The organism is Pseudomonas sp. FA-1, from assembly GCF_056856075.1.
Genome location: NZ_JBWXTH010000001.1, coordinates 449,226 through 561,103, shown reverse-complemented (window position 1 = coordinate 561,103; position 111,878 = coordinate 449,226). Strand labels below are relative to the sequence as shown.

Sequence of the window (111,878 nt, the reverse complement as noted above, 5' to 3'; positions counted from 1 at the left end):
CCACGGCGCACCAGGTAGTCGGCCAGGTCCGTGGCGGTGGAGAAGCCGCGCAGGGCCGCTTCACGCATGATGGCGTGCTTGGGCTTGATCGCCGGGATCATGTCGGCGAAGGCCCGCAGCGAATCGCGCAGGGTGTCGGCGGCGTCGAACAGCGGTTCCTTGTCTTCTTGGTTGTCCTTGTTGTAGGCCAGCGGTTGGCCTTTCATCAGGGTCAGCAGGCCGGTCAGGGCGCCGAACACGCGGCCGCTCTTGCCGCGCACCAGCTCCGGGACGTCCGGGTTCTTCTTCTGCGGCATGATCGAGCTGCCGGTGCAGAAGCGATCGGGCAGGTCGATGAACTGGAACTGGGCGCTGGTCCACAGCACCAGCTCTTCGGAGAAGCGCGACAGGTGCATCATCGCCAGGCTCGCCGCGGCGCAGAATTCGATGGCGAAGTCGCGGTCGGAAACACCGTCCAGCGAGTTGCCGGCCACGGCCTCGAAGCCCAGCAGCTTGCAGGTTAGCTCGCGATCGATCGGGTAGGTGGTGCCTGCCAGCGCGGCGCTGCCCAGGGGCATGCGGTTGGTGCGCTTGCGGCAGTCAACCAGGCGCTCGTAGTCACGGCTGAGCATTTCGAACCAGGCCAGCAGGTGGTGGCCGAAGGTGACCGGCTGGGCCGTCTGCAGGTGGGTGAAGCCGGGCATGATGGTCTCGGCTTCGCGCTCGGCCTGCTCCAGCAGGCCCTGCTGCAGGCGGGTGATCTCGGCCAGGATCAGGTCGATCTCGTCGCGCAGCCACAAGCGGATGTCGGTGGCCACCTGGTCGTTGCGGCTGCGGCCGGTGTGCAGCTTCTTGCCGGTGATGCCGATGCGGTCGGTCAGGCGTGCTTCGATGTTCATGTGCACGTCTTCGAGGTCCACACGCCAGTCGAAGCTGCCAGCCTCGATCTCGCCCTGGATGGTCTTCAGGCCATCGATGATGGCATCGCGCTCGGCATCGGTGAGCACGCCGACCTGCGCCAGCATGGTGGCGTGGGCGATCGAACCCATGATGTCGTGACGGTACAGGCGCTTGTCGAAATCGACCGAGGCGGTGAAACGGGCGACGAAGGCGTCGACGGGCTCACTGAAGCGGCCGCCCCAGGACTGATTGGTCTTGTCGGTGCTCATGGATTCACTCGTTGAAGGCGTGAACGAAAAAAGTGGCGCCGATCATAGCAGGGTTGGGGCACGCGCCGCAGGGCGCTGGTCGAGAGAATCCGCCGAAAATGCGTGCCAGCATCGGATGTGGGGATATTCAACGATTGAACGGCAGTGTTCCACGAAGCGTCTACAGTTGGACAAAGGACTGGCAGCGAATCTGTCAGGTCAGTGAATCTTTGGCCATCGCATCGGTCTAGAGCGTGACCGCGCTGTCGGTCACCCTACATCTGTCTACGCTATACCCATGCGAGACTCACTCAGGAATCCAGCGTAATCATGAATGTCCTGATCGTTGATGACGAACCCCTGGCCCGCGAACGCCTTGGCAGGCTGCTTGGCGAGCTGGAGGGCTACACCGTGCTGGAGCCCAGCGCCACCAACGGCGAGGAGGCCCTGGCCTTGATCGAAAGCCTCAAGCCCGATGTGGTCCTGTTGGACATCGGCATGCCCGGCGTTGATGGCCTGCAGGTCGCCGCCCGCCTGTGCGAACGCGAGGCACCGCCGGCGGTGGTGTTCTGCACCGGTGATGATGAATACGGAAGCCAGGCCTTCAAGGACAGTACCCTCAGCCACGTCACCAAGCCCATCCAACCCCAGGCCCTGCGCGATGCCTTGCGCAAGGCCGACAAACCCAACCGTGCCCAGCTCGCCGCCCTTACCCGGCCTGCCAATGAAGGCGGTGGGCCGCGCAGCCATATCAGTGCAAGGACGCGTAAAGGCATCGAGTTGATCCCGTTGCCCCAGGTCATCTATTTCATCGCCGACCACAAGTACGTGACCTTGCGCCACGAAGCCGGCGAGGTCCTGCTGGACGAGCCGCTCAAGGCCCTGGAAGACGAATTCGGTGAGCGCTTCGTGCGCATCCATCGCAACGCGCTGGTCGCCCGTGAACGTATCGAGCGCCTGCAGCGTACGCCGCTGGGGCATTTCCAGCTGTACCTCAAGGGCCTGGACGGCGACGCCCTGACCGTCAGCCGCCGCCATGTGGCCGGCGTGCGCAAGATGATGCAGACCCTCTGAGCCTGCTGCGGCCCTATTGGCGGCAAGACGGCTCCCACTGGAATACCGCCAGGTTCGCGCATTGCACCATTTCCGTGGGAGCCGGCTTGCCGGCGATTGGGGTGGTCCAGGCAACAAAGGATCCTGACCCATATCTGCAAGCGACCCCGACGATGCTGTTATCATCGACAGCATTTCTTTGGTTCGGGGCGTTCCATGTCCACTCGCGAAATCCGCATTGCCACCCGTAAAAGTGCCTTGGCCCTGTGGCAGGCCGAATACGTCAAGGCCCGCCTGGAACAGGCCCATCCAGGCCTGGTCGTGACCTTGGTGCCCATGGTCAGCCGCGGCGACAAGCTGCTCGACGCTCCGCTGGCGAAGATCGGCGGCAAGGGGCTGTTCGTCAAGGAGCTGGAAACGGCCCTGCTGGACAACGAAGCCGACATCGCCGTGCACTCGATGAAGGATGTGCCCATGGACTTCCCCGAGGGCCTGGGCCTGTATTGCATCTGCGAGCGTGAAGACCCCCGCGATGCCTTCGTTTCCAACCGTTTCGCCAGCCTCGAGGAACTGCCAGCCGGCAGCATCGTCGGCACCTCCAGCCTGCGCCGCCAGGCACAGCTGCTGGCTCGCCGCCCAGACCTGCAGATCCGCTTCCTGCGTGGCAACGTCAACACCCGTCTGGCCAAGCTCGATGCCGGTGAATACGACGCCATCATCCTTGCCGCGGCCGGCCTGATCCGCCTGGGCTTCGAAGACCGTATCCGCGCCAGCCTCAGTGTCGAAGATAGCCTGCCGGCGGGCGGGCAGGGCGCGGTGGGTATCGAGTGCCGCAGCGCCGACCAGGCGATCCATGCCTTGTTGGCGCCTTTGCACCACGCGGACACCGCCGACCGGGTGATGGCGGAGCGGGCTCTGAACAAACGTCTGAACGGCGGCTGCCAGGTGCCGATCGCCTGCTACGCAGTGCTCGAAGGCGAGCAGCTGTGGCTGCGTGGCCTGGTCGGCCAACCCAGCGGTGGCACCTTGCTGGTGGCCGATGCCCGGGCGCCGCGCGGCGAGGCCGAGGCGCTGGGTGTGCAGGTTGCCGAGGCCCTGCTGGCACAGGGCGCCGAGGCGATCCTCAAGGACGTATACGGCGAGGCCGGCCACCCGTGAGCCCTTGGCGCCTGCTGCTGACCCGCCCCGAAGAGGAGTGCCAGGCACTGGCGCAAAGCCTCGCGCAGGTAGGTATCGCCAGCAGCAGCCTGCCGTTGCTGGCCATTGCGCCTGTAGTGCTCGAGACGCCGCAGGCCGGGGTGCTTGCGCAACTGCAGGCGTACCAGGCGATCGTCGTGGTCAGCAAGCCGGCTGCTCGCCTGTTGCTCGAACACCTGGCCCAGGCTGGCCTGAAGCCGCCATGCCGGGGCTGGTTCACGGTGGGCGCGGCCACGGCCCAGGTGCTCGAGCGCCATGGCCTGCACGCCAGCTTCCCAGCCCAGGGCGATGACAGCGAGGCCTTGCTCGCGCTGCCCCAGCTGCGCGAGGCTATCGCCGAGGTCGCCAGGCCGCGGGTTTTGATCGTCCGTGGTGTGGGAGGTCGCGAACTGTTGGCCGGGCGTCTTGGAGAGCAAGGTGCTAGTGTCGATTATCTGGAACTGTATCGCCGCAACTTGCCGGAGTATCCGGCCGGTACCCTGCTGCGCCGCGTCGAGGCGGAACGCCTCAACGGTCTGGTGGTCAGCAGTGGGCAGGGCCTGGTGCACCTGCTGCAGCTGGCGGGCACCGATTGGCCGTGCCTTTCGCACCTGCCATTGTTCGTGCCGAGCCCCAGGGTCGCCGAACAGGCCAGGGCGGCAGGCGCCCAACAGATTGTGGATTGCCGTGGCGCCAGTGCCACGGCCTTGATTGCTGCGGTGCAGCGAAGTGCTGCACCTGCCGACTAAGGCGCTAAGCTGTATGCGACGCGCCCCCATGCAAAGGATGGATACGTGAGCGAAACTGTCTTGTCCAACAACGAACAACCTACGGCGTCCGAGACGCCGGAATCCACCTCCGCCACGCCTGCCAAGCGCTCTGGCAATGGCTTGGCGCTGTTGGCTCTGCTGCTGGGTGCGGCTGGGGTCGCAGTCGGTGGTTGGGGCGTCTGGCAGGTTCGCCAGCTGCAAGGCACCGAGCAAGGCCAGGGCCAGCACCTGCAAACCCTCAACGAGCGCACGGCCGCCTTGCAGCAGCGCGAACAGCAGATCAGCGCCCAGCTGGCCAGCCTGCCGGCGGCCAGTGAGCTGGAAGATCGCCGGCGCCTGGTGGCCCAACTGCAGGGCGACCAGCAACGCCTGAGCCAGCGCCTGGAGACGGTGCTCGGCGAAAGCCGCAAGGAATGGCGCCTGGCCGAGGCCGAGCACCTGCTGCGCCTGGCGACCCTGCGCCTGTCGGCCCTGCAGGACATCACCAGCGCCAAGGCGCTGGTCGAAGGCGCCGACGAGATCCTGCGCGAGCAGAGCGACCCGGGCGCCTTCGCCGCCCGCGAGCAACTGGCCCGCAGCCTTGCGACCCTCAGCAGCACCGAACAGCCGGACCGCACCGGCCTGTTCCTCAAGCTCGCCGCCCAGCGCGAGCTGGTCCAGCAACTCAGCGCCCAGTCGCCGGAGTTCGAAACCAAGGCTGATGCCCTGGGGGCACTGACCGCTGACGGCGACGGTGCCAGCCGCCTGTCCCAGTGGTGGGCCGAGATCTCCAAGTACTTCCAGATCGAGTTCAATGCCGATGAGAACGTGCGGCCGCTGCTGTCCGGGCAGTCGCTGAACCAGTTGCGCCTGGCCCTGAGCCTGACCATCGAACAGGCACAATGGGCCGCGCTCAATGGCGACGCCAAGGTCTATACCCAGGCCCTGGACGATGCACGCAGCGTACTGCTGGCCAATTTCAACGCCGACAACCCGCAAAGCAAGGCCATGCTTGCCAGCCTCAACGAACTGGCCGAGCAGCCGGTCTCGGTGGTCACCCCTGACCTGAGCGAGAGCCTGGCAGCGGTGCAGGCCTATATCCAGCGCAGCCACCTGCCGGCCGAAGCCGAAGGGGGCAAGCCATGAAGCGTGTCTACCTGCTGGCGGTGCTGGCGATCGTGGTGGCCGCGGCATTGGGCATCGCGGTGGCCAAGCACAGCGGCTATGTGCTGATCGCCTATGGTGGGTTCCGTTACCAGTCCGGGCTTTGGGCGGCCTTGGCGGCGCTGGTTGCCGTCGTCGTGGTGCTCTGGTTGCTGCGTTACCTGGTGGGCCTGGTGCTGACCTCCACTGGCGTGGTCAACCCTTGGTCGCGCCGCAACCGCAGCCGGCGCACCCGCATCGCCATCGAGCAAGGTCAGTTGGACCTGGCCGAAGGCCGCTGGGCCAGTGCCCAGCGCCATTTGCACCGGGCGGCCGAGGCCGAGCGCCAGCCGCTGCTCTACTACCTTGGCGCGGCGCGTGCCGCCAACGAACTGGGCCGAGCAGAAGAGAGCGACAACCTGCTCGAGCGTGCCCTCGAGCGCCAGCCACAGGCCGAACTGGCCATCGCCTTGACTCACGCGCAGCTGCAGATGGACCGTGGCGATATCGGCGGCGCCCATGAAACCCTGCTGGCCATGCAGGAGCGCCACCCGCACAACCCGCAGGTGCTGCGCCTGCTGCATCGCCTGCACCTGGAGACCGGTGACTGGTCGGCCCTCATCCGGCTGCTGCCCGAGTTGCGCAAGGGCAAGGTGCTGCCAGCCAAGGAACTGGCCGAACTGGAGCAACGTGCCTGGGGCCAGAACCTGGGCTTGGCCGCGACCCGCGGCGAAGACCCGCAGGCGGCCCGGCAGGCACTGGAACGGGCCTGGCAACAGCTGACTGCCGCCCAGCGCCAGGAGCCGCAGTTGGTTTCGGCGTATGCCGAGCAATTGCGCCAGGTCGGGGCCCAGAGCGAGGCCGAGCAGGTGCTGCGCGCTGCCCTCAAGCGGCAGTATGAAAGCCACCTGGCCCGGCTGTATGGCCTGGTGCGCGGTGACGATACCGCCCGCCAGTTGCAAACTGCCGAGGGCTGGCTCAAGGAGCATCCACAAGACCCGAGCCTGTTGCTGACCCTGGGGCGGCTGAGCCTGCAGAACCGCCTGTGGGGCAAGGCCCGTGACTACCTGGAGAGCAGCTTGCGCATGGAGCGCAACCCGGAAGCCTGTGCCGAATTGGCCCGCCTGCTTGCCGGGCTTGGGGAAACCGAGCGCAGCAACCAGTTGTTCCAGGAGGGCCTGGGCCTGCTGGACGAGCGCCTGCTGGCCCTGCCTCTACCCGAAGGCGTGCGTGCCTGACCCGACACAAGTGCCCATGCCACCCCGTGGGCACTTGTGTCAGTAACTTCTCCGGTAGCATCGCCAGTGTTTACGCTGGCCTGCTTCGGAAACTTCCTACGTAAAATTGAACACTTTCCTTTTTCAATCAGGGACTTGTCTTCCTGGTAGTGCCTTGAAACAAAGCGTGTCTTTCCTCTACCGTTCCGGACTACTTCATCCAACCCGGGACTTTCCTTGCCCATGCTGCCGGCCCGTTTGCGCGTCTTCTTCCTACCAGGCTGGCTCGCCTCGATGGCGGTCCTGATCGCCTCTTTCCACCTCGAGCATGTGTTGAACCTGGTGCCATGTCCGCTGTGTTTCAGCCAGCGACTGCTGTTGGGGATGTATTCGCTGATCTGCCTATGCGCCATTGTCCACAGGCCGCAGTTGCGTGGCAGTCGCAACTATGCCGGGCTGGCGCTGGCCAGTTCGGTGGGGGGCGCGTTGCTGGCGGCGCGACATGTCTGGCTGCAGGGAGCGGGGGCGGTGGTCGAGACTTGCCAGATGCCGTTCGGGCGGGTCGTGGAGCAATCCTGGCGCGAGGCCTTGAGGCAACTTCTGTTCGGTGGCCCCGACTGCACCTCGTTGACTTGGAGCTTCATCGACCTGACCCTGCCCGAATGGAGCCTGCTGGCCTTCCTGCTGTTATCGACGCTACCCCTGGGGTGGTTGGTTGCGTATCGCTTGCACATGATCGACAAAGGTTGACCCATGGCAAGCGCGATGGGATTGTTCGACCAGCGGTGCCCCGGAAGGGGATTAAACGCTTGTATGAACTTTGTCCGCTGCGTACCTTGAAGGCCAGCACGCGCGGGAATAATCTCCCAGCACGCATACCGAAAACACAACTGCTCGATGCCGTCCTGCTGATGTCACCTTTGTGCTGCGGTGTTTATGCGCGAGGTGCAGCGGCATCAACCCAGAAGGGATGAGATAGCCATGCTCGATAGTTGTCAGAACGCTCAGGAACGCTGGGGTGGGGTTCACAAGCTGATCGATCGTTGGCTCAAGGAGCGGGAGGAGCTGGTCAAGGCTTTTCGCACCTTGCGCGATGCCAAGCCAGCCTTTGCCGACAAGGACAAGAACCGCGACTTCTGTGCGGTGCTGGTCGATTATGTGTCGGCGTGGCATTTCGAAGTCTGCGAACAATTGGTCACGGAGGCCAAGGCGTTCGGTGACAACGAGGCCCTGAAGCTGGCCGAGGATATCAATCCGCGAATCAATGACATTACCCAGATCGCCCTGGCCTTCAATGACCATTGCGAGAAAGGGGAATGCAAGGACACAGAGCGCTTCGCTGAAAAACTGGGCAAGCTCGGCAGCTTGCTGCATGAGCGCTTCGAGCTGGAAGACTGCCTGATCGAAGTGCTGCACAACGCGCACAAGGAAGAGAGCGCGGTGCAGGCCTGACGGCCTGTGTCAGTTGGCGACCGCCAGCAGTTCGATTTCAAACACCAGGGGCGTGTAAGGGGCGATCAGGTCGCCCGCGCCTTCGGCGCCATAGGCCTGCGCCGAGGGGATCACCAGGCGCCACTTCGCCCCTGCCTTCATGCGCGGCAAGGCTGCCTGCCACCCTTCGATTACCGAATCCAGGCTGAACCACTGCGGTTGCAGGCTCTGGTCGAAGACCGAGCCGTCCGGCAGTTTCCCCACGTAGCGTACCTGCACCTTGCCGCCGGCCCTGGGGGCGTTGCCATTGCCACGCGCCAGTTCAGTGTAGAGGATGCCCCCGTCCAGCTCATGCATGCCGGCGCGCGCCCGCTCGCTGGCCATGAAGCGTTTTTCGTCCGCCTGTAGCCGCTCGATCTCGGCCTGCTCTGCCGCTGCGTTGGCCTGTTCCTCGTGCTGCTGGAGGATGGCCTGCATGCGCGGCTTTTCCAGTTTCAGTGGCTGGCCTTGATAGGCCTGGCGCAACCCTTCGAGCAGTGCATCGAGCTGCAGGCCGGGAACTTCGGCGCGCAGGCGTTCACCGAGGCTCGCGCCCAGGCTGTAGGCCAGGTCATGGTCATTGGCAGGGGTATCAGGATCGGCCAGGGCAAAGGGGGCTGCCAGGCACAGGCCCAGGACAAGATAACGAGGCACGTTCAACTCCGGTTGGGAGGAACGGAAAGTATGCCAGCCTTGTTGATGAAAGATATGTAAATATCAGCAACACTTTATTGACCAACTACACTTGCACCGAGCTGCAAGATGACAACTTTGCCCAGGCATGCAACGCGGCATCAATATTACGGTCAACATGCCCTAGCGGCGTAAGCAGCAGAAGCATAGTATGAGCCGCACTCTCGTCAGCCAGGAGGTAAGCCATGTCGGCCAAGAAGAAGCCAGTCAGTACGCCGTTGCACCTGCTCCAGCAACTTTCGGGCAGCCTGCTCGAACATTTGGAAGATGCCTGCTCGCAAGCGCTGGCGGATGCCGAGAAACTGCTGACCAAGTTGGAAAAGCAACGTGGCAAGGCGCAGGAAAAACTCCACAATGCGCGCCTGAAGTTGCAGGACGCCGCCAAGGCCGGTAAAGCCAAGGCCCAGGGCAAGGCCCAGAAAGCAGCCGGCGAACTTGAAGAGTTGCTCGATTCGCTCAAAGAGCGTCAGGCACAGACTCGCTCTTATATTCAACAACTCAAGCGCGATGCCCAGGAAAGCCTGAAGCTGGCGCAGGGTGTCGGCAAGGTACGCGAAGCCGCCGGCAAGGCGCTTGACCAACGTGCCGCCGCTGCCAAGGCTCCGGCGCGGGTAGTGGCCAAGCCTGCGGCCAAGGCGCCGGTGAAAGCCGCGGCCAAACCGGCTGCCAAGCCGGCCGCCAAAGCGGCCCCAGCCAAGGCTTCCGCTAAACCGGCTACCGCTCGCACTGCCGCTGCCAAACCTGCTGCAAAACCGGCCGCCGCCAAAGCCGCTGCTGCCAAGCCGGCTACCCGCAGCGCCGCCAAGCCCGCAGCCGCGAAGACTGCTGCTGCCAAACCAGCCGCGCGTACCGCTGCTGCCAAACCAGCTGCGACCAAAGCTGCCGCTGCCAAGCCTGCTGCCAAAGCCACCGCTGCCAAGCCAGCTGCCGCCAAGGCCGCTGCCGCGAAGCCCGCAGCCAAACCAGCCGCCACCAAGGCTGCTGCCAAGCCCGCAGCCAAACCTACCGCGGCCAAGAGCGCTGCCGCTAAGCCGGCTGCCAAACCCGCTGCTGCCAAGGCCACCGCGAGCAAGCCCGCAGCCAGACCCGCTGCGGCAAAAGCCCCGGCCAAGCCAGCTGCAGCCAAGCCTGCCGCCAGTAAGCCTGCCGAAACCAAGCCATCCACGCCGGCGGTAAGCAGCAGCTCGGCGCCAGCGACCCACTCGGCGGCACCGGCTGCCGCTTCGCCAGCACCGGCCAGCAGCCCGGCTCAGTCGCCTTCGTCGGCGTCCTGAAGCCCTTCGGCCACGACGCGCAGTTGACGCAGCGCGTCGTGGTCGCGGGCCTGCTCTGGCGCCAGCCAGGGCAGCCAGTCTTCCACAGGGTGGCCCTTCGTAGTGGGCCATGCCTGTGCCCGCTGCTCCAGGCGTGCCAGCAAGGTGCGCTCGGCCTCCAATTCCAACCCTTTCACTCGCTCGCGCAACGCCGCCAGCTGCGGGTCGTCCTGCACGCCGGCACGCCACTGTTGGCGTAGCGTTCGCAACGGCGTCACGACCTGGCGTTGCCAGGGCGCGGCAAGCTCCTGCAGTGCACGCACCCGCTCGGCATCCGGCGCCACGCCACGCGCTCGCAGCCAGGTGCCGCACAGCAGCAGGCAGACATCACCGCCCAGTGCCTGCAAGGTCAGGCAGGCGCTTTCAACCCCTGGCCGGGTGTACAGGGCCAGGGCGTAGTTCCACAAATCGTCGTGCATGTTCGGGCTCGCCAGTGGTCAAGGTGGCCTGTGTGCTCCAGTGGGAAGCTGATAGACTCCGCGACCATCATGATCAGACTATCCAACCTCACTTTACAGCGTGGTCCGCAGCGCTTGCTAGAAGGCGCCGAGATGACCCTGCACGCCGGTCACAAAGCCGGCCTGATCGGCGCCAACGGCGCCGGAAAATCCAGCTTGTTCGCCTTGCTGCGTGGCGAGCTGTCACCCGATGGCGGTGACTGCCAGCTGCCGGCCGACTGGCGCATCGCCCACATGCGCCAGGAAGTCGATACCCTCGACCGCCTGGCTGTGGACTATGTGCTCGACGGTGACGTGCGCCTGCGCAAGGTCCAGGCCGAATTGGCCGTCGCCGAGGCTGCCCATGACGGTACCGCCCTGGCACGCCTGCACAGTGAGCTGGACAGCGCCGACGGCTATACCGCCGATGCCCGCGCACGCAAGTTGCTGGCCGGGCTCGGGTTCACTGCCGAGCAGATGGATCGCCGCGTCGGCGATTTCTCCGGTGGTTGGCGGATGCGCCTGAACCTGGCCCAGGCGCTGATGTGCCCGTCCGACCTGCTGCTGCTCGACGAACCCACCAACCACCTGGACCTGGATGCCATCCTCTGGCTGGAAGACTGGCTCAAGGGTTACCCCGGCACGCTGCTGCTGATTTCCCACGACCGCGACTTCCTCGATGCGGTGGTCGACCATGTGGTGCACGTCGAACAGCGCAAGCTCAACCTCTACAAGGGCGGCTATACCGCCTTCGAGCGCACCCGGGCCGAGCGCCTGGCGCAGCAGCAGCAGGCCTACGAGAAGCAGCAGGCCCGCCGTGCGCACATGGAGAAGTACATCGCCCGCTTCCGCGCCCAGGCCACCAAGGCTCGCCAGGCGCAGAGCCGGATCAAGGCATTGGAGCGGATGGAAGAGCTGTCGGCGGCCCATGTGGATTCGCCGTTCGACTTCGTCTTCCGTGAGTCGGAGAAGATCTCCAACCCCTTGCTCGACCTTTCCGAAGGTCGGCTCGGTTATGGCGACAAGGCCGTCCTGGAGAAGGTCAAGCTGCAGCTGGCGCCCGGGGCCCGTATCGGCCTGCTCGGCCCCAACGGCGCCGGTAAGTCGACTCTGATCAAGAACCTGGCCGGTGAACTGCAGCCGCTCGCCGGGCGCCTGGTCCGTGGCGAGAACCTGGCCGTGGGCTATTTCGCCCAGCACCAGCTCGACTCGCTGGACGACAAGGCAAGCCCGTTGCTGCACTTGCAACGCATCGCACCTGCCGAGCGCGAGCAGACCCTGCGTGACTTCCTCGGTGGCTTCGACTTCCACGGCGACCGCGTCGACGAGCCAGTGGTGAACTTCTCCGGTGGCGAGAAGGCGCGCCTGGCACTGGCGTTGATCGCCTGGGAGCGGCCTAACCTGCTGCTGCTCGACGAACCGACCAACCACCTGGACCTGGAGATGCGTCTGGCCCTGACCATGGCCCTGCAGGAATTCAGCGGCGCGGTGGTGGTGGTTTCCCACGACCGCCACCTGCTCAAGAGCACCACCGACGATTTCCTGCTGGTGGCCGATGGCAAGGTCGAGGCCTTCGACGGCGACCTGGACGACTATAGTCGCTGGCTGATCGACTACCGCCAGCGCAGCGCCCCTACCAGCAATGCTCCGGCCAACCCGGACAAGACCGACAAGAAGGCCCAGCGCCAGGCTGCCGCCGCCTTGCGCCAGCAACTGGCGCCCCACAAGCGCGCAGCCGAGAAGCTGGAAGCCGAGCTGAACCAGGTGCACGGGCAATTGGCCGAGATCGAAGCCGCCCTGGGCGATGCCAGCCTCTACGAAGCGGCTCGCAAGGACGAACTGCGTGACCTGCTGGCCCGCCAGACCAAGCTCAAGCAGCGTGAAGGTGAGCTTGAGGAAGCCTGGATGGAAGCCCTGGAGACTCTCGAGAGCATGCAGGCCGAACTCGAGGCGCTGTCCTGATGGAGGCGTTGCGTTCGCTGTTGCCGGGGCAATGGATGGATGCGTTCTGGCTGGGGTTGCAGATCCTGCTGATCCTGATCGCCGCGTTCATCCTGCAGCGTGTGGTCGCGCGGGGCCTGAAGAGCCTGGGTGAGCGCTACCCGCTGCCGCCGGAGCTGCTGGTGCCGGTGCGTGGTGGCCTGCGCTGGCTGATCATGGGCAGCGCACTGTTGTTCGTGCTGGAGCGCATGGGCGTTTCGGCCACGGTGCTGTGGACGGCTCTGTCGGGCTTCGTGGCCGTGGCAGCGGTGGCGTTCTTCGCCATCTGGAGCGTGTTGTCCAACCTGCTGTGCGCGGTGCTGATCTTCACGGTCGGGCCGTTTCGCATCGGCGATGTGGTCGAGCTGGTCGACACCCTGGACAAGCCCGGGGTCAAGGGCCGGGTGATCGCCATCAACCTGTTGTACACCACGTTGATGGAAACGCCCGAGGCGGGCGGGGCGCTGGTGCAAGTGCCGAACAGCCAGTTCTTCCAGAAGGCTGTGCGCCGCTGGCGAGGGACCGAGGTGCCGGTCGTGACCAAGGGTGAGGCGGTCGAGGCTGATTGATAGCTGGAACCGTATCGGGCTCGGCGGTATGCCTGTGAGAGCGGGTTTACCCGCGAAGAAGCCTGCACCGGCACCCTAAAAATCGCTGGTTATTTTTTCGCCAAGGCCTTAGCTTAACCTTTTGCAATATTTGTTCGAGCGAGGTGTGCGATGTCGATGGAAACCTGGTTGGCCTTTCTGGCCGCATGCTGGGTGATCAGCCTGTCGCCGGGTGCCGGGGCCATTGCCTCGATGTCCAGCGGGCTGCAGTACGGTTTTTGGCGTGGCTACTGGAACGCCTTGGGCCTGCAACTGGGCCTGATCGTGCAGATCGCCGTCATCGCCGCCGGTGTAGGTGCCATCCTCGCGGCTTCGGCCACCGCCTTCCAGCTCATCAAGTGGTTCGGTGTCGGCTACCTGGTGTACCTGGCCTACAAGCAATGGCGCGCCTTGCCCATGGACATGAGCGACTCCTCTGCCGTGCGGCCGATCGGCAAGCCGTTGAGCCTGGTGTTCCGTGGTTTCCTGGTCAACGTCAGCAACCCCAAGGCCCTGGTGTTCATGCTCGCGGTGCTGCCGCAGTTCATCAACCCCCATGAGCCATTGCTGCCGCAGTACCTGGCCATTACCGCGACCATGATCACCGTCGACATGCTGGTGATGGCTGGCTACACAGGGCTCGCAGCCCGCGTGCTGCGGTTGCTGCGCACACCCAAGCAGCAGAAGCGCCTGAACCGCACCTTCGCCGGGCTGTTCATCGGTGCGGCGACCTTCCTGGCCACCTTGCGCCGCGCGCCGGTCTGACCTGCCGTAGACGGCCCAGCAGAGACAGGGCCTTCACGGCTGTTTATCGACCAACCCCTTGAGCAGGTCCATCGGCAGCGGAAAGACGATGGTCGAACTCTTGTCCCCGGCAATCGTTCCCAGGGTCTGCATGTAGCGCAACTGCATCGCTCCCGGCTCCTTGCCAAGCATCTGCGCGGCCTGCATCAATTTCTCCGAGGCCTGCAATTCCCCTTCGGCGTGGATCACCTTGGCCCGCCGTTCGCGTTCGGCCTCGGCCTGGCGGGCGATGGCGCGCACCATCGACTCGTTGAGGTCGACGTGCTTGATCTCGACATTGGCCACCTTGATGCCCCAGGCGTCGGTCTGGGCGTCCAGCACCAGGCGAATGTCCGAGTTCAGTTGCTCGCGCTCGGCCAGCAATTCGTCGAGCTCATGCTTGCCCAGTACCGCGCGCAGGGTGGTCTGGGCCAGCTGGCTGGTGGCACTGAAGAAGTCCTCTACCTGGATGATCGCCTTCTGAGGGTCGAGCACGCGAAAGTACACCACGGCATTGACCTTGACCGAGACGTTGTCGCGGGTGATCACATCCTGGGTCGGCACATCGAGTACCACCGTGCGCAGGTCGACCCGCACCATCTGCTGGATGCCCGGGATCAGGAGGATCAGGCCAGGCCCCTTGACCTGCCAGAAGCGCCCCAGCTGGAACACCACGCCACGCTCATACTCGCGCAGGATACGCAGGGCCGAAAGCAGCAGCAGGCCGAGGACCGCCAGCACCGCGCCGAAACCGAATTGAACGAACATCGTCACTCTCCTTGCGCACCGGGCGCGGTGGCGCTGACCTCCAGCATCACGCCACGGCGGGCTGTCACGCGCACATGTTGCCCAGTTTGCAACGGGGTCGTGCACTGGGCTTGCCATTGTTCGCCCTGGGCCTGCACCGAGCCGCAGAACGGGTTGTCCGCCATCACCTGGGTCACTGTGGCCAGGCTGCCGACCAGGCCGGCGTCGCCGCTGACCAGGGCGCGTTGCCGCGCCTTGATGGCCATGCCCAACACGCCGCCGAGCAGCAGGGCCGAGACCACCGCCAGGGCGACGATCAGCGCCAGCGGGATGCCGAAGCCAGGGGCGTCGGTATCGATCAGGATCACTGCGCCCACCACGAAGGCGACGATACCGCCGAAACCGACCACGCCGAAGCTCGGCAGGAACGCCTCGGCGATCATGAACGCTACGCCGAGCAATACCAGGGCCACCCCGGCGTAGCTCACCGGCAACAGCTGCAGGGCGTACAGCGCCAGCAGCAGGCAGATACCGCCCACCACGCCGCCGACACCGGAGCCTGGGTTGATGAACTCGAACAGCAGGCCGTAGATGCCGATCATGATCAGGATCAGCGCCACGCTGGGGTTGGTGATCACCGCCAGCAGGCGAGTGCGCCAGTCGGGCAGGTGTTCGACCACGGCCGCTCCTGCCGTGTGCAACTGGCGGGGCTGGTCGGCGGCGACCAGGGTCTTGCCGTCCAGCTGTGCGAGCAGCTCGGGCAGGTCGTGGGCCACCTGGTCGATGACCTTGATGCGCAGCGCCTCGCTGGCCGACAGGCTCACCGCCTCGCGTACCGCCTGTTCCGCCCAGTCGGCGTTGCGCCCGCGCAGTTGGGCCAGGCCGCGGATATAGGCTGCGGCATCGTTGACCTGCTTGCGGGCCAGCGCATCGTTCTCGCTGGGCCCGTCTGGCGCCGGTTTGCCAGGCGACGGCGCACCAACCTGCACCGGCGTGGCCGCGCCCAGGTTGGTGCCCGGGGCCATGGCCGCCACGTGGCTGGCGTACAGGATGTACGTCCCGGCGCTGGCTGCGCGGGCGCCGCCGGGGGCGACGAAGCTGGCCACCGGCACGGGGCTGGCGAGGATGGCCTTGATGATCTGACGCATGGAGGTATCCAGCCCGCCGGGCGTATCCAGGCGGATCACCACCAACTGCGCGCCTTGTTCCTGGGCCTGTTCCAGGCCACGCACCAGGTAGTCGGCACTGGCCGGGCCGATGGCGTCGTCCACGCTCAACACCCAGACGCTGGCGCCGGGCACCGCCTGGCCGCCCGGTACGGTGCCGAGCAACAGCACAAGCAGCAGCCAACGCCAGCAGCGAGCGATCACCTATCGTCACCTCGTCAGGTCCTGTCAACGAAGTTTAGCCGTGCCTGCCGGGGCACGGCCTAAACTTGCAGATGGGGGTAAACCGGAGGTGCATCATGCGTATGGCCAAGACCCTGCAGCAGCGCCTGGACAAGGCGAACTGCGATTACGACATCATTCCCCATCCTCACTCGGCCACGAGCCTGGAGTCGGCGCGCACGGCCGGCGTTCCCGCAGAGCGGGTCGCCAAGTCGGTGATGCTCGACGACCGCCATGGCAACTACATCATGGCCGTGCTACCGGCCAACCGGCATCTGGACATGAGCAAGATCCGCATGTCCGGCGCCTGGCAGCTGACCCGCGAAAGCGGCTTGCCGACCCTGTTCGGCGACTGCGAGCGTGGCGCCGTGCCAGCGCTTGGCGATGCCTATGACATAAAAATGCTGCTCGACCCGAGCCTTACCCGCCAGGGCGATGTCTACCTGGAGGCGGGTGACCACGATCACTTGATCCACATGAGCATGGAGCAGTACCTGAAGCTGGTTCCGCATGCCGAAGTGCGCGAACTGTGCTGATGTCCCTCAACCCATTGCCGGGCTGGCGTCGTGGACGACCCGCCCGGCCGCAGGAGGAATCATGGAAGCACCGATCCATCCGTTCGCCGAACTGTTCAAGCAACTGGGGCTGGCGGACGATGCCGAGAGCATCGACAAGTTCATCACCACCCACTCGCCGCTCAAGAATGAGATCAAGCTGGTGGATGCGCCGTTCTGGACCGAGGCCCAGCGCGCCTTTCTCAAGGAGAGCGTGATAGACGACGCCGATTGGGCCGTGCCGTTCGATCAACTCAACGAGGCGTTGCGCCGACCCAGGCAATAAAGCGCCGAGTGGCACCTGATGGGTGATGGGGCCGTTGCTATGCTCAGGTAAAACAACAGGGGATAGCGTGATGAAAGATCCCTACGCATCAGGTTTCTGGTGCTCCGTGACGATCCTGGGCATCCTGACGGCCGGTTACTTCTACGGTATCCGCCATGTCCACTCCATGGGCCACGCGCTGCAGTTCATGTATGCCGCGGCCGCGATCACGGCGGCAGCGGTGCTCTGCGTGCTGGCATGGATCGCCTGGCAGCAGTTGCGCTTGAACAAGCGCGAGGTGAGCCAGGGTCATACGCTGTTGGCCATCTGGAACACCAAGGTCGCGCTGCGGCGCGTCGAGACCGTGTTCGACCGTTATTTCTGGGGCAGCTACTGGCATTCCGGGCGGACTTTCGAGGAGGTCATGGGCGAGCTCAAGGGCACGCCGCTGGAACAGAGCCTGGATGCGCTCAAGCGCCAATGTCGGGAGCTGGACCGGGAGGTCCATGATCACCAGCATCGCTGGCTGGCCAATGCCCGCGACCTTTCCAGCGTGGCCACGGCCATGGCCCGCGAACGTTACCAGCTGGACTTGTGCGACTCGCAAGGACGCGAGGGCGGCAACACAGCCGTGCTCAACCGCGACTTGGAAGTGCTGGTGTACACCTGGTCAGCGCGGCTGCGCAGCTTCGACCATCAGTTGGACGAGCTGGAGCGTGCTTACCATTGAAGGGTAGGGGCTGCTTTGCAGCCCCCAATCCGCTTATTCACCGCGAATGTACTGCTCCAACTGCAGGATCAGGTTGGCTTGCTCGGCAATGGTTTCCTTGACCAGGTCACCGATCGACAGCAGGCCGAGCAGCTCGCCATTGCTCACTACCGGCAGGTGGCGCAGGTGGCGGTTGGTCATCAGGTTCATGCAGTACTCGAGGTTCTGCTTGGGCTCGACCGTGACCACCGGCGCGCTCATGATCTCGCGCACGGGGGTGGCGGCCGAAGAGCGACCCTTGAGCACCAGTTTGCGGGCGTAGTCGCGTTCGCTGACGATCCCCACCACCTGGTTGTCTTCTACCACCGGCAATGCGCCGATGTTTTTTTCTGCCAGCAGTTTGAGGGCGTCGAGCACCGAGTCGTCAGGGCCGATGGTGTAGACGGTCTGATGCTGTGACTTGGTCTTGAGCAATTGTTCGACGTTCTTCATACGGGCCTCTGCAGGTGGAAAAATCGATGGGTCGATTTAACTAAAGCATCCGGCATGCCGACCTGCACGGCAATGCAGGAAACGGCATCGACGCGATTGAAAAACGTCATGGCAGTCACCCCGGCATCGTCTGTTGGGGCTGCACTGGTTCTGTAGGAGTGGGCTTGTCCCGCGATCAAGGGCGAAGCCCTTGCCATGTAATCGCGTGGTCGGGCCGGCCCAATCGCGGGACAAGCCCGCTCCTACAGGAGGGAACACTTCAGAGCTTGGGCATCTGCCCGATCCGCGCGACCATCTCGCTGACGATCTGCAAATCGAGCATGAACTGCTCCACGGTCTTGAACTCGTTGTCGTTGTGCCCGGTGTACTTCACATTGGGCATGGCCAGGCCGAATTGCACCCCGTTGGGCAGGTCATGCACCGACGTCGCGCCGGCGGAGGTGCCGAACTCGTGGGGCAAGCCGAGGTTTTCGGTGGCCACGTCGAGCAGCGCCTTGACCCACTCGCCTTCCGGGTTGCGGTACATCGGCTCGTCGAGGCTGTAGTCGAAGGCCACCGAGGTATGGCTGCCACGTGCCCAGGTGCCCAGCTTGTCAGCCAGGTCGTCCTTGATCGCGGCGATCGGCTTGCCTTTCGGGATGCGCAGGTTGACTGCGAGTTTCAAGGCCTTTTGGTCGAGGCCGACGTAGGTCAGCGAGGCGGTCAACGGGCCCATGAATGTATCCTCGAAGCCCACGCCCAGCTTCTTGCCCAGATAGTCCAGGCCCCAGTTGTCGGCCGCGTAGCGGGCGGCGTCGGTGATGTGGTTGTGCTTGAGCGGCACCTGGTCACCCAGGCCATTGAGGAAGTCGAGCATGCGCGCTACCGGGTTGACCCCCGACTCCGGCTCCGAGGAGTGGGCCGAGACGCCGGTGACGGTCAGGATCACCTCCTTGCCGGCTACCTTGGCATCGATGGTGAAGTCTCCACCGTTACGCTTGACGTACTCATCGCCCGCTTTCTTCAGGCCCTCGGCCAGTGCGGCTGGGTTGTCGCCGAGCAAGGTCGCCACCGAGGTGGAGGGGATCTGGTTGGTGGCCAGCCCGCCTGTCAGCTGGGTGACTTCCGCGCCCTTGCCGGTGGCCGGACGTCGACGGAAGCTGGCCATCACGGTGCCGTAGCCTTTTTCCGCGATCACCACGGGGTAGCCGCCATCCAGGGCCAGGTTGTAGTTGGGCTTGGGGTTGCGGGCGAAATAGTAGGGGATGGCCTCGCCGGTGGTTTCCTCGGTGGTGTCCACCAGCAGCTTGAACTGGCGGGCCAGCGGCAGCTTTTCGTCCTTGGCCACTTTCAAGGCGTACAGCGCCACGACGATACCGTTCTTGTCGTCCTCGGTGCCGCGACCATACATGCGGTCGCCGACCAAGGTGACCTTGAACGGGTCCAGGCGCGTGCCATCCTCGAGCTTCCAGTTGGCCGGGTTCACCGGCACCACGTCAGCATGGGCGTGGATACCGACGACTTCCTTGTCGTTGTCACCCAGGGAGATCTCATAGACCCGGTTGTCGATGTTGCGGAAGGCCAGGCCGAAGCCCTCGGCCAGCGTCTTGATCTTGTCGGCGATCTTGAGGAACTCGGGGTTCTCATGCTGCGGCACGCCCTCGACCTGGAAGGTCGGGATGGCCACCAGTTCACGCAGGGTCTCGGTGGCGGCCTTGCCGTACTTGATGCGGGTATAGAGACCGAGCAGGCGGTTGATTTCATTCTGCTGGTCGGCGGACAGCGGCTTGCTGGCCAGGTAGGCCTTTACCGTGTCGGCGAGGTTGTCCGCCTGGGCCAGGTCGCTGTCTGCCAGCTTGCCGAGAAATTGACGGAAGCCAGCCGGGTCGCTGCCGTCGTAGGCCTTGAGGATAGCGGCCGACTGTTGTGGCGTGAGGTTGGCCTGGGCCTGGCCGGCGAACAGCCCAAGGCTGGCGAGCAGTAGCGTGGCGGTGGTGAGTTTTTTCAGGGTCATGGGTCAGCGCAGTCCTTCGCAGATCATGGGAAGTGGAGCCCGCTCCGTAGGAACGGGAAGGCATCCACGCTAACACCAATGACCTGCCTCAGGGGAGAGGCACAGTGGCACTGACGCACAAACGAAAGAGCCGGAAACTCTTCGAAGGGTTGCTCTAAATCCTTATCTGCCAGAACGGATCTTCTTGCCAATCACGCGGAAAGCCCATGGCATGCAATGGGACTTCCGGAAACTCGGCCAGTAAATCATGAAGACGACGATCCCAGCTGGTATGAGGGCTCACTTGGCGCATCAACAAGTTGAGGATGCACAAAACGGTGAATACACGAGCATGTTGACCAGGATGTTGGAGGTGCTTGGGCCAGAGGAAAGTGACGGATCTAGGCAACTCAGGACGAATCCCCAACTCTCGATTCCACAAGCGTGCATGATGGGCACAAATATTCCGAATGGTGGTGAGGGTGTGCAGCCAGGATTGCAGGAGAGGGCCGGGCAACGCCAACCGACGAGCAATAGCTTTACGATCAGCATCCCTGGCTAAGCCTTTGAACAAGTGGGAAAGGTCACCTAGAGTGATTTCTTCCATCGCAGCCCAAGCGGGCATCAGCGCCGGCGTGTCATAGCTCAGGGTGTAGTGGCGTGCATAGCTTTCCTTGCTTCTCAAGCTTTTAAGCTGCTGTTTGCGAAGCATGGGCATGCTGGATGTATCGATGCGTTGGCATTCTCGTAGATAGTCGCGGCGAGCCTTTTCTTGTTTGTCTCGTATCGCGTCGAGAAGCTCTTGGTGACGATAGCCGCGTTGGAACAGCTCGCGCTCCAAATACCAATGCGCCCCATGCGCAGGTCCCATATGGTTGCTGATTGCGGTGCGTGTCGCTACTTCAATTCGCTCGACCGCGTCGATGACCAGCAATCGTAAGCGACGATCAAAATCGTATAAGCGGGTAAGTGAGCGCAGCCTGGTTCCTGGTTTGAAACCGTGGTCCGGATCATCGGAAACCTGAAAGGGGCGCATATAGGGCGTAAGGCGAAAGAAGCTGACTGCCTCCAGAAAACAAAGCGCTTTGGTTTCGTTTTGAATAACAAGCCCGCGCCCTCTTAGCAATGCCAATTGCTCGGGAACACTAATCGCGGGCTTGAGAAAGCGCTTCATAAGGGATTGGCCAGGCAAAAAAAACCCGCTCAATTTGTGCATGGTTGCCGAGGCAACCAGAGGCATGGCGGGTGTGTTGTGGCCAAGGTTATGGAGCTGCGCCCAGTTTTGCAAGACGCTTGACGCTGCGCTGAGCGGTGGAGATGTAAACGCATCTTGCAAGGCTTCAGCACAAACGAAAAAGCCCCGGGAGATCTCCCAGGGCTTCAGGTATGGCGCACTCGGCGGGATTCGAACCCACGACCCCTGCCTTCGGAGGGCAGTACTCTATCCAGCTGAGCTACGAGTGCAACGGGGCGCATGATACCCATCTCCGGGGGTTGCGTCCATCGCCTTGATCTGTAGCTGTTTTTGCCACAAGACGGTGATGACCCCCAGCGTGGGGCGAGCCCGCTCCCACAAGGGGGGCTCAGCGAGCCCGCGATGAGCGTTGCCATAATGTTATGCGATATCGGTATTTCCCATGCCGTTCTTATGCTTGCTATTCTCTCGTCACAACTTGTTATAACAAGTCAGCCTATAGCGAAGAGAACCATGGCCGAACTGCTCCCCTTGTCCCCGGTACCGCTCTATACCCAGCTCAAGGAAGTGCTGCGCGAGCGCATCCTCGATGGCACCTACCCACCCCACAGCCGCATGCCGTCGGAAAGCGAGCTGGGCAAGGTGTTCGATGTCAGCCGTATCACCGTACGCCAGGCCCTGGGCGACCTGCAGAAGGAGGGGCTGATCTTCAAGATCCACGGCAAGGGCACCTTCGTGGCCAAGCCCAAGGCATTCCAGAACGTGACCCACCTGCAAGGGCTGGCCGAGTCCATGACGCAGATGGGCTACGAGGTGCTCAACCGGCTGCGCAGTTTCCGCCATGTGCCGGCCAGTGCACTGGTGGCGGCGCGGCTGCAGGTGGAGGAGGGCAGCCTGGTCACCGAGATCCGCCGGGTGCGCTTGATCAACCGCGAACCGGTGTCGCTGGAGCTGACCTGGTTGCCCAAGGCCGTAGGCGAGAAGCTGGAGAAAGCCGACCTGGCCACCTGCGACATCTTCCTGCTGCTGGAGAACGATTGCGGCATCCCGCTGGGCCATGCGGACCTGGCCATCGACGCGGTGCTCGCCGACCGTGACCTGACCCAGGCGCTGGAGGTCGAGGAGGGCTCGCCGATCATGCGTATCGAGCGCCTGACCCACGCCGCCGACGGCACGCCGCTGGACTTCGAACACCTCTACTACCGCGGCGATGCCTTCCAGTACCGCCTGCGCATCGACCGCCAGAAAGGAGCCAAGGCATGACCCTCGACACACGCGACTACGACATCATCGTCATCGGCGGCGGGACTGCAGGGCCCATGGCGGCGATCAAGGCCAAGGAGCAGGACAAGACCCTGCGCGTGCTGCTGCTGGAAAAAGCCAACGTCAAGCGCAGCGGTGCCATCAGCATGGGCATGGATGGCCTGAACAACGCGATCGTCCCCGGCCATGCCACGCCGGAGCAGTACACCAAGGAGATCACCGTGGCCAACGACGGCATCGTCAACCAGGCCGCCGTGCATGCCTATGCCACCCACAGCTTCGAGACCCTCGAGCAATTGGACCGCTGGGGTGTGAAGTTCGAGAAGGACGAAACCGGCGACTACGCGGTGAAGAAGGTCCACCACATGGGCGCCTACGTGCTGCCCATGCCTGAGGGCCACGACATCAAGAAAGTGCTCTATCGCCAGCTCAAGCGCGCGCGGGTCGAGATCAGCAACCGCGTGGTCTGCACCCGCGTGCTGCTGGACGCTGAAGGCGCTGCGGCCGGGGTGATGGGCTTCGACTGCCGCAGCGGCGAATTCCAGGTGATCCGCGCCAAGGCGGTGATTCTCGCCTGTGGCGCGGCCGGGCGCCTGGGCTTGCCATCGTCGGGCTACCTGATGGGCACCTACGAGAACCCGACCAATGCTGGCGACGGTTATGCCATGGCCTACCACGCCGGGGCGGAGCTGGCGAACTTGGAGTGCTTCCAGATCAACCCACTGATCAAGGACTACAACGGCCCGGCCTGCGCCTATGTCACCGGCCCTTTGGGCGGCTACACGGCCAATGGCAAGGGTGAGCGCTTCATCGAGTGCGACTACTGGAGCGGGCAGATGATGTGGGAGTTCCACCAGGAGCTGGAGGGCGGCAACGGCCCGGTGTTCCTCAAGCTCGACCACCTGGCCGAGGAAACCATCCAGGACATCGAGCAGATCCTGCACAGCAATGAACGCCCCAGCCGTGGCCAGTTCCATGCCGGGCGCGGCACCGACTATCGCCAGCACATGGTGGAGATGCACATCTCCGAGATCGGTTTCTGTTCTGGGCACTCGGCCTCGGGCGTGTGGGTCAACGAGAAGGCCGAGACCAGTGTGCAAGGCCTGTACGCTGCCGGAGACATGGCGGCGGTACCGCACAACTACATGCTGGGCGCGTTCACCTATGGCTGGTTCGCCGGGGTCAACGCTGCCCGCTACGTGGCCGGGCGCGCGCTGGCCGAGGTGGACCCGGCCCAGGTCGAGCGCGAGCGCGAGCGGGTGTTCGCCCCGCTGCGGCGTGAGCACGGCCTGCCGCCGGCCCAGGTGGAGTACAAGCTGCGGCGTATGGTCAACGACTACCTGCAGCCGCCGAAAGTGACCAAGAAGATGGAAATCGGCCTGGCGCGCTTCGCCGAGATCGAACGGGACCTATCGCAGATGAAGGCCAATAACCCCCATGAGCTGATGCGCGCCATGGAGGTGAGCGTGATCCGCGACTGCGCCGAAATGGCCGCGCGTGCCTCACTGTTCCGCGAGGAGAGCCGGTGGGGGTTGTATCACCACCGGGTCGACTTCCCCGAGCGCAACGATGGCGAGTGGTTCTGCCATTGCCATCTGAAGAAGGACGAGGCCGGGCGGATGACCAGTTTCAAGAAACCGGTGGAGCCGTACCTGATTCCCCTGGACGCCCAGGAACAGAGCGCATACGACCGGCTGCGAGTGAAGGCCGACGCCGCGTGAATGGGGCCGCTGTGCGGTCCAATCGCGGGTCAGGCCGGTTCCAGAGGCTGGCTCACCCAGGAGACACCTGTAGGAGCGGGCTTGCCCCGCGATTGGGCCGGTAGCCTTTCGACAACCAACCATGCGAACCACAGGCTTCAAGGAGCCCTGAAATGGCCTACCAACCCCAAGAAATCTTCTTTCGCAGCAACGCCCCGGTCACCATCGACGAAGACACGTGCATCGCCGAAAAAGGCTGCACCGTCTGCGTCGAGGTCTGCCCCATGGACCTGCTGGCGATCAACCCAGCCACCCAGAAGGCCTACATGGCCTTCGACGAATGCTGGTACTGCATGCCGTGCGAAAAAGACTGCCCGACAGGCGCAGTGAAGGTGGATATCCCGTACCTGCTGCGTTGACACCACGCTCACTGCCATTGGACCCCTCATAGCTGCGGATCGCGCCATGACCGAACGAACCACCGACAACCCCGACATCCACCAACTGTTGCCCCGCCTGGCTGACACCGACGCGGGGGTGCGGCGCATCGCCCTGATCGAACTGGCCGACCTGGAAGACCCGGACGGCCTGCCCTGGCTGACCGACGCCCTGCTGGTGGACAGCGACCCTGAGGTGCGCGCCGAGGCCGCGCGTTTGCTTGAAGCCTGGGAAGCACCCGAGGTGGTACAGGCGCTGTGCGCAGCTCTGGCCGACACTGCCGAGCCGGTGCGCCAGGCGGCGGCCCAGAGTCTGAGCGAGCTCAAGTCCCTGGAGACCGGCCAGCTCATCCTGCCCTGGGCCGAGCATGCCGATGGGTTCGTGCGCGCCAGCGCGCTGCGGGCGCTGCGCGAGCTGCGCCTGGAAGAGGCTGCGGCCCCTGCCTTGAGGGCGCTCGATGACGCGGAGGCTGCCGTACGCCGTGAGGCGGTGGGTATCCTCGGCTGGCTGAAACATGCGCCTGCCTTGCCGGCCCTGGCCCGGTTGGCGACCGAGGAAATGGACACCGAGGTGCGCCGCGCCGCGATCGGTGCGCTGGGGCTGGCACGTGATGCGGGTGTGCTGCCGGCGCTGGTCATGGCATTGCGCGACGAGGCCTGGCAGGTGCGCGAGGAGGCGGCCACCACGCTGGGCAAGGTCGGCCTTGGCGAGGCGGGCCCGGCCTTGGTCGAGGCGCTCGATGACGTTTACTGGCAAGTGCGCCTGCGCGCAGCCCGGGCCTTGGGTCGGCTGCGCCACGACGCGGCGCTGGAGCCCCTGGCCAGCTTGTTGGGCCACGGCATCGCGAACCTGCGCAAGGAGGCTGCCCTGGCCTTGGGCGAGCTGGGCCAGGCCCGGGCATTGCCTGCGTTGCAGGCCGCCGAAGCCGATGCCGACCCGGAGGTGCGCAAGGCCGTGCGCATTGCCTTGGCCCAGTTGCAAGGAGCGGTGTGATGGACGCGCCAAGCGCCGTGCGCAACTTGCGTGGGCAAGGCGAACTGGCGGTGCAATGGGGCGAGACCTTGCAGGTGGTCAGCCATGCGCGGCTGCGCGGTGCCTGCCCCTGTTCGCAGTGCCGGGCGGCGGCATTGCGGGGTGGGATCGCCCTGGTACGCGAAGGTGTGCGGGTGGAGCGTATCGCGTTGCAAGGGTATGGGGTACAACTGGTCTTCAGCGACGGGCATGACCGGGGCATCTACCCATGGAGCTATCTGCGCAGCCTCGGCTAGGGCTGCGCCGGCCGTCGGTCCCTACGCCATTCTTCCTTCATGACACTGGGCTAACCTGTACTGGCCTCATCGCCGGCAAGCCGGCTCCCACCTGTCCTGCACTGTTTTCAGAGACACCGCCGTACCTGTGGGAGCCGGCGTGCCGGCGGTAGGAGTGGCCACCGGTGTTCAACCGTTCGTTCTTTTTTTCGAACAGCCTATTGTCCAACACCCCAGCAGCCGCTTAGCATTCCGTTTGAGATTTCAAACGCTCGATGCCCAGGCGTTGAACACCCCTGGTGCAAGAATTCCTGATGGCGCCCCCAAGGTGCCTTTCAACAATCAATAATCAGCCCCGTCCGTGCACGGTGCTTTCAAGGGAATCCGACATGCAGCTCAAAGACGCTCAGTTGTTCCGCCAGCAAGCCTTCATCAACGGTGAGTGGCTGGACGCGGACAACGGTCAGACCATCAAGGTGACCAACCCGGCCACCGGTGAAGTCATCGGTTCCGTGCCGAAGATGGGCGCCGCCGAAACCCGCCGCGCCATCGAGGCTGCCGACAAGGCCCTGCCGGCCTGGCGCGCACTGACCGCCAAAGAGCGTGCTGGCAAGCTGCGTCGCTGGTTCGAGCTGATGATCGAGCACCAGGACGACCTGGCCCGCCTGATGACCACCGAGCAGGGCAAGCCACTGGCCGAAGCCAAGGGCGAGATCGCCTACGCCGCCTCGTTCATCGAATGGTTCGCCGAAGAAGGCAAGCGCGTCTACGGTGACGTGATTCCTGGCCACCAGCCGGACAAGCGCCTGATCGTCATCAAGCAGCCGATCGGCGTCACCGCCGCCATCACCCCGTGGAACTTCCCGGCCGCGATGATCACCCGTAAAGCCGGCCCGGCGCTGGCCGCTGGCTGCACCATGGTCCTCAAGCCTGCTTCCCAAACCCCATACTCCGCCCTGGCCCTGGTCGAGCTGGCCAACCGTGCCGGCATCCCGGCTGGCGTGCTGAGCGTGGTGACCGGCAGCGCTGGCGAAGTCGGCGGCGAGCTGACCAGCAACGCCCTGGTGCGCAAGCTGTCCTTCACCGGCTCCACCGAAATCGGTCGCCAACTGATGGAAGAATGCGCCAAGGACATCAAGAAGGTCTCCCTGGAGCTGGGCGGCAACGCGCCGTTCATCGTGTTCGACGACGCCGACCTGGACAAGGCGGTCGAGGGCGCGATCATCTCCAAGTACCGCAACAACGGCCAGACCTGCGTCTGCGCCAACCGTATCTACGTTCAGGATGGCGTCTACGACGCGTTCGCCGAGAAGCTCAAGGCCGCTGTCGCCAAGCTGAAGATCGGTAACGGCCTGGAAGAAGGCACCACTACAGGTCCGCTGATCGACGGCAAGGCTGTCGCCAAGGTCCAGGAGCACATCGAAGACGCAGTCTCCAAGGGCGCCAAGGTGCTGTCCGGCGGCAAGCTGATCGAAGGCAACTTCTTCGAGCCGACCATCCTGGTCGACGTACCGAAGAGCGCTGCCGTGGCCAAGGAAGAAACCTTCGGCCCGCTGGCTCCGCTGTTCCGCTTCAAAGACGAAGCCGAAGTCATCGCCATGTCCAACGACACCGAGTTCGGCCTGGCTTCGTACTTCTACGCCCGTGACATGAGCCGTGTGTTCCGTGTCGCCGAGGCTCTGGAGTATGGCATGGTGGGTATCAACACCGGCCTGATCTCCAACGAAGTGGCACCGTTCGGTGGCATCAAGGCCTCGGGCCTGGGCCGCGAAGGTTCCAAGTACGGCATCGAGGACTACCTCGAGATCAAGTACCTGTGCATCAGCATCTGATCACGTACTGAATTTCCCTCTGCCAGCGGGGCGCGAGAGCGACGTCTCGCTGGCCTTTTTGACACCGTAGTACCTGGTGGCCAGGGCGTTCACGACAGTCGATCAACGAATACTGTGCGTGGTCGCATCCAGCCACCCCCGAATAACAGCGCCATCTTGAGTCGGCGCGAATGAGGGCATTATGAGCAAGACCAACGAATCCTTGATGCAACGCCGTGTCAACGCCGTCCCACGTGGCGTTGGCCAGATCCACCCGATCTTCGTCGACACCGCGAAGAACTCGACCGTGATCGACGTTGAAGGCCGCGAACTGATCGACTTCGCCGGCGGCATCGCAGTACTGAACACCGGCCACCTGCACCCGAAAGTGGTTGCCGCCGTTCAAGAGCAGCTGACCAAAGTCAGCCACACCTGCTTCCAGGTTCTGGCGTACGAGCCCTACGTAGAGCTGTGTGAGAAGATCAACTCGATGGTCCCGGGCGACTTCGCCAAGAAGACCCTGCTGGTCTCCACCGGTTCCGAAGCCGTCGAGAACGCCGTGAAGATCGCCCGTGCCGCCACTGGCCGTGCCGGCGTGATCGCCTTCACCGGCGGCTACCACGGCCGCACCATGATGACCCTGGGCCTGACCGGCAAGGTCGTGCCTTACTCCGCTGGCATGGGCCTGATGCCAGGCGGCATCTTCCGCGCCCTGTTCCCGAGCGAACTGCACGGCATCAGCGTTGACGACGCTATCGCCTCGGTCGAGCGCATCTTCAAGAACGACGCCGAGCCACGCGACATCGCTGCCATCATTCTCGAGCCGGTACAAGGCGAAGGCGGCTTCCTGCCAGCGCCGAAAGAGTTGATGAAGCGCCTGCGCGCCCTGTGCGACCAGCACGGCATCCTGCTGATCGCCGACGAAGTCCAGACCGGTGCTGGCCGTACCGGCACCTTCTTCGCCATGGAGCAGATGGGCGTCGCGCCTGACCTGACCACCTTCGCCAAGTCCATCGCCGGCGGCTTCCCGCTGGCCGGTGTGTGCGGCAAGGCCGAGTACATGGACGCCATCGCCCCGGGCGGCCTGGGCGGCACCTACGCCGGTTCGCCGATCGCGTGCGCCGCGGCCCTGGCCGTCATCAAGGTGTTCGAAGAAGAGAAACTGCTGGACCGCAGCAAGGCTGTGGGCGAGCGCCTGACCACCGGCCTGCGCAAGATCCAGGAAAAGCACCCGATCATCGGTGATGTCCGCGGCCTGGGCTCGATGATTGCTGTGGAAGTCTTCGAGAAAGGCACCCACACCCCGAACGCTGCCGCAGTCGCCCAGGTTGTGGCCAAGGCGCGTGACAAGGGCCTGATCCTGCTGTCTTGCGGCACCTACGGCAACGTCCTGCGTATCCTGGTTCCGCTGACCGCGGAAGATGCGCTGCTGGACAAGGGCCTGGCGATCATCGAAGAGTGCTTCGCCGAGCTCGCCTGAATGTGACAGGCGTCAGAAAAAAACCCGCTTCGGCGGGTTTTTTTTATGCCCAATACCGGAGCGGAACGCTATCGTTGTGCCATGGATTCGCTTGGATGCTGCGACGGATCGCATGTAAAGGATTGCCAGGAGTCGCCGATGAGCGCTGCAACCCCCACCCCGCCTTGTGTCCTGATCGCCGAAGGCGATCCCTGGGTGCGCGACATGCTCCGCGAGATGCTGCTCAGCGTGCGTTGCGATGCACGCCTGCAGGTCTGCGCCGATGGCCCGGAGGCCCTGGCCGCGCTGGCGAGCAAGCCCGACCTGATCATCGCCGCCCGTGAGCTGGCCGGTGTCGATGGCCTCGACCTGCTGCGCAACGTGCGGGCCAAGGGGCACAAGCCCGCGCTGCCGTTCATCCTGATGAGCGAACGCAACGACAGCGCCAGCGTGCATGAAGTGCTGCCGTTGCACCCCACGGCCTACCTGAGCAAACCCTTGGACCTGGACTCGCTGCGTCAGCGCCTGGAGAAACTGCTGCTGGACGTCGGCGAACAGATCGCCTGCCCGGTGGCCCCATTGCCGCCGGGGATCACATTGGCGGCCTACCTGGAGCAACGCCGCGTCAGTGCCGATGGCGGCCCGCTGTTCGCCGATGTGCAGGTGGCGATCAAACGTGCACTCGATCCCCATGGGCTGGACCTCAAGCTGCTCGAGCAGGAGCTGCGCAACGACCCGCAGATCACCGCGGTATTGATCGCTGCTGCCAACAGCGCCGCCCTGCACAGTGAAATACCGGTGCAGACCCTGTTGCAGGCCTTGGGCAAGCTGGGCAGTACCCAGAGCATGAACCTGATCCTGGGCCTGACCCTCAAGCGCAGCGCGCGGCTGAGCGACCCGATGCTGGCCGACCCTGCGGCCCGTTACTGGGACCTCTCGCTGCACACCGCCGAATATGCGCGCAGCCTGGCGCGCCTGCTGGAACTGGAAGAAGAGCGGTGCTATTGCGCAGGGTTGCTGCATTGCTTGGGTGATCTGGCGGTGCTGCGTTGCCTGCAGGAGTGGCGCCTGGCCGGCGGCGACCTAGACGAGGGCCAGGTGCAACGAGCGCTCGGCGAATACGGCGCCGCCTTCGGCTCGGCGCTGCGCACGCGCTGGCGTTTGCCGTTGGGGCTGCGCGAACTGATCGCGGCGATCTACCAGCTGGGCGGCGGGGTGTATTCGCGGGAGATCCTGGCCATGAACCTGGCCGGTCAGTTGTCGCGGCTGCCGGCCGGGCAGGGGCTGGAGAAGGTGGCCAGCAACAAGACGGCGCGATTGCTCAAGCTGGGGTTGGCGGAGTTGAGCCGGCTGCGCAAGGTCGAGGGCTGAATGTCAGGAATCTATGCCCGAACGATCTGGTTCTTGCCCTGGCGCTTGGCCTGGTACATGGCCGCATCGGCGCGGGCGAACAGGGCGTCGATGCTGTCGTCTTCATCGGTCAGCCCGGTCACGCCCTGGCTGACCGTGACGCCATAGGTTTCCGGCCCATGGTTGAAACGCTGGCGTTGGATCTCCCGTTGCAGGCGGTCGGCGATCTGTTCGGCGATTTCGGCGGTGCAACCGGGAAACACGGCGGCGAATTCCTCGCCACCGATGCGCCCGAACAAATCACCCCGGCGTAGTACGGCGCGGCCGCTGTCGGCGATGCGCTGCAGCACCTGGTCGCCTTCCTGGTGGCCGTAGCTGTCATTGATGCGCTTGAAGTCGTCGATATCCAACAACAGGAAGGCCAGGGGCGTGCCTTCCTCGCGGGCGGTTTCCAATGCCTGCCGGGCGCACTCGAAGAAGTGCCGGCGGTTGCTGCTCTGGGTCAGCACATCGGTGGTGGCCAGGCGCTGCAGCTCGCCTTCGAGCTGTTTCTTCTCGGTGATGTCCTCGGCGATGCCGACGATGATCACCCGCTGGTCCGCCTCGCGCTGCTGGTTGACGTAGCATTTGTCGCTCAGCCAGCGTATCTCGCCGGCCGCATTGATGATCCGGTACTCACGGTTTTCCACCGCGCCATGGAGCAGCACCTGGGCCAGGCTGTGCTCGGCGTATTCGAGATCATCGGGGTAGATGCTGTCGCGCCACTCGTTGTAGTCGGCCAGCACCAAGCTGGCGGGGCGGCCGAAAATGCGTTCGTAGGCGGGGCTTACATAGAGCACCTGGTGGGTTTCCCAGTCGAAGGCCCAGAGCACGGCATTGACGCTGTCGAGCAGGGAACTGTAGAGCTGCTCGCGTTCGCTCAGGCGGGCGACCTCGCCCTGGGCATGGAGCAGGGCGAGCAGGGTTTGGGCGGTTTCCGGCGGTGCAGTGCCGGGTAAGGTTGGAGTGAGGTCTTTGGCCATGAGCACGGAGTGGTTCTCGGCATTGAAGCGTGCGGCCACGATCCGGCCCGCCACGCGGGCGATATGCCGGGTTTGAGTCGGGAACAGGCGGCGAAGTTCCGGGCGGCACGCCCCGGTGCAGGGCGTGCCGATCAACGGCGATCAGGCCCCGGTAGGGCGCAGGGAATAGGTCTTGAGTTGGCCGGCGAAGTCGCGCAGGGCGTGGATGCCGCTGGCCTCGGCCTCGTGTACCCAATCCTTCATGGCGGCCAGCATGTCGTGGCCGTTGGCGCTGGTGCGGGCCCAGATCTGCTGCAGGGCCAGGCGCTTCTCATAGATGGTCTTGAGTGCCTGGCTATGGGCGAGCATGGACTCGATGCGTACGTGATGACGGTCTTGCAGCAGGCTGGTTTCACGCGACAGCAGGCGTTTGGCGTGGCGCAGGCGATGGCGCACCGATGCGTCGACCCGCGCCAGTTCCTGCTTGACCAAAGGCGCGATGACCAGCTTGCGGTACTGGGCCATGATCTGGAAACGGTTGTTGAGGATCGCCATGGCGGTGTCCATGTCCAGGTGCGCCTTGCCTGCGACCCGGTGGGCGATGGGGGCCACACGCTGCACCTTGGCCAGGCGCAGCAGGCACAGCAGGCGGATCCACATCCAGCCCATGTCGAATTCCCAGCGCTTGACCGAGAGCTTGGCCGAGTTGGGGTAGGTGTGGTGGTTGTTGTGCAGCTCCTCGCCACCGATCACGATGCCCCAGGGCACCAGGTTGGTGGCGGCGTCGCGGCATTCGAAGTTGCGGTAGCCCAGCGCGTGGCCCAGGCCGTTGACCACGCCGGCAGCCCAGAACGGAATCCACATCATCTGGATCGCCCAGATGGTGATGCCGATGGTGCCGAACAGCAGCAGGTCGATGGCTGCCATCAGCGCGATGCCACCGAACTTGTAGCGCGAGTAGAGGTTGCGCTCGACCCAGTCGTCCGGGCAGTTCTTGCCGTAGATGCGCAGGGTCTCGGGGTTGCGCGCCTCCTCGCGGTACAGCTCGGCGCCCTTGCGTAGCACCGTACCCAGGCCTTTGTGCACGGGGCTGTGCGGGTCGTCGGGGGTTTCGCACTTGGCGTGGTGCTTGCGGTGCACGGCCGTCCATTCACGGGTGTTCTGCGCAGTGGTCAGCCACAGCCAGAAGCGGAAGAAGTGCTTGAGACCGGCGTTGAGCTCCAGCGCGCGGTGGGCGGAATAGCGATGCAGGTAAAGGGTGACGCTGATGATCGTCACGTGGGTCATCAGCAGAGTGACGCCGACCAGTTGCCAGGCCGACAAGTCGAGCAGACCGTAGTACCACATAGGTGTAGAAACCCTCGAAAAAACAGGGGAACAGCGCTGGCATTATCCCTGGGTGGCGAAATAAAACCAGTCGACCTTTCCGCGAGCAAGTCACGGCATGTTTCAGCCTTTATAATGCCCCATTATTTTTCATGGGCTTACCCACCCGACATGTCTGTTTCCGTTCGCGACGCCTTGCGCATGGCTGCGTTGTACCTGGTGTTCTCGATGCTCTGGCTGGTGGCGTCCGAGCACGTGTTGCAGGGTTTGTTCCTGGACCCGCAGTTGCTGGCGGCAGGGCGCACGGCCAACGTATTCGTGTGGGTGCTGGTCAGCGCCGCGCTGATCTTCGTCTCGCGGGCCCGCTTGCTCAAATTCATTGGCATCGGCGCCCGCCTGCGCAGCGAGGACCGCGAACGCCTGCGCATGGCCGCTGCGGTATTCGACAGTACCCTCGAAGGCGTGCTGGTGACCGACAGCAGTGGCCTGATCGTGCACGTCAACCGTGCTTTCATGCGCATCACCGGCTACAGCCGGGACGAAGTGATCGGCCAGCGCCCGAGCAAGTTCAAGTCCGGCCGCCATGGCGCGGGGTTCTATCAGCAGATCTATGCCGCGCTGGCGGAAAAGGGCGAGTGGAGCGGGGAGATCTGGAACCGGCGCAAGAGCGGTGAAATCTACCCGCAATGGCAGACCATCTGTGCCATCCGCGACGACAGCGGTGCCCTCAGCCACTATGTGGCGGTGTTCAGCGACATCAGTGCGATCAAGCACTCCGAACAGGAGCTGGCCTACCTGGCGCACCACGACCCGCTGACGGGCCTGCCCAACCGCCTGCTGTTCAGCGACCGTGCCGAGCAAGCCCTTGCCAATGCCCAGGCCAGCAAGCGCGGCTGCGCGTTGCTGCTGCTGGACCTCGACCATTTCCAGAGCATCAACGATGGCCTCGGTCATACCGTGGGCGACCAGTTGCTCAAGCTGGTGGGCGAGCGCCTGCGCGAAACCGTGGGCAGTGGCGTGACTCTGGCGCGCCTGGGGGGTGACGAATTCGGTGTGCTGGCCGAGGGCTGCGAGCAGGTGGGGCAGGCAGCGACCTTGGCCCAGGCCCTGTTGGAGCGTATGCGCGAGCCGTTCGTCTTCGACGACCATCGCTTGTTCGTTGGTGTCAGTATCGGCATCAGCCTGTTCCCCAGCGATGCGCAGAGCGCCGCGCAACTGCTGCGCAACGCTGACGCGGCACTGGGCAAGGCCAAGCACAACGGCCGCGGCTGCTATGCGTTGTACACCGAAGAGCTGACCGCCCATGCCCAGCACCGGGTCGAGACCGCCGGTGAGCTGCGCAGGGCCCTGGAGCAACAGGAACTGCGAGTGTTCTACCAGCCGGTGCACGACCTGTTCAGCGGGCAGATGGTCGGCGTCGAGGCGCTGGTACGCTGGGAGCACCCCACCCGCGGGCTGGTGTCGCCGGGGGAGTTCATTCCCATCGCCGAGCGTACCGGCCTGATCGCCGAGATCGATGCCTGGGTGCTGCGCCAGTCGTGCCGGCAGATGGTGCAGTGGCAGCGTGAAGGGCGCCAGTTGCGCTTCGTTGCGGTGAACATCTCCGCCCGGCTGTTCGGCCAGCGTGAGCTGTACCGGCAGGTGGCCGAGGTGCTGCATGACACCGGGCTGGATCCGGCGCTGCTGGAGTTGGAAGTCACCGAGAGCGCGGTGATGGAGGACCCGGAAGTGGCGCTCGAACAGCTGCACCGGCTGCGTGAGCTGGGGCTGAACCTGGCCATCGACGACTTTGGAACCGGCTACTCGTCGTTGCTGCGGCTCAAGCGCCTGCCGGTGCAGAAGCTCAAGATCGACCAGGGCTTCGTCGCCGGGCTGCCTGAGGACGAGGACGACATCGCCATCGTGCGGGTGATCATCGCCCTGGCCCGAAGCATGGGTATGCAGGTGCATGCCGAAGGGATCGAACAGGCCGAGCAGGCACGGTTCCTGTTGGAGCAGCAATGCGATGTGGGGCAGGGGTATTGGTTCGGGCGACCGGTGCCGGCGGGGGACTTGCGCTGGGGTTGAACGCGATCGACTGCGCTCCCACATAGTGGTTCCAAGTGACCTAACGCTTGTTCAACCCCTTGGCCAGCCGGTCGCCACCCAGCTGGATTACCGCTACCAGCGCCACCAGCATGGCGATCACGGTCAGCATGATCTGGCTGTCGAATCGCTGGTACCCATACCGGTAGGCGATATCGCCCAGCCCACCGGCACCAATGGCACCGGCCATGGCCGAGGAGTTGATCAGCGTCACCAGGGTGATGGTGAAGCCACCGACGATACCCGGCAGCGCCTCGGGCAGCAGCACATGCCAGACGATGTGCCAGCGCCGGCAGCCCATGGCCTGGGCGGCCTCCACCAAGCCATGGTCGACCTCGCGCAGGCTCACCTCGGCGATACGGGCGAAGAACGGCGTGGCGGCGATGGTCAGAGGTACCACCGCGGCCCACACACCGTAGGTGGTGCCGACCACCAGGCGGGTGAAGGGGATCAGCGCGACCATCAGGATCAGGAACGGGATCGAGCGGAACAGGTTGACGATGGCGCCCAGCGTGCGGTTCAACGTCGGGGCCTCGAAGATTCCGCCCTTGTCGCTGGTCACCAGGAACACCGCCATCGGTACGCCGACCAGCAGGACCACCAGCGATGACACACCCACCATCAGCAAGGTATCGAGCAAGCCTTCGAGCAGGCGATCAAACCACATAGCCCAGTACCTCCGCGTCCTCGGCCCAGCTGCGGGCACGTTCGAGCAAGTGCGACACCTCATGGGGCGAGTCCTGAACCGACAGGATCAACTGCCCCAGGGCATGGACACCGATGGTCTCGATGCCGCCTTGGAGCAGGCGCACCCGGCCGCCGAGGTCGGCGAACAGGTCCGACAGCGCCGGCTCGCCCAGCAGGCTCAGGCGCAGCACCACGGCAGCGCCTTTCCCAGGTTCCGGGCGTAGGCTGGCCTGCAGCGCGGCAGGCAGCCTGGCTTGCAAGGGCGCCAGCAGGGTTCGGGTCACCTCGTGTCGGGGGGTACCGAAAACCCGCCAGACTTCGCCCTGCTCGACCACCTCGCCGCGTTCGAGTACCACGACCCGGTGGCAGATATCGCGGATCACCGCCATTTCATGGGTGATCAGCACCACGGTCAGGCCTAGGCGCTGGTTGATGTCGCGCAACAGCTCGAGGATCGAGGCAGTGGTTTCCGGGTCCAGGGCCGAGGTGGCTTCGTCGCACAACAGGATCTCGGGGTCGTGCACCAGCGCGCGGGCGATGCCGACACGCTGTTTCTGCCCGCCGGACAGTTGCGCCGGGTATACGTCGTGCTTGTGCGCCAGGCCCACCAGCTCCAGCAGTTCACGCACCTTGCGGTGGCGCTCGGCCTGAGGCACGCCGGCCACCTTCAGGGGCAGCTCGATGTTCTGCCAGACCGTCTTGGCCGACATCAGGTTGAAGTGCTGGAAGATCATGCCGATGCGCCGGCGCAGGGCGACCAGCCGCTGTTCGTCGAACGCGGCGATGTCCACCTGGTCGATCAACACCCGGCCCTGGCTGGGCTGTTCCAGGCGGTTGATGGTGCGCAGCAAGGACGACTTGCCGGCACCACTGCGGCCGATGATGCCGAAGATCTCGCCGCGGCGGATGTTCAGGTCGATGCCGTGCAGGGCGGGCTGGTCCTGCCCTGGGTAGGTCTTGCCCAGGCCGATGAAGCGCACATGGGCTTCGTTGACCTCCGGGCGTAGAGCCTGCTGGCGGGCCAGGGGCGGCGAAAGGTTCGAAAGGGGCGCCCCGAGGGCGTTGGCGCTGCTCATCTCAACCCTCCCAGCCGGCCTGGTAGAGGCTGCCATGGGCCTTGTCCAGGGCTGCGCGCACCGCCGGCGAGTGCTGGTAGATATCGACGAACTTCGCCAGGCGCGGGTCGTCCTTGCTCTGCGGGCGAATGACGAACTGGATCACGTACTCCTTGTTCTCCAGGCCGTCGAACAGCAGTGCCGAGGTGGCGTCGAAACTATTGGCCAGGCGGATATAGGCCGGATAGCCCTGGACCAGGTCGGCGTCGTCATAGGCCCGCACCAGCTGTACCGCTTCCACCTGGAGGATCTTCAGTTTCTTCGGGTTGGCGATGATGTCTTCCTCGGTCGCCTTGTAACCCACGCCCGGCTTGAGCGTGATCAACCCGGCCTTGGCCAGCAGTTGCAGCCCGCGGCCGCTGTTGATCGGATCGTTTGCGATGGCCACGCTGGCGCCCTCGGGCAGTTCGCTGAACTGCTTGTACTGCTTCGAGTACAGCCCGACGTTGTTGATGATGCCTGGGGCGTAGGGCACCAGGTCGAAACCGGCGGCGGCCTTGGCGTTCTCGAGGAAGGGAATGTGCTGGAAGTAGTTCACGTCGATGTCACCGCTCTGCAGGCTGACATTGGGCGCGATCCAGTCGCTGAATTCGATCAGCTTCACCTCCAGGCCCTGCTTGTGCGCCTCCTCCACGGCTGCTTCCAGTGGAATGGCGAAGGCGGCGGTGGTGCCGATCTTCAGGGGGGCGGCGCCCAGTGCGCCGGTGACGATACCCAGGGACAGGACAGCGGCCGCGACGGGCCGGAACAGTTTCTCAAGCATGGTGCAGGGCTCCAGTCGGGGCGGTGGTCGGGGTGCGGTAGGTGGCGCCGGGGTGGTCGGCGGGCAGGTGGGGGTGGCTTGCCTGGAACAGCTTCTGACGCAAGGTGCCCTGTGCGTAGGCGGTCTTGTAGCGGCCGCGACGTTGCAGCTCGGGTATCACCAGGTCGATGAAGTCCTCGTAGCTCTCCGGAGTGACGGTACGGGTCAGGTTGAAACCGTCCAGGCCGGTCTGGTCGATCCAGTCGATCAACTGCTCGGCGACCTGCCCAGGTGCGCCGACCAAGGTCACGTAGCGCCCACCCAGGGCGTGTTGCTGCAGCAGGCGGCGGCGGGTCCAGGCGCTGTCCTGCAACTGGCGGGTGGCGGATTGGATGGCGTTGCCCTTGGCGAAGCCGATCGGTTCGTCGAGCCCGTAGGCGGCGAAATCGATGCCGGTGGAGCTGGCGAAATGCGCCACGCCTGCTTCTGCGCTGGCATGGCGAAGGTACTCGGCATGCTTGGCCTGGGCCTGGGCCTCGGTAGGTGCGACGATCACCGTGATGCCCAGGAAGACCTTGATCGCCTGTGGATCACGGCCGGCGGCCCTGGCTGCGGCGCGCACGTTGTCGACCTGGGCGCGGGTGGCTTCCTGGCTCTGGCCGCCGATGAACACGCATTCGGCGTGGTGCCCGGCAAAGGCCAGGCCACGGGGCGAGCTGCCGGCCTGGAACAGCACCGGGGTGCGCTGGGGCGAGGGTTCGCACAGATGGTAGCCCTCCACCTTGTAGAACTCGCCATGGTGGCGGACCTTGTGCACCTTGTCCGGCCGGGCATAGACCCGGCGTTCGCGGTCAACGACGACTGCATCGTCCTCCCAGCTGCCTTCGAGCAGCTTGTACAGCACCTGCAGGTATTCGTCGGCCTGGTCGTAGCGCCGATCGTGCTCGGGTTGTCGCGCCAGGCCCATGGCGCGTGCGGCACTGTCCAGGTAACCGGTGACGATGTTCCAACCGACCCGGCCGCTGCTCAGGTGATCGAGCGTGGAGAGGCGCCGGGCGAACAGGTAGGGCGCCTCGTAGGTGAGGTTGGCGGTGAGGCCGAAGCCCAAGTGCTCGGTGGCGGCCGCCATGGCCGAGACCAGCAGCAACGGGTCGTTGACCGGCAGCTGGACGGACTCTTTCAAGGGCACGTCAATGGACTGCCCGTAGACATCGTAGGTGCCGACGATGTCGGCAATGAACAGGCCGTCGAACAGCCCGCGCTCGAGCAGGCGTGCCAGGTCGGACCAGTAGGCCAGGGTCTTGTACTGGGTCGAGGTGTCCCGAGGGTGGGTCCACAGACCGTGGTTGATATGCCCGACGCAGTTCATGTTGAAGGCATTGAGCAGGATGTGCCTGGCCATCAGATGGTCCCTCGACGTGGCGGGTTTTCCCCGTTGAGGTAGTAGTTGCCGATGGCGTGGTACTTCCAGCGCACCGGGTCGTGCAAGGTATGTACCCGGGCGTTGCGCCAGTGGCGGTCGAGGTTGTGTTCGGCCAGGGTGGCCTGGCTGCCGGCCAGCTCGAACAGGGTGCTGCCGGCGGCGAGGGAAATCTCCGTGCTGATCGCCCGGGCCTCGGCCACGGCGATGGAGGCGGCCGCGACATTGTCGGCACTGCTGTCCTCGCGGGCCCGGTCGAGGTATTCGCCGGCCCGCTCCAGCAGCGCTTCGGCCGCGTGCAGGCGGATGGCGAGGTGGCCGAAGCTCTTCAACGTCAACGGGTCATCGCTGGCCTTGTCCAGGCCGGCGTCGATCCACGGTCGGCTGCGTGTACGCACGAAGTGCAGGGCGTCGTCGAGTGCGGCGCGGGCGATGCCGGTGTCGATGGCGGCATGAAGGATCTGCGCCAGGGGGCCGACCGGGGTGGGGCGCTCGAAGGCGCTCTGGAAGGGCACGACATCTTCGCTGCGCACGGGCACATTGTCGAACACCACCGAACCACTGCCGGTGGTGCGCTGGCCGAAACCGCTCCAGTCGTCGATCACCTTCAGGCCGGGGCTGTCGGCGGGCACGAACACCAGGTGTTGCACGCCATCTTCATCCACCACCGAGGTGGGGATGCGCTGGGCGTACAGCGCGCCGGTCGCATAGAACTTGCGGCCCTCGATGCGCAGGCCGTCGCCCTCGCGTATCAGGCGGGTGGTGCGATCGTGGGCGGTGCGGGTACCCAGTTCTGCCAAGGCATTGCCGAAGCGCTGGCCAGCCAGTACCTCGGCATAGAGGCGCTGCTGCTGATGCAGGGTGCCGTTCACGCGGAGCACTTCCAGGGCATAGAAATGATTCTGCGGGATCTGCCCCAGGGCGGCGTCGGCCTGGGCGATACGGGCCACGACCTTGGCCAGGGTGACGTTGGACACGCCTGCACCGCCGAAGTCCTTGGGTACGCTGATGGCCCACAGGCCGGAACGGGTGAACAGGTCGAGTTCGGCGTGAGGCAGGCGGCGCTCGCGGTCGCGCAGGGCGCTGTCGCGGTGCAGGTATCGGGCGATGTCCTCGGCGACGGCCAGGGCCTGGGCGTCGGAGGTGATCAGCGCCGGTTTGGGCGTGGTCAATGCGTTCATGTGTTTCTCCAGTGGGAGCGCCGGGGCCGCTTCGCGCCCCTTTCGCGGGGCAGCCCGCTCCTACAGGAGAACGCATACCCCTGTAGGAGCGGCCTTGCGCCGCGAAAGGGCTGCGTAGCAGCCCCAGGGCTCGCCAATCAGATCCAGGAATGCCGCGCAGGGCGTGTGCCGTTCAGATGCCAGGCTCCGACGGCGTGGTATTTCCAGCGCACCGGGTCATGCAGCGTGTGCACGCGGGCGTTGCGCCAGTGCCGGTCGAGGTTGAACTCGGCGAGGGTGGCGCGGCTGCCGGCCAGTTCGAACAGCTTCTCGCTCGCCTGCAACGCGACCTCGGTGGTCAACACCTTGGCCTCGGCCACGGCGATCGAGGCCCGTGCCGCGCCGTCCTCGTCCACCGGGCCGGCATTGATTTCGTCGAGCACGCGCGCAGCCTTGCGCAGCAGGGCCTGGGCGGCATGCAGTTCGAGCTTCAGGCGGCCGATGTCGGCGATCACGTAGGGGTCGTCGCTGGCGCGCTCTACCTTGGCCTCGATCCACGGGCGGGATTTTTCCCGCACGAAGCTGATGGCATCCTCAATGGCCGCTTCGGCGATGCCGGCATCGATGGCCGCCTGGATCAATTGCGAGGCGGCGCCCTGGGTGCTGGGCACCTCGCGCAGGCGCCAGCTGTCGATCACCAGGTCGGCTTCGACCGGCACCTGGTCGAGCAGGACGGTGCCGCTGGCCGTGGTGCGCTGGCCGAAGCCAGACCAGTCGTCGACGATCCGCAGCCCCGGGCTGCCCCGGCGTACGAGCGCCAGGCGCTGGCGGCCTGCGTCGTCCAGGGCCTTGACTGCCACCCAATGGGCGAACAGGGCGCCTGTGGAGTAGAACTTCTCACCGCTGATGCGATAACGATCGCCATCGCGGGTGATCCGTGTCTTGAGGGTCAGGGTGTCCTTGGTGCCACGCTCAGGCCCGGCGTTGCCGATGCGCCAGCCATCGAGCACGGAGCGGAAGAGCACCGCCTGCTGGGCCTCGGTGGCGGTCAGGCGTAGCAGTTGGATGATGCCGAAGTGGTTTTGCGGAATCTGCCCCAGGGCCGGGTCGGCGGCACTGATCAGGCGGAAGACTTCGGCGATGGTCTCGAAGGAGACCTCGGGGCCGCCATGGGCCTTGGGGATGCTGATGCTGCCCAGGCCGCTGCGGGTGAACTGTTCGATTTCCGTCCATGGCAGCTTGCGCTGCTGGTCGCGGCGCGCGGCCTGCTGGCGGGCGGTATGTGCCAGTTCGCGGGCCGCTTGCAGGGCCTGGGCGTCGTTTTGCAGTACCGTGGCCGGCAGCAACAGGGGCGAGCTGTCGAGATCGCTGGTGGACCTGACCATTCCTTACCTCACAAAGTTGAAAACGTCGCCGATGGCGACAGACATTTGCTGGTCCGGTGGTCCGGTCTATATACCGTATGCGCTTATAAAAACTTTATGAACTAACTTTTTGGACTATATATAGAAGTTTGCATCTTGTTGGCCGAGCATTGCGCAATCGCCGGCAGGCCGGCTCCCACAGGGTTCGGCACAGCCCGTGTGGGAGCCGGCTTGCCGGCGATTGCGTCAGTCAGTAGAACGTTGACGATTCAGCCTGCCGCTGTACCCAGAAACTTGCGCAGGAACTGCCGCGTGCGTTCTTCCCTGGGGTTGGCGAACAGTGCCTTGGCTTCGCCCTGCTCAACGATCACACCCTTGTCGAAGAAGATCACCCGGTTGGCCACGTCCCGGGCGAAGCTCATCTCGTGGGTGACGATGATCATGGTGCGCTTCTCCTCGGCAAGGCCGCGGATGGTCTCCAGCACCTCGCCGACCAGCTCGGGGTCGAGTGCCGAGGTCGGTTCGTCGAAGAGGATCACCTCCGGCTCCATGGCCAGGGCCCGGGCGATGGCCACCCGTTGTTGCTGCCCGCCGGACAGGCGCCGTGGGTAGGCGTCTTCCTTGCCGGCCAGGCCGACCTTGGCCAGCAGGCGCCGGCCCAGTTCGATGGCTTGGTCGCGGGGCGTCTTCTTGACGATCACCGGCCCTTCGATGACGTTCTCCAGCGCCGAGCGGTGGGGGAACAGGTTGAAGTTCTGGAACACGAACCCGGCCTGCTGGCGCAGGCGGCGGATCGCACCTTGCTGGCTGCCCAGCGGGCGGTTGGCGTCGATGCTGATGTCACCGATCTGGATGCGCCCGGCGTCAGGCGTCTCCAGCAGGTTGAGGCAGCGCAGGAAGGTGGTCTTGCCCGAACCGCTGGGGCCGATGATGGCCACCACCTCGCCGGGCTGGACCGTCAGGTCGATACCGTCGAGCACGGTGTGGCCCTTGAACTGCTTGGTCAGGCCTTGTACTGCGATCATCTTCAGTGCTCCTGGTCATGCTGGTTGACCCGCGCTTCCATGCGGTTCTGGAAGTGCGCGAGGATGCTGCACAGGACCCAGTAGATCACGGCAACGGCCAGGTACATGGTGAAGACCTCGAAGGTCCGTGCGGTGATCAGCTGGGCCTGGCGGAACAGCTCCGGCACCTGGATGGTCGCTGCCAGGGCGGTGTCCTTGACCAGCGAGATGAAGCTGTTGCCCAGCGGCGGCAAGGCCGTGCGCATGGCCTGGGGTAGGATCGCCCGGCGCATGGCCTGGGTGCGGGTCATGCCGATGCTGGCGGCGGCTTCCCATTGGCCACGGTCGATCGAGGAGATCGCCGCGCGCAGGATTTCACAGATGTACGCCGCCATGTTCAGCGACAGGCCGATCAGTGACGCCGGTATCGGGTCGAGCTCGATACCGATCTGCGGCATGCCGAAGTAGATGACGAACAGTTGCACCAGCAGCGGCGTGCCGCGGAAGAACGACACGTAGATCCTGGCCAGCCAGTTCAGCGGCAGGATCTTCGACAGGCGCATCAAGGCCAGGGCAAAGCCCAGGACCAGCCCGAAGAACATGCCGCCGACACTGAGCAGCACTGTGTAGCCAGCGCCCTTCAATAGGAAGGGCGTGGAGTCGATGACGAGTTGCAGGCTTTCGGCGATCATTTGGTGACGTCGGCACCGAAGTATTTCTCGGACAGCTTGGCCAGGGAGCCATCAGCCTTGAGCTTGTCCAGCGCCTTGTTGATCGCCTCGAGCAGCTCAGGCTCGCCCTTGCGCAGGGCCACGCCCGACTCCAGGCGCGAGAAGGCCTCGCCGGCGAGCTGGGTGTCCTTGGCTTTCTGCGCGTACTCCAGGGCGGCCAGGCGGTCGATCAGGATCGCATCGATGCGGCCATTGCGCAGGTCGGCGAACTTGCTCGGGTCGTCTTCGTAGGTGCGCACGTCAGCTTGCGGGACGTCTTTCTTCACCCACTGCTCGTAGTTGGTGCCCAGGCCCACGCCGACTTTCTTGCCGGTCAGGTCCTGCGCGGTCTTGATGTTCAGCTGCTCGGCCTTCTTCTTCAGGATCAGGGCCTGGATGCCGGAGATGGTGTAGGGCTCGGAGAAGTCGTACTTCTTCTTGCGCTCATCGGAAATGGTGACTTGGTTGACCACCACGTCCAGGCGCTTGGACTCGAGTGCGGCGAGGATGCCATCCCACTTGGTCGGCTGGATCTTGGCCTTGACGCCCAGCTCCTTGGCCAGGAGCTCGGAAAGCTCCACCTCGAAGCCGGCGAGCTTGCCGTCTTCATCGACGAAGCTGAACGGCGGGTAGGTGCCTTCCAGGCCGATGCTGATGCTGCCTTTTTCCTGGATGTTCTTCAGCTGCTCGCCGGCGAAGGCCTGGCTGAACAGGCCGGTGCCCAACAGGAGGGCAAGGCTGGCGTTGAGAAGTGGCTTGGTGAATCTGGTCATGGCTGGGCCCCGCGCTTGTTGTGGAAGTAGTGGGTGGCGACTATAGGGGTGGGCTTATTAGGCCTGGAAATAATAAAAACTTATTTTGTTATTTCTTTTCTGTGTTTTGTCTAGGGTTCGGCAGCCTTGAGGGTAGGCCACGAACGTCAGTTCGTCGTCTGCTTATACCCGACTTAGCGCAGGATGGAATAAAGCGTTGTTTTTTCCAAGAGACGGATTTGCCGTAGAGTGGATCGCACCGGCGGCGTCATTCCCCAAAGAGGCTTTCCAACAAGCCGCCGAGCCAGGAGAACACCGTGAGCGAACATCCATCCACAGGTCGTTGGCAGCTGCAGGGTATCGTCAGTGACTTGCGCAGTGCCCGCGAACAATGGCGAACCCGCAACGGCCGCAGCAGCGGCGAGCAGGGCGGGCGCGAGCTACCGTCGCGCGAGGCCATGCGGCATATCCTCGAGCAATTGTGCGGGGCGTTGTTTCCCATGCGCCTGGGGCCGGTGGACCTGCGTGAAGAGAGCGAGGACTTCTATGTCGGCCATACGCTGGACGCCGCGCTGACGGCATTGCTGGCCCAGGCGCGCCTGGAGCTGCGCTACGCTGCGCGCCAGAGCAAGGCCGAGGTGACGGATGTCGACGCCCATGCCCTGCACCTGATCCAGGGCTTCGCCGCCGCCTTGCCGGGGTTGCGCGTGCTGCTCGATACCGACGTATTGGCCGCCTACCAGGGCGACCCGGCGGCGCGCAGCGTCGACGAGGTGCTGCTGTGCTATCCCGGTATCCTGGCCATCATCCACCACCGCCTGGCCCACCACCTGTACCAGGCTGGCCTGCCGCTGCTGGCGCGGATCAGTTCAGAGCTGGCCCATTCGGCCACCGGCATCGATATCCACCCTGGCGCGCAGATCGGCCCGAGTTTCTTCATCGACCATGGCACCGGTGTGGTGATCGGCGAGACGGCGATCATCGGCGAGCGGGTGCGCATCTACCAGGCCGTGACCCTGGGCGCGAAGCGCTTCCCGGCGGACGAAACCGGCATGCTGCACAAGGGCGAGCCGCGCCACCCGATCGTCGAGGACGATGTGGTGATCTATGCGGGGGCGACCATCCTGGGGCGCATCACCATCGGCAAGGGCTCGACCATCGGCGGCAATGTCTGGTTGACCCGCAGCGTGCCGGCCGAGAGCAATATCACCCAGGCGAACCTGCAGTTGGAGTGTGAGGGGCAGAAGTAAGCCTGGCGTCTGACGATTGCCTGTAACAGCCCAATCGCGGGCTTGTCTCGCGATTGGGCGCCGAGGCTCAACGGTCGGACAAGGTCGCATTGAACGCCGATCCATGTTTAACTTGAACGCTTGTTCAAAGTAAAACGCTGGTCCATTGCCGGTGTTCAACAGGAGGCCCCCCTTTGCTGAACCCGTTCAATCCGAACCTTTCACCGCTCCACGAGGTGCACACCTCATGAGTGCACCGACACCCTCACTTGCCAATGGCAAGATCCGCATGAACCCCCCGGTGTTCTATTTCGCGGCAAGTTTCATCCTCATCTTCGGCCTGGTGGTCATCGCCAACCCCACCGCAGCAGGCGAGTGGCTGCTCGCGGCGCAGAACTGGGCGGCCAATACCGTGGGCTGGTACTACATGCTGGCCATGACCCTGTACCTGGTCTTCGTGGTGGTCACCGCCTTGTCCGGCTACGGCAAGATCAAGCTCGGTGCCGACCACGACGAGCCCGAGTTCAGCTACCTGTCCTGGGCCGGCATGCTGTTCGCCGCCGGCATCAGCATCACCCTGTTCTTCTTCTGTGTCTCCGAACCGCTGACCCACATGATGCAGCCGCCCCAGGGCGAAGGCGGCACGGTGGAGGCCGGGCGCCAGGCGATGGAGCTGCTGTTCCTGCATTGGGGCCTGCACGGCTGGGGCGTGTTCGCCTTCGTCGGCATGGCCCTGGCCTACTTCGCCTACCGGCATAACTTGCCGCTGGCGCTGCGTTCGGCCCTGTACCCACTGATCGGCAAGCGCATCAATGGCCCGATCGGCTACGCGGTGGACGGCTTCGGCATCATCGCCACGGTGTTCGGTCTGGGCGCCGACATGGGCTTTGGCGTACTGCACCTGAACGCGGGCCTGGACTACCTGTTCGGTATCAGCCACAGCCAATGGGTGCAGGTGATCCTCATTACCCTGATGATGGGCGCCGCGGTGGCCGTGGCGGTCGCCGGGGTGGAGAAGGGCGTGCGGGTGATGAGCGACATCAACCTGTTCCTGGCTTGTGCGCTGCTCTTGTTCGTGTTGTTCGCAGGCCCTACCCAGCACCTGTTCAATACCCTGATCCAGAACCTGGGCGATTACCTCGGTGCCTTGCCGCGCAAGACCTTCGATGTGTATGCCTACGGCGAGAACCGCGACTGGCTGGGTGGCTGGACCGTGTTCTACTGGGCCTGGTGGATCGCCTGGGCGCCGTTCGTTGGCCTGTTCATCGCGCGTATCTCCCGCGGGCGCACCATCCGTGAATTCGTCTTCGGCGTGCTGCTCATCCCGCTGGGCTTCACCTTGGCGTGGATGTCGATCTTCGGCAACAGCGCCATGACCCAAGTGCTCGACCATGGCCTGACCGCTCTCGGCCAGTCGGCTTTGGAAAACCCATCGATGAGCCTTTACCTGCTGCTGGAAACCTATCCGTGGAGCAAGGCGGTGATCGCGGTGACGGTGTTCATCAGCTTCGTGTTCTTCGTCACCTCCGCCGACTCTGGCACCGTGGTGCTCTCGACCCTGTCGGCCAAGGGTGGCGAGGCCGATGAGGACGGCCCGAACTGGCTGCGCATCTTCTGGGGCGCGATGACCGCGCTGGTGACCATTGGCCTGCTGTTCGCCGGTAGCATCGATTCGCTGAAGTCGGCGGTGGTGCTGACCTCGCTGCCGTTCTCGCTGATCCTGCTGTGCATGATGTGGGGGCTGCACAAGGCGTTCTACCTGGAGTCCCAGCGGCAGATCGCGCAGATGCATTCGCTGGCGCCGTTCGCCGTGTCGCGCCGTGGCCGTGGTGGCTGGCGGCAGCGCCTGAGCCAGGCGGTGCACTTCCCGTCGCGCGATGAGGTGTACCGCTTCATGGACGACGTGGTGCGCCCGGCCATCGGCGAGGTGAGCGAGGTGTTCATGCAAAAAGGGGTAAACCTGATCACCCAGGACGACCCCAGCCACGACAACGTCAGCCTGAAGATCGGCCTGGGCGAGGAACAGCCGTTCATCTACCAGGTACAGATGCGCGGGTATTTCACCCCCTCGTTCGCCCTGGGCGGGCTGGGCACCCAGGAGTTGAAGAACCGCCGTTACTACCGTGCCGAGGTGCATCTGGCCGAAGGTAGCCAGAACTACGACCTGGTGGGCTACAGCAAGGAGCAGATCATCAACGACATCCTCGACCAGTACGAGCGGCACATGCAGTTCCTGCATCTGGTCCGCTAGATCGCTGGGGCTGCGCTGCAGCCCAATCGCGGGACAAGTCCGCTCCTACAAAAGGCCGCGCCCTCCTGTAGGAGCGGCCTTGTGCCGCGAAAGGAGGCCATAGGCCTCCCGCTTCGGTCAGAACGGCGCATCCCCCAGGATGGTCGCCCGATGCATCACCCGCCGGTTCGGCCGGTAGTCGTCCACCGCGAAATGCTGGGTCACGCGGTTGTCCCAGAACGCCACGTCATGCTCCTGCCATCTCCAGCGAATGCTGAACTCCGGCCGCGTGGCATGGGCGAACAGCAGCTTGAGCAGCGCCTCGCTTTCCTGCTCGTTCAATTCATTGATCCGCGTGGTGAACCCTTCGTTGACGAACAACGCCTTGCGCCCGCTGACCGGGTGGGTGCGCACCACCGGGTGCGACAGTGGCGGGTTGTTGCGTCGGGTGGCCTCCCAGCGCGCCAGGTCTTCGGCGGTGGTGCCGAAGCGCTCCAGTGGGAATGACTTGGTGAAATCATGGGTCGCGGTGAGGCCGTCGAGCATCTCCCGCAGCGGCGCCGACAGCGCCTCGAAGGCCGCGATACCGCTGGCCCAGAGGGTGTCGCCACCGAAGGCCGGCAATTGTTTGGCACTGAGCACCGCGCCCAGGGCAGGTGTCGGTAAAAAGGTCACGTCGGTGTGCCACACGGCGTTGTCGCGGACGTCGGTGACCGCCGTATCCAAGATCAATACCTGGGGCGTTTCCGGCACGTTGGGGTAGATCGGGTGGATGTGCAGGTCGCCGAACTGGGCCGCGAACCTGGCCTGCTGCGCAGGTGTGATCGGTTGGTCGCGGAAGAACAGCACTTGGTGCCTGAGCAGCGCCTGCTCGATGGCGTCGCGTTGCTCGAGGGTGATGTCGCGGCTCAGGTCCACGCCGCTGATCTGGGCACCGAGCGCGGGGCTCAGAGAGGTGATGGTCAGGCTCATGTCGGTCTCGCTTGAATGATGTGTGCCGGTCGGTCAGACAGGGCGGTGACTTCTTCGCGGGTCAGTGGCTCTGCCCCTGCCAGGGCACCAGCTTGCGTTGCAGGGCGCGCAGGCCCATTTCCAGGGCGAAGGCGATCAGGGCGATCAGCAGAATGCCCAGCACCACCACGTCGGTGACCAGGAACTGCGCCGCCGACTGCACCATGAAGCCCAGGCCGCTGGTGGCGGCGATCAGCTCGGCGGCCACCAGGGTCGACCAGCCGACGCCCAGGCCGATGCGGATGCCGGTAAGGATGTCGGGCAGTGCGCTGGGCAGGATCACGTGGCGAACCAGCTGGGCTCGGGTCGCGCCCAGGGACTGTGCGGCACGCAGCTTGGCCGGGTCGACCGTGCGCACGCCGGTGGCGGTGGCGATGGCGATCGGGGCGAAGATGGCCAGGTAGATCAGCAACACCTTCGACAGCTCGCCGATGCCGCACCAGATCACGATCAGCGGCAGGTAGGCCAGCGGCGGGATCGGCCGGTAGAACTCGATCAGCGGGTCGAGGATGCCCCGGGCCACGCGGTTGTGGCCGATGGCGATGCCGATCGGAATGGCGCTCAGGATGGCGGCAGCCAGGGCCAGGCCGATGCGCCCGAGGCTGGCGCCCAGATGTTGCCAGAGGCTCGCGTCCATGTAGCCCTGGGTGAGCAGGGCCCAGGCCTTGGCCAGGATGTCGGCAGGCGAGGGTAGGAACAGCGGCTCGATCCAGCCGGCCGCCGTCACCAGCCACCAGGCCAGCATCAGGGTGGCGAGGGTCAGGGCGCTGATCCAGCGGGTGGGCAACGGGCGGTGTGTGGGGGGCGTGACGGTTGGCCGGGCGACAGGCTTGTCGTTGACCGGCAGGTCCAGGCTGCTCATGCGGGCTCCTGCCGGCGGGCGGCTTCGCGTTGGGAAAACACCCGCGCCAGCACGTACTCGCGGGTCTCGATGAAACGTGGGTCGGACTTGATCGCCCGGGCCGATTCGCCGGCGGCGTAGCGCTGGCCGAAATCCAGTTGCAGGCGCTCGACCACCCGCCCCGGGTTGGGGGCCAGCAACACCAGTTCGCTGGCCAGGAATACGGCTTCCTCGATGTCATGGGTGATCAGCAACACGGGCTTGGCAGTGCGCTGCCAGACCTGCAGCAGCAGTTCCTGCATCTGTTCGCGGGTGAAGGCGTCGAGGGCGCCGAAGGGTTCGTCCATCAGCAGCACACGCGGGTCTGCCGCCAGCGCCCGGGCCAGGCCTACGCGTTGCTTCTGGCCGCCGGAGAGCTGCCAGATGTGGCGGTCGCCTAAGCCTGCGAGGTCGACCAGCGCCAGCAGCTCGCGGGCCTTGGCTTCGCGTTGGGCGCGAGGCATACCGGCCAGTTCCAGGCCGAAGGCGACGTTGCCCAGCACGTCCTGCCAGGGCAGCAGGGCATCGTCCTGGAACACCACGCCGCGTTCGGCACCGGGGCCTTCGACCGGCTTGCCGTCAAGGGTGATGCGGCCTGCGCTGGGGGCGACGAAGCCGGCGATGAGGTTGAGCAGCGAGGTCTTGCCGCTGCCGGAAGGGCCCAGGGCCACCAGCAACTGGCGTGGCCCGAGGCTCAGGTTGATGTCGGCCAGCACCGGGGCGTCGGTGCCGGGGTACTGTGCGCTGATGCGCTCCAGTTCGAGCAAGGCCATGGCAGGCTCCGTCGTGAATACTGCTGTTGATCAGGACCGCTGCACACCCTAATCGCGGGGCAAGCCCGCTCCCACAGGTTTTGCGGTGATCGTTGTAGGAGCGGGCTTGGCCCGCGATGGGCCGCGCAGCGGCCCCCGTGTTCAGTTGGGCAGGTATTGCGCGCTGACGTACGGCGAGTAATCCGGCAGCACTGCTTCGACCTTGCCTTGCTGCTTGAGGAAAGTGGCCGTGTCGGTCAGCGCCTGGGTGGTCGGCGCGCCCAAGGCACTGGCCTGGTCGGCCGCCAGCGGGTACACGTTGCCCTGCAGCAGCACCGGGATATCCGCAGGCTTGGCACCCGACAGCTTGGCCAGCTTGCTGACGTTGTCCGGGTTGGCCAGCCAGGCGTTCGGGTCCTTGCGGTAGTCGGCGTAGGCGTCGAGGGTGACCTTGGCGAACGATTTGACGATGTCCGGGTGCTTGGCGGCGAAGTCCTTGCGCACGATCCACGCATCGAACGTCGGTGCCCCCTTGCCGGCCAGCTCGCCGGAGGTGATCAGCACCTTGCCGTTTTCCTTGGCCACGCCCAGGGCTGGGTCCCAGACGTAGGTGGCATCGATGTCGCCACGCTTCCAGGCGGCGATGATCGCCGGCGGCGCGAGGTTGAGGATCTGTACCTTGGCTGGGTCGATGTTCCACTGCTTGAGCGCCGCCAGCAGGCTGTAGTGCCCGGTGGATACGAATGGCACGGCGACTTTCTTGCCGACCAGGTCTTGCGGGGTCTTGATGCTGTCGCGGGCCACCAAGGCCTCGCCAGCGCCAATCTGGGTGGCGATCAGGAAGGTTTCCACTGGCAGCTTGCGGCTGGCGGCGGCGGCCAGGGGGCTGGAGCCCAGGTAGCCGATCTGCACGTCGCCGGAGGCGACGGCGGTGATCACATCGGCGCCGTTGTCGAACTTGCGCCAGTCGATGCTGGCCTGGCTGGCTTTCTCGTAGGTGCCATCGACCTGGGCGACCTTGGCCGGGTCGACGGTGGTCTGGTAGGCCACCGTCAGGTCGGCAGCCTGGGCCAGCCAGCTGGTGCTGGCGAGGGTCAGGGCAGCGAACAGGCGCAGCGGAGTGTGCGGGGTCATGGGTGAACTCCTCGTCAGGCAATGGGGCTTGAATGACGAAGAGACTAATTGATCTAAGAAATCAGAAATAAATAACTTTTGGTAATTAGCTTAGGAGGCAAATGAATCGAACCGAGGTGCAGCCGGCTGAGCGCGATGGCGAAATCCTGACCGCCTGCTAGGCTTTTTCGATTTTGCGGGAGGTGGAAGGCGCCTATAAGCAAACGTTTGCAAATAACTTAAAGGAATGAAATGACCTTGCCGATACAACTTTTGGCTGTAATGGTTCCAAAGATATTCCCTAAAAGTCTTAGAAATTCATCAAACAGTCATTTTGGATTTATAGGATTGTCATTATCCTGTTTGCGCAGACGGCGTCTTAGACCTTAGTCGCGAAACGGTTTGTAACGATTGACTTGGCGGACATGGGTTGGTGCTAAATCGGCCCATCCCGGTGAGCAGGGCGTCAGACCCTGCCACCTGAGACGCATAAAAATTAGAACGTAGAGGAGCAAAACATGTACAAGTCCAGCCTGGCTCTGGCCGTGGCACTGGGGGTTCTCGCCCAACAAGCAGGTGCTGCAGGGTTCGTCGAGGACAGCAAGCTGTCCCTCAGCTCGCGCACGATGTACTTCAACAACGACAACCGTGACGGTGGCAATGACAACCGTGAGTCGGGCCAGGGCTTCAAGCTCGATTACCTGTCCGGTTTCACTGAAGGCACCGTGGGCTTCGGCGTCGATGTCCAGGCCCTGTGGGGTATTCACCTGGACGGCGGCAAGGGCCATCACCCGGATAACAGCAGCTTCTTCCCAAGCGACACCGACAAGTCGGCTGTTGGCCAATGGGCACGTATCGGTGGTAATGCCAAGGCGCGCTTCTCCAAGACTGAAGCCCACTTCGGTAGCGCCCTGGCGCCGAACCTGCCGATCCTCGTCGCCAACGATGGTCGTCTGCTGCCGCAAACCTTCGAAGGTGGCACCATCACCTCGAAGGAAATCGACAACCTGACCATCAATGCCGGTCAATTGACCCACGCCATGGGCCGTGCTTCGAGCAACCGTACTGGCTTGTCGGTAGCTGGCGGTACCCAGGACAGCAACAAGTTCCGTTACGGCGGCTTGGACTACAAGCTGACCAAAGACCTGACCCTGCAGTACTACTACTCGAACCTGGAAGACTACTACAAGCAGCACTTCCTGGGCCTGACCCACGTCTACCAGATTGACCAGGACCAGTCGTTCAAGACCGACCTGCGCTACTTCGATAGCAGCAAGGACGGTAAGAACGGTAACTCCGATCATTTCTTCGATAACAACAAGGGTTATGCGAAGAACAAGGGTGAAGTGGACAACAAGACCTGGTCCGCGATCTTTACTTATACCTTGGGCGGTCACTCGTTCCTGCTCGGTCACCAACAGATCAGCGATGATGGTGGCTTCGTCTGGTTGAACCAGGGCAGTGTGGTCGATGGCAATGGCCGCAACGAAGGCGCGGGTGGTTCGAGCTTCTATCTGTTCACTGATAGCATGATCAACCAGTTCGCCAAGGCTGGTGAGAACACCACCTTCGGCCAGTACGCCTATGACTTCGCCCGTTTGGGTGTGCCTGGCCTGAAGGCGTCGGTGTCCTACCTGCGAGGTGACGATATTCGCTATACCTCCGGCCACGGCACCTACAAAGAGTGGGAGCGTGATGCGCGTATCGACTACGTCATCCAGGAAGGCCCGCTCAAAGGCCTGGGCGCCAGCCTGCGTCACGGTGTCTATCGCGGCGAAGGCAGCGAAGCGTCGGCTGATCAGGATCAGACCCGCCTGATCTTCAACTACACTTACAACTTCCTGTAAGCCGTAGCTGCAAAGAAAGCCTCGCCTAGCGCGAGGCTTTTTTGTGGCTGATATCTGATATGCGTTTCAGTCATAAATAAATCAGTATTTATTCTTTTTATTTTTATGAATGAGCAGGCACAGTAAACCCATAGACCCGACACAGCCCAGGAGCCCACCCATGAGCCTGAAACTCGGCGACATCGCCCCCGATTTCGAACAGGATTCCAGCGCCGGCAAGATCCGTTTCCACGAGTGGCTGGGCAACAGCTGGGGTGTGCTGTTTTCCCACCCGGCCGATTTCACCCCGGTGTGCACCACCGAGCTGGGCCTGACCGCCAAGCTCAAGGACGAATTCGCCAAGCGTGGCGTCAAGGCCATTGCCCTGTCGGTGGACCCGGTCGACTCGCATACCCGCTGGATCGACGACATCAACGAGACCCAGAACACCGTGGTCAACTTCCCGATCCTCGCCGACGCCGACCGCAAGGTCTCGGATCTGTACGACCTGATCCACCCCAACGCCAGCGACACCCTGACGGTGCGCTCGCTGTTCGTCATCGACCCGAACAAGAAGGTGCGCCTGACCATCACCTACCCGGCGAGCACCGGGCGCAACTTCAACGAAATCCTGCGGGTGATCGACTCACTGCAACTGACCGACAACCACAAGGTGGCCACGCCAGCGAACTGGCAGGATGGCGATGAAGTGGTGATCGTGCCGTCGCTCAAGGACGAGGACGAAATCAAGCAGCGCTTCCCCAAAGGGTACCGGGCGGTCAAACCCTATCTGCGCCTGACCCCGCAGCCGAATCGTTAGGATCCTTCGTTGCAATGCTCTTGCCATAGCAGGGATTTTGGGCCGTTTCGACGGCCCTTTTTTATGCCTGTGTGGTTTGCGGTGGCTGTACCGGCCTAATCGCGGGACAAGCCCAGCAGCCCCAGCAATCTCGGCTATGTCAGACATTTCCGAACCTGAAACCAAATGCTTCAGCTCGCTGTAGTTAGCGAACTATCCTACGTGCCTGCCGGAAGCCGCCGCATTGTTGGGGGAATAACCCAGGGATAACTTCACCGGGTCGTCACATTTGGCGATCGGGTGTGAGAACCCGACAGCGTAGAGAGCTGGCCTTCCTGTTATGGCAGCCGTGCCCGGGCAGACTTCGGTCTGGCCGAGTTTCTCTTGCGCCTCGGTTTCTCACCCCGTGTGCACGGCTGCCACCCTTGTCTCGTGAGAAAGATCTTGGTGGTGGCGACTTTCCATCGCGCAGAGAACTTGCTCATGAAAAAAATCGTTCCCGACCCTGACGCTCCGACCAACACCCCAACCTCCTGGAAGACCGCAGGCGTCCAGACCTGCCTGGACCTGTACCGCATCCAGCCCGATATCCCTTTTCAACAAGCCTTCGACGAGCTTTCCGTATTGCTGGGGTGCATCCGTCATCTGGCCTGTGAGGCCGAAATGGAAGGCGACCGGATTGCGGGCAGTACGACCCGGATCCTCAGTGCCATGGCCAAGGCGTTGATCGATGATATGGAGATTGGGATGAACCGGGGGCGATGAGTATCCCATGCGGCGATTGGGCCTAATGCGAGAAATGGAATAAACAAATGAAAAAATATGATTTCTAGATATATGTGACAGGCTGTTAATGTCGTTTCCATTCCAGCGGGGCCAACCCCTCGCGGTCCTGCAATCGAATCGAAGGAAGCGTTTCAATGCTGGTTGTTTCTATCGGTGGTAGCCCCAGTCTTCGTTCACGCTCCGGCGTGCTGCTCGAGCGTTCGCGCCAGTGGCTGCAGGGCCGAGGCGTGGAGGTGGTGACCTTCCAGGTACGCGAATTCCCCGCCGAGGACCTACTCCATGCCCGCTTCGACAGCCCGCAGGTGCAGCACTTCCAGCAACTGGTCGCCCAGGCCGATGGCCTGGTGGTCGCCACTCCGGTGTACAAGGCATCGTTCGCCGGCGCTCTGAAAACCCTGCTCGACCTGCTGCCCGAGCGTGCGCTCGAACACAAGGTCGTACTGCCCATCGCCACCGGCGGCAGCATCGCCCACATGCTGGCGGTGGACTACGCACTCAAACCGGTGCTGTCGGCGTTAAAGGCGCAAGAGACCCTGCAAGGGATCTTCGCCGACGACAGCCAGATCGCCTACGGCGAGCACGGCAAGCCGGCACAGCTGGCCGATGCGCTGCACGCGCGCCTGCTGGACTCGCTGGAGCAGTTCCACGTTGCCCTGGCTCGACGGCCCAACCCCGTAGCCCCGGGTGTTCTCAAGCAACGCCTGCTCACCGCTCGCTGGAGCATCTGAGCCGGCATTACCGCTTCACCGCTTTTCCACCTTACTCGCCCGCCAACGAGGCAAGCAGGTGCAACCCGAACCCAACTCGCACAGGAGAGCGCCATGCGCACAGTCTTCTTGCGTCGTGGTCTGGTCGCCCTGTTCGCGGCGGCTGTGTCCTTCGGCGCCATCACCCAGGCCCAGGCCGAAAGCCTGCGTATCGGTTACCAGAAATACGGCACCCTGGTGCTGCTCAAGGCCAAGGGCACCCTGGAAAAACGCCTGGCCGAGCAGGGCATCCAGGTCCAGTGGACCGAGTTCCCTGGCGGCCCGCAGCTGCTCGAAGGGCTGAACGTCGGCTCGATCGACTTCGGGGTCACCGGCGAGACGCCACCCGTGTTCGCCCAGGCAGCGGGTGCCGATCTGCTCTATGTGGCATATGAGCCGCCAGCCCCGCACAGTGAGGCGATCCTGGTGCCCAAGGGCTCGCCCATCCAGTCGGTGAAGGAACTCAAGGGCAAGAAGGTCGCCTTCAACAAAGGTTCCAACGTGCACTACCTGCTGGTCCGCGCCCTGGAAGACGCAGGCCTGAAGTACAGCGACATCCAGCCGGTATACCTGCCGCCCGCCGATGCCCGTGCTGCCTTCGAGCGGGGCAGCGTCGACGCCTGGGTGATCTGGGACCCGTACCAGGCCGCCGCCGAGCAGCAGCTGCAAGCCCGCACCCTGCGTGACGGCAAGGGCCTGGTGGACAACCACCAGTTCTACCTGGCCACCCGTACGTATGCCACGGCCCACCCGGCAGTGATCGACACCCTGGTCGATGAAGTGCGTGCTATCGGTGAATGGTCCCAGGCCAACCCGCAGGAGGTCACCGACCAGGTGGCGCCGTTGCTCGGCCTGCCGGCCGACATCATCCTCACCTCGGTCAAGCGCCAGGGCTTCGGGGCCACGCCGCTGACGCCCGAGGTGGTCGCCGCGCAGCAGAAGATCGCCGACACCTTCCAGGCCCTGAAGCTGATCCCCAAGCCCTTGACCATCAAGGACGTGATCTGGACACCCCCTGCCAAGGTCGCCAGCGCGCCTTGATCGATTCGCCAGCGCCGGGGCGTGGCCCCGGCCCGAGCCAACCTTGAGGAGACAACTCCAATGAGCCTGAATATCTTCTGGTTCCTCCCGACCCATGGTGACGGCAAGTACCTGGGCACCACCGACGGCGCCCGGGCAGTCGATCACGGCTACCTGCAGCAGATCGCCCAGGCCGCCGACCGCCTCGGCTTCGGCGGCGTGCTGATCCCTACCGGGCGCTCCTGCGAGGACTCCTGGCTGGTGGCGGCGTCGCTGATCCCGGTGACCCAGCGCCTGAAGTTCCTGGTGGCCCTGCGCCCTGGCATCATTTCGCCGACCGTGGCGGCGCGCCAGGCCGCGACCCTCGATCGCCTGTCCAACGGCCGGGCCCTGTTCAACCTGGTGACCGGCGGTGACCCGGACGAGCTGGCCGGCGATGGCCTGCACTTGGACCACCAGGCACGCTACGAAGCGTCGGTGGAGTTCACCCGTATCTGGCGCAAGGTGCTCGAAGGCGACGTGGTCGACTATGCCGGCAAGCACATCCAGGTCAAGGGCGCCAAGCTGCTCTACCCGCCGATCCAGCAGCCGCGTCCGCCGCTGTATTTCGGCGGCTCGTCCGATGCCGCCCAGGACCTGGCCGCCGAACAGGTCGAGCTGTACCTGACCTGGGGCGAGCCGCCCGCCGCGGTGGCCGAGAAGATCGCCCAGGTTCGCCAGAAAGCCGCAGCCCTGGGGCGTGAGGTGCGCTTCGGCATCCGCCTGCATGTGATCGTGCGTGAAACCAACGCAGAGGCCTGGGCGGCCGCCGACAAGCTCATCTCGCACCTGGACGACGACACCATTGCCCGTGCCCAGGCGTCCCTGGCGCGCTTCGATTCGGTTGGCCAGCAGCGCATGGCCGCCCTGCATGGCGGCAAGCGCGACAAGCTCGAGGTCAGCCCCAACCTGTGGGCCGGCGTCGGCCTGGTGCGCGGCGGTGCCGGTACCGCGCTGGTGGGTGATGGCCCGACCGTGGCGGCGAGGGTCAAGGAGTACGCAGCGTTGGGCATCGATACCTTCATCTTCTCCGGTTATCCACACCTGGAAGAGTCGTATCGGGTCGCCGAGCTGCTGTTCCCGCACTTGGATGTGCAGCGCCCCGAACAGCCCAAGAGCGGCGGTTACGTGAGCCCATTCGGCGAGATGGTGGCCAACGACATCCTGCCCAAGTCCGTGGCGCAGAGCTGAGGGCCTGGTCATGAGTCGTGCAACGTCTTACTGGTCGAAGCGCCTGGCACCCTGGGCCTTGCCACTGCTGCTGTTGGTGGTGTGGCAACTGGCGGTGGCCAGCGGCTGGCTGTCGACCCGCATCCTGCCGGCACCGAGCGCAGTGGTCAGCGCAGGCGTCGAGCTGGTGCGCAGCGGCGAGATCTGGACGCACCTGGCCATCAGCGGCTGGCGCGCTGCCTTGGGCTTTTTGATCGGCGGCAGCATCGGCCTGGTGCTGGGCTTCATCACGGGCCTGTCGAACTGGGGTGAACGCCTGCTCGACAGCTCGGTGCAGATGATCCGCAACGTGCCGCACCTGGCGCTGATCCCGCTGGTGATCCTGTGGTTCGGCATCGATGAGTCGGCGAAGATTTTCCTGGTGGCGCTGGGGACTTTGTTCCCGATCTACCTCAATACCTACCACGGCATCCGCAACGTCGACCCGGCCCTGGTGGAGATGGCGCGCAGCTATGGCCTGTCGGGCCTGGGCCTGTTCCGCCAGGTGATCCTGCCGGGGGCGTTGCCCTCGATCCTGGTGGGCGTGCGCTTCGCCCTGGGCTTCATGTGGCTGACGCTGATCGTCGCCGAGACCATCTCGGCCAACGCGGGCATCGGCTACTTAGCGATGAACGCACGGGAATTCCTGCAGACCGACGTGGTGGTGCTGGCCATCGTCCTGTATGCCGTGCTCGGCAAGCTCGCCGACCTGGCTGCTCGAGGCCTGGAGCGTGTCTGGCTGCGTTGGCACCCGGCCTATCAAGCAGCGAAGAAGGAGGGCGCATGACCGTGCTCAAGGAACAGCCGCCGCGCCTGCTGCGCGGCACTCCCCTGGCGGCCCAGGGGCTACGCAAGGCTTTCGGCGAGCGCGAGGTGCTGCGCGGCATCGACCTGCATATCCCGGCTGGCCAGTTCGTTGCCGTCGTCGGCCGCAGTGGCTGCGGCAAGAGCACCTTGCTGCGCCTGCTCGCTGGCCTCGACCAGCCCAGCGGCGGCCAGTTGCTCGCTGGCGCCGCGCCATTGGCCCAGGCCCGTGAGGAAACCCGCTTGATGTTCCAGGACGCGCGTCTGCTGCCCTGGAAGAAGGTGATCGACAACGTCGGCCTGGGCCTTTCCGGCAACTGGCGCGCCGATGCCCTGCAGGCGCTGGAGGCCGTCGGCCTGGCGGAGCGGGCCAATGACTGGCCGGCTGCCTTGTCGGGCGGCCAGAAGCAGCGCGTGGCCCTGGCCCGGGCGCTGATCCACAAGCCGCGCCTGCTGCTGTTGGACGAGCCGTTGGGTGCGCTGGATGCGCTGACGCGGATCGAGATGCAGCAACTGATCGAACGCCTGTGGCACCAGCACGGGTTCACCGTGCTGTTGGTCACCCACGACGTCAACGAGGCCGTTGCCGTGGCCGACCGGGTGATCCTGATCGAGGATGGCGCCGTGGGCCTGGACCTGGCCATCGACCTGCCCCGGCCAAGGGGCCGTGGTTCGCATCGCCTGGCGGCGCTGGAAAGCGAAGTCCTCGACCGTGTTCTTGCCGTCCCGGGCACAGCGCCCGAGCCGGAACCTGTAGCGCCTTTGCCCACGCAGTTGCGTTGGGCGCATTGAACCCCAGTAGCCATCGAGAAGGAAGCAAGCCATGACCATCAAAGCCATCAATGTCCGCAACCAGTTCAAAGGCACCGTGAAGGAAATCCTCGAAGGGCCGGTATTGTCGGAAATCGACGTGCAGACCGCCTCTGGCATCGTCACTTCGGTGATCACGACCCGTTCCGTGCGTGAGCTGGAACTGCAGGTGGGCAGCGAAGTGATCGCCTTCGTCAAATCCACCGAGGTGTCGATTGCCAAGTTGTGAGGCGTGACGCCCGGGCCGATTGCCGGCCCGGGCGTCAGCCGGTTCAGGCTTGCGTCGGGCGCAAGCCGCCGAACAGCGTACGGGCCTGGGCTTCGGTCAGCGGACCGCGCCAGGCATTCGTTTTCTGGGCTCGCTCACTGGCCAGCTTCAGATGCCCGGCCTCCAAACCGTCGAATTGCTGGCGTGGCCGCCTCTTGAAGTGAAAATGCGCATACCAGAGGGCCTTGCCCGTGGTGCTGTCGGCGATCTCATACTCCTCTAGGTATTCGATGGGATGGCCGTGCTTGTTCTTGGCCGGGTCAAGGACTCGCGACCATTTAAGGGTCACTCCGCCTTCGGCGTTGAGGTATTCCAGGTGACCGGCCGTAGGGGTTTTCGTGGTTTTGGTCTGCTCGATCCTCAAGCGTCGTCCCAGCGCATCCAGCTGCGTAGCCGACTCCTCCAATCGGCGTACCACATTGCGTAGGGCATCGGTGATGTCTCCACCCGCCTGGTTCGTGATCGACGTGGCGAGTTCACGCAGCGTACTGGCACAACCCTGTGCGTAGTCTTCCAGCTCTTGGGGAAGCATGTTCAGCGTTTTGTAGCGCTGCAGGGATGCTTCTGCTTCCGGGACTTTGGCCAAACGGCGCCGAGCTGCGGTTTCCAGTTGTGGCAGCGTGGTGTTGTAGGCTGGGCGGGCAGCTTGGTTGCTCCGCCATGTGCCTTGTGGCGTTCTGCTGAAGACCGCATGGGCTTCATTCGTGGCATTGTTGGCGATCTGCATCTGTCGCTGGCCATTCACGGTGACCTCGTGACCAATGTACAGCTGCTGGTCCTCGGTCTCGAACAGGCGCGGCCTGCGTGGGCCTCTGGGGGCGGGTCGGGTGGATTGGGTGGATGGGGCCGGAGCGGTCGCGGCGAGCGCTTGTTTCGTTTCGCTGATCAGGAGCGATAATTCAGTGCGCATCCTGCTGATTGCATCGGCCTGGACATGGTCAGGGTAGTTGTCTTTCCAGATACGCATGCGCGTATCGAAGCGTCGATAACGCTCCTGCAACTGGTTCAAGAGGCGATGTTTTTCAGGAGGGTTGAGGTCGACCAACGCCAGGTCACCATGACTGAACAGGGCGCTGCGCAGCGCGGTGAGTTCGTCGTTGAGCTGACGCAAGAACACGATGTCGAACACCGCGTCCGGGGTTATCAATGTCGCGCCCAGGGCTGAGAGGCGTACCACCCGATAACCGTTCGGGTGCAGCGGGATTTCCAGCTTCTCAAGGGCAGCCTCGTAATCAGCCAGGTTCTTGCCTTGCAATTGCGTTTTCAGCTTTGCGCTGTGCCGAAGCTCCTGTTCGATCTCAGCCAGCGCTGCGGCCAGTTCGTTGTACGTGCGCTGCAAGTCGATCACGTGGGTACGTATTTGAGCGTGAGTGGTGAGGGCATCGAGAGCGACGTCGTCTAATAACTCGGCTTGCCTGAACTTTACGGACATGCTCAGGTGCAGCTGGTTGAGCAGCTTTGGATGCTGGTATCCCAGGTCGCCCGAGATGATATGGATGATCTCTGATAAATCGTCTTTGTCGATATAGGCACGCACGGACTTCACGCGCTTGAGGGCCTGTTCGTGAAAATTCACGGAGTTACGCAGTTGGCCCACCAGATCGGCCCGGGCATTTTCGATCACGGCGTCTGAGGCACGCGGCCCTACAGGGCCGTAGGGGCCTAAGCCCACCGCGCGGTTAAAGGCATCGGTCTTGGCTTTGAGCTGGGTCTTGTGGATCTTACTACTGGTGTTGATCTCGCTCAGGATCTCCGAGGGCGTCAACTGCCCCGGTTGCAGGCCGAGGGCGCCCCGCAGGGTCGCCAGGCCACGGTCGTAGAACGTACTGAGGTATGCCCCACCGCCCGCCAGCCCGCTGTTGACCAGATGACCACTCAAGCTGCCATGGGTCTCCCAGACACCTGTGTCGCCGAGGTGTACCGGCTGCTTGTAGGTGCGAGTGGCAGTGCCTTTCAGGCGCCAGGTGAGGTTGGTTTTGTCCCATTCGACTTGGTAGTAGCGACCGTTGCGGACGATATAGTCAGCCTTGGACTTTACGTGACGGTGAACACCGACGCCGTTGGCATTGGGGTGGGCGGTCCAAGGTCCTGTCGGCACGTCGGTTTCATACCCGCTGAAGGACGACGAGTGCTTGTAGTGGGCCGTTTTGAGGGTGGTACTTGCCAGTTGCCTTTGCTGAGTTCGCACACGCCCCAGCTGGCCTGCCTTGACGGGAAGTGTTGCGCTGGGCGTCAGGTCCATGAGAGCGTCGAACAGCGACAGAAACACGCTGTTCAGATATTCGATACCGTTTGCCGAGTCGCCACGAAGAAACGCCTCGACACTTGCGTTGGCGGCATGCCAGCCGTCATACAAGGCGATGACCGAGCCCACCAGGGGGACGAAACCCAGGGCCATCTTGATGTAGTCGTACACGCGACCATGACGGATAGCTTCTGACTCCAGGTACAGGTCGACTTGGCTACGGGAAGTGGCGCGGTTCTCCTGGATAAGGCGGCCCATGATCAGGTTCGCCTGATAGGTGGCGAGCAAGCCGGGCAGCGCGATGCCAGGCGCGACGAACCCTGAAAAGCCTTTGCTCAGGGCCGTGTTGATGTAGGCCAGGTGCTCGGCTTGGGCATCATCGAGCGGCAGCTTGGCCAAGTAGCTGCGCATACTCTCGGCCAGTGCCATGCGCTCAAGGGCCTGGCAGGCTAGCGTTGGGTTCTCATGTTGGCTGATGACCTTTCCGTCGGGCGCATCGGGCAACAGCAGCAGGGTTGGACCTGTCGCTGCCTGCAGCAGGAAAATGCCCGAGAGGGTCACTGCTGTGCTGGTGCCGTCGGCCGCTGTGCCAGGGCGCAGGACCACCGAGTGGAAATTGATGGTGTGGGCCCCATCGGTACGCACTTGTTCCTGGCAAAACAGGTCGAGCATGCGCTGACCCGCTGCATCCAGGGCGTCCGGCTGGCTCAGGGCGATGATTCTGAGCTGGTGCACGAAGGGTGCTCGCAAGGTTTCCTGGCGATGCTCGCTTTCGAAGACGGACTCGTCTGACAAGCCTTTGAAGGTGTCGGTGATGCGTTGCTCGTAGGCCTTGGGCAGATCGAGCTTTTTCACCAAGTTGGCGATGTAGGTCAGGTTGACGCCGGCGCGAATCTTCGGCTCGACCGGGCCGTCTGAGAAAAGAACGTTGGCATTGGTCAGGCGCAGTTTAAGGTCATCGTCGAGCGCCCACAGCAGAAAATCCGGCAATTCGATGGCGCTGCGCGACTTGCTGAATTCGACGACTTGCTTGACGGCATGGCCGATGCCGGACTCTCCCACAGGGATGAGTCGTCGGCTGATGCTGTCGGCCATATCCAATTTGATGACCGGAACCGTCTTGGCTTCGAAGTCTGTGCGCAGCTGCTGCTCCAGTGCGCTGCGTGCGAACTTCCCACGCTCGGGAAGATCACGTTCGAGCAATTGGTTGGATGCCAGCATCGCGCCGCGCAGCGCCTCTATTTCGGCGGCCAGTTCGGCGCGTGAGGCTGGGGCCAGGCTGCGCAGCGACGCCAGCTGGGTGCCGATCAAGTCGGTCCGGTTTCGCTCGGCCAGGTGGGCAAAGGCCAGCCTGCGCGCCAGGTTGATACCCAGCCCCAGGCGTGCCTCGACCGTTTCCAGCGAGGGATCCTGCGGCAGGCTGGCCTGGATGGTCTGGATGCAATAGTCGAATGCATGGGTGGTGATCGGCTCGCAGACGAGCTCCAGAGATTCGGGGGAATCGTACAGGGCATCGAACAACGCCTGGGGGCTTTGCGGCCAAGCACCGTGCACCAGGGATTCGGGCCAGGCACCGCACAGTGTGGCCTGCACGCGCTCGGCCAGTTGCGCCTGGCTTTCAAGGTGCATCAGCCCGCCGTCACGCCCGGCCAGGAACAGCAGCCATGAGCGGTCCGGATCCAGCGTATCGGCATCCGGCACACCCTGCAGTGCCAACAGGCCGGTCAGTTGCCATGAATGCGAGCCGACCTTGATGTGTACGGCATAGGGTTGCACCTTGCGCTGCAGGCTGGGTTCGGGACGTTCTACGAGCTGTTCCACCCAGCTGAGGTGCTCGTGTCGCAACTCGCCCAGCAGGTGCTGGAAACGCGCCTCGCCTTTCAGGGCGCGCGCCAGAAGCTGACTTAGATGGTCGAACCGACTGGCGTCTGTGTGCTGCTCACTCCATGTTGTCGAGGTAATGCTCGCCGGCAACTGGGAAAACAACTGCTCGAGCTCGGTTGCTACGGCATCAAGTTCTGCCTGGTGTTCCCTGAGCATGGCCATCTTGGTCGAGGACGGGGCGGTGTCGTCACCCAGGTAGGCTGCAAGAAACTGTTCCTGCCGTGCGACGCGCTGCTTGCGCCAGCCCAGGGGGAGCTTGCGAGGCAGGGCGTCGAAGTGCAGCTCATCCATGGCCAGTTGCTGGTCATAGGTGATAAGCGAATCGATCTTCTGTTCAAGTGTTCTAGGCAGGGCCGGACGTGGATCGAATGCTCGTTTTTCTTCCCAGGCCTGGAGCGTCGTCCAATCCAGCGGGTCGGTCTCGCTTTCCTGTGCGGCTTCGGTCAAATGGTTCGAGGTGGTGCGATGCTTGTGGGCCAGGACTTCATCGACCCATGCGCCAAACCCATCGCCCGTGGTATCGACCCAGTCGATGGCACTGTCATCGCTTCCCGGCAGCAAGGGGACAGCGGGGTCAGGCCAGAGCATGTAGCGATTGCCGTGGAGCCAGGTGCGCAGCGCGGCCTCATTGTCGAAGGTATGGATTGTAGTGTTCGCGTCGGGCCTGTACAGCAGCCAGCGGGTTTCATTGGCGCGGGGCTTGATGAGCAGTGTGGTGGTGCAGGTCTCGGTCTTGCCGTCGGGCTGTACCCAACGAGCCAGAGCGTATTCAGGGGTCGGATCTGGCTGGCCCTGGAGCCAGGCCGCCGTTTCTATATGATCCAGCCCGAGCGCCAGATCCAGGCTCGCGGCGAAATGCTCGCGCAGTAATTGAGCTGCATGAGTTTTGCGGGAAACAGCCTTGCCTGGCATGCGACCGGACCAGTAGGCGGTCCAGGCCGAGATGCCGGTGCCGGCCCAGACGGGTACAAGCCCGGACTGCCAGTCATCGGCTGTCCAGGTGGCATAGGGAGAATCCTCAGGAAACCCCCAGGGTTGCCAATTGGCGAAGGGCGTGGCGAATGTGGGGCTGGCAAGTACCCGGGCGGCAAGGGTCAGCAACGTGACTTGGCCGGTGTCATGCTTCAGGCCGCAGGCGTAGGGGTCGACTTTAAACTGACGTTCGAGTTGGTACTGCAAGGTGTCCTTGAGCCGAGGAGCTTGCGCTTCCAGCGTTTGCAGGGCCTTGGCTGCGTCCAGCCGGCGTTGCCTGGCGACGCGCAGCGCATCGCCACGACCCGCGCTGATTGCCGGTACCGGTGGAGTGAGCGCAGCAGTCGAGTCAAAGGATAGAAAGTCGGACGGGGTGGTTTGGGGCATGCGTGCCTCTCCGAAATCGTGGCATGGGGAGCCACTATTTCAGCGAGTGCAGGCATCGACAGGTGTTACATATGCACCGATCAGCGCTTGGGCAGGAATGGCGGCAAGTACAGCCCCAGGTACGCCTCGAACACCCGCTTGCCCTCTTCGGCCATGCGCGGGGTGATCGCCTCGTGCAACTGCACCGACCGTGCATAGACCCGGTCGCTCAACTCCATGGCCAGCGCGAACACATCCACATCCGTCGGCATCGCCGGCAGCTGGAAGTGCTGGTCGAACAGCTTGTGCATCAGCTCGCCCAGCTCCATGTCGTGCAGGCGGTCGGCCTGGACCACTTCGCTCAACCCGTGCTGGGCCAGGATCAGCTGGCGCGCTGCGGCGTCCTCGTTATAGATATCCAGCATGCGTTGTTCGACCAGCCGCGAGAGGTCGTGCCAGGTGCTCAGTGCCGAGCTGTCGATCGGCGCGCAGAGCGCTTCGCGAAAGGCCAGGTGCACATCGGCGGTCAGGGCTTCGAGCAGCGCCGGGACGCTGGCGAAGAAGTGATATACCGACGAGGGGGGAATCTGCGCCCGCTCGGCCACGCTGTAGATCGACAGGCCTGCCACGCCCTGGTCGGCCAGCAGCTCACGCGCCGCCGCCAGGATCGCGTCGATCCTGGCCTGGCTGCTGGCGCGGGGCTTGCGCGGGCTGGCGGTGCGGCTCATCAGTTGCTGATCGCCAGGATACTGGCCTGGTAGGCGCCGACGAACAGGTCGAAGTCACCGACTTCCTGCTGTTCCAGACGCGATTGCTCGGCCAGCGATTCGCGCGCCAGGGCCTCGAAGGCCTGTTGGCGTTCGATATCCAGCGCCTGCTCACGGAAGGTCTCGGCGTGCAGGCGGCTCTGGCGCAGCGCGAACTGGACGAAGGACTCGTCGTGCTCGGTCATGCGCGCCAGTACCTGGGCCGACGGCGTCAGCGAGGCGTCGTCGACCTTCGCCTGCTGCGCGGCCAGCGCCTTGGCGTGCTCGTCGCCACCCTGGGCGCGGTCGAGCAGTTCGGCCAGTGGCGCGATGCGGGTGATCAGCTCGCTGGCCCAGTCGCGCAGGCCGATCGGTTGACCATCGCGGCGCAGTTCCAGGCCGGGGCGACGGCCTTCCTTGACCACGGTGAGGAAGTTGCTGGTGCACTGGCCGCATTCGCCACTGCCCAGCTGCGGGCTGTCATCGAGTGCGCAGAACAGCAGGAAGGCGTCGAGGAAACGCGCCTGGGGCAGGTCGATGCCCACCGGCAGGAACGGGTTGATGTCCAGGCAGCGTACTTCGACGTACTGCACACCACGGGACATCAGTGCCTGGATCGGCCGCTCGCCGGTGTAGGTGACGCGCTTGGGCCGGATGTTCGAGTAGTACTCGTTCTCGATCTGCAGGATGTTGGTGTTCAGTTGCACCCACTCGCCATCCTTGTGGGTGCCGATTTCCACATAGGGCGGGTAGGGCGTGCCTACCGCCTTGCGCAGGCTGTCGGTGTAGCTGGCCAGGTCGTTGTAGCACGGCGTCAGGCCCGCCTGGGCGTTGCTCTGGTAGCCCAGGTCGCTCATGCGCAGGCTGGTGGCGTAGGGCAGGTACAGGGTCTCGGCGTCCAGCTCCTCGAGCTGGTGCGGGTGGCCGCGCAGGAAGCCTTTGTCCAGTGCCGGCGATGCGCCGAACAGGTACATCAGCAGCCAGCTGTAGCGGCGGAAGTTGCGGATCAGCGCGATGTACGCCGCCGACTGGAAGTCGCGGTCGTTCTGCTCGCTGCCTTCGGCTTCGCGCAGCAATGGCCACAGCGCCTCGGGCAGGGAGAAGTTGTAGTGGATACCGGCGATGCATTGCATGGTGCGGCCGTAGCGCAGGGCCAGGCCCTTGCGATAGACATGCTTGAGCTTGCCGATGTTGGAGCTGCCGTATTCGGCGATCGGGATATCCTCCTCGGCCGGCAGCGCGCAGGGCATCGAGGGGCTCCACAGGTATTCGTCGCCAAGCTTGGTGTAGACGAAACGGTGGATCTGGTCGAGGCTCTCGAGCACTTGGGCCGGGTCCGCCAGGGCTGGGGTGATGAACTCCAGCAGCGACTCGGAATAATCCGTGGTGATCTGCTCATTGGTCAGCGCCGAACCCAGGGCTTCGGGGTGCGGGGTCTGGGCCAGGCGACCTTCGTCGGTCACGCGCAGGCATTCGCGCTCAATACCGTGCAGGCACTGCTTGAGCAGAGGGAGATTGGCGCCGAGCAGGCTCAGGCGGCGGTTGAGGAGTTCGCTCAAGATGGATTCCTTCACGCGTCAGTCGCCCCAATATGGGGGTAGAGATGACGGTCTACAAGGGTAGGGACAAAGGAACTGGCGTTGTCGCCTGGTTTACGCGGTTCCAGCCTCGAGCCGCCGTGCGCTGCATCGCACTGCAAGCCCGCCCCCACACCGTCGTAGGAGCGGGCTTGCCCCGCGATGGGGCGCGCAGCGGCCCCAGGTTTCCATTGCTGTCGAAAATACCGCAGATAAGGCGCGATGAGCTAGAGAACCGCGAAGGTTCCCTGCGCCTTGGCCACGAGCTTGTCGCCCTGGAATACGTCGGCGTCGACCACGAGGGTGCGGCGCCCGGCGTGCAGCACACGTGCCGTGCACACGACTTCGCCGTCGCTCACGGCTCGCAGGTAGTTGATCTTGCATTCGATCGTCACGCTCTGCTGGTCGAAGCCATGGCTGGCCGAGCAGGCCAGACCCATGGCGATGTCCACCAGGCTGAAGATCGCCCCGCCATGCAGCTTCTGGCCGCGGTTGCGCAGGTGCGGCTCGAGTGCCAGGGCCACCTCGGCCACGCCTGTTTCCAAGCGTTGCAGGCGGCAGCCCAGGAGCTGGCTGAAGGCGCTTTCGACGTATTCGGCCGGAACGTCCATCACTTCTTCTTCAGTTGCTTGGCATTGGCGAACAGGGCTGCCATGGCGTTGTTGGCCGGCGCCGCGGCGGTTTCGCGCTGGCGCGGCGCCTGCTGCGGACGGTTACCGCTGCCCCGGTTGCCGCCCCGGTTGCCATCGACCTTCTCGCCTGGGGTATCGCCCATACGCATGGACAGGCCCACGCGCTTGCGCGGAATGTCCACTTCCATGACCTTCACCTTGACCACATCGCCTGCCTTGACCGCCTCGCGGGGGTCCTTGACGAACTTCTCCGAGAGCGCCGAGATATGTACCAAGCCGTCCTGGTGCACACCGATGTCGACGAAGGCGCCAAAGTTGGTGACGTTGGTCACTACGCCTTCGAGGATCATGCCCGGCTGCAGGTCCTTGAGGTCCTCGACGCCGTCCTGGAACGTGGCGGTCTTGAACTCGGGACGTGGGTCGCGGCCAGGCTTGTCCAGTTCCTGGAGGATGTCCGTGACGGTCGGCAGGCCGAAGGTCTCGTCGGTGAACTTCTTCGGGTCCAGGCGCTTGAGGAAGCTGCTGTCACCGATCAAGGAACGGATGTCGCGGCCGGTATCGGCGGCGATGCGCTGCACCAGCGGGTAGGCCTCAGGGTGCACCGCCGAGGCGTCCAACGGGTTGTCGCCGTTCATCACCCGCAGGAAGCCTGCGGCCTGTTCGAAGGTTTTCTCGCCCAGGCGGCTGACCTTCTTCAGCGCCGCGCGGGTGGCGAACGGGCCATTGGCGTCGCGGTGGGCGACGATGTTCTGGGCCAGGGTCGCGTTGAGGCCGGAAATGCGAGTCAGCAGGGCCACCGAGGCGGTGTTGACGTCTACGCCCACGGCGTTCACACAGTCCTCGACCACGGCGTCCAGGCCGCGGGCCAGCTTCACCTGGGAGACGTCGTGCTGGTACTGGCCGACGCCGATGGATTTAGGGTCGATCTTCACCAGCTCGGCCAGCGGGTCCTGCAGCCGGCGGGCGATGGACACGGCGCCACGGATCGAAACGTCCAGGTCCGGGAACTCACGGGCGGCCAGTTCAGAGGCCGAATACACCGATGCGCCGGCCTCGGAGACCATGATCTTGGTGATCTTCAGGGCTGGGTATTTCTTGACCAGTTCGGTCACCAGCTTGTCGCTTTCGCGGCTGGCAGTGCCGTTGCCGATGGCGATCAGCTCCACCGAGTGCTTGGCGCACAGGGCCGCGAGGATGGAAATGGTGCGGTCCCAGTCGTTCTTCGGCGCGTGCGGGTACACCGTGGTGTGATCCAGCAGCTTGCCGGTGGCGTCGACCACGGCGACCTTGCAGCCGGTGCGCAGGCCCGGGTCGAAGCCCAGGGTGGCGCGCGGGCCGGCCGGGGCGGCCAGCAGCAGGTCGTGCAGGTTATGGGCGAAGACGTTGATCGCCTCGCCTTCGGCGTTGTCGCGCAGTTCGCCGAACAGGTCGGTTTCCAGGTGGGTGTACAGCTTGACCTTCCAGGTCCAGCGCACCACTTCGGCCAGCCATTTGTCGGCCGGGCGGTTGCGGTTGTCCAGGCCGAAGTGGCTGGCGATCATCAGCTCGCACGGGTGCAGGGTGCCTGGCAGCTCTTCGCCCACCTTCAAGGATGCGCTGAGCACGCCTTCGTTGCGGCCCCGGAAGATCGCCAGGGCGCGGTGCGAGGGTACGTTGCGCAGCAATTCGTCATGGGCGAAGTAGTCGCGGAACTTGGCGCCTTCCTCTTCCTTGCCCGCCACCACGCGGGCGCTGAGTACCGACTCCTGCTTGAGGAAGCCACGCAGCTTGTCGAGCAGGGCGGCGTCCTCGGCGAAGCGCTCCATGAGGATGTACTTGGCGCCCTCCAGCGCGGCCTTGACGTCGGCCACGCCTTTTTCGGCATCGACGAAACGCGCCGCTTCGGTCTCCGGGGTCAGTTGTGGGTCGCCGAGCAGGCCGTCGGCCAGCTCGCCCAGGCCGGCTTCCAGGGCGATCTGGCCTTTGGTGCGGCGCTTCTGTTTGTAGGGAAGATAAAGGTCTTCCAGACGGGTCTTGGTGTCGGCGAGCTTGATTTCGCGGGCCAGCTCCGGGGTCAGCTTGCCCTGCTCTTCGATGCTGGCCAGGATGCTGGCACGCCGCTCGTCGAGCTCGCGCAGGTAGCGCAGGCGTTCCTCCAGGTGACGCAGCTGGGTGTCGTCCAGGCTGCCGGTCACCTCCTTGCGGTAACGGGCGATGAAAGGCACCGTCGAGCCTTCGTCCAACAGGGCCACGGCCGCCTCGACCTGCTGTGGGCGAACGCCCAGTTCCTCGGCGATACGGCTGTTGATGCTATCCATGAGAACCACCTGACAAATTGAGAATGCTGGAGGCCGCGAAGGGGGCGTGCAGGCCCGGCGGCGCTGGATGAAAGCGGCGCATTATACCCATCGTGCCGGGCTTGCGGTGATGGCGCCGGGCCAGCGCGGGCCGGATGGGAACTGGCGCCAGGGGAAAAATCTGCTAACAATGCACACGGCACGCATGGCAGTGGCTACGCCATAATGCGCGGCGATACCAAAGGAGTTTTTCATGACCAGCACCGCAAACACCGCCGAAGGCGACAAGATTCTCATCGTCGATGACGATCCGGGGCTGAGCAGCCTGCTGGAGCGTTTTTTCACCAGCAAGGGCTACCGCGCCCGCACGGTGCCCAATACCGAGCAAATGGACCGCCTGCTGTCGCGTGAAGTCTTCAACCTGGTGGTGCTCGACCTCATGCTGCCCGGCGAGGATGGCCTGGCAGCCTGCAAGCGCCTGCGTGCGGCGAACAACCAGATCCCGATCATCATGCTCACCGCCAAGGGCGACGAACTCAGCCGCATCAAGGGCCTGGAGCTGGGCGCCGACGACTACCTCGGCAAACCGTTCAACCCTGATGAACTGGTCGCACGGGTCAAGGCCGTGCTGCGTCGTCAGGCACCCTCGGTACCGGGTGCGCCCGGCAGCGAGGAGGAGACCGTCACGTTCGGCGACTACGAGCTGTCGCTGGCCACCCGCGAGCTCAAGCGCGGCGAAGAAGTCCATATGCTCACCACCGGCGAATTCGCCGTGCTCAAGGCCCTGGTGATGCATGCCCGCGAGCCGCTGACCCGCGACAAGCTGATGAACCTGGCCCGTGGCCGCGAGTGGGATGCCCTGGAGCGTTCCATCGACGTGCAGATCTCGCGCCTGCGCCGCATGATCGAGCCAGACCCCTCCAAACCGCGCTACATTCAGACCGTGTGGGGCGTAGGCTACGTCTTCGTGCCGGACGGAAACACCAGCAAATGACCTTCAGCCTGCAGGCTTGCCAGCACGCGGCAGGGCGACCCGAATGGGTCGCCCTGTTTGCGTCTGAGGCAGGCTTGCAGCCCGGCGAGCCTTCGCCCGCGACCGCAGCGCAGTAGTTGTCCAGATGAAAACGCCCCTTTGGTTCCCACAAAGCTTCTTCGCCCGCACCCTGTGGCTGGTGTTGATCGTCGTCCTGTTTTCCAAGGCACTGACCTTGGTGTACCTGTTGATGAACGAGGATGTGCTGGTCGATCGCCAGTACAGCCATGGCGTGGCGCTGACGCTGCGCGCCTACTGGGCGGCCGACGAGGAAAACCGTGAGAAGATCGCCGAAGCCGCCGGCCTGATCCGGGTGACCGGCGCTGGCGTGCCCGAGGGCGAGCAGCACTGGCCCTACAGCGAGATCTACCAGCGCCAGATGCAGGCCGAGCTGGGCGAGGATACCGAAGTACGCCTGCGCATCCATGCACCACCTGCCTTGTGGGTCAACGCGCCCAGCCTGGGCCCGGGCTGGCTGAAGGTTCCGCTGTACCCGCACCCGCTGCGCGGGCAGAAGATCTGGAACGTGCTGGGTTGGTTCCTGGCCATCGGCCTGTTGTCCACCGCTTCGGCATGGATCTTCGTGCGCCAGCTCAACCAGCCTCTCAAGCGCCTGGTGTTCGCCGCCCGGCAACTGGGCCAGGGGCGCAGCGTGCGTCTGCCAATCAGCGATACACCAAGCGAAATGACCGAGGTGTACCGGGCATTCAACCAGATGGCCGAGGATGTCGAGCAGGCCGGGCGCGAGCGTGAACTGATGTTGGCGGGGGTCTCCCATGACCTGCGCACACCGCTGACCCGCTTGCGCCTGTCGCTGTCGCTGTTGGCCAACGACAGCGAGCTGACCGATGACATGGTCCGCGATATCGAGGACATGGACGCCATTCTCGACCAGTTCCTGGCGTTCATCCGTGATGGCCGCGACGAGCCGGTGGAGGAAGCCGACCTGGGCGACCTGGTGCGCGAAGTGGTGGCGCCGTACAACCAGCCCGAGGAGCGGGTGCGGCTGTGCCTGGAGCCGATCCCGCCATTCCCGCTGCGCCGGGTGTCGCTCAAGCGCATGCTGGGCAACCTGATCGGCAACGCCCTGCACCATGCCGGCAAGGGCGTCGAGGTGGCGGCCTATGTATCTGGCGACCAGAGTGCGCCCTATGTGGTGCTCAGTGTGCTGGATCGTGGGGCAGGGATCGACGAGTCGGAGCTGGAGACCATCTTCAACCCGTTCATCCGTGGGGACCGTGCCCGCGGTGGCAAGGGCACCGGCCTGGGGTTGGCGATCGTCAAGCGAATCGCGGCGCAGCATGGTGGGAATGTGGAGCTGCGCAACCGGTCGGGTGGCGGGATCGAGGCGCGGGTGAGGTTGCCGTTGGGGTTGTTGCTGCCGCGTAATGCCGTTTGATCTATACACACCCAATCGCCGGCTAGCCGGCTCCCGCAGGGATGGCGCAAGGCCTCTTATGGGAGCCGGCTCGCCGGCGATTGGGGGTTACCCCTTACCCTTGGTCCGGGTCTGGTTGGGCCCGCCGTTCTTCTCCAGATGCCCGATGATCATCCCGGCCACGTCCTTGCCGGTGGTGACTTCGATGCCTTCCAGCCCAGGCGATGAGTTCACCTCCATCACCAGCGGCCCATGATTGGAGCGCAGGATATCCACGCCGGCCACGCTCAGGCCCATCACCTTGGCCGCGCGAATGGCGGTCATGCGCTCCTCCGGCGTGATCTTGATCAGGCTGGCGACACCGCCGCGGTGCAGGTTGGAGCGGAACTCGCCAGGCTTGGCCTGGCGCTTCATCGAGGCGATGACTTTGTCGCCGACGACGAAGCAGCGGATATCGGCACCGCCCGCTTCCTTGATGTATTCCTGGACCATGATGTTCTGCTTCAGGCCCATGAAGGCCTCGATCACCGACTCGGCGGCCTTGGTGGTTTCGCACAGCACCACGCCGATGCCTTGGGTGCCTTCGAGCACCTTGATCACCAGCGGTGCGCCGTTGACCATCTGGATCAGGTCGGGAATGTCGTCCGGCGAATGGGCGAAGCCTGTGATCGGCAGGCCGACGCCACGTCGCGACAGCAACTGCAGCGAGCGCAGCTTGTCCCGCGAGCGGGCGATGGCCACCGACTCATTGAGCGGGTAGACCCCCATCATCTCGAACTGGCGCAGCACCGCGCAGCCGTAGAAGGTGACCGATGCGCCGATGCGCGGGATCACCGCATCGAAGCCTTCCAGCGGTTTGCCACGGTAGTGGATCTGTGGCTTGTGGCTGGCGATGTTCATGTACGCACGCAAGGTATCGATCACCACCATTTCATGACCGCGCTGGGTACCGGCTTCGACCAGACGGCGGGTGGAATACAGACGCGGGTTGCGCGATAGCACAGCGATCTTCATGCAGCACCTGTAACAGGGGAAAGGGTGGCCGGGAAGGCCGGTTTGTCCTGGACGTACTTCACGCCTGGGTTGACCACCAGTTGGCCGTGGATCAGCGCCTTGGAACCCAGCAGCAACCGGTAGCGCATGTTCTTGCGACAGGCCAGGGTGAACTCCACCTCCCAGACCCGGTCGCCCAACGCCAGCGGTGTGCGGATCACATAGCGGACCTGGGCCTGGCCGTTGGAGCTCTTGATGGTTTTCATCGTGACCAGCGGCGCCTCGCAGCGGCGATGGCGCAGCTGCACTACCGAGCCCAGGTGGGCGGTGAAACGTACCCAGGGCTGGCCGTCGCGCTCGAACGGTTCCACGTCGGTGGCATGCAGGCTGGAGGTGCTGGCGCCGGTATCGATCTTGGCGCGCAGGCCGGCCAAGCCGAGGTCGGGTAGGGCGACCCACTCGCGCAGGCCGATCACAGTCAGATGGTCAAATGTCTTCACGAAACACACCCTGCGGATGAGGTGGTGAACTGTAAGCACGGCGCGGACTTTTTGCATCCGCAAGTTACGGTAGTACAGTTCCGTTAAAGACAGAATTTGAGGTAGTGCAATGGCACACAAGCCGGAAGAAGACGACAAGGTCCGCCTGGACAAATGGCTGTGGGCGGCGCGGTTCTACAAGACCCGCGCCTTGGCCAAGGCAGCGATCGAAAGTGGCAAGGTGCACTGCCGGGGCGAGCGCTGCAAGCCGGGCAAGGAGCCGCGGGTCGGCGATGAATTCGTGCTGCGTACAGGCTTCGACGAGCGCACCGTGGTGGTTAAGGCGCTTTCCGACGTGCGCCGTGGCGCGCCGCAGGCGCAGGCGCTGTACGAGGAAACCCAGGAGAGCGTGCGCAAGCGTGAGCAGGCCGCCGAGATGCGCAAGGCCGGGGCCATGGGCGTCACCACCGACGGGCGCCCGACCAAGAAGCAGCGGCGGCAGATTCACCAGTTGCAGGGCAGTTACGACTGAAAGGCCCAATCGCGGGGCAAGCCCGCTCCCACAGATTGTCAGCGTGGCTGAGGGCAGCAGTGCCCCTGTAGGAGCGGGCTTGTCCCGCGATTGGGCTGCGAAGCAGCCCCGGGTCGATCAGGCACTGCGTATGACGCTCATCCGCCCAACCAGCGGCAACCGCGCCAACACCCCGAACAACGGCGCGGTCCAGCGCAGCAGCGCTGCGCTGGCCTTGGCCACCAGCGGTGTATAGCAGCTCCAAGCCAACGCCAGCAGCGCCATCAGCAGCCCGCCGATATAGTCGTCCTGCCCCCAATGAGCGCCTGCCACCAGGCGCGGCAGCATGAACAGCAGCGCCAGCCCCCAGATTGCCAGGCGCTGCACCAAGCCGCGGCTGAACAGGTTCATGAACAGCGCCCAGATCAGCAGCACCGAGGCGTGGTCACCCGGAAAACTTTGGCTGGAGCGGTCCTTGAGTTCCCATTTCGCTTCCAGGTTCGGGTAGTAGTCGCTCAGGTGCACGACGTTGTCGAAGACCATCGACGGGCTGTTATGTTGCCAGCCCATGATCGCCACCCACTTGGAAAACAGCGCACGAATCACCACTAAGAGAATCAGCGTGACGAGAAAGCCCAGGAAGGCTTCGCGTACCTGACCCGCTTTGAACACCCAATTGCCGCGGATCAATAGGGCCAGCAGGATGAGGCCAACGACGATATCGAATGGGCGCAGGCTGCCGACGGTCCAGATATAGCGCCAGGCCGTGTTGTCGGCCAGCGGTGCATTGAGGCTGTGGAACAGCCATTCGTCGAAAGTCAGGCACAAGATCTGGCCAAAGGGCCATAACCAGAAACACAGTAATGCAACAGACATCAAGGTGCAGGCCAGCAAGGGTCCCCAGGACCACCTTGCTTGGAACAGTGGTCGATTGTCCATAAAATACCTCTATTACCAGCGGGTTCGAGCATCTCGTGAATGCTCTCCAACAGGGCCTCGTAAACCCTTGTAATCATTTTGTCATCATTTTCAGATAGCCAGAACCTATGAGCGATTTGCCCGATACCGATTTCACCCAGCGTTTCATCTTCGACGACCGCGATATCCGCGGCGAGTGGGTGGCGCTCGACCAGAGCTATGCCGACGTCCTGGCCCGTCATCCATACCCGCAACCAGTCGCCTCGCTGCTCGGCGAGCTGATGGCCGCTACCGCCTTGCTGGTAGGTGCGCTCAAGTTCGATGGCCTGCTGATTCTCCAGGCGCGTTCGGCCGGCCCTATCCCCCTGTTGATGGTGGAATGCTCGGGCGAACGTGATATCCGTGGCATGGCACGCTACGAGGAAGATCAGATTCCTGCTGACGCGACCCTGGCCCAGCTGATGCCCGACGGCCACCTGACCTTGACCATCGACCCGGTCAAAGGCCAACGCTACCAAGGTACCGTCGACCTCGATGGCATCAACCTGTCCGAATGCTTCACCAACTACTTCGTGCAGTCGCAGCAGCTCAACACCCGCTTCTGGCTCAACGCCGAGGGCGGCAAGGCGCGTGGCCTGCTACTGCAGCAACTGCCCCGCGACCGCCAGCCTGACGACGAAGAACGTGAGGAAAGCTGGCAGCATGTGGTAGCCCTGGCCAGCACGTTGAAGCCTGAAGAGTGGCCGCTGGACAACGAAACGCTGCTGCATCGCCTCTACCACGAAGATGCCGTGCGCCTGTTCGACATCCAGCCGCTGCGCTTCCGCTGCAGCTGCTCGCGCGAGCGCTCCGGCAACGCCCTGGTCAGCCTCGGCGAGCAGGATGCCAAGGCGCTGGTCGAGGAATGCGGCGGCAAGGTCGAGATCGATTGCCAGTTCTGCAACGAACGCTATTTCTTCGATACGAGCGATGTGGCGCAATTGTTTGCCGGTGGCGGCACCGAGCTCCCGTCAGATACTCAGCACTGAAACGTTTAACTACAGGGAAATCTCCTGTCGAATTGCGCAAAAGCGCAGTTCTGACAGGAGGGGCCTACTTTTTTTGGGCTTTTCTGGCATAATCCGGCCACTTTTTTCGCTGTAGTAGTTTAAAACAGACGACTACAAAACGTTTGGAGCACTCGGCCTCGGGCCGGATGGGGTATCTCATGACGCAAGCCAACAACACCGTGTACACCGACCTGACCGTCGATGAACTGGTAAAAGAAGCGCTGTCCCGCGGTGAAGGCGAGCTGGCCGATACTGGCGCGCTGGTCGTGAAAACCGGTCACCGTACCGGTCGTTCGCCGGCAGACCGTTTCATCGTCGACGAGCCCAGCACTTCCTCCGCCATCGCCTGGGGGCCGATCAACCGCAAGTTCCCGGCTGACAAGTTCGATGCCCTGTGGGCCCGCGTCGAGGCGTTCAACAACGCCCAGGAACACTTCGTTTCCCACGTTCACGTAGGCGCTGCCGCCGAGCACTACCTGGCAGTCAAGATGACCACCCAGACTGCCTGGCAGAACCTGTTCGGCCGTTGCCTGTTCATCAACCCGGCCCAGTACAATCCGGCAGGCCGTGAAGAGTGGCAGGTCCTGAACGTCGCCAACTTCGAATGTGTCCCCGAGCGCGACGGTACCAACTCCGACGGCTGCGTCATCATCAACTTCGCCCAGAAGAAGGTGCTGATCGCCGGCATGCGCTATGCCGGTGAAATGAAGAAAGCCATGTTCTCCGTGCAGAACTTCCTGCTGCCAGCTGCCGACGTGCTGCCGATGCACTGCGCGGCCAACATCGGCGAAGCGGGCGACGTGACCCTGTTCTTCGGCCTGTCCGGCACTGGCAAGACCACCCTGTCGGCCGACGAAAGCCGCTACCTGATCGGTGACGACGAGCACGGTTGGGGCGAGGGCGTGGTCTTCAACATCGAAGGCGGCTGCTACGCCAAGTGCATCGACCTGTCCGAGAAGAACGAACCGGTCATCTGGAAAGCCATCAAGCATGGCGCGGTGCTGGAGAACGTCGTGCTCGACGACGCCAAGCACGCCGACTACGCCGACGGCAGCCTGACCCAGAACAGCCGCGCCGCCTACCCGCTGGAGCACGTCGAGAAGCGTTCCGAGAAGAACCTGGGCGGCGAGCCGAATGCGGTCATCTTCCTGACTTGCGACCTGACCGGCGTACTGCCTCCTGTGTCGATCCTGAACAACGAGCAGGCGGCCTACCACTTCCTGTCCGGCTACACCGCGCTGGTCGGCTCCACCGAAATGGGCTCGGGCGGCGGCATCAAGTCGACCTTCTCCACCTGCTTCGGCGCCCCGTTCTTCCCGCGCCCGGCCGGCGAATATGCCGAGCTGCTGATCAAGCGCATCAAGGGCTTCGGCTCCAAGGTCTATCTGGTCAACACCGGCTGGACCGGTGGTGGCTACGGCGTTGGCAAGCGCTTCAGCATCCCGACCACCCGTGCCGTGATCGCCGCGATCCAGAGCGGTGCCTTGGTCGGTGCCGAGACCGAGCACCTGGACATCATCAACCTGGACGTGCCGAAGGCCGTGCCGGGCGTCGAAACCGTCCTGCTCAACCCGCGCAACACCTGGGCTGACCCGGCTGCCTACGACGAAGCCGCCAAGGGCTTGGCCAAGCTGTTCATCGAGAACTTCCAGAAGTTCGATGTCTCCGAGGCCATCAAGGCCGCAGGCCCGCAGCTGTAAGCTGTAGCCGGCACGGATCAAGAAGCCGCCCTTCGGGGCGGCTTTTTTGTATCCGATACGAGTGCAATGGTAAGGTCGCTGAAGCTAGGTCGGGCCGCCACTCCTTGGCCCGGCACGATGCTTTCTTCACTTTGGGTAACCAAGCCTGGGTAACCTATGACCGAATCCCCTCAGCGCAGCCATTTCAACCATTTCCATCCCATCCTCACCCGCCCGCAGGATAACGACCTCAATGGCCACATCGCTGGCGCCACGGTGCATGGCTACTTCGAGACGGCGCTGCAGGCGTTCCTCGTGGAGCAGGCCGAGCTGGACCTGCGTGACGGCGAGCTGGCTGGGGTGGTGATCAGTTCGGCGGCGCAGTTCTATGCCCTGCCAGGGTTTCCTGATGTGCTGGAAGTGGGCCTGGGCGTGGCGCGCCTGGCGGGCAGTACCGTGGAATACCGCCTGGCGCTGTTTCGCCCCGGCGAGGCGCAGGCCCTGGCGGCGGGTACCTTGGTGCAGGTGTTCGTGGAGCGTGCGTCGGGCCAGCCGGTGGCCTTGGCCGATACATTGCGCATGACCCTGGCGGGCCTGCAGCTCAACGGCTGATCATCGACCCACCGCAAACGAAAAGGCCCTGCCGGTCAGGGCAGGGCCTTCTTGTGGACTGAGCTGTTCAGCGATCAGTCGTCATAACGCCAGTGGCGCTTGTGCTTGTGCTTGCGGTGGCCGTAGTGGTGGCCGCGGTCCCAGTGGCGGCGGCCATCATAGTCGCGACGATAACGGCGACGATCGTCCCAATCGTCTTCGTCGGCCCTGTTGCCCAGGTAGTTACCCAGCGCACCACCGACGCCACCGCCTGCGGCTGCACCAATGTGGCTACCGGTGGTGCCCCCCATCGAACGACCGACCACGTTACCGCCGGCAGCGCCCAGAGCGCCACCGATGGCGGCCTCACCGCGCTGGCGCTTGTCGGCACCCAGGGCACCGCCGGCCGCGCCGCCCAGGCCGGCACCAATGGCGCCGCCGGTGCTACCACCGATGGAGTTGCCCACTACGGAGCCGAGTACCCCACCCAATGCGCCGCCAATGCCGGCCTCGGTATTGCCGCCTGCCATGGCAACGCCGCTGAGCAGGCTGAAGGACAACAACAGAATCGAGGAGTACTTCTTCATTCAAGAGAGCCTCATAGGGATGACGAGGCGAATGTGAGGCTCGGCGAGGCGTCTGGCAATTGAAATCCGACGAGTAGCACGAGTTGTACACAATTCTCTAACTTATTGTTTTCTATATGGAACTTTCTTCATTTTCGCGTGTCTGAGCTATTTGAAACCAAGCCCTGCCCACCCCGGACAGGGCTTTTTTCATGGCTGTTTGCCAGCCTCCATGACCGGGCTGAACACGCGCGGCGGGCTGTGCTTGGGCAGGTGGATCAGGTTGAGGTTGTGTTTGCGCGCCCATTGCAGCGCCAGGCCGGTAGGGGCCGAGAGGCTGACCAGGGTCTGGATGCCGGCACGCAACACTTTCTGGATCAGTTCCAGGCTGCAGCGGCTGGTGACGATGGCCAGGCCGCCGTCGGTGTCGATGCGCTGGCGCAGCAGGGCGCCGATCAGCTTGTCCAGGGCATTGTGCCGGCCGATATCTTCGCGGCCCATGAGCAGTTGGCCTTGTCGGTCCATGAACAGGGCGGCATGCACCGCGCCGCAATGCTGTCCCAACGGTTGGTAGGCATCGATGCGTTGGCGAAGGCCGGCCAGCCATTGGGCTGGCGGCAGCGGTGCACCGGGCAGTTCGGCCAGCTCCGGCAACGCCTGCTCCAGGGCTTCGACGCCACACAGGCCGCAACCGCTGGTGCCGGCCAACTGGCGGCGCTGGTTCTTCAGGTTCCAGAACGCACGGCTGGAGATCTCCAGGTCCGCATACAAGGCCGAGCCGCTGCCGGACAGCTTCACGTCATAGATTTCATCGGTGCTTTCGACAATGCCGCTGCCGACACTGAAGCCGACCGCGAAGTCTTCCAGGTCGGTGGGGCTGACCAGCATCACCGCCTGGTTCAGGCCGTTGTAGGCGATGGCCAGGGCGACTTCCTCGGCGAGCGGGGTCGAGTCTGCTGCACCATCGGTGAGCTGCACGTAGTCGTAGGTATTGCTGGCGGCCGGCAGGGCAGCAGGCAGGGACGCCGCGCAGACCGGGGGTTTGCTGTTCATCAGGGCGGATCACCGGCGGCTTTTGTTACGGCACAAGCCTATGCCCCTGGGGCAGTGGCGTCCAGTTGCCAGGTTCTATGCCGTGATAGAGCAGGTTGATCGGTTTCCGGGCGGCAGAGTGGGCAAAGCTGTCCTAGACTCCTGCTTCCTGGAATTCACCATCAAGGAGTGTGACATGAGCCTGTTCAGTTTCGTGAAGGAAGCCGGCGAAAAGCTGATCGACCTGCTGACACCCGGTAACGCCAATGCCGAGGAGCAACTCAAGAAGCATGTGGAAAGCGTTGGCCTGGGCAACCCGAACATTTCCGCCACGGTCGAGGGCGACAAGATCATTCTCAAGGGCGAGGTTGCCAGCCAGGAGGAGAAGGAAAAGATCATCCTGGCTGCGGGCAACATCGACGGCGTCGCCACGGTGGATGACCAGATCACCGTCACCGGGCCGGTGGCCCAGGCAGCGCGCTTCGTCACGGTGAAAAAGGGCGACACCCTCAGTGCCATCGCCAAGGCCGAGTACGGCGATGCCAACCAGTACAACAAGATCTTCGAGGCCAACAAGCCGATGCTCAAGCACCCGGACAAGATCTACCCGGGGCAGGTGCTGCGTATTCCTGACTGACCCTATGCCGTAACCTGTACCGGCCCTAGCGCGGGACAAGCCCGCACCCATAGGGGCAGCATTCTCTCGTGCCCGTTGCAAGGCAATTGGTGTGACGGTGGCCCCTACGGGAGCGGGTTTATCCGCGAATCCTTCTCACAGTCCCGCCAGCAACGCCCGGTAATCCTCCACCGCCGCGAACTCCTGGGTATCGCGTGGTCCCGCCTTGCTGTCGGGTTCGCGCACCGCCAGCAAGTGCTGCACACCAAAGCGCCGTGCACTGCGCAGAATCGCCAGGGTATCGTCGATGAACAGGCTGCGCGCGGGCTCGAAGCCGATATCCGCCTGCAGCGCATCCCAGAACTGCGCGCTTTCCTTCGGGTAACCATAGTCATGGGAGCTGATCAGCCGCTCGAAGTACGGCGCCAGCTCCACCCGCTCCAGCTTCAGCGACAGCGAGTCGCGGTGGGCGTTGGTGATCAATATCACCCGTTTGTTGGCCTTGCGCAGCGCCTCGAGGAAGGTGTCGGCATCCGGGCGCAGGGCGATCAGGTCGGCGATTTCCTGCTTGAGCTCGCGGATCGGCAGCTTCAGCTCGCGGCTCCAGAAGTCCAGGCAGTACCAGTTCAGGGTACCGGCGTTGCGCTCGAACAATGGCTGCAGCTCCAGCTCCGCCATGGCCCGGCTGATGCCGTGCAGCTCGGCATAGCGCTGGGGCAGGTGTTCCAGCCAGAACTGGTTGTCGTAGTGCAGGTCGAGCAGGGTGCCATCCATGTCCAGCAGGACGGTATCGATGGCGGACCAGGGAAGAACAGGCATGGGAAACTCTCATCGGTCGGCAAGCCACGGTATAGTAACCCGTTCACGCCAAGGAGCCGCCCCATGCGCCAGAAACCCACCGTACTCGCTCGCGAAATCGTCGCCAGCAGCCGCCTGTTCCGCGTCGAAGCCGTGCAGTTGCGCTTTTCCAACGGCACCGAGCGGACCTACGAGCGCCTGGTTGGCCGCGGTAACGGCTATGGTGCGGTGATGGTGGTGGCGATGCTCGACGCCGAGCATGCGGTACTGGTGGAGGAGTACTGCGGCGGCACCGACGAATATGAATTGTCGTTGCCCAAGGGCCTGATCGAGCCGGGGGAGGACGTGCTGGCGGCCGCCAACCGTGAGCTCAAGGAGGAGGCGGGTTTCGGCGCGCACCAGCTGGAGCACCTGACCGAGCTGTCGCTCTCGCCTGGCTACATGAGCCAGAAGATCCAGGTGGTGCTGGCCACCGACCTTTATGAAGAACGCCTCGAGGGTGACGAGCCCGAGCCGATGCGTGTGGACAAGGTCAACCTGCGCGAGCTGTCGGCCCTGGCCATGCACCCGCAGTTTTCCGAAGGCCGGGCCCTGGCGGCGCTGTACCTGGCCCGTGACCTGCTGATCCAGCGGGGGCAGTTGAGCGCATGAACGACCAGCAGCTGATGCTCGAAGTGGTAAAGCTGGCCCGCCTGGCTGGCGAGGCGATCCTGCCGTTCTGGCGTGCCAATGTGGCGGTGACCAACAAGGCGGACGATTCGCCGGTGACCGCGGCCGACCTCGCTGCCCACCGGGTGATCGCCGATGGCTTGCAGGCCTTGGCGCCGCACATCCCGGTCCTGTCCGAAGAAGACTGCGACATCGCTCTGGGCGAGCGCCGGGCCTGGACACGCTGGTGGTTGGTCGACCCCCTGGACGGCACCAAGGAGTTCATCGCTGGCAGCGAGGAGTTCACGGTCAACATCGCCTTGATCGAGCACGGCGAGGTAGTGTTCGGCGTGGTGTCGATGCCGACCAACGGCTGCTGTTATTTCGGCGGCCGCCAGTTGGGTGCATGGCGCGCGCAAGCGGGCGCCGAGGCCGAGCCGATCCAGGTGCGCCGTCAACCGCCAGAGGAAGGGCGTTTCACCGTTGTGGCCAGCAAACGGCATTCCAGCCCGCAGCAGGAGGCGTTGCTGGGTGGGTTGGGCAGTGCGGTCGGGGAGCTGGAGCTGGCCAACGTGGGCAGCTCGCTGAAGTTCTGCCTGCTGGCCGAAGGGGCCGCCGATTGCTATCCACGGCTGGCGCCGACGTCTCAATGGGATACTGCCGCCGCCCAGGGCGTGCTCGAAGGCGCTGGGGGCGAGGTGATCGGCCTTGATGGCGCGCCGTTCCGCTATCCGGCGCGTGAATCGTTGCTCAACCCGTTCTTCCTCGCCTTGCCGGCTGCGGCGCCGTGGCGTGCGGCACTGTTGCAGTTGGCCGCTGCGATCGGTTGAGTTGGCGGGGCGCTGTGCGGCCCATCGCAGGCTCCGCCAGCTCCCACCTGTCCCGCGAAAGGGGCGCGAAGCGGCCCCCTATGTCAGCGATGCAACACGTACTGCCCGCTGAATTTCACGGCAGGCGCGTCACTGCCAGCATTGCACACCACCGTCTCGAGGGTCAGCCGCGCCCGCCCTCGGCGCTGGTACATCGCCAGGAAGCGCTCCCAGGTCTTCTCGTCAGGCGCCGGGCAACTGGCGACAGCCGCCCCGGTGACCGGTAGCGGATAGCTGATCTGGCCTTCCTGGATGACGATATGCCCATCGTCGATACCCAGTTCGCGCAGACGCAGGTGCAACCAGCCCCAGCCCACCAGCACTGCGGCGCAATACAGGCTGCCGCCGAACATGGTGCTCTTGTGGTTGACGTTGGGCGCCAGCGGCAACTGCAGGCGCAGGCGCTGGTCGTGCCAGTCGATGACGGCCATGCCCATCTCGCGGGTCAGGGGGATGTCGTTATGCAGTACGGACTGCAGGTACTGGCTGTCGCTGGTCATGGGCGGTTGTCCTCCGGGTCGTCTTGCCCGCTGGCGCTGTCGGCGAAGCTCAGGCCGTGCTTGCGCAGCTTGTCGTGCAGGGTCTTGCGCGGAATGCCGAGGGCTTCGGCCAGGCTGCGCATGGAGCTGTGCGGCTGAGCCAGTTCGGCAGCGATCAGCGAGCGCTCGAAATGCTCGACCTGTTCGCTGAGGTTGCCGGTGCGCACAGGGTCGGCGGTGGCGGGGGCAGCAGGCGCCTGGCCATCGAGGGCCAGCTCCAGGCCCAGGGCGAAGCGTTCGGCGGCGTTCTGCAGCTCGCGCACATTGCCTGGCCAGTCGTGGCGCAGCAGCAGGGCGCGATGGGCGGGTTGCAGATGGTTGGCCGGCAGGCCATGGCGCTGGCTGGCGGCATCGGCGAAATGCTGGAACAGCACCAGGATATCGTCGCCGCGCTCGCGCAGGGGCGGGATGCGCAGGGGGGCCACGTTCAGGCGGTAGTACAGGTCGGCGCGGAAGCGCCCTTGGTCGGCGGCCTGGCGCAGGTCTTCCTTGGTGGCGGCGATGATACGGATATCCAGCGGGATCAGCTGGTTGCCGCCCAGGCGCTCCACCACGCGCTCCTGCAGAAGGCGCAGCAGCTTGACCTGTACATCCAGGCTCATGCTTTCGATTTCGTCGAGGAACAGCGTGCCCCCGTTGGCGAACTCGAACTTGCCGATACGGCGCTTCTGCGCCCCGGTAAAGGCGCCCGGCTCATGGCCGAACAGTTCGCTTTCGACCACCGACTCGGCCAGCGCGCCGGCATTGATCGCCACGAACGGGCCGTCGCGACGGCTCGACAGGTCGTGCAGGGCGCGGGCCACGACTTCTTTGCCGGCACCGGTTTCGCCAAGGATCAGCACGTCGGCGCGGGTCGCAGCCAGGGCGCCGATCTGCTCGCGCAGGCGCTGCATGGCCGGCGACTGGCCGACCAGGCGCGCGGACAGCTCCTGGCGGTCGCTCAGGGCCAGGCGCAGGCTGCGGTTGTCCAGCACCAGGCGGCGCAGGGCCAAGGCGCGGCGCACGCTGTCGAGCAAGGCATCGCTGGCGAAGGGTTTTTCCAGGAAGTCATAGGCGCCGGCGCGCATGGCCTGCACGGCCAGCGGTACATCGCCGTGGCCGGTGATCAGCAGCACCGGCAGTTCGTTGTCGCGTCCGTGCAGTTGCTCCAGCAGTTGCAGGCCATCGATGCCGGGCATGCGGATGTCGCTGACCACCACGCCGGGCCAGTCCGGTTCGATGCGCTCGGCCAGCCCCTGGGCATCGGCCAGGGCCACGACCTTGAGCCCGGCCAGGTCCAGGGTCTGGCCCAGGGCCTGGCGCAGGTGCGGATCGTCGTCCACCAGGATGACCTGGGTGCGGCTGTCGATCTGTGTCTCGGTCGTCATGCCGAGGGGTCCTCCGAAGATTGCAGGTTGGCGCCGGGCTTGGCCACGCGCAGTCGCAGGGTCAGCAGGGCGCCGCCTTCCGGGTGGTTACCCAGCAGCAGCTCGCCGCCCAGGGCATGCATCAGGCTTTCGCAGATGGCCAGCCCCAACCCCAGGCCCTGGGTGCGGGTCTTGGTGGTGAAGAAGGGCTCCTTGGCATGCTCCAGGGCCTGGCGGCTGAAACCCGGGCCATTGTCGCGAATGTACAGGTAGACGCAGTCATCCTGGCGTTCGGCACTGAGCCATAGCTTGCGTGGGTTGGCTTTTTCGGTGAGTGCGTCGAGGGCGTTGGCCAACAGGTTGCCAAGTACCTGGCGCAGGCGCGTTTCGCCGGCCTGCACCCAGAGTGTGGCCTCGGGCAGGTCGCGTACCAGCTCCACGGCCATGGCCCGGCGGCGCTTGGCCAGCAGCGCCAGGGCGTCGTCCAGCGCCGGCTGCAGGGCCACGCTTTCCGGCGCGTGCTGGTCGCGGCGGGCAAAGGCACGCAGGTGGGTGATGATCGAGGCCATGCGACCGGTCAGCTCGCCGATCAGCTTGAGGTTGCCGCGTACGTCCTCGGTGCGCTGGTGGTCCAGGAGGATCTCGGCGTTCTCGGCATAGCTGCGGATCGCCGCCAGGGGCTGGTTGAGTTCATGGCTGATGCTCGCCGACATGGTGCCGAGCACCGATAACTTGCCCGCCTGGACCAGTTCATCCTGGGCGCGCACCAGCTCCTGCTGGGCCTGTTCGCGCTCGAGCACTTCCTTCTTCAGCCGGGTATTGAGGCCTTCGAGGTCGGCGGTGCGCTCCATGACGCGTTGTTCAAGCTGCTGGCGCCCGCGCGCCTCGAAGTCGATGCGGTCGATGTAGTGGCGCCGACGCTGCATCACCAGGCCGGCCAGCAGCATCAGCACCAGCAAGGCGCCGGCACCGATGGCCATGACCGTCTGTACCGAGCGATCGACCAGGATACGCGGGGCCAGGATGCTGACCTGCCAGCCGGTTTCCTTGATGTCGCGGGTCTGTACCAGCCAGGCGGCGGGGTTGAGATTCAGCGGCTGGGGCGCCTGGGTCGGGTAGGGCTGGATGGCGACGATCGCCTCGCGCTCGGCCGGGGTCAGCTCACGGGTGGCGCGGAAACGCCAGTCCGGGCGGGAGGTCAGGACCACCACGCCGTTCTGGTCGGTCAGCAGCAGTTGCTCGGGCGTACGCCCCCACAGGGTCTCGGTGTGGTCGAGGTCGACCTTGACCACCAACACGCCCACGACCTTGTCCCGGTCATGCACTGCCGCAGCGAAGAAGTAGCCGCGCTTGGCCGAAGTGGTACCCTGGCCGAAGAAGCGCCCCAGGCGCCCGTCCATGGCTTCGAGGAAGTAGGGGCGGAAGGCGAAGTTGCGGCCCACGAAGCTGTCGTGCTTGTCCCAGTTGGACGCCGCCAGGGTATTGCCGCTGACATCCATCAGGTACATCACCTCGGCGCCGGTCTGCTTGGCGATTTCCTTGAGCAGGCGGTTGGCGTTGGTGATCGCCTCGGTCTTGAACGGGTCGTGCAGCGCACCGCGCAGGGCCGGCAGGTCGCCGAGGATGCGCGGCAGGGTCTCGTAGCGGTGCAGGGTGCCCAGCAGGTTGGCGACATAGAGGTCGAGGGTCTGGCGATTCTGCGAGGCCAGCTCATCCTGGTAGTAGCGCTCGGCCAGGTGATGCAGCGGCCAGAGCAGGGGTGCCAGGCACAGGGCCAGCAGGGCGAGGCTGCGCCAGCGTGGGCGTCGTGGAGGCGTTTGGGTTTGAATCATCTATCGGGCGCCAGAAGGATCTGGCGCAATTATGCGCTACTTGCGTCTGTCCATCAGCGCCGCATAGCCATGCTTTTGTCATCGGCCTCTTGTATATCGCCGTGAGCAGTGGCGATATAGGCGACAAAAAAACCGAGGTTCCCTCCCATGCCCTTGAGCACCCTGATCCAGCGTTCCAGCCAGCCCAGCCCCTCGCTCAGCGAAGCCCAGGCCCACGCCCTGCTGCGAGCGCACTACGACCTGGCAGGGCGCTTGCAACCGTTGGGCAGCCAGCAGGACTTGAACCTGCGGCTGGACAGCGACCAGGGGCGCTTCGTGCTCAAGGCCTGCCACGGCAGCTATGCCCAGGTGGAGCTCGAGGCGCAGCATGCGGCGCTGGCCTACCTGGGCGAACAGGGCCTGCCGGTGCCACAGGTACGCCGGGCGCGCGATGGCCAGGAGCTGCTGGCCGTGGAGATCGACGGCCAGCCGCTGCGGGTGCGCCTGCTCGACTACATCGATGGCCAGCCGCTGACCCGTCTTGCGCACATGCCGGCAAGGCTGGTTGGCGAGCTAGGCGCGCTGTGCGCCCGGGTCGACCAGGCCCTGGCCGGCTTCGAGCACCCAGGCCTCGAGCGCACCCTGCAATGGGACCCGCGCCACGCCCAGGCGCTGATCGAACACTTGCTGCCGGTGCTGGACGACGAGCGTCGCCAGCGCGTCGAGCGCGTCACTGGCTTGGCCGTCGAACGCCTGCAGCCGCTGGTGGCCGACCTGCCGACCCAGGCCGTGCATCTGGACATCACCGACGACAATGCCGTCTGGGCCCGTGACGAGGCGCGCCAATGGCAGCTGCAGGGCGTCATCGACTTCGGCGACCTGCTGCGCACCTGGCGTATCGCCGACCTGTCCGTCACCTGCGCGGCGCTGCTGCACCATGCCGAAGGCGACCCGCTGCGCATCCTACCGGCCGTTCGTGCCTACCACGCCGTCAACCCGCTGCAGGGTGCCGAACTGCGCGCTCTGTGGCCGTTGGTGCTGATGCGTGCCGCTGTGCTGGTGCTCAGTAGCGAACAGCAGTTGCGGGTCGACCCGGGCAATCAATACATCCGCGATAACATCGCCCATGAATGGGCCATCTTCGATACTGCCGCTGCCGTGCCGCTCGCCTTGATGGAAGCTGCGATTCTCCAGGCCACGGGCGGCGCGCTGGCGCCCCTGGGGCTGGCTGGATGCGCGCCGTTGATCCCAGCCCTGGTGGGGCAGGCGGTGACACGCGTCGATCTTGGGGTGCTCAGCCCGCACTGCGAGGCGGGCAACTGGGAGCAGCCGGGCTTCGACCAGCGGCTGCTGGCTGCCCAGGCAGGCCCGGCCTGTACCCTGCACGGCCAGTATCGGCTGTCGCAGACCCACATCGACCGCCCCGAGGAGCCGGCCACCTGCGCCTTGGGCGTGGAGCTCAGCGTACCGGCCGGCACCGCGCTGCAGGCCCCTGAGGCGGGCACCTGGGAGCGTACCGGGGACGGTCGCGGGCGACTACGCACCGCAGCCTGGAGCCTTTGGCTGAGCGGGCTGGAAGAGGCGCCGGCAGACGGCCAGGCGCTGGCCAAGGGGCAGTCCTTGGGACTGACCTGCGGCTTTCTCAATGTCCAGTTGTGCCGGGGCGACGAACAGCGCCCGCCATTCTTCGCCACGCCGTCCCACGCCGACGCCTGGCTGGCCCTGTGCCCGTCGCCGCGCCCCCTGCTCGGGTTCGATTGCGACGCCGAGCCGCTGGTCGATGCCCAGGCCTTGCTGGCGCGCCGCGATGCCAGCTTCGCCCGTTCGCAGAAGCACTACTACGCCCAGCCGCCGCATATCGAGCGTGGCTGGCGCAACTACCTGATCGACATGCAGGGCCGCTCCTACCTGGACATGCTCAACAACGTCGCCGTGCTGGGCCATGGCCACCCGCGCATGGCCGCCGAGTCGGCACGCCAGTGGTCGCTGGTCAATACCAACTCGCGCTTCCACTATGCGGCCATCGCCGAATTCTCCGAGCGCCTGCTCGAGTTGGCACCGGAGGGCTTCGACCGGGTGTTCTTGGTCAACAGCGGCACCGAGGCCAACGACCTGGCCATCCGCCTGGCCTGGGCCTACAGCGGTGGGCGCGATCTGCTCAGCGTGCTGGAGGCCTACCATGGCTGGTCGGTGGCCACCGACGCCATCTCCACCTCCATCGCCGACAACCCCCAGGCCCTGGAAACCCGCCCGGAATGGGTACACCCGGTAGAAGCGCCGAACACCTTCCGCGGACGCTTCCGTGGCCCGGACTGTGCAGCGGACTACCTGCGCGATGTCGATGCCAAGCTTGCCGACCTGGATGCTCGTGGCCGCCAGCTGGCCGGTTTCATCTGCGAGCCGGTGTATGGCAATGCCGGCGGCATTGCCTTGCCGGCAGGTTACCTGCGCGATGCGTACGCCAAGGTGCGCGCTCGCGGCGGCGTGTGCATCGCCGACGAGGTGCAGGTCGGCTATGGCCGCCTGGGCGAGTATTTCTGGGGCTTCGAAGAGCAAGGCGTGGTGCCGGACATCATCACCATGGCCAAGGGCATGGGCAACGGCCAGCCGCTGGGCGCGGTGATCACCCGGCGGGAAATTGCCGAGGCCCTGGAGGCCGAGGGCTACTTCTTCTCTTCGGCCGGCGGCAGCCCGGTCAGTTGCCGTATCGGCATGGCGGTGCTGGATGTGATGCAGGAGGAGGGCCTGTGGGAAAACACCCGGGAAGTAGGTCGCTATTTCAAGGCCCGCCTGCAGGCGCTCGTCGATAGACATCCGCTTGCCGGTGCCGCCCACGGTTCCGGTTTCTACCTGGGCCTGGAGCTGGTGCGCGATCGCCAGACTCTGGAGCCGGCCACCGAGGAAACCATGGCCCTGTGCAACCGCCTGCGCGACCTGGGCATCTTCATGCAGCCGACCGGTGATTACCTGAACATCCTCAAGATCAAGCCACCCATGTGCACCACGCGCGCCAGCGTGGATTACTTCGTCGATTGCGTGGATCGGATTCTCGGCGAAGGCCTCTAACACCTGCATTGATAGCCACCTGAGCCGATTGTTATCGGTTTTGGTGGCTTTTTTATGGCGAAATATTTTGTTCAGCTGCTTCTAAGTTCGATTTTTATCGAGTATATAATGAGGCACCGAACAGGGCAGCTGGGCAGCCTATCGCGGCACAAGCCCGCTCCAGGGGGCTGCGTTTTCCCGACGCCCCGATTGATCAACGACCTGGCGCAGTCGGCGCCGGGCTTTTGCAGAGGTTACCGATGAAGACTCTCAATTCGACCCCGCGTGCCGACGGTTTCCACATGCCCGCCGAATGGGCACCACAAACTCAGGTATGGATGGTCTGGCCGGAACGCCCGGACAACTGGCGCCTGGGCGGCAAGCCGGCGCAGGCCGCCCACGTGACCCTGGCCAAGGCCATCGCCCGCTTCGAGCCCGTGACCGTCGCGGTTTCCGCTGGCCAGTACGAGAATGCCCGCCGCCAGCTGGACGTGCCGAACATCCGTGTGGTGGAAATCAGCAACGACGACGCCTGGGTGCGTGACACCGGCCCGACCTTCGTCATCAACGACCACGGTGACGTGCGTGGCGTGGACTGGGGCTTCAATGCCTGGGGCGGTTTCGATGGCGGCCTGTACGCACCCTGGAACCGCGACGAGGAGCTGGCCGCCAAGGTCCTGGAAATGGAGCGCTGCCAGCGCTACCACACCGAAGGCTTCGTGCTCGAAGGCGGCTCGATCCATGTCGATGGCGAAGGCACCCTGATCACCACCGAAGAGTGCCTGCTCAACCGCAACCGCAACCCGCACCTCTCCCGCGAACAGATCGAAGAGGTCCTGCGCGAGCATCTGGCGGTGGATACCATCATCTGGTTGCCGGATGGCCTGTACAACGACGAGACCGATGGCCACGTCGACAACTTCTGCTGCTATGTCAGCCCAGGCGAAGTGCTGCTGGCCTGGACCGATGACGTCAACGACCCGAACTACGCCCGTTGCCAGGCTGCCTATGACGTGCTGAAGAACAGCCGCGACGCCAAGGGCCGCGAATTCGTCGTGCACAAGATGCCGATCCCGGGCCCGCTGTATGCCACCGAAGAAGAATGTGCCGGTGTCGACCAGGTGGCTGGCAGCCAGGAGCGTGATCCATCGGTGCGCCTGGCCGGTTCCTACGTCAACTTCCTGATCGTCAATGGCGGCATCATCGCGCCGAGCTTCGACGACCCGGCGGACGCCCAGGCACGCACGATCCTGGCCAAGCTGTTCCCGGACCACGAAGTGGTGATGATCCCGGGGCGCGAATTGCTCCTGGGTGGCGGCAACATTCACTGCCTGACCCAGCAGCAGCCGGCGCCGGTCAAGCGCTGAATTCAGCGGTTGTGATCATTGGGGCTGCTGTGCAGCCCTTCGCGGCACAAGGCCGCTCCTACAGAGATCCTGCGTGCCTCTGCGTCTTTTCTCTTTATGTAGGAGCGGCCTTGTGCCGCGATGGGCGCCTCGCGGCCCCTTTGGATTCTAGGTTATAAGTAAATATCTTCTTATTCCTTTACTGATATAAACGCCTCCCTATACTTGAGCCCAAGCACGCAAACTTCTGGAGGCGTTCCCCATGCGCAATGAGTCTATTCGTTACCTGATTGTGCCGGGCTGGCAAGGATCGCCAGACAACCATTGGCAAAGTCACTGGCAGCGCAGCCTGCCCAACAGTGCCCGGGTCGAGCAGCACGACTGGCTCACCCCGCAGCGGCATGACTGGGTGCACGCGCTGGAGCAGGCGATCGCCGCCGAACGCTCGCCGGTGATCCTGATCGCCCACAGCCTGGGCTGCATCACTGTCGCCCACTGGGCCGCGCAGGCAAGCCCAGCCCTGCTGCGCCAGGTGCACGGGGCGCTGCTGGTGGCGCCGGCGGACGTGGAGCGGCCGACCTGCGCGCCAGCGCTGCGCAATTTCGCGCCGATCCCGCTGCAGGCCCTGCCGTTCCCCAGCCAGGTGGTCAGCTCCGACAACGACCCGGCGGTGAGCGTGCCGCGTGCGCTGCACCTGGCACGGGCATGGGGCGCCGAGGCGGGGCTGCTGGCCAACGCCGGGCACATCAACGTCAAGTCCGGCCACGAGCGGTGGGAACAAGGCTTCGCGTACCTCTACCGGCTGCAGGGTCGGATCGAACAGCGGGCCTTGCGCCGCGCCTGATCCATCACCGCGCCCCTGAATACCTTGACGCCCGGCCGGCAACGGCCTCGGGCGGGAGCTCGTCATGACTGTGCATAACGCTTTCGGCCAGCCGCTGCTGACCTTTCCCGAGCTGGACAAGAGCCCGCTGAGCATCCGTGCCAAGGCCCTGGTGTTCATCGACCCGCGCTCGCAACAGCTGCGCGACGCCCTGGAACGCCTGGCGCCGCAACCGGTGCCGGTGTTGATCCGCGGCGAGACCGGCACCGGCAAGGAATTGTTGGCCCGCCAGGTGCATCGGGCCAGCGACCGTGGCGGGCTGTTTGTCTCGGTGAGTTGCGCGGCGATCAGCCCGACCTATGCCGATGCCGAGCTGTTCGGCTACAGCGCCGGTGCCCAGGGCGGGACAGCCGGCGGCCGGGCCGGCTGGTTCGGTTCGGCCAACGGCGGCACCTTGTACCTGGACGAGATCGCCGACCTGCCGCTGGCGATCCAGGGCAAGCTGCTGGCGGCGCTGGAGAACCGCGAGGTCACCCGTGTCGGTGCCCAGCGGCCGCAACCGGTGGACGTGCGCCTGGTCGCCGCCTCCAGCATCGACCTGGACCAGGCCGTCTGCGCCGGGCATTTCGACGAACGCCTCTACCATTACCTACGCGAAGGCCAGCTGGAGCTGCCGGCGCTGCGCGAGCGGGTCGGGGACATCCTGCCGTTGGCCGAGTATTTCGTAGGCATCTACAGCGTGCGCCTGGGGCGCTCGGTGCCGCTGATCAGCGAGGCCGCACAGCAAGCCCTGGAAGCTCACGCATGGCCGGGCAATACCCGGGAGCTCGAGAACGTCATCCATTTTGCCCTGCTGGTGAGCGAGGGCGAGCAGATCCTGCCAGAGCATCTGGACTTGCCGGACACCACGCCCTTGGCCAGCCTGGCCCGGCAGCTCGAGCAACTGGCCCACAGCCGCGATCCGCAGACCCAGCATGCCTTGCGCCGGTTGCTGGAGGACGCGCTGGCGGGCCTGAGCGCCTCCACACGCTAGAGCGGGCGCTCCGCTCATGCTCGAAGCCCATAATGGCATTGGTTTTGGAATAAGCAGCTAAGCAAAAGATATTGTTAAGGAATAAAGATTCCCGGTATCGTCCGTTTCACGCCCCTGCCGAAGGGGCACCGACTTCGCCACTTCGATGGCATCAGCTTGATAACAAGGATCACCATGAAAAAGACCCTGCTGACCGCAGCCCTGGCCGCAGCCCTGTCGCTGACCGGCTTCGCCAACGCCGCTGAAAAACTGGTGGTAGCTGCCACTCCGGTGCCCCACGCCGAAATCCTCGAGTTGATCAAACCGACCCTGGCCAAGGAAGGCGTGGACTTGCAGATCAAGGTCTTCACCGACTACGTGCAGCCCAACGTCCAGGTCGACCAGAAGCGCCTGGACGCCAACTACTTCCAGACCCTGCCGTACCTGAAGAACTTCAACGAAGGCAAAGGCACGCACCTTGAAACCGTCGTTGGCGTGCATGTCGAACCGTTCGCTGGCTATTCGAAGAAGGTCAAGAGCCTGGCTGACCTGGAAGAGGGCGCCACCGTCGCGATCCCCAACGAAGGCAGCAACAGCGGCCGTGCTCTGCTGCTCTTGCAAAAGGCTGGCCTGATCACCCTGAAAGACCCCAAGAACGCCCTGGCCACTCCGAAGGACATTGCCGAGAACCCGAAGCAGCTCAAGTTCCGCGAGCTGGAGTCGGCCATGCTGCCGCGTGTGCTGGACCAGGTTGACCTGGACATGATCAACACCAACTACGCCCTGGAAGCTGGCTTGAACCCGGCCAAGGACGCCCTGGTGATCGAGGGCAGCGACTCGCCCTACGTGAACTTCCTGGTCGCCCGCCCAGACAACAAGGACAGCGAGGCCATCCAGAAACTGGCCAAGGCGCTGACCAGCCCAGAGGTAAAGGCATTCATCGCCAAGAAATACAGCGGTGCGGTATTGCCGGCGTTCTGATTCAAGCGCCTGGAAACGACAACGCCGACGCATCTTGCGTCGGCGTTGTCGTTTCTACGGGGACCAATCAGCGCGAGTTGGCCAGCGCCCGGCGCAAGGCCAGGAGCCACTGAAGCTGTTCGTTGGAAACCGGCGGGCAAGAGCTGTTCATTGTTGTCGTTCCAGGTGAGGGCCGTACGGGTCAGAGCTCTTGGAAAAGGTTTTTGCAGGAAAGATCCCTCGCCAGGCATTAATTTCCGGGTAATCCGACGAACGTGATGCTCAGGACCATGCTGCGGCCCAATCGCGATCTTACAGGGGGCTCGACCGATGAGGCGGTACCTCAGGCATTGCGGGGCAGCCAGTTCAACAGGAAGTCGGTTATGACCTCTGGGTTTTCCAGGCATGAGATGTGGCCTGCAAACGGAACCTGTGCCGCCAGGCAGCCGATCAACCGGGCCATTTCGTTGGACTCCTCCGGCGGCCGCGGAATATCTTGATCGCCGCACAACACGATGGTGCGTTCGGCTGGCAAGCCTTCAAGACGCTGAAGCAGGTCCGGCCGGCCGAAAATCACCCGGCCCAACGGGTCCAGGCTCTTGCGGATGGTGTCTGCGCTGCAGGCCTTGAGTGCAGCACGAAATGCCTCGCGAATGTCTGGCACGGTCTGGCCGCCGGCATGGAAGAAGATCGGCACGATGGTATCGAGCAGGTCATCGGTGAACTGGCCTGCGGCGCTGGCGGCATCCAGCAGCGCGAAGTACTTCAGGCGCGTGGCTTCGGGTTCGGCGCCGAGGTAGGTGTCCATCAGCACGAGGCGGTCGACGCGGTCGGGGTGTTCGAGCGCCAGTTCCGCACCCCACATGCCGCCGACCGACAAGCCGACCAGGTGGCACTTGGGGATATCCAGGGCATTGAGCAGCCCCAGGTGCTGGCGCGCCAGGACGCTCATGTCACCCGTGAGGGCCGGTGGTGCATCGGAGTCGCCATGGCCCCAGAGCTCTGGGACAAGGACACGAAAGTGTTTCGACAGCGCGTCAATCTGTGGCTCCCACATGGCCGCTGACCAGAGGTAGCTGTGGCCCAACAGCACAGGGAAACCCTGGCCCTGGTCGACGTAGCTCATACGCGCGCCGTCGATTTCCACGAAATGCTTTTGCATCGGGTGCTCCTTTTGAAGTCAAGTCGCAAAAGTGGAACGGTAGCGGTGCCAAAGGCGTTTCACTACTGGCAGGCTCCCCAGTTGTGGTCAGATATTTCCTAGGGTAGTGCCCCTGTGCGAGGTGCAGGCACCAGGTGCAAGGTGCTCCGGGCGGGTATCACACCCATACGCGTCTTGTGGTAGCGCCCCTGTGCATAATCGTCCGCCTGGTCGTCATAGTGAGAGTCGAAGACCACCCCGCTTTGGCCCACCGGATTGATGGTCAGCGCCGTAGCCGCGTCGGCGAAATCGACCAGGCGTCGAGTGGAAGGGCCATAGTTGACCGCCCAGGGGGCCGGCCCGATCTTCGCGGACAGGTTGTTCGGCACCTCGTGGCTGCCGGGCGCGGCGAACGGGCCGACGTTCACCAGCAGGTTCAGTGGCTTCTTCACCCCCAGCGGGTGGTTGTGGGTAAGGGTATGGGCCTTGCCCCACTGCCAGCTGGCCGGGTCCTTGCCCATGACGTCGCGCAGATGCGCGAGACTGCGCTGCCAGGCCAGGCGGACGATGGCGGTACGGTCGGTGTGCGCGTTGCCGCCTCGCACGTTCCACCAAGGCGCATCCGGGTCGGCAGCCAGCCGCGGCAGGGCGGCATCGATGGCGCGGGTACTGATCAATACCGGGAACCAGGTATCGCCCAGTTCGTCATGCAGCGCAGCGTAGGCCAGTTCGTAGAGGAACTGGTTGAACAGCGTCGCGCTGGTGGAGTCCACCGGATAGTCACCACGCCAGGCCGCCAGTTGCTCCACCAGTTCTCGTTCTTCATCGCTGTCGGCAATGGTGCGCAGGGTGCCCAGCAGGGGGGCCAGGGTACGAGGGCCGTAATCGGTGGTCGTGTCCAACTGCAAGGCCTGGCTGTTGTCGGTGTCCCACTTCACGTTTGGGTTGGCCAGGTGCCGGTCGAGCTGACGGCCACGGTCGGGCAGGTTGTAGTAGCCCGGTATGGGCACGACGGCGGGGGGCTGGTAGTTGGCCGAGACGATATAGCCGCGGGTCGGGTTCTCCTGTTGCGGGTTGACGCTGAACGGGTAGAAACCGGGTTTGTCGGCCTGGTGGCTGGCACCGTCGAGAATGAAGGCGGGGTTGACCCCGTCCGGGCGGATCGGCAGTTGGGCCGCAGCCCACCAGCCGATGTCGCCACGGGCGTTGGCCCATACCAGGTTCAGGCCAGGTGCCTGGATATAGGCGGCGGCCGTGCGCATCTTCTCCAAGGTGTCGGCACGGTTGATCCGGTAGAAACCCTCCAGGAGCGGGTTTTCGGTCTCCAGGAAGGCCCACCACATGGCAATGGGCGTAGCCCCGGCGGTATCGCCGAGTACCGGGTTGACGATCGGACCGTGGGGCGAGCGCCGCAGGGTGATGGTGACCGGCTCCTGCCCTTTGACCGCGATGGCCTGCTCGCTGGTTTCCAGCGTGTGCCATTGCCCGTCGACGCGTACCTGATCGGCGTTTTGTGGGTTGACCTGTTCGGCGATCAGATCGACATCGTCGTTCTGGAACATGGTCAGGCTCCAGCCGAAGTCGCGATTGTGGCCCAGTAACGCGAAGGGGTTGAGGGCCTGGAAATAGCCATAGAGGCTCAAGCCGGGAGCCGAAAGCTCGGCCTCGTACCACACCGCAGGCACGGCAAAGCCGATGTGCGGGTCGCCCGCCAGCAGCGGGAGGCCGCTGCGGGTGCGGCTACCTGCCACGACCCAGGCGTTGCTGCCTTCGAACTGGGGTATCGCGGCCTCGCCCAGGGCTTGGTGACTCACGCGCGCCAAGTGCTCCAGGCTGCGCCAGTCAGCGGCTGCCAGGGGCCTGGCCAGGGCGCCTTCGGGCTGCCAGCGCAGGTCGAAGATCCTCAGGTAGTCGGTACCGAGCTGGTCGCGTACATAGGTGAGCGCCGGCTCGGTGCGAAACGCGGCGGCGAAGCTGTAGGCGAGGTAGCCGGCGATGCTGAGGGTGTCCTCGGCGGTGAAGGGGCGCGGCGTGATGCCCAGCAGGTCGAACTCCATGGGCCTTGGGTGGCTGGCCTGCCATTGGTTGACGCCGTCCAGGTAGGCTTGCAGAGCCTGCCAGGCGGGTGATTGCCGGTCCTGGCGCTGCGCCATGCGCGCGGCCTGCTCGCGAATGCGCAGGCTGCGGAACAGGGTATCGGTGGGCAGCAGTTTGGCGCCCAGCACCTCGGCCAGCTCGCCCCGGGCCAGGCGGCGCAGGATCTCCATCTGGAACAAGCGGTCCTGGGCGTGCACGTAGCCCAGGGCGCGGTACAGGTCTGGTTCGTTGCCAGCCAGCAGGTGAGGCACGCCGCGGGCGTCGTAGCGCACGCTGACCGGCGCCTGCAGGCCAGCGATGGCGACCTCGCCCTCGCGCTGCGGTTGCTTGCTCTGCACGTACCAGAAACTGGCACCCACGGCGGCGGCGACCACCACCGCCAGTAGGGTCAGGCTGCGCTTCATCGAGACTCCTTGTGCACTCGAGCGAAAAATGTGGTCCGATCATCGACGGATTCGCGAACTCAGCATAGCCCCCTGGAAGGAGTCTCCATGTCCCTGAGCGAAAAACAGAAAATGCTGGCCGGCCAGCTCTACCACGCTGGGTGCCCTGAGCTGCAGGCCGAGCAGATCGCCAACAAGCACTGGATGCACCGCTACAACAACAGCGCCGACCTGCTCAACGATGCCCGCCACGGGCTGTTGGTCGCGCACTTCGCCCATGCGGGCAGCGGTGCGGTGATCCGCCCGCCGTTCTACTGCGACTATGGCTACAACATCAGTGTCGGCGCCAATACCTTCATCAACTTCAACTGCGTGATCCTCGACGTGCTGCCCGTGCGCATCGGCGAAGACTGCCAGATCGGCCCGGCGGTGCAGATCTATACCGCCGACCACCCGCTCGACCCCGAGGTGCGCCGCACGGGGCTCGAAAGCGGGCGGCAGGTGACCATCGGCGACAACGTGTGGATCGGTGGCGGGGCGATCATCCTGCCGGGGGTGACCATCGGCGACAATGCGGTGATCGGCGCCGGCAGCGTGGTGACCCGTGACGTGCCGGCGGGCGCGATCGCGGTGGGCAACCCGGCGCGGGTGCGTCAGCCGGCCCAGGGGCAATAGCAGCCCTGGGCCAGGGTGTTGGACGCATTGACCGAACGGCCCTCGAGCAGTGCCTTGAGGATCGGCTCGACGAAGCTGTTGCTGGCATTGCACACCGCGCCTTCGCTGTAGGGGCCGAAGTAGGCCAGGCGGCCTTCCCGGTCCCAGATCGCCACGGCGGGCGAGGCGGGGATCCGCTCGCTGCCGGGCAACAGGGCCAGGGGCTTGAGGCCGGTGAGGTTGGCCGGCAACTGACCGTGGCTGCCGGCTTTCTGCACGACATGGAAGCTCACGCCCTGGGGTGCGAAGTGTTCGACCAGTTCACCCAGGTGTTGCTGGTTGCCGACATTACAGGGGCAGGCAGGGTCCCAGAAATGCACGACCCGGATCGGCCCTGGGCCGGCGAGCTCTGGTGGCAGCTGCAGTTGGCCGCCTTCGAACAGTGTGGCCTGGTTGTCGAAGGGGCGCAGGTAGCGGGCCTGGAAACTCGCGTAGGCCCACCAGAGGGCGGCGGCGCAGAGCAACAGCGCGAGGGTGGTCAGCAGGGTTTTCCGGATAGGCATGGTGTGTTCGCATGGCTGTGGGGCGCCGCAGGCCCGTAGAAAGCGGTCTAGCTTGCCACGATGCGACCCAGGGCTGAATATCACAGGTCAATACTCGCTTTGCCGTGGATGTACCGATGCCTGCCTCTTTTCACCCTGACCTGCTGCGCGCCAGCCTCTGGCCCTTGGCCGACCGCCAACCGTTGTCGCCCCAGGCGCGGGAGTACCAGCATTATTACGGTCTGGACCTTCCCGCACGGCAAAGCTGGCTGGGCGTGTTCCAGGCGGCGGGGTTCGAGCTGGTGGGGCAGGTGTGGTTGCCGCAGCAACCGGTGGCGACCCTGTTTCTGCTGCATGGCTACTACGACCACATGGGCCTGTACTGCCATGTGGTCGAATGGGCCTTGCAACAGGGCTTCGCGGTGATCAGCTGCGACCTTCCCGGGCATGGGCTGTCCAGCGGTGAGCGGGCCAGCATCGCCGACTTCGGCATCTATCAGCAGATGCTCGATGCCTTGTTCGAGCAGGCGCGTAAGCTCGACCTGCCGCGCCCCTGGCACCTGTGCGGGCAAAGCACCGGCGGGGCGATCGTGGTCGATCACCTGCTGCACCGGGGCGAGCAAAGCCCGGCCGATGGCCAGGTGATCCTGCTGGCGCCCCTGGTGCGACCCCGGGCCTGGCATTGGTCCAAGTTCAGCTATTGCGTGCTGCGCCACTTCGTCAACGGCATCGAACGGCGCTTCAGCGAGAACAGCAACGACCCGGCCTTCCTGCCGTTCCTCGAGGCCGACCCACTGCAGCCACGCCAGCTACCCACCGCCTGGGTCGGTGCCCTGGTGGCCTGGGTCAAGCGCATCGAGGCCGCGCCGCACAGCCTGCGGCGGCCGTTGATTGTACAAGGGGAAGCGGACGGCACGGTGGACTGGCCCTACAACCTCAAGGTGCTCAAGGCCAAGTTCGCCGACCCGCAGATCCTGCTGCTGCCCGAGGCCAGGCATCACCTGGCTAACGAACTGCCGGGAATCCGCCAGCGCTACTTCGCCTTCCTCGACCAGCGTCTGGGTTGACTCAGTTCAGGTCGGCAGCGTTCTGGCCGACGGCCAGGCCCGCGCGCACGGCGGCGATGGCAGCCTTGTAGTAGGCCTGGCCGTCGGCCGATTCGGCGAAGGTGGCGAACTCTTCCAGTTCGGTGTCGGAGAGGTCGCGATAGACATACAGCAGGGTATTGTTGAGGTCTTCGCCGATCTGCTGCATCAGGCGTTGCCGCTGGCCATCGAGCAGGCCTTGGGCCTGGCCTGCGCCGAACAAGCCGGGCAGCATCGAGCTCAGGCTGTCGGCCGCCACGCCGGCAATCGCCAGGCTGACCTCGGCACCGGCCTCCCGAGCCGGCAGGGCCTGGGCCAGGTGGCCGATGATCAACAGGCGGTTGTCACTTGCCTGGATCTTCGGCAGGCCCTTGGCATGCTTGGCCAGTTGGTCCTTGCGTGTGGCCAGCAGTTCGGCGGCCACCACCTTGCGCCCCAGGGGCGACTGGAAAAAGGCCAGTGCGGGCGACGGGTTCGGCAGGTTGGCGCGCAATTGCGCCTGGGCCCGGCGGTCGATGGCCTGGGCCTGGAAGCGTTGGTTGCTGTTGTTGACCAGCGCCTGGTAGACAGCCGGAGGCAGGCTGTTCTTGTAACGCTGCTGGGCGGCGCTCACCGCGTCGGTGAAGTGGGCGCGCTGGTCGGGCCAGCCGGCGGCCTTGTACAACTGGTCGAGGCTGTCTGCCCAGACAGGCATGGTGCAGCACATCATCAGCAGCAGGGAAAACAAACGGCGCATTCAGGACTCCTGTCGGCAGGCCGCTATTGTCCGTGGCGCGGCGGGGCTTTGTCGAGACGCCGATGACGGTTGGCGGCCAAGTGGCGCTGTCGGTTTTCATGGCGAGTGGATACTATGCGTCATCATCTCTCTCTTGAGTATCCGATGCTTTCCAACATTGTCGATGAGCTGGCCAACCACGGTTGGAGCCGGCAACCCTTGTTTGTGCCTGCTGCACTGACTCGCGTCTTGGCGGCCGAGTGTCGACAACGTTCTGCCGAGGGCGAGCTGAGCCCTGCCAGTGTGGGCCGCGGCATCGGGCAGGAGGTGCGCGAAACGATCCGTGGCGACCATATCCAATGGATCGAGCCGGGCCAGTCCGAGGCCTGCGACCGCTACCTGGACATCATGGAAGGCCTGCGCCAGGCATTGAACCAGGGCCTTTACCTGGGGCTCGAAGATTTTGAATGCCACTTCGCGTTGTACCCCCAGGGCGCGTTCTACCGTCGCCATCTCGATCGCTTTCGCGACGACGACCGGCGCGCGGTGTCGGTGGTGCTCTATCTGAACGAAAATTGGCAACCCGAGGATGGAGGGCAATTGCGCATGTTTCTCGCCGATGGGGTGGAGCACGACGTGCAACCGGAAGCGGGCACTCTGGTGGTGTTCCTGTCGGGCGACATCCCCCACGAAGTATTGCCGGCTGGGCGCGAGCGCCTGTCCTTGACCGGCTGGTTCCGTCGCCGTGGCAATGACCTGTTCTGAGTCGGCCAAGGTCCTGGTCAGCGCCTGCCTGCTGGGGCAGTCGGTGCGCTACGACGGGCGCGACAGTGGCCACCCCGACTTGCTGCAGCGCTGGCAGGCCGAAGGGCGCGTGGTAGCGCTTTGCCCGGAGATGGCCGGCGGCCTGCCGACACCGCGCCCGCCTGCGGAAATTCCGGGTGGGCAGGGCGGGGCCGTGCTGGATGGCCAGGCTCAGGTCGTGACGGTGGCTGGAAGCGATGTCAGCGCAGCGTTCTTGGCGGGTGCACGGCAGGCCCTGGCCTTGGTCCGCCAGTATGGCATCCGGGTGGCAGTGCTCAAGTCGGGCAGCCCGTCCTGTGGCAACCGGTTGACCTATGACGGGACGTTCAGCGGGGTGAAGGTCGCGGGTGAAGGCGTGACCACGGCACTGCTGCGGCGCGAAGGGGTGCAAGTGTTCAGCGAGCTGGAGTTGGACGCTGCGCAGCGGGCGTTGGCTGACTTGGAGAATTGAGGCGGCTGTACGGCCAATCGCCGGCAAGCCTGCTCCCACAGGTATGGCGGTGTTGCTAAGGACAGCGCAGTGCAGTGGGAGCTGGCTTGCCGGCGAAAGGGTCGGGCAGGGTTACTGGCCAGCGGCCGTCTCTCGTGCACCCTTGAGCCACTTTTGCTCCAGCGCCGCCAGCCGGCCGTCGTCCTTGAGCCGTTGCAGGGCGTTGTTCACTGCGGTTTCGAAGGCCGGGTTGTCTTTCTGGAATGGAATCACCCGGGCCTCACTGCCGTAAGGCTCGCTGACGGCCAGTTGCGAGGCCTGCTCGGGCTTGGGTTGGTCGAGCGCGATGTCGAACTTGCCGCTCTCCACACCCGGGATCGCTTCTTCTGCAGGGGCTTCGATGAACTCGGCGCGTACGTCCAACTCCTTGGCCAGTGCCTGGCCCAGCTCCACGTCGAAGCCGGTCAGGTGTTCGTTCTCCTTGAACGCGTAGGGCGGTGTATCCGCTTGCACGGCTATGCGCAGTTCGCCCCGGTCGTTGACCTCGTCTATCAGTTCGGCCTGGGCCAGTGGACTGATCGCAAGTGCCAGCAATATGCCAATGCTCAACCGCATGAATGCCCCCATTCTTGTTTGGCAGATGAATTCGATGCCGCAGCTTTGTGCCATGCCGCGGTCACGGTGCAGGCTATGACCTCCACTCGCTTCCAATGTTTAGCAGCAGTCCAAATATTTCTGGCCACCGCCGACGAGACCTTTGCACACAATTGAACTATGTTGTTCTAGCGCCGCCGTTCGCCTATGGACAGTGGTCAATGGAAGTGAAACACAGGAGAAGTGAATGAACAGCCTATTTTCGCGTGCTGCCGTTGCCGGCCTGCTGATGGGGGCGTCGGTTTTGGCCAGCGCCGCGGATGCCCTGAAGAGCCAGGAGCCGCCTCAGGGCGCCAAGGTCTTCATCGTTGCCCCTGCCGATGGCGCCACCGTCGACAAGACCTTCACGGTCAAGTTCGGCATCGAAGGCATGGGGCTCAAGCCTGCAGGCGACCAGACGCCGCATACGGGCCATCACCACTTGCTGGTGGATGTAGACAAGGCACCTCTGACCGACCAGCCGTTGCCCACCAGCCTGATGCCGGAAAACAACGCCCCGCTGCCGGCCGGCCCACAAGTGCTGCACTTCGGTAAGGCCCAGACCGAGGCCACCATCACCCTGACACCGGGCAAACACACCTTGCAGCTGGTGCTGGGCGACATGTACCACGTGCCGTTCAAGCCGAGCGTCGAGTCGCAGAAGATCACCGTGACCGTGAAGTAACGGCTGGGAACTTCGCGGATTTACCCGCAAAGCAGGCGCCACTGAACGCACAGGCGAAAAAAAGGGAGGCCACCCGGGCCTCCCTTTTTCATGCAGCGGTATCGCTTAGAACAGCACGCGGGAACGGATGGTGCCCTTGACCTGCTGCAGCTTTTCCTGCGCCAGGTCGGAGTACTCGGCATCCACGTCGATGACCACGTAACCGACTTTCTCGTCGGTCTGCAGGAACTGGCCGGAGATGTTGATACCGTTTTCGGCGAACACTTTGTTGATCTCGCTGAGCACGCCCGGGATGTTTTCATGGATGTGCAGCAGGCGGTGCTTGCCAGGGTGCGCCGGCAGGGCGACTTCCGGGAAGTTGACCGACGAGACGGAAGTGCCGTTGTCGCTGTACTTGACCAGCTTCTCAGCCACTTCCAGGCCGATATTGGCCTGGGCTTCGGCAGTGGAACCACCGATGTGCGGGGTCAGGATCACGTTGTCCAGGCCACGCAGCGGGCTTTCGAACTGCTCGTCATTGGAGCGTGGCTCGACCGGGAACACGTCGATGGCGGCGCCGATCAGGTGCTTGTCCTTGATGGCGGCAGCCAGGTGGTCCAGCTCGACCACGGTGCCACGGGCAGCATTGATCAGGATCGAACCCTTCTTCATCGCGCGGATTTCCTTCTCGCCGATCATCCACTGGGTGGACGGCAGCTCAGGCACGTGCAGCGAGACGATGTCGGCCAGGCCCAGCAGCTCGTGCAGGCTGGTCACCTGGGTGGCGTTGCCCAGCGGCAGCTTGGTCAGCGGGTCGTAGAAGTACACCTGCATGCCCAGGCTTTCGGCCAGGACCGACAGCTGGGTGCCGATCGAGCCGTAGCCGACGATGCCCAGCTTCTTGCCACGGATCTCGAAGGAGTTGGCTGCGCTCTTGATCCAGCCACCGCGGTGGCAGGAAGCGTTCTTCTCGGGGATGCCGCGCAGCAGCAGGATGGCTTCGGCCAGCACCAGCTCGGCGACGGACCGGGTATTGGAGTAGGGGGCATTGAACACGGCGATGCCGCGCTCGCGAGCCGCGGCCAGGTCGACCTGATTGGTGCCGATGCAGAAGCAGCCGACTGCAACCAGCTTCTTCGCGCAGTCGAAGATCTCTTCGGTCAGCTGGGTGCGGGAGCGAATGCCGATGAAATGGGCGTCGGCGATCTTTTCCTTCAGCTCGGCTTCCGGCAAGGAACCAGTGAGGTATTCGATGTTGGTGTACCCGGCAGCCTTGAGGGTATCGACCGCATTCTGGTGCACACCTTCAAGAAGAAGGAACCTGATCTTGCTCTTGTCGAGAGAAGTCTTGCTCATCTGCGTAAACCTGTATCCCGGAGAAAAAATGGCAGGGGGTAAAGCGGCGCGGCGTCGGCCTTAGCACGAACGGCGGGAGCGCTATGCTAGCATACGCGACAGAAACTGAGCTTATCCCGACAGGTGAAGAGTGCTCAGGGTGACTATGAATAGTTCGAGAGTTCTACCGATGACCCACACAGCGGTACTTGATGAGCTGATGACCCTGGTCGACCCGAGCAAGGTCCTCACCGACCCGGCTTCGCTCGAGGCCTACGGCAAGGACTGGACCAAGCACTATCCACCGGCACCCTCGGCGATCGTCTTCCCGCGTTCGATCGAGCAGGTGCAGGCCATCGTCGCCTGGGCCAACCGCCACAAGGTCGCACTGGTGCCTTCGGGCGGGCGTACCGGCCTTTCCGGCGCCGCAGTCGCCGCCAATGGCGAAGTAGTGGTGGCCTTCGACGCCATGAACAAGATCCTGGACTTCAACGCCTTCGACCGTACCGTGGTGTGCCAGCCGGGCGTGGTCACTCGCCAGCTGCAACAGTTCGCCGAGGAGCACGGGCTTTACTACCCGGTTGACTTCGCCTCGTCCGGCTCCAGCCAGATCGGCGGCAACATCGGCACCAATGCCGGCGGGATCAAGGTCATTCGCTACGGTATGACCCGTAACTGGGTCGCTGGCATCAAAGTGGTGACCGGTAAGGGCGAGCTGCTCGAGCTGAACAAGGACCTGATCAAGAACGCCACCGGCTACGACCTGCGCCAGCTGTTCATCGGCGCCGAGGGCACGCTGGGCTTCGTGGTCGAGGCGACCATGCGCCTGGACCGTGCCCCGCGCAACCTCACCGCGATGGTCCTGGGCACCCCTGACTTCGACTCGATCATGCCGGTGCTGCACGCCTTCCAGGGCCGGCTCGACCTCACCGCCTTCGAGTTCTTCTCCGACAAGGCGCTGGCCAAGGTCATGGGGCGCGGTGACGTGCCGCCGCCGTTCGAGACCGATTGCCCGTTCTATGCCTTGCTGGAGTTCGAGGCCAGCAATGAGGACGTGGCCAACGAAGCCCTGGCCACCTTCGAGCACTGCGTCGAGCAGGGTTGGGTCCTCGATGGGGTGATGAGCCAGAGCGAGACCCAGTTGAAGAACCTGTGGAAGCTGCGCGAGTACATCTCCGAGACCATCTCCCACTGGACGCCTTACAAGAACGACATCTCGGTCACTGTCTCCAAGGTACCGGCGTTCCTGCGCGACATCGACGCCATCGTCGGCCAGCACTACCCGGATTTCGAAGTGGTCTGGTACGGCCATATCGGCGACGGCAACCTGCACCTGAACATCCTCAAGCCCGACCACATGGCCAAGGACGAGTTCTTCGCCCGCTGCGCCACGGTGAACAAATGGGTGTTCGAGATCGTCGAGCGCTACAACGGCTCGATCTCCGCCGAGCACGGCGTGGGCATGACCAAGCGAGACTACCTGGGCTACAGCCGCTCTCCCGCCGAAATCGTCTGCATGAAGGCGATCAAGGCGGTATTCGATCCAAACGGCATCATGAATCCGGGTAAGATCTTCGCTCCTGAATAAAAAGCAGTATCCAGAGGAGTCGGCCATGAGTTACCAGCACCAGTACCTAGACGGCACGCGCATCCACTTCCCGCTGGGCAAGGTGGTCTGCATCGGCCGTAACTATGCCGAGCACGCCAAGGAGCTGGACAACCCCATTCCCAGCGAGCCGCTGTTGTTCATCAAGCCGGGCAGTTGCGTGGTCCCTCTGGAAGGTGGCTTCAAGATCCCCAACGACCGCGGCGCGGTGCATTACGAGGCCGAGATCGCAGTATTGCTGGGCAAGCCGCTGTCCACCCACCCGTCCGAGGAAGAGGTGCGCGACGCCATCTCCGGGTTCGCCCCGGCCTTGGACCTGACCCTGCGCGACGTGCAGGCCAGGCTCAAGGAAAAGGGCCTGCCATGGGAGCTGGCCAAGAGCTTCGATGGCGCCTGCGTACTGCCGCCGTTCGTGGTCGCCGACAGCTTCGAGGACCTGACCGACATCGGCATCCGCCTGTCGATCAATGGCCAGGTGCGCCAGGACGGCAACAGCGCCCTGATGCTCAACCCCATCGTGCCGATCATCCAGCACATCGCGGCGTACTTCTCGCTGCAGCCGGGCGATGTGATCCTTACCGGTACGCCGGCGGGTGTGGGCCCACTGGAAGTCGGAGATGAGCTGGTGCTGGAGTTGCCGGGGGCGAGCCGGTTCGAAAGTCGGGTGCTCTGAACTGCGTATGGCTTGAGGTTTTTGGGGCCGCTGTGCGGCCCTTTCGCGGCACAAGGCCGCTCCTACAGGCGCGGCCGGACATGGTCCTGTAGGAGCGGCCTTGTGCCGCGAAAGGGCTGCAAAGCAGCCCCCATCGACGATTTGCCATTTTTTTCACAAAGCATCTGGATAATCCTGCCGATCACCTTCATCCGCCGGCGTTATGGAGAACTTCGGCAATCTATCCAGGAAGCATCGTCGATGGCCGTCTCCCCCAGCGCTCCCGTTCCTCCCCTGCACAAACGCAGCATCGTCCGGCGCTGGCAGCTCTGGCTCGGCCTGGCCGTGGTGCTCGGCTACGGCCTGTCGGTGATCATGCATTGGGATGACCGCGGCCTGCTGTGGCTCAAGGAAGGCATGGAGAGCAAGGCCGAGCGGGTGGAAAGCGTCTGGTTACCGGACTACGTGGCGGATATCGAGGCCAAGGTCCTGCCGGGCATGTCCGACGACGAGCCGTCGGACCTGGCGTTCAACCCTCTGACCCGTACCCTGTTCGCTGTGATGGGCAACAACCCCTTCCTCGTCGAGTTGAACCTCGACGGTGAGGTGCTGCGCAAGATGCCGCTGGTGGGCTGGGACAACCCGGAGGGCGTCGCCGTATTGGCCAACGGCCAACTGGCGATCGTCGACGAGCGCAAGCACGACCTGACCCTGGTGACCGTGGATGCCCATACTGCCAGCCTGAATCATGCCGACTACCCGCACTACGACCTGGGCAAGTCAGCCAACAAGAACAAGGGCTTCGAGGCCATCGCCTGGGATCCGGCGCACCAGCGGCTGCTGATCGGCGAGGAGCGCCCACCGAAGCTGTATACCTGGGCCACCGACGGCAAGAGCCCGTTGACCGGTGACAAGCAGGCGCTGCCCAGCGATGAGCTGGACCTGCGCAACCTCTCGGCGCTTGGCGTAGACCCTCGCACCGGCCACGTGCTGGTGCTGTCCGCAGACTCCAACATGCTGCTCGAGCTGGATGAAAAAGGTGAGCAGGTCAGCTTCATGACCCTGTTGGGGGGCTTCAACGGGCTCGAGCGTACCATTCCGCGCGCCGAAGGCGTGGCCATGGACGACCAGGGCACGCTGTACATGGTGAGCGAACCTGACCTTTTCTACCGATTCAGAAAAAACTGAGGCGGCCCGTCGTTTTTTCAGTAGTGGCATTAAGCTTTATTTCAGCTGATTCGTGGTTAGATTCGTCATTCTTTTGTCGAGTCTGCTCCCATGCGCCGCCGCCCACGTCTTTTTCGCTTCCTGGTCTTGCTCTTGGCTGGAGGGCTGCTGCTCGCCGGGCTTGCGGCACAGGAGTTTCGCCTGTTCGAGCGTGGCTGGTTCAACCTGCGCACCTGGTGGCAACCCGCTGAGCTGAGCATGGGGCTCGATCGCTACCAGGTCGTGGTGGAGGGGCAGCCCATCGAAGGGCTGGACGATGACATCTCGGCGCTGACCTACGACCCGGACCGCAAGAGCCTGTTCACCGTCACCAATGCCCGTTCGGAACTGATCGAGCTTTCCCTGGACGGGCGCATCCTGCGCCGTGTGCCGCTGACCGGCTTCGGCGACCCCGAGGCCGTCGAGTACGTGGGGCCCAACAGCTATGTGATCACCGACGAGCGCCAGCAGCGGTTGATCCGCGTGCGCCTGGACGACGACACACTGTTTCTCGACGCCAACGATGCCGAACAGCTCACGCTGGGCATCGGCCTGAACGGCAACAAGGGCTTCGAGGGCCTGGCCTACGACTCCGTGGGCAAGCGCCTGTTCGTGGCCAAGGAGCGCGACCCCATGATGATCTACGAGATCCACGGGTTCCCCCACGACAAGCCCGAACAGCCCTATGCCGTGCATGTGGTGCAGGACCGCAAGCGTGATTCGCGGTTGTTCGTGCGTGACCTGTCGAGCCTGCAGTTCGATGAGCGCAGCGGCCACCTGCTGGCGTTGTCGGACGAGTCGAGGCTGGTGCTGGAGCTGGATGTGAAGGGGCGGCCGTTGAGCACCCTGTCGTTGAACAAGGGCTTCCAGGGCCTCAAGCGCAGCGTGCCGCAGGCCGAGGGCATCGCCATGGACGATGCCGGGACCATCTACCTGGTCAGTGAGCCGAACCTGTTCTACGTGTTCAAGCAACCAGCAGATTGATACATCCATTGTAGGAGCGGCCTTGTGCCGCGATCGGGCGCGAAGCGGCCGTAAAACTTGCCACCTCGGTAACCCAGACAGACCGAGATTTCAGGGTTTACGGCCGCTTCGCGCCCGATCGCGGCACAAGGCCGCTCCTACAGGATTATTCGGCCTTGAGGCTCTTCACGCCTTCGGCAGTGCCCAGCAGCAACAGGTCGGCCGGGCGCGCCGCGAACAGGCCGTTGGTGACCACGCCGACGATGGCGTTGATCTGGCGCTCCAGGCCCACCGGGTCGGTGATCTGCAGGTTGTGCACATCGAGGATGACGTTGCCGTTGTCGGTCACCACGCCTTCGCGGTACACCGGGTCGCCGCCGAGCTTGACCAACTGGCGCGCTACATGGCTGCGGGCCATCGGGATCACTTCCACCGGCAGCGGGAAGGCACCCAGCACCGGCACCAGCTTGCTGGCATCGGCGATGCAGATGAAGGTCTTGGCCACCGCCGCGACGATCTTCTCGCGGGTCAGGGCCGCGCCGCCGCCCTTGATCAGGTTCAGGTGCGCGTCGCTTTCGTCGGCGCCGTCGACGTAGAACTCCAGCTCGCTGACGCTGTTGAGCTCGTAGACAGGAATGCCATGGCCTTTCAGGCGCTCGGCGGTGGCCTCGGAGCTGGCGACGGCGCCGTCGAAGGCGGTCTTGTGCTTGGCCAGGGCATCGATGAAGAAGTTGGCGGTCGAACCGGTGCCGACGCCGACGACGCTTTTCTCATCCAGCTTGGGCAGAATGAAGTCGACGGCAGCCTGGGCGACGGCCTGTTTGAGTTGGTCCTGGGTCATGCGGGCTCCGAGAGGGCGGGAGTTCGAAAGCTGCCTATTATAGCGGCAAGCGCCAGCAAAACGTCGGTTTCGCTGTGGTCGCCCGACGTGGCGCTGGGGTAGACTCCCAGGCCTTGTCCCGCGGCCCAGTGATGCTTTCCCGATGCTCGAACAGTACGTCAAGAAGATCCTCACCTCGCGCGTCTACGACGTCGCCGTCGAAACCCCGCTGCAGAGCGCCGGCCAGCTGAGCAAGCGGTTGGGCAACCAGGTCCTGCTCAAGCGCGAGGACCTGCAGCCGGTGTTCTCCTTCAAGATCCGCGGGGCGTACAACAAGCTGGCGCAGCTGAGCCCGGAAGAACTGGCCCGTGGCGTGGTCACCGCCTCGGCCGGCAACCACGCCCAGGGCGTGGCCCTGGCCGCACGGGAGTTGGGCATCAAGGCGACCATCGTGATGCCCAAGACTACCCCGGAGATCAAGGTCGAAGGCGTGCGCTCGCGGGGCGGCAAGGTGGTGCTGCATGGCGACTCCTTCCCCGAGGCGCTGGCCTATTCCCTGAAGCTGGTGGACGAAAAGGGCTTTGTCTACATCCACCCCTATGACGACCCGCATACCATCGCCGGGCAAGGTACCGTGGCCATGGAGATTTTGCGCCAGCACCCAGGCCGTCTGGACGCGATCTTCGTGCCGGTCGGTGGCGGCGGCCTGATCGCCGGCATCGCCGCCTACGTGAAGTACCTGCGCCCGGAGATCAAGGTGATCGGCGTCGAGCCGGACGACTCCAACTGCCTGCAGGCCGCCCTGGCTGCCGGCGAGCGGGTGGTGCTGCCACAGGTCGGGCTGTTCGCCGACGGCGTGGCGGTGGCGCAGATCGGCCAGCATACCTTCGACATCTGCCGTCACCATGTGGATGAGGTGGTGACGGTCAGTACCGACGAAATCTGCGCTGCCATCAAGGATATCTACGACGATACCCGCTCGATCACCGAGCCTGCCGGCGCCTTGGGCGTCGCGGGCATCAAGAAGTACGTGGAGCTGCGTGGGGTGACGGGCCAGACCCTGGTGGCCATCGACTCCGGCGCCAACGTCAACTTCGACCGCCTGCGCCATGTGGCCGAGCGCGCCGAGCTGGGCGAGAAGCGCGAGGCGATCATCGCTGTGACCATTCCTGAGCGCCCGGGCAGCTTCAAGGCTTTCTGCGAGGCCATCGGCAAGCGCCAGATCACCGAGTTCAACTACCGGTACCACGCCGACAAGGAAGCACACATCTTCGTCGGCATGCAGACCCATCCGGAAACCGACCCGCGGGCCGCCCTGGTGCAACAGCTGGTCGAGCAAGGGTTCCCGGTCACCGACCTGACCGACAACGAGCTGGCCAAGCTGCATATCCGCCACATGGTCGGCGGCCATTCGGCAGGGGCCAGCGACGAGATGGTGCTGCGCTTCGAGTTCCCGGAGCGCCCGGGTGCCTTGTTCAACTTCCTGACCAAGCTGGGCGGGCGCTGGAACATCTCCATGTTCCACTACCGCAACCATGGTGCCGCCGATGGCCGGGTGGTGGCAGGCCTGCAGGTGCCGGACGACGAGCGCCATCTGGTACCGGCGGCCCTGGCCAAGATCGGCTACCCGTACTGGGACGAGACCGACAACCCAGCCTACAAGCTGTTCCTGGGTTGAGCGACTAAGCTTGGCCTAACACTCAAGGACGTGAAGCAATGGAATACCTGACCACCCTCAAGGCCGCGCACATCGCCGCCACCGTATTGCTGCTGGCCGGCGCCCTGGGCCTGGCCGCCTGGACCCTGCTCGCTCGGCGGCGTGGCGATGAGCAGGCATATGGCAAGTTGCTGCGTCGACCGCTGGTGTTCGTCTGGTTGCTGATGGGGCTGTGCCTGGTGAGCATGCCGTTCACCGGCTGGTGGCTGGTGCACCTGGTCGGCTGGCCGCTGGGCCAGACCTGGATCCTGGCCTCGAGCGTCATCTATACGCTCGGTGCGTTCAGCGCCTGGTGGTTGCTGGTGCGCCTGAACCGGCTGCGCAAGGCCGAGCCTGTCGGGCTTCGTTTTACCCTGGCGCTGGCGGTGATCAGCGGGGTGTGCTTGCTGTCCATTGCCGGGCTGATGGGCGCCAAACCGGTTTGATGCTTGGAGCCGCTACGCGCCCCATCGCGGGCAAGCCTGCTTCCACAGGGCCGCACAGCG

At 64.3% G+C, this 111,878-nt stretch carries 103 protein-coding genes and 1 tRNA gene (1 of these 104 only partly in view); 59 read left to right on the top strand and 45 right to left on the bottom strand.

The window, feature by feature from the left end:
- Window positions 1–1,148, bottom strand: partial view of an argininosuccinate lyase gene (gene argH / locus AC1MHZ_RS02565; protein ID WP_482965992.1) — the 5' portion only. Its footprint begins 247 nt before the window's first position; the window shows 1,148 of its 1,395 coding nt (coding positions 1–1,148); its start codon is at window positions 1,146–1,148; its stop codon lies beyond the left edge, outside the window.
- Between the two features lie 309 nt (window positions 1,149–1,457).
- Between argH and AC1MHZ_RS02560 the strand changes: the two genes are divergently transcribed.
- The 7 genes from AC1MHZ_RS02560 (at window position 1,458) to rsd (ending at window position 7,917) form a co-directional block, all read left to right on the top strand.
- Window positions 1,458–2,201 (top strand): LytR/AlgR family response regulator transcription factor, encoded by a 744-nt coding sequence (locus AC1MHZ_RS02560; RefSeq protein ID WP_084855393.1) that lies wholly within the window; start codon window positions 1,458–1,460, stop codon window positions 2,199–2,201.
- Between the two features lie 195 nt (window positions 2,202–2,396).
- Entirely contained in the window at window positions 2,397–3,338 is a 942-nt protein-coding gene (gene hemC, locus AC1MHZ_RS02555) for a hydroxymethylbilane synthase (protein ID WP_084855394.1), read from the top strand.
- On the top strand, window positions 3,335–4,105 hold the full coding sequence (locus AC1MHZ_RS02550) for a uroporphyrinogen-III synthase (RefSeq protein ID WP_084855395.1): 771 nt from the start codon (window positions 3,335–3,337) through the stop codon (window positions 4,103–4,105). The genes hemC and AC1MHZ_RS02550 overlap by 4 nt, the downstream gene beginning before the upstream one ends.
- 45 nt (window positions 4,106–4,150) lie before the next feature.
- On the top strand, window positions 4,151–5,251 hold the full coding sequence (locus AC1MHZ_RS02545; protein ID WP_084855396.1) for a uroporphyrinogen-III C-methyltransferase: 1,101 nt from the start codon (window positions 4,151–4,153) through the stop codon (window positions 5,249–5,251).
- Window positions 5,248–6,486: a heme biosynthesis HemY N-terminal domain-containing protein gene (locus tag AC1MHZ_RS02540; protein ID WP_084855397.1), complete on the top strand. Its 1,239-nt coding sequence runs from the start codon at window positions 5,248–5,250 to the stop codon at window positions 6,484–6,486. The genes AC1MHZ_RS02545 and AC1MHZ_RS02540 overlap by 4 nt, the downstream gene beginning before the upstream one ends.
- A gap of 222 nt (window positions 6,487–6,708) precedes the next feature.
- On the top strand, window positions 6,709–7,215 hold the full coding sequence (locus tag AC1MHZ_RS02535; protein WP_084855398.1) for a disulfide bond formation protein B: 507 nt from the start codon (window positions 6,709–6,711) through the stop codon (window positions 7,213–7,215).
- Window positions 7,216–7,446: 231 nt separating this feature from the next.
- Window positions 7,447–7,917 (top strand): sigma D regulator, encoded by a 471-nt coding sequence (gene rsd / locus AC1MHZ_RS02530; protein ID WP_084855399.1) that lies wholly within the window; start codon window positions 7,447–7,449, stop codon window positions 7,915–7,917.
- 9 nt (window positions 7,918–7,926) lie between these two features.
- Here rsd and AC1MHZ_RS02525 read toward each other — a convergent pair whose 3' ends face one another.
- On the bottom strand, window positions 7,927–8,589 hold the full coding sequence (locus AC1MHZ_RS02525) for an FKBP-type peptidyl-prolyl cis-trans isomerase (protein WP_084855400.1): 663 nt from the start codon (window positions 8,587–8,589) through the stop codon (window positions 7,927–7,929).
- Window positions 8,590–8,813: 224 nt separating this feature from the next.
- On the opposite strand from AC1MHZ_RS02525, the gene AC1MHZ_RS02520 reads away from it, so the two are divergent.
- Complete coding sequence (locus AC1MHZ_RS02520) at window positions 8,814–9,902, top strand: AlgP family protein (protein WP_368828756.1); 1,089 nt, start codon at window positions 8,814–8,816, stop codon at window positions 9,900–9,902.
- On the opposite strand, the gene AC1MHZ_RS02515 is transcribed toward AC1MHZ_RS02520, so the two are convergent.
- Window positions 9,878–10,360 (bottom strand): TIGR02444 family protein, encoded by a 483-nt coding sequence (locus AC1MHZ_RS02515; protein WP_084855402.1) that lies wholly within the window; start codon window positions 10,358–10,360, stop codon window positions 9,878–9,880. The two genes, AC1MHZ_RS02520 and AC1MHZ_RS02515, sit on opposite strands and share 25 nt — an antisense overlap.
- A 69-nt stretch (window positions 10,361–10,429) precedes the next feature.
- Here AC1MHZ_RS02515 and AC1MHZ_RS02510 point away from each other — a divergent pair, with 69 nt between their 5' ends.
- The 3 genes from AC1MHZ_RS02510 to AC1MHZ_RS02500 all read left to right on the top strand — a co-directional run bounded on the left by AC1MHZ_RS02510 (window position 10,430) and on the right by AC1MHZ_RS02500 (window position 13,710).
- Window positions 10,430–12,340: an ATP-binding cassette domain-containing protein gene (locus AC1MHZ_RS02510; protein WP_084855403.1), complete on the top strand. Its 1,911-nt coding sequence runs from the start codon at window positions 10,430–10,432 to the stop codon at window positions 12,338–12,340.
- Window positions 12,340–12,927, top strand: a complete 588-nt coding sequence (locus AC1MHZ_RS02505; RefSeq protein ID WP_084855404.1) for a mechanosensitive ion channel domain-containing protein — start codon at window positions 12,340–12,342, stop codon at window positions 12,925–12,927. Before AC1MHZ_RS02510 ends, AC1MHZ_RS02505 begins: the two co-directional genes overlap by 1 nt.
- A gap of 150 nt (window positions 12,928–13,077) precedes the next feature.
- Entirely contained in the window at window positions 13,078–13,710 is a 633-nt protein-coding gene (locus tag AC1MHZ_RS02500; protein ID WP_084855405.1) for a LysE family transporter, read from the top strand.
- Window positions 13,711–13,743: 33 nt separating this feature from the next.
- Here AC1MHZ_RS02500 and AC1MHZ_RS02495 read toward each other — a convergent pair whose 3' ends face one another.
- Window positions 13,744–14,496, bottom strand: coding sequence for a slipin family protein (locus AC1MHZ_RS02495; RefSeq protein ID WP_084855406.1), 753 nt, complete (start codon window positions 14,494–14,496; stop codon window positions 13,744–13,746).
- Window positions 14,497–14,498: 2 nt separating this feature from the next.
- Complete coding sequence (locus AC1MHZ_RS02490; protein WP_084855407.1) at window positions 14,499–15,845, bottom strand: NfeD family protein; 1,347 nt, start codon at window positions 15,843–15,845, stop codon at window positions 14,499–14,501.
- Window positions 15,846–15,940: 95 nt separating this feature from the next.
- On the opposite strand from AC1MHZ_RS02490, the gene AC1MHZ_RS02485 reads away from it, so the two are divergent.
- The 3 genes from AC1MHZ_RS02485 to AC1MHZ_RS02475 all read left to right on the top strand — a co-directional run bounded on the left by AC1MHZ_RS02485 (window position 15,941) and on the right by AC1MHZ_RS02475 (window position 17,412).
- The gene (locus AC1MHZ_RS02485) at window positions 15,941–16,399 is read left to right on the top strand and encodes an aminoacyl-tRNA deacylase (RefSeq protein WP_084855408.1); all 459 of its coding nucleotides are present in this window, start codon (window positions 15,941–15,943) and stop codon (window positions 16,397–16,399) included.
- Between the two features lie 61 nt (window positions 16,400–16,460).
- A complete protein-coding gene (locus tag AC1MHZ_RS02480; protein WP_084855409.1) occupies window positions 16,461–16,703 on the top strand; it encodes a DUF2789 domain-containing protein in 243 nt (80 codons plus the stop codon).
- Between the two features lie 70 nt (window positions 16,704–16,773).
- Window positions 16,774–17,412, top strand: coding sequence for an NADH:ubiquinone oxidoreductase subunit N (locus tag AC1MHZ_RS02475; RefSeq protein ID WP_324816390.1), 639 nt, complete (start codon window positions 16,774–16,776; stop codon window positions 17,410–17,412).
- Between the two features lie 33 nt (window positions 17,413–17,445).
- Here AC1MHZ_RS02475 and AC1MHZ_RS02470 read toward each other — a convergent pair whose 3' ends face one another.
- From AC1MHZ_RS02470 to AC1MHZ_RS02455, 4 genes are all read right to left on the bottom strand, one after another.
- Window positions 17,446–17,883, bottom strand: a complete 438-nt coding sequence (locus AC1MHZ_RS02470; RefSeq protein WP_084855411.1) for a CBS domain-containing protein — start codon at window positions 17,881–17,883, stop codon at window positions 17,446–17,448.
- A 259-nt stretch (window positions 17,884–18,142) separates the two neighbouring features.
- Entirely contained in the window at window positions 18,143–19,876 is a 1,734-nt protein-coding gene (locus AC1MHZ_RS02465) for a dipeptidase (RefSeq protein ID WP_465001561.1), read from the bottom strand.
- Between the two features lie 154 nt (window positions 19,877–20,030).
- The gene (locus AC1MHZ_RS02460) at window positions 20,031–21,029 is read right to left on the bottom strand and encodes an Abi family protein (protein WP_482965991.1); all 999 of its coding nucleotides are present in this window, start codon (window positions 21,027–21,029) and stop codon (window positions 20,031–20,033) included.
- A gap of 213 nt (window positions 21,030–21,242) precedes the next feature.
- Window positions 21,243–21,319 (bottom strand) — tRNA-Arg (locus AC1MHZ_RS02455).
- A gap of 244 nt (window positions 21,320–21,563) precedes the next feature.
- Here AC1MHZ_RS02455 and AC1MHZ_RS02450 point away from each other — a divergent pair.
- The 8 genes from AC1MHZ_RS02450 to AC1MHZ_RS02415 all read left to right on the top strand — a co-directional run bounded on the left by AC1MHZ_RS02450 (window position 21,564) and on the right by AC1MHZ_RS02415 (window position 30,339).
- Complete coding sequence (locus AC1MHZ_RS02450; protein ID WP_084853613.1) at window positions 21,564–22,313, top strand: GntR family transcriptional regulator; 750 nt, start codon at window positions 21,564–21,566, stop codon at window positions 22,311–22,313.
- On the top strand, window positions 22,310–24,034 hold the full coding sequence (locus tag AC1MHZ_RS02445) for a fumarate reductase/succinate dehydrogenase flavoprotein subunit (protein WP_084853615.1): 1,725 nt from the start codon (window positions 22,310–22,312) through the stop codon (window positions 24,032–24,034). The genes AC1MHZ_RS02450 and AC1MHZ_RS02445 overlap by 4 nt, the downstream gene beginning before the upstream one ends.
- A 152-nt stretch (window positions 24,035–24,186) precedes the next feature.
- Complete coding sequence (locus tag AC1MHZ_RS02440) at window positions 24,187–24,432, top strand: 4Fe-4S dicluster domain-containing protein (protein ID WP_482965990.1); 246 nt, start codon at window positions 24,187–24,189, stop codon at window positions 24,430–24,432.
- A gap of 46 nt (window positions 24,433–24,478) precedes the next feature.
- Window positions 24,479–25,444, top strand: coding sequence for a HEAT repeat domain-containing protein (locus tag AC1MHZ_RS02435; RefSeq protein ID WP_482965989.1), 966 nt, complete (start codon window positions 24,479–24,481; stop codon window positions 25,442–25,444).
- The gene (locus tag AC1MHZ_RS02430; RefSeq protein ID WP_084853618.1) at window positions 25,444–25,719 is read left to right on the top strand and encodes a DUF971 domain-containing protein; all 276 of its coding nucleotides are present in this window, start codon (window positions 25,444–25,446) and stop codon (window positions 25,717–25,719) included. The genes AC1MHZ_RS02435 and AC1MHZ_RS02430 overlap by 1 nt, the downstream gene beginning before the upstream one ends.
- Before the next feature lie 368 nt (window positions 25,720–26,087).
- Window positions 26,088–27,530, top strand: coding sequence for an NADP-dependent succinate-semialdehyde dehydrogenase (gabD, locus tag AC1MHZ_RS02425; RefSeq protein WP_084853620.1), 1,443 nt, complete (start codon window positions 26,088–26,090; stop codon window positions 27,528–27,530).
- 181 nt (window positions 27,531–27,711) lie between these two features.
- Window positions 27,712–28,989 (top strand): 4-aminobutyrate--2-oxoglutarate transaminase, encoded by a 1,278-nt coding sequence (gabT, locus tag AC1MHZ_RS02420; protein ID WP_084853622.1) that lies wholly within the window; start codon window positions 27,712–27,714, stop codon window positions 28,987–28,989.
- 138 nt (window positions 28,990–29,127) lie between these two features.
- Entirely contained in the window at window positions 29,128–30,339 is a 1,212-nt protein-coding gene (locus AC1MHZ_RS02415; RefSeq protein ID WP_482965988.1) for an HDOD domain-containing protein, read from the top strand.
- Window positions 30,340–30,350: 11 nt separating this feature from the next.
- On the opposite strand, the gene AC1MHZ_RS02410 is transcribed toward AC1MHZ_RS02415, so the two are convergent.
- Window positions 30,351–31,382, bottom strand: a complete 1,032-nt coding sequence (locus tag AC1MHZ_RS02410) for a GGDEF domain-containing protein (protein ID WP_482966035.1) — start codon at window positions 31,380–31,382, stop codon at window positions 30,351–30,353.
- Window positions 31,383–31,481: 99 nt separating this feature from the next.
- Entirely contained in the window at window positions 31,482–32,666 is a 1,185-nt protein-coding gene (desA, locus tag AC1MHZ_RS02405; protein ID WP_324816404.1) for a delta-9 fatty acid desaturase DesA, read from the bottom strand.
- A 150-nt stretch (window positions 32,667–32,816) separates the two neighbouring features.
- On the opposite strand from desA, the gene dibA reads away from it, so the two are divergent.
- A complete protein-coding gene (gene dibA, locus AC1MHZ_RS02400) occupies window positions 32,817–34,712 on the top strand; it encodes a phosphodiesterase DibA (RefSeq protein ID WP_324818138.1) in 1,896 nt (631 codons plus the stop codon).
- Between the two features lie 40 nt (window positions 34,713–34,752).
- Here dibA and AC1MHZ_RS02395 read toward each other — a convergent pair whose 3' ends face one another.
- The 9 genes from AC1MHZ_RS02395 to tcyJ all read right to left on the bottom strand — a co-directional run bounded on the left by AC1MHZ_RS02395 (window position 34,753) and on the right by tcyJ (window position 43,705).
- A complete protein-coding gene (locus AC1MHZ_RS02395) occupies window positions 34,753–35,397 on the bottom strand; it encodes a methionine ABC transporter permease (protein WP_482965987.1) in 645 nt (214 codons plus the stop codon).
- Window positions 35,387–36,493 carry a methionine ABC transporter ATP-binding protein gene (locus AC1MHZ_RS02390; protein ID WP_324818135.1) on the bottom strand — a complete coding sequence of 369 codons (1,107 nt, stop codon included), beginning with the start codon at window positions 36,491–36,493 and terminating at the stop codon, window positions 35,387–35,389. Before AC1MHZ_RS02390 ends, AC1MHZ_RS02395 begins: the two co-directional genes overlap by 11 nt.
- 1 nt (window position 36,494) lies before the next feature.
- Window positions 36,495–37,295 (bottom strand): MetQ/NlpA family ABC transporter substrate-binding protein, encoded by an 801-nt coding sequence (locus AC1MHZ_RS02385; RefSeq protein WP_482965986.1) that lies wholly within the window; start codon window positions 37,293–37,295, stop codon window positions 36,495–36,497.
- A complete protein-coding gene (locus AC1MHZ_RS02380) occupies window positions 37,288–38,676 on the bottom strand; it encodes an LLM class flavin-dependent oxidoreductase (protein WP_482965985.1) in 1,389 nt (462 codons plus the stop codon). Before AC1MHZ_RS02380 ends, AC1MHZ_RS02385 begins: the two co-directional genes overlap by 8 nt.
- Window positions 38,676–39,875, bottom strand: coding sequence for an SfnB family sulfur acquisition oxidoreductase (locus tag AC1MHZ_RS02375; protein WP_324818126.1), 1,200 nt, complete (start codon window positions 39,873–39,875; stop codon window positions 38,676–38,678). Before AC1MHZ_RS02375 ends, AC1MHZ_RS02380 begins: the two co-directional genes overlap by 1 nt.
- A gap of 137 nt (window positions 39,876–40,012) precedes the next feature.
- Window positions 40,013–41,239, bottom strand: coding sequence for an SfnB family sulfur acquisition oxidoreductase (locus AC1MHZ_RS02370; protein WP_482965984.1), 1,227 nt, complete (start codon window positions 41,237–41,239; stop codon window positions 40,013–40,015).
- Window positions 41,240–41,487: 248 nt separating this feature from the next.
- Complete coding sequence (tcyN, locus tag AC1MHZ_RS02365; protein WP_084853639.1) at window positions 41,488–42,243, bottom strand: L-cystine ABC transporter ATP-binding protein TcyN; 756 nt, start codon at window positions 42,241–42,243, stop codon at window positions 41,488–41,490.
- Between the two features lie 2 nt (window positions 42,244–42,245).
- Complete coding sequence (gene tcyL / locus AC1MHZ_RS02360) at window positions 42,246–42,914, bottom strand: cystine ABC transporter permease (RefSeq protein ID WP_084853640.1); 669 nt, start codon at window positions 42,912–42,914, stop codon at window positions 42,246–42,248.
- Window positions 42,911–43,705 (bottom strand): cystine ABC transporter substrate-binding protein, encoded by a 795-nt coding sequence (gene tcyJ, locus AC1MHZ_RS02355; RefSeq protein ID WP_084853642.1) that lies wholly within the window; start codon window positions 43,703–43,705, stop codon window positions 42,911–42,913. Before tcyJ ends, tcyL begins: the two co-directional genes overlap by 4 nt.
- A gap of 296 nt (window positions 43,706–44,001) precedes the next feature.
- On the opposite strand from tcyJ, the gene epsC reads away from it, so the two are divergent.
- Both epsC and betT read left to right on the top strand, forming a co-directional pair.
- Window positions 44,002–44,934, top strand: coding sequence for a serine O-acetyltransferase EpsC (gene epsC, locus AC1MHZ_RS02350; protein WP_482965983.1), 933 nt, complete (start codon window positions 44,002–44,004; stop codon window positions 44,932–44,934).
- A 268-nt stretch (window positions 44,935–45,202) separates the two neighbouring features.
- Window positions 45,203–47,164, top strand: coding sequence for a choline transporter BetT (gene betT, locus AC1MHZ_RS02345; RefSeq protein WP_172402935.1), 1,962 nt, complete (start codon window positions 45,203–45,205; stop codon window positions 47,162–47,164).
- Between the two features lie 117 nt (window positions 47,165–47,281).
- Here betT and tauD read toward each other — a convergent pair whose 3' ends face one another.
- The 4 genes from tauD to tauA form a co-directional block, all read right to left on the bottom strand.
- Window positions 47,282–48,115, bottom strand: coding sequence for a taurine dioxygenase (gene tauD, locus AC1MHZ_RS02340; RefSeq protein WP_084853649.1), 834 nt, complete (start codon window positions 48,113–48,115; stop codon window positions 47,282–47,284).
- Window positions 48,116–48,176: 61 nt separating this feature from the next.
- Window positions 48,177–49,016: a taurine ABC transporter permease TauC gene (gene tauC, locus AC1MHZ_RS02335; RefSeq protein ID WP_324817188.1), complete on the bottom strand. Its 840-nt coding sequence runs from the start codon at window positions 49,014–49,016 to the stop codon at window positions 48,177–48,179.
- Window positions 49,013–49,807, bottom strand: coding sequence for a taurine ABC transporter ATP-binding subunit (gene tauB, locus AC1MHZ_RS02330; protein WP_084853652.1), 795 nt, complete (start codon window positions 49,805–49,807; stop codon window positions 49,013–49,015). The genes tauC and tauB overlap by 4 nt, the downstream gene beginning before the upstream one ends.
- A gap of 141 nt (window positions 49,808–49,948) precedes the next feature.
- Window positions 49,949–50,920, bottom strand: a complete 972-nt coding sequence (gene tauA, locus AC1MHZ_RS02325) for a taurine ABC transporter substrate-binding protein (protein ID WP_368828769.1) — start codon at window positions 50,918–50,920, stop codon at window positions 49,949–49,951.
- 497 nt (window positions 50,921–51,417) lie between these two features.
- Between tauA and AC1MHZ_RS02320 the strand changes: the two genes are divergently transcribed.
- From AC1MHZ_RS02320 to AC1MHZ_RS02280, 9 genes are all read left to right on the top strand, one after another.
- Window positions 51,418–52,746: an OprD family porin gene (locus AC1MHZ_RS02320; protein WP_482965982.1), complete on the top strand. Its 1,329-nt coding sequence runs from the start codon at window positions 51,418–51,420 to the stop codon at window positions 52,744–52,746.
- Between the two features lie 160 nt (window positions 52,747–52,906).
- Complete coding sequence (locus AC1MHZ_RS02315) at window positions 52,907–53,545, top strand: peroxiredoxin (protein ID WP_084853658.1); 639 nt, start codon at window positions 52,907–52,909, stop codon at window positions 53,543–53,545.
- A 462-nt stretch (window positions 53,546–54,007) separates the two neighbouring features.
- Complete coding sequence (locus tag AC1MHZ_RS02310) at window positions 54,008–54,289, top strand: DUF3077 domain-containing protein (RefSeq protein ID WP_324817178.1); 282 nt, start codon at window positions 54,008–54,010, stop codon at window positions 54,287–54,289.
- 155 nt (window positions 54,290–54,444) lie between these two features.
- A complete protein-coding gene (ssuE, locus tag AC1MHZ_RS02305; protein ID WP_084853659.1) occupies window positions 54,445–55,038 on the top strand; it encodes an NADPH-dependent FMN reductase in 594 nt (197 codons plus the stop codon).
- A gap of 93 nt (window positions 55,039–55,131) precedes the next feature.
- Window positions 55,132–56,097: a sulfonate ABC transporter substrate-binding protein gene (locus tag AC1MHZ_RS02300; RefSeq protein WP_416767333.1), complete on the top strand. Its 966-nt coding sequence runs from the start codon at window positions 55,132–55,134 to the stop codon at window positions 56,095–56,097.
- 60 nt (window positions 56,098–56,157) lie between these two features.
- Window positions 56,158–57,306 (top strand): FMNH2-dependent alkanesulfonate monooxygenase, encoded by a 1,149-nt coding sequence (ssuD, locus tag AC1MHZ_RS02295; protein ID WP_324817172.1) that lies wholly within the window; start codon window positions 56,158–56,160, stop codon window positions 57,304–57,306.
- Between the two features lie 10 nt (window positions 57,307–57,316).
- A complete protein-coding gene (ssuC, locus tag AC1MHZ_RS02290; protein WP_084853665.1) occupies window positions 57,317–58,111 on the top strand; it encodes an aliphatic sulfonate ABC transporter permease SsuC in 795 nt (264 codons plus the stop codon).
- Window positions 58,108–58,920, top strand: coding sequence for an aliphatic sulfonates ABC transporter ATP-binding protein (gene ssuB / locus AC1MHZ_RS02285; protein WP_084853667.1), 813 nt, complete (start codon window positions 58,108–58,110; stop codon window positions 58,918–58,920). Before ssuC ends, ssuB begins: the two co-directional genes overlap by 4 nt.
- Window positions 58,921–58,951: 31 nt before the next feature.
- Window positions 58,952–59,167 carry a TOBE domain-containing protein gene (locus AC1MHZ_RS02280; RefSeq protein ID WP_003255829.1) on the top strand — a complete coding sequence of 72 codons (216 nt, stop codon included), beginning with the start codon at window positions 58,952–58,954 and terminating at the stop codon, window positions 59,165–59,167.
- Between the two features lie 43 nt (window positions 59,168–59,210).
- On the opposite strand, the gene AC1MHZ_RS02275 is transcribed toward AC1MHZ_RS02280, so the two are convergent.
- The 5 genes from AC1MHZ_RS02275 to AC1MHZ_RS02255 form a co-directional block, all read right to left on the bottom strand.
- The gene (locus AC1MHZ_RS02275; protein WP_482965981.1) at window positions 59,211–64,694 is read right to left on the bottom strand and encodes a dermonecrotic toxin domain-containing protein; all 5,484 of its coding nucleotides are present in this window, start codon (window positions 64,692–64,694) and stop codon (window positions 59,211–59,213) included.
- Window positions 64,695–64,774: 80 nt separating this feature from the next.
- Window positions 64,775–65,401: a TetR/AcrR family transcriptional regulator gene (locus AC1MHZ_RS02270; protein ID WP_368828773.1), complete on the bottom strand. Its 627-nt coding sequence runs from the start codon at window positions 65,399–65,401 to the stop codon at window positions 64,775–64,777.
- A complete protein-coding gene (gene gshA, locus AC1MHZ_RS02265) occupies window positions 65,401–66,978 on the bottom strand; it encodes a glutamate--cysteine ligase (protein WP_482965980.1) in 1,578 nt (525 codons plus the stop codon). The genes AC1MHZ_RS02270 and gshA overlap by 1 nt, the downstream gene beginning before the upstream one ends.
- Window positions 66,979–67,223: 245 nt before the next feature.
- Window positions 67,224–67,607, bottom strand: a complete 384-nt coding sequence (locus AC1MHZ_RS02260) for a PaaI family thioesterase (RefSeq protein ID WP_084853675.1) — start codon at window positions 67,605–67,607, stop codon at window positions 67,224–67,226.
- Complete coding sequence (locus AC1MHZ_RS02255) at window positions 67,607–69,925, bottom strand: Tex family protein (RefSeq protein ID WP_084853677.1); 2,319 nt, start codon at window positions 69,923–69,925, stop codon at window positions 67,607–67,609. The genes AC1MHZ_RS02260 and AC1MHZ_RS02255 overlap by 1 nt, the downstream gene beginning before the upstream one ends.
- Window positions 69,926–70,157: 232 nt before the next feature.
- On the opposite strand from AC1MHZ_RS02255, the gene ompR reads away from it, so the two are divergent.
- Window positions 70,158–70,898 (top strand): osmolarity response regulator transcription factor OmpR, encoded by a 741-nt coding sequence (gene ompR / locus AC1MHZ_RS02250; protein WP_084853679.1) that lies wholly within the window; start codon window positions 70,158–70,160, stop codon window positions 70,896–70,898.
- A gap of 124 nt (window positions 70,899–71,022) precedes the next feature.
- Entirely contained in the window at window positions 71,023–72,336 is a 1,314-nt protein-coding gene (locus AC1MHZ_RS02245; RefSeq protein ID WP_084853681.1) for an ATP-binding protein, read from the top strand.
- An 87-nt stretch (window positions 72,337–72,423) separates the two neighbouring features.
- On the opposite strand, the gene rimK is transcribed toward AC1MHZ_RS02245, so the two are convergent.
- Both rimK and rimB read right to left on the bottom strand, forming a co-directional pair.
- A complete protein-coding gene (gene rimK, locus AC1MHZ_RS02240) occupies window positions 72,424–73,329 on the bottom strand; it encodes a 30S ribosomal protein S6--L-glutamate ligase (RefSeq protein WP_084853683.1) in 906 nt (301 codons plus the stop codon).
- Window positions 73,326–73,808 carry a retropepsin-like aspartic endopeptidase RimB gene (gene rimB / locus AC1MHZ_RS02235; protein WP_084853684.1) on the bottom strand — a complete coding sequence of 161 codons (483 nt, stop codon included), beginning with the start codon at window positions 73,806–73,808 and terminating at the stop codon, window positions 73,326–73,328. Before rimB ends, rimK begins: the two co-directional genes overlap by 4 nt.
- Window positions 73,809–73,917: 109 nt before the next feature.
- Here rimB and AC1MHZ_RS02230 point away from each other — a divergent pair, with 109 nt between their 5' ends.
- Window positions 73,918–74,319, top strand: a complete 402-nt coding sequence (locus tag AC1MHZ_RS02230; protein ID WP_084853686.1) for an RNA-binding S4 domain-containing protein — start codon at window positions 73,918–73,920, stop codon at window positions 74,317–74,319.
- A gap of 117 nt (window positions 74,320–74,436) precedes the next feature.
- Here AC1MHZ_RS02230 and AC1MHZ_RS02225 read toward each other — a convergent pair whose 3' ends face one another.
- Complete coding sequence (locus tag AC1MHZ_RS02225; RefSeq protein WP_482965979.1) at window positions 74,437–75,237, bottom strand: phosphatase PAP2 family protein; 801 nt, start codon at window positions 75,235–75,237, stop codon at window positions 74,437–74,439.
- A 107-nt stretch (window positions 75,238–75,344) separates the two neighbouring features.
- On the opposite strand from AC1MHZ_RS02225, the gene hslO reads away from it, so the two are divergent.
- The 3 genes from hslO (at window position 75,345) to AC1MHZ_RS02210 (ending at window position 78,556) form a co-directional block, all read left to right on the top strand.
- Complete coding sequence (gene hslO / locus AC1MHZ_RS02220) at window positions 75,345–76,244, top strand: Hsp33 family molecular chaperone HslO (RefSeq protein ID WP_084853690.1); 900 nt, start codon at window positions 75,345–75,347, stop codon at window positions 76,242–76,244.
- 179 nt (window positions 76,245–76,423) lie between these two features.
- Window positions 76,424–77,965, top strand: coding sequence for a phosphoenolpyruvate carboxykinase (locus AC1MHZ_RS02215; protein WP_084853691.1), 1,542 nt, complete (start codon window positions 76,424–76,426; stop codon window positions 77,963–77,965).
- Between the two features lie 156 nt (window positions 77,966–78,121).
- A complete protein-coding gene (locus tag AC1MHZ_RS02210) occupies window positions 78,122–78,556 on the top strand; it encodes an acyl-CoA thioesterase (RefSeq protein ID WP_465001553.1) in 435 nt (144 codons plus the stop codon).
- A 74-nt stretch (window positions 78,557–78,630) separates the two neighbouring features.
- Here AC1MHZ_RS02210 and AC1MHZ_RS02205 read toward each other — a convergent pair whose 3' ends face one another.
- The gene (locus tag AC1MHZ_RS02205; protein ID WP_084853694.1) at window positions 78,631–79,122 is read right to left on the bottom strand and encodes a glycine zipper domain-containing protein; all 492 of its coding nucleotides are present in this window, start codon (window positions 79,120–79,122) and stop codon (window positions 78,631–78,633) included.
- Window positions 79,123–79,311: 189 nt separating this feature from the next.
- Window positions 79,312–80,154 (bottom strand): formate dehydrogenase accessory sulfurtransferase FdhD, encoded by an 843-nt coding sequence (fdhD, locus tag AC1MHZ_RS02200; protein WP_084853696.1) that lies wholly within the window; start codon window positions 80,152–80,154, stop codon window positions 79,312–79,314.
- Window positions 80,155–80,329: 175 nt separating this feature from the next.
- Between fdhD and lysM the strand changes: the two genes are divergently transcribed.
- The gene (gene lysM, locus AC1MHZ_RS02195; RefSeq protein WP_224457320.1) at window positions 80,330–80,770 is read left to right on the top strand and encodes a peptidoglycan-binding protein LysM; all 441 of its coding nucleotides are present in this window, start codon (window positions 80,330–80,332) and stop codon (window positions 80,768–80,770) included.
- Between the two features lie 135 nt (window positions 80,771–80,905).
- Here the strand turns inward: lysM and yrfG are convergent, their stop codons facing one another.
- Complete coding sequence (yrfG, locus tag AC1MHZ_RS02190) at window positions 80,906–81,568, bottom strand: GMP/IMP nucleotidase (protein ID WP_084853699.1); 663 nt, start codon at window positions 81,566–81,568, stop codon at window positions 80,906–80,908.
- A 63-nt stretch (window positions 81,569–81,631) separates the two neighbouring features.
- On the opposite strand from yrfG, the gene nudE reads away from it, so the two are divergent.
- Window positions 81,632–82,198, top strand: coding sequence for an ADP compounds hydrolase NudE (nudE, locus tag AC1MHZ_RS02185; protein ID WP_084853701.1), 567 nt, complete (start codon window positions 81,632–81,634; stop codon window positions 82,196–82,198).
- Window positions 82,195–83,025, top strand: a complete 831-nt coding sequence (cysQ, locus tag AC1MHZ_RS02180) for a 3'(2'),5'-bisphosphate nucleotidase CysQ (RefSeq protein ID WP_368828781.1) — start codon at window positions 82,195–82,197, stop codon at window positions 83,023–83,025. Before nudE ends, cysQ begins: the two co-directional genes overlap by 4 nt.
- An 83-nt stretch (window positions 83,026–83,108) precedes the next feature.
- On the opposite strand, the gene AC1MHZ_RS02175 is transcribed toward cysQ, so the two are convergent.
- The 3 genes from AC1MHZ_RS02175 to AC1MHZ_RS02165 are packed head-to-tail and all read right to left on the bottom strand — an operon-like array spanning window position 83,109 to window position 86,781.
- On the bottom strand, window positions 83,109–83,564 hold the full coding sequence (locus AC1MHZ_RS02175; RefSeq protein ID WP_084853704.1) for a thioesterase domain-containing protein: 456 nt from the start codon (window positions 83,562–83,564) through the stop codon (window positions 83,109–83,111).
- Window positions 83,561–84,970 (bottom strand): sigma-54-dependent transcriptional regulator, encoded by a 1,410-nt coding sequence (locus AC1MHZ_RS02170; RefSeq protein ID WP_084853705.1) that lies wholly within the window; start codon window positions 84,968–84,970, stop codon window positions 83,561–83,563. The genes AC1MHZ_RS02175 and AC1MHZ_RS02170 overlap by 4 nt, the downstream gene beginning before the upstream one ends.
- Complete coding sequence (locus tag AC1MHZ_RS02165) at window positions 84,967–86,781, bottom strand: sensor histidine kinase (protein ID WP_084853707.1); 1,815 nt, start codon at window positions 86,779–86,781, stop codon at window positions 84,967–84,969. The genes AC1MHZ_RS02170 and AC1MHZ_RS02165 overlap by 4 nt, the downstream gene beginning before the upstream one ends.
- Window positions 86,782–86,928: 147 nt before the next feature.
- On the opposite strand from AC1MHZ_RS02165, the gene AC1MHZ_RS02160 reads away from it, so the two are divergent.
- The 5 genes from AC1MHZ_RS02160 (at window position 86,929) to AC1MHZ_RS02140 (ending at window position 93,967) form a co-directional block, all read left to right on the top strand.
- Window positions 86,929–89,826 (top strand): aminotransferase, encoded by a 2,898-nt coding sequence (locus tag AC1MHZ_RS02160; protein WP_482965978.1) that lies wholly within the window; start codon window positions 86,929–86,931, stop codon window positions 89,824–89,826.
- Between the two features lie 239 nt (window positions 89,827–90,065).
- A complete protein-coding gene (gene aguA / locus AC1MHZ_RS02155; protein ID WP_084853711.1) occupies window positions 90,066–91,172 on the top strand; it encodes an agmatine deiminase in 1,107 nt (368 codons plus the stop codon).
- 241 nt (window positions 91,173–91,413) lie between these two features.
- Window positions 91,414–91,995 carry an alpha/beta hydrolase gene (locus AC1MHZ_RS02150; RefSeq protein ID WP_324814302.1) on the top strand — a complete coding sequence of 194 codons (582 nt, stop codon included), beginning with the start codon at window positions 91,414–91,416 and terminating at the stop codon, window positions 91,993–91,995.
- A 64-nt stretch (window positions 91,996–92,059) separates the two neighbouring features.
- Complete coding sequence (locus AC1MHZ_RS02145) at window positions 92,060–93,007, top strand: sigma 54-interacting transcriptional regulator (RefSeq protein WP_482965977.1); 948 nt, start codon at window positions 92,060–92,062, stop codon at window positions 93,005–93,007.
- A 174-nt stretch (window positions 93,008–93,181) separates the two neighbouring features.
- A complete protein-coding gene (locus tag AC1MHZ_RS02140; protein ID WP_324814308.1) occupies window positions 93,182–93,967 on the top strand; it encodes a MetQ/NlpA family ABC transporter substrate-binding protein in 786 nt (261 codons plus the stop codon).
- A gap of 322 nt (window positions 93,968–94,289) precedes the next feature.
- Here the strand turns inward: AC1MHZ_RS02140 and AC1MHZ_RS02135 are convergent, their stop codons facing one another.
- Both AC1MHZ_RS02135 and AC1MHZ_RS02130 read right to left on the bottom strand, forming a co-directional pair.
- Complete coding sequence (locus tag AC1MHZ_RS02135; RefSeq protein WP_482965976.1) at window positions 94,290–95,108, bottom strand: alpha/beta fold hydrolase; 819 nt, start codon at window positions 95,106–95,108, stop codon at window positions 94,290–94,292.
- A gap of 98 nt (window positions 95,109–95,206) precedes the next feature.
- A complete protein-coding gene (locus AC1MHZ_RS02130) occupies window positions 95,207–97,588 on the bottom strand; it encodes a penicillin acylase family protein (RefSeq protein ID WP_482965975.1) in 2,382 nt (793 codons plus the stop codon).
- Between the two features lie 87 nt (window positions 97,589–97,675).
- On the opposite strand from AC1MHZ_RS02130, the gene AC1MHZ_RS02125 reads away from it, so the two are divergent.
- Window positions 97,676–98,242: a sugar O-acetyltransferase gene (locus AC1MHZ_RS02125; RefSeq protein WP_482965974.1), complete on the top strand. Its 567-nt coding sequence runs from the start codon at window positions 97,676–97,678 to the stop codon at window positions 98,240–98,242.
- Here AC1MHZ_RS02125 and AC1MHZ_RS02120 read toward each other — a convergent pair.
- Window positions 98,221–98,784 (bottom strand): DUF6436 domain-containing protein, encoded by a 564-nt coding sequence (locus tag AC1MHZ_RS02120; protein ID WP_482965973.1) that lies wholly within the window; start codon window positions 98,782–98,784, stop codon window positions 98,221–98,223. The two genes, AC1MHZ_RS02125 and AC1MHZ_RS02120, sit on opposite strands and share 22 nt — an antisense overlap.
- A 116-nt stretch (window positions 98,785–98,900) precedes the next feature.
- On the opposite strand from AC1MHZ_RS02120, the gene bipL reads away from it, so the two are divergent.
- Entirely contained in the window at window positions 98,901–99,830 is a 930-nt protein-coding gene (gene bipL, locus AC1MHZ_RS02115) for a phospholipase BipL (protein ID WP_084853725.1), read from the top strand.
- A 1-nt stretch (window position 99,831) separates the two neighbouring features.
- On the opposite strand, the gene AC1MHZ_RS02110 is transcribed toward bipL, so the two are convergent.
- Complete coding sequence (locus AC1MHZ_RS02110) at window positions 99,832–100,584, bottom strand: DUF2059 domain-containing protein (protein ID WP_084853727.1); 753 nt, start codon at window positions 100,582–100,584, stop codon at window positions 99,832–99,834.
- Between the two features lie 114 nt (window positions 100,585–100,698).
- Between AC1MHZ_RS02110 and AC1MHZ_RS02105 the strand changes: the two genes are divergently transcribed.
- Together AC1MHZ_RS02105 and AC1MHZ_RS02100 are read left to right on the top strand one after the other, a co-directional pair.
- A complete protein-coding gene (locus AC1MHZ_RS02105; RefSeq protein ID WP_084853729.1) occupies window positions 100,699–101,328 on the top strand; it encodes a 2OG-Fe(II) oxygenase in 630 nt (209 codons plus the stop codon).
- The gene (locus tag AC1MHZ_RS02100; RefSeq protein WP_084853731.1) at window positions 101,315–101,818 is read left to right on the top strand and encodes a 2-thiouracil desulfurase family protein; all 504 of its coding nucleotides are present in this window, start codon (window positions 101,315–101,317) and stop codon (window positions 101,816–101,818) included. The genes AC1MHZ_RS02105 and AC1MHZ_RS02100 overlap by 14 nt, the downstream gene beginning before the upstream one ends.
- A 111-nt stretch (window positions 101,819–101,929) precedes the next feature.
- Here the strand turns inward: AC1MHZ_RS02100 and AC1MHZ_RS02095 are convergent, their stop codons facing one another.
- Window positions 101,930–102,412: a substrate-binding periplasmic protein gene (locus AC1MHZ_RS02095; protein WP_084853733.1), complete on the bottom strand. Its 483-nt coding sequence runs from the start codon at window positions 102,410–102,412 to the stop codon at window positions 101,930–101,932.
- Between the two features lie 226 nt (window positions 102,413–102,638).
- On the opposite strand from AC1MHZ_RS02095, the gene AC1MHZ_RS02090 reads away from it, so the two are divergent.
- Window positions 102,639–103,115, top strand: coding sequence for a DUF4399 domain-containing protein (locus tag AC1MHZ_RS02090; RefSeq protein ID WP_084853734.1), 477 nt, complete (start codon window positions 102,639–102,641; stop codon window positions 103,113–103,115).
- Between the two features lie 105 nt (window positions 103,116–103,220).
- Here AC1MHZ_RS02090 and serA read toward each other — a convergent pair whose 3' ends face one another.
- Window positions 103,221–104,450, bottom strand: a complete 1,230-nt coding sequence (serA, locus tag AC1MHZ_RS02085) for a phosphoglycerate dehydrogenase (protein ID WP_084853736.1) — start codon at window positions 104,448–104,450, stop codon at window positions 103,221–103,223.
- Between the two features lie 169 nt (window positions 104,451–104,619).
- On the opposite strand from serA, the gene AC1MHZ_RS02080 reads away from it, so the two are divergent.
- The 4 genes from AC1MHZ_RS02080 (at window position 104,620) to AC1MHZ_RS02065 (ending at window position 108,877) form a co-directional block, all read left to right on the top strand.
- Entirely contained in the window at window positions 104,620–106,017 is a 1,398-nt protein-coding gene (locus AC1MHZ_RS02080; RefSeq protein ID WP_084853737.1) for an FAD-binding oxidoreductase, read from the top strand.
- 25 nt (window positions 106,018–106,042) lie between these two features.
- Window positions 106,043–106,708, top strand: coding sequence for a fumarylacetoacetate hydrolase family protein (locus AC1MHZ_RS02075; protein WP_368828793.1), 666 nt, complete (start codon window positions 106,043–106,045; stop codon window positions 106,706–106,708).
- 240 nt (window positions 106,709–106,948) lie between these two features.
- Window positions 106,949–107,875, top strand: a complete 927-nt coding sequence (locus AC1MHZ_RS02070; RefSeq protein ID WP_482965972.1) for an SdiA-regulated domain-containing protein — start codon at window positions 106,949–106,951, stop codon at window positions 107,873–107,875.
- Window positions 107,876–107,965: 90 nt separating this feature from the next.
- On the top strand, window positions 107,966–108,877 hold the full coding sequence (locus AC1MHZ_RS02065) for an SdiA-regulated domain-containing protein (RefSeq protein WP_084853741.1): 912 nt from the start codon (window positions 107,966–107,968) through the stop codon (window positions 108,875–108,877).
- 145 nt (window positions 108,878–109,022) lie between these two features.
- Here AC1MHZ_RS02065 and rpiA read toward each other — a convergent pair whose 3' ends face one another.
- Window positions 109,023–109,697 (bottom strand): ribose-5-phosphate isomerase RpiA, encoded by a 675-nt coding sequence (rpiA, locus tag AC1MHZ_RS02060; protein WP_084853742.1) that lies wholly within the window; start codon window positions 109,695–109,697, stop codon window positions 109,023–109,025.
- 142 nt (window positions 109,698–109,839) lie between these two features.
- On the opposite strand from rpiA, the gene ilvA reads away from it, so the two are divergent.
- Together ilvA and AC1MHZ_RS02050 are read left to right on the top strand one after the other, a co-directional pair.
- Window positions 109,840–111,354 (top strand): threonine ammonia-lyase, biosynthetic, encoded by a 1,515-nt coding sequence (gene ilvA, locus AC1MHZ_RS02055; protein ID WP_482965971.1) that lies wholly within the window; start codon window positions 109,840–109,842, stop codon window positions 111,352–111,354.
- A gap of 38 nt (window positions 111,355–111,392) precedes the next feature.
- Window positions 111,393–111,818: a DUF2269 family protein gene (locus AC1MHZ_RS02050; protein WP_084853746.1), complete on the top strand. Its 426-nt coding sequence runs from the start codon at window positions 111,393–111,395 to the stop codon at window positions 111,816–111,818.
- The last annotated feature ends 60 nt before the right edge of the window (window positions 111,819–111,878 follow it).

Bases quoted from the DNA above. Each gene is read 5' to 3' on its own strand.
- AC1MHZ_RS02065 (WP_084853741.1), top strand. From the start codon at position 107,966: ATGCGCCGCCGCCCACGTCTTTTTCGCTTCCTGGTCTTGCTCTTGGCT.
- tauA (WP_368828769.1), bottom strand. From the start codon at position 50,920: ATGACCCCGCACACTCCGCTGCGCCTGTTCGCTGCCCTGACCCTCGCC.
- tcyN (WP_084853639.1), bottom strand. From the start codon at position 42,243: ATGATCGCAGTACAAGGCCTGACCAAGCAGTTCAAGGGCCACACCGTG.
- hslO (WP_084853690.1), top strand. From the start codon at position 75,345: ATGAGCGATTTGCCCGATACCGATTTCACCCAGCGTTTCATCTTCGAC.
- AC1MHZ_RS02415 (WP_482965988.1), top strand. From the start codon at position 29,128: ATGAGCGCTGCAACCCCCACCCCGCCTTGTGTCCTGATCGCCGAAGGC.
- AC1MHZ_RS02300 (WP_416767333.1), top strand. From the start codon at position 55,132: ATGCGCACAGTCTTCTTGCGTCGTGGTCTGGTCGCCCTGTTCGCGGCG.
- AC1MHZ_RS02390 (WP_324818135.1), bottom strand. From the start codon at position 36,493: ATGAGCAGCGCCAACGCCCTCGGGGCGCCCCTTTCGAACCTTTCGCCG.
- AC1MHZ_RS02245 (WP_084853681.1), top strand. From the start codon at position 71,023: ATGAAAACGCCCCTTTGGTTCCCACAAAGCTTCTTCGCCCGCACCCTG.
- AC1MHZ_RS02385 (WP_482965986.1), bottom strand. From the start codon at position 37,295: ATGCTTGAGAAACTGTTCCGGCCCGTCGCGGCCGCTGTCCTGTCCCTG.
- AC1MHZ_RS02485 (WP_084855408.1), top strand. From the start codon at position 15,941: ATGCGTATGGCCAAGACCCTGCAGCAGCGCCTGGACAAGGCGAACTGC.
- AC1MHZ_RS02140 (WP_324814308.1), top strand. From the start codon at position 93,182: ATGAAAAAGACCCTGCTGACCGCAGCCCTGGCCGCAGCCCTGTCGCTG.
- AC1MHZ_RS02460 (WP_482965991.1), bottom strand. From the start codon at position 21,029: ATGAAGCGCTTTCTCAAGCCCGCGATTAGTGTTCCCGAGCAATTGGCA.
- AC1MHZ_RS02255 (WP_084853677.1), bottom strand. From the start codon at position 69,925: ATGGATAGCATCAACAGCCGTATCGCCGAGGAACTGGGCGTTCGCCCA.
- AC1MHZ_RS02505 (WP_084855404.1), top strand. From the start codon at position 12,340: ATGGAGGCGTTGCGTTCGCTGTTGCCGGGGCAATGGATGGATGCGTTC.
- fdhD (WP_084853696.1), bottom strand. From the start codon at position 80,154: ATGAACAGCAAACCCCCGGTCTGCGCGGCGTCCCTGCCTGCTGCCCTG.
- betT (WP_172402935.1), top strand. From the start codon at position 45,203: ATGAACCCCCCGGTGTTCTATTTCGCGGCAAGTTTCATCCTCATCTTC.
- AC1MHZ_RS02050 (WP_084853746.1), top strand. From the start codon at position 111,393: ATGGAATACCTGACCACCCTCAAGGCCGCGCACATCGCCGCCACCGTA.
- yrfG (WP_084853699.1), bottom strand. From the start codon at position 81,568: ATGCCTGTTCTTCCCTGGTCCGCCATCGATACCGTCCTGCTGGACATG.
- ilvA (WP_482965971.1), top strand. From the start codon at position 109,840: ATGCTCGAACAGTACGTCAAGAAGATCCTCACCTCGCGCGTCTACGAC.
- tauC (WP_324817188.1), bottom strand. From the start codon at position 49,016: ATGAGCAGCCTGGACCTGCCGGTCAACGACAAGCCTGTCGCCCGGCCA.
- AC1MHZ_RS02090 (WP_084853734.1), top strand. From the start codon at position 102,639: ATGAACAGCCTATTTTCGCGTGCTGCCGTTGCCGGCCTGCTGATGGGG.
- AC1MHZ_RS02450 (WP_084853613.1), top strand. From the start codon at position 21,564: ATGGCCGAACTGCTCCCCTTGTCCCCGGTACCGCTCTATACCCAGCTC.
- ompR (WP_084853679.1), top strand. From the start codon at position 70,158: ATGACCAGCACCGCAAACACCGCCGAAGGCGACAAGATTCTCATCGTC.
- AC1MHZ_RS02225 (WP_482965979.1), bottom strand. From the start codon at position 75,237: ATGGACAATCGACCACTGTTCCAAGCAAGGTGGTCCTGGGGACCCTTG.
- AC1MHZ_RS02540 (WP_084855397.1), top strand. From the start codon at position 5,248: ATGAAGCGTGTCTACCTGCTGGCGGTGCTGGCGATCGTGGTGGCCGCG.
- AC1MHZ_RS02070 (WP_482965972.1), top strand. From the start codon at position 106,949: ATGGCCGTCTCCCCCAGCGCTCCCGTTCCTCCCCTGCACAAACGCAGC.
- AC1MHZ_RS02510 (WP_084855403.1), top strand. From the start codon at position 10,430: ATGATCAGACTATCCAACCTCACTTTACAGCGTGGTCCGCAGCGCTTG.
- AC1MHZ_RS02175 (WP_084853704.1), bottom strand. From the start codon at position 83,564: ATGACCAGCGACAGCCAGTACCTGCAGTCCGTACTGCATAACGACATC.
- AC1MHZ_RS02100 (WP_084853731.1), top strand. From the start codon at position 101,315: ATGACCTGTTCTGAGTCGGCCAAGGTCCTGGTCAGCGCCTGCCTGCTG.
- gabD (WP_084853620.1), top strand. From the start codon at position 26,088: ATGCAGCTCAAAGACGCTCAGTTGTTCCGCCAGCAAGCCTTCATCAAC.
- AC1MHZ_RS02210 (WP_465001553.1), top strand. From the start codon at position 78,122: ATGACCGAATCCCCTCAGCGCAGCCATTTCAACCATTTCCATCCCATC.
- AC1MHZ_RS02370 (WP_482965984.1), bottom strand. From the start codon at position 41,239: ATGGTCAGGTCCACCAGCGATCTCGACAGCTCGCCCCTGTTGCTGCCG.
- AC1MHZ_RS02110 (WP_084853727.1), bottom strand. From the start codon at position 100,584: ATGCGCCGTTTGTTTTCCCTGCTGCTGATGATGTGCTGCACCATGCCT.
- AC1MHZ_RS02435 (WP_482965989.1), top strand. From the start codon at position 24,479: ATGACCGAACGAACCACCGACAACCCCGACATCCACCAACTGTTGCCC.
- AC1MHZ_RS02535 (WP_084855398.1), top strand. From the start codon at position 6,709: ATGCTGCCGGCCCGTTTGCGCGTCTTCTTCCTACCAGGCTGGCTCGCC.
- AC1MHZ_RS02135 (WP_482965976.1), bottom strand. From the start codon at position 95,108: ATGCAAAAGCATTTCGTGGAAATCGACGGCGCGCGTATGAGCTACGTC.
- AC1MHZ_RS02395 (WP_482965987.1), bottom strand. From the start codon at position 35,397: ATGTGGTTTGATCGCCTGCTCGAAGGCTTGCTCGATACCTTGCTGATG.
- AC1MHZ_RS02150 (WP_324814302.1), top strand. From the start codon at position 91,414: ATGCGCAATGAGTCTATTCGTTACCTGATTGTGCCGGGCTGGCAAGGA.
- rimK (WP_084853683.1), bottom strand. From the start codon at position 73,329: ATGAAGATCGCTGTGCTATCGCGCAACCCGCGTCTGTATTCCACCCGC.
- AC1MHZ_RS02260 (WP_084853675.1), bottom strand. From the start codon at position 67,607: ATGGACGTTCCGGCCGAATACGTCGAAAGCGCCTTCAGCCAGCTCCTG.
- tauB (WP_084853652.1), bottom strand. From the start codon at position 49,807: ATGGCCTTGCTCGAACTGGAGCGCATCAGCGCACAGTACCCCGGCACC.
- tcyJ (WP_084853642.1), bottom strand. From the start codon at position 43,705: ATGACCAGATTCACCAAGCCACTTCTCAACGCCAGCCTTGCCCTCCTG.
- AC1MHZ_RS02375 (WP_324818126.1), bottom strand. From the start codon at position 39,875: ATGAACGCATTGACCACGCCCAAACCGGCGCTGATCACCTCCGACGCC.
- gabT (WP_084853622.1), top strand. From the start codon at position 27,712: ATGAGCAAGACCAACGAATCCTTGATGCAACGCCGTGTCAACGCCGTC.
- AC1MHZ_RS02275 (WP_482965981.1), bottom strand. From the start codon at position 64,694: ATGCCCCAAACCACCCCGTCCGACTTTCTATCCTTTGACTCGACTGCT.
- AC1MHZ_RS02315 (WP_084853658.1), top strand. From the start codon at position 52,907: ATGAGCCTGAAACTCGGCGACATCGCCCCCGATTTCGAACAGGATTCC.
- dibA (WP_324818138.1), top strand. From the start codon at position 32,817: ATGTCTGTTTCCGTTCGCGACGCCTTGCGCATGGCTGCGTTGTACCTG.
- AC1MHZ_RS02095 (WP_084853733.1), bottom strand. From the start codon at position 102,412: ATGCGGTTGAGCATTGGCATATTGCTGGCACTTGCGATCAGTCCACTG.
- ssuE (WP_084853659.1), top strand. From the start codon at position 54,445: ATGCTGGTTGTTTCTATCGGTGGTAGCCCCAGTCTTCGTTCACGCTCC.
- AC1MHZ_RS02125 (WP_482965974.1), top strand. From the start codon at position 97,676: ATGTCCCTGAGCGAAAAACAGAAAATGCTGGCCGGCCAGCTCTACCAC.
- serA (WP_084853736.1), bottom strand. From the start codon at position 104,450: ATGAGCAAGACTTCTCTCGACAAGAGCAAGATCAGGTTCCTTCTTCTT.
- AC1MHZ_RS02130 (WP_482965975.1), bottom strand. From the start codon at position 97,588: ATGAAGCGCAGCCTGACCCTACTGGCGGTGGTGGTCGCCGCCGCCGTG.
- AC1MHZ_RS02495 (WP_084855406.1), bottom strand. From the start codon at position 14,496: ATGTTCGTTCAATTCGGTTTCGGCGCGGTGCTGGCGGTCCTCGGCCTG.
- AC1MHZ_RS02380 (WP_482965985.1), bottom strand. From the start codon at position 38,676: ATGGCCAGGCACATCCTGCTCAATGCCTTCAACATGAACTGCGTCGGG.
- AC1MHZ_RS02515 (WP_084855402.1), bottom strand. From the start codon at position 10,360: ATGCACGACGATTTGTGGAACTACGCCCTGGCCCTGTACACCCGGCCA.
- AC1MHZ_RS02465 (WP_465001561.1), bottom strand. From the start codon at position 19,876: ATGACCCTGAAAAAACTCACCACCGCCACGCTACTGCTCGCCAGCCTT.
- AC1MHZ_RS02270 (WP_368828773.1), bottom strand. From the start codon at position 65,401: ATGAGCCGCACCGCCAGCCCGCGCAAGCCCCGCGCCAGCAGCCAGGCC.
- ssuC (WP_084853665.1), top strand. From the start codon at position 57,317: ATGAGTCGTGCAACGTCTTACTGGTCGAAGCGCCTGGCACCCTGGGCC.
- desA (WP_324816404.1), bottom strand. From the start codon at position 32,666: ATGTGGTACTACGGTCTGCTCGACTTGTCGGCCTGGCAACTGGTCGGC.
- AC1MHZ_RS02475 (WP_324816390.1), top strand. From the start codon at position 16,774: ATGAAAGATCCCTACGCATCAGGTTTCTGGTGCTCCGTGACGATCCTG.
- AC1MHZ_RS02080 (WP_084853737.1), top strand. From the start codon at position 104,620: ATGACCCACACAGCGGTACTTGATGAGCTGATGACCCTGGTCGACCCG.
- AC1MHZ_RS02470 (WP_084855411.1), bottom strand. From the start codon at position 17,883: ATGAAGAACGTCGAACAATTGCTCAAGACCAAGTCACAGCATCAGACC.
- AC1MHZ_RS02165 (WP_084853707.1), bottom strand. From the start codon at position 86,781: ATGATTCAAACCCAAACGCCTCCACGACGCCCACGCTGGCGCAGCCTC.
- nudE (WP_084853701.1), top strand. From the start codon at position 81,632: ATGCGCCAGAAACCCACCGTACTCGCTCGCGAAATCGTCGCCAGCAGC.
- ssuB (WP_084853667.1), top strand. From the start codon at position 58,108: ATGACCGTGCTCAAGGAACAGCCGCCGCGCCTGCTGCGCGGCACTCCC.
- aguA (WP_084853711.1), top strand. From the start codon at position 90,066: ATGAAGACTCTCAATTCGACCCCGCGTGCCGACGGTTTCCACATGCCC.
- AC1MHZ_RS02215 (WP_084853691.1), top strand. From the start codon at position 76,424: ATGACGCAAGCCAACAACACCGTGTACACCGACCTGACCGTCGATGAA.
- AC1MHZ_RS02500 (WP_084855405.1), top strand. From the start codon at position 13,078: ATGTCGATGGAAACCTGGTTGGCCTTTCTGGCCGCATGCTGGGTGATC.
- AC1MHZ_RS02310 (WP_324817178.1), top strand. From the start codon at position 54,008: ATGAAAAAAATCGTTCCCGACCCTGACGCTCCGACCAACACCCCAACC.
- AC1MHZ_RS02120 (WP_482965973.1), bottom strand. From the start codon at position 98,784: ATGCCTATCCGGAAAACCCTGCTGACCACCCTCGCGCTGTTGCTCTGC.
- AC1MHZ_RS02170 (WP_084853705.1), bottom strand. From the start codon at position 84,970: ATGACGACCGAGACACAGATCGACAGCCGCACCCAGGTCATCCTGGTG.
- tauD (WP_084853649.1), bottom strand. From the start codon at position 48,115: ATGAGCCTGACCATCACCTCTCTGAGCCCCGCGCTCGGTGCCCAGATC.
- AC1MHZ_RS02145 (WP_482965977.1), top strand. From the start codon at position 92,060: ATGACTGTGCATAACGCTTTCGGCCAGCCGCTGCTGACCTTTCCCGAG.
- AC1MHZ_RS02520 (WP_368828756.1), top strand. From the start codon at position 8,814: ATGTCGGCCAAGAAGAAGCCAGTCAGTACGCCGTTGCACCTGCTCCAG.
- lysM (WP_224457320.1), top strand. From the start codon at position 80,330: ATGAGCCTGTTCAGTTTCGTGAAGGAAGCCGGCGAAAAGCTGATCGAC.
- AC1MHZ_RS02230 (WP_084853686.1), top strand. From the start codon at position 73,918: ATGGCACACAAGCCGGAAGAAGACGACAAGGTCCGCCTGGACAAATGG.
- hemC (WP_084855394.1), top strand. From the start codon at position 2,397: ATGTCCACTCGCGAAATCCGCATTGCCACCCGTAAAAGTGCCTTGGCC.
- AC1MHZ_RS02105 (WP_084853729.1), top strand. From the start codon at position 100,699: ATGCGTCATCATCTCTCTCTTGAGTATCCGATGCTTTCCAACATTGTC.
- rpiA (WP_084853742.1), bottom strand. From the start codon at position 109,697: ATGACCCAGGACCAACTCAAACAGGCCGTCGCCCAGGCTGCCGTCGAC.
- AC1MHZ_RS02075 (WP_368828793.1), top strand. From the start codon at position 106,043: ATGAGTTACCAGCACCAGTACCTAGACGGCACGCGCATCCACTTCCCG.
- AC1MHZ_RS02480 (WP_084855409.1), top strand. From the start codon at position 16,461: ATGGAAGCACCGATCCATCCGTTCGCCGAACTGTTCAAGCAACTGGGG.
- AC1MHZ_RS02280 (WP_003255829.1), top strand. From the start codon at position 58,952: ATGACCATCAAAGCCATCAATGTCCGCAACCAGTTCAAAGGCACCGTG.
- bipL (WP_084853725.1), top strand. From the start codon at position 98,901: ATGCCTGCCTCTTTTCACCCTGACCTGCTGCGCGCCAGCCTCTGGCCC.
- AC1MHZ_RS02445 (WP_084853615.1), top strand. From the start codon at position 22,310: ATGACCCTCGACACACGCGACTACGACATCATCGTCATCGGCGGCGGG.
- cysQ (WP_368828781.1), top strand. From the start codon at position 82,195: ATGAACGACCAGCAGCTGATGCTCGAAGTGGTAAAGCTGGCCCGCCTG.
- tcyL (WP_084853640.1), bottom strand. From the start codon at position 42,914: ATGATCGCCGAAAGCCTGCAACTCGTCATCGACTCCACGCCCTTCCTA.
- AC1MHZ_RS02320 (WP_482965982.1), top strand. From the start codon at position 51,418: ATGTACAAGTCCAGCCTGGCTCTGGCCGTGGCACTGGGGGTTCTCGCC.
- AC1MHZ_RS02560 (WP_084855393.1), top strand. From the start codon at position 1,458: ATGAATGTCCTGATCGTTGATGACGAACCCCTGGCCCGCGAACGCCTT.
- AC1MHZ_RS02205 (WP_084853694.1), bottom strand. From the start codon at position 79,122: ATGAAGAAGTACTCCTCGATTCTGTTGTTGTCCTTCAGCCTGCTCAGC.
- AC1MHZ_RS02430 (WP_084853618.1), top strand. From the start codon at position 25,444: ATGGACGCGCCAAGCGCCGTGCGCAACTTGCGTGGGCAAGGCGAACTG.
- ssuD (WP_324817172.1), top strand. From the start codon at position 56,158: ATGAGCCTGAATATCTTCTGGTTCCTCCCGACCCATGGTGACGGCAAG.
- AC1MHZ_RS02160 (WP_482965978.1), top strand. From the start codon at position 86,929: ATGCCCTTGAGCACCCTGATCCAGCGTTCCAGCCAGCCCAGCCCCTCG.
- AC1MHZ_RS02440 (WP_482965990.1), top strand. From the start codon at position 24,187: ATGGCCTACCAACCCCAAGAAATCTTCTTTCGCAGCAACGCCCCGGTC.
- rsd (WP_084855399.1), top strand. From the start codon at position 7,447: ATGCTCGATAGTTGTCAGAACGCTCAGGAACGCTGGGGTGGGGTTCAC.